Origin of the sequence: Brucella pituitosa (assembly GCF_965577835.1) — a bacterium.
GTDB lineage: Bacteria > Pseudomonadota > Alphaproteobacteria > Rhizobiales > Rhizobiaceae > Brucella > Brucella pituitosa.
Genome location: NZ_OZ264092.1, coordinates 1,467,856 through 1,583,198, shown reverse-complemented (window position 1 = coordinate 1,583,198; position 115,343 = coordinate 1,467,856). Strand labels below are relative to the sequence as shown.

The following is a 115,343-nucleotide window of genomic DNA, read 5'->3' as shown; positions in this document are numbered from 1 at the left end:
GGCTGCGTAGCCCACGCTCGTCAAGGATCGCATTGTCGAGATGAAACCCATCCATGGGCACAACAACGGCAGGCCCCGCACCACCTTTATTGATCGCGTCCCGCAGATATTCCGAAATGGTTGATTTGCCTGCGCCGGGAGGTCCTGCAATCGCAACGATCAGACGGTCTTCTTTATTTGAAAGCCGCGCAAGAATTTCTGCAGGCAGACTTTCAACCTGGCAACGTGTCATGAAATGGAGCCTCAATCGAAAATTATAAATGTTTCTGTAAAACAGCACACAGTTTGTTATTTTCAAACAATAAGTTTGATCTATCTTGTCTTGCAATGACCGCAAATACTGATCACTTGCTAATTCAAATTATTGAATCGAATGGGAAAATTATGACTGTCAAAACAGTTGCCACCACGCCCTTTCAGGATCAGCAGCCCGGCACCTCGGGTCTGCGCAAGAAAGTGCCGGTTTTCCAGCAGCCCAATTATGCCGAAAACTTCATCCAGTCGGTTTTCGATGTTCTGGAAGGATTTGCAGGCAAGACCCTTGTGGTGGGCGGCGATGGTCGCTTTTACAATCGCGAAGTGATCCAGAAAGTGATCAAGATCGCCGCTGCCAATGGCTTTGGTCGCATCATGGTTGGTCAGGGTGGCATTCTTTCGACCCCTGCCGCATCCAACATGATCCGCAAATACAAGGCTTTTGGCGGCCTCATTCTTTCAGCCAGCCACAATCCCGGTGGTCCGACCGAAGATTTCGGCATCAAATACAATATCGGCAATGGTGGCCCGGCTCCGGAAAAGATCACCGAGGCGATCTTTGCACGCTCGAAGATGATTGATCAGTACAAGATCGTCGAGGCCGCTGATGTCGATATTGATAAGGTCGGGAGTGCCAAGATCGGCGAGACAGAAATCGTGGTCTTTGACCCGGTCACTGACTATGCCGAACTGATGGAAAGCCTGTTCGATTTTGACGCGATCCGTGCCATGATCAAGGACGGTTTTGCGCTGAAATTCGACGCCATGCATGCCGTTACCGGCCCTTATGCCAGGGAAATTTTTGAACGTCGCCTTGGTGCACCGGAAGGCAGCGTGATGAATTTTGTGCCACTGCCAGATTTTGGCGGGCATCATCCAGATCCGAATCTCGTCTATGCCAAAGAGCTATACGATCTGCTGATGTCGGATAATGCGCCGGATTTCGGTGCGGCATCGGATGGTGATGGCGACCGCAATCTCATCATCGGGCGTGGCATTTTTGTGACCCCTTCCGATTCGCTCGCTATGCTTGCCGCCAATGCGCATCTGGCGCCGGGCTATAAGGATGGCATCAAGGGCATCGCCCGTTCGATGCCGACCAGTGCCGCAGCGGACCGCGTTGCAGAAAAGCTTAGCATCGGCATCTATGAAACACCGACCGGCTGGAAATTCTTCGGCAACCTACTCGATCACGGCAAGGTTACAATCTGCGGTGAGGAAAGCTCCGGCACCGGCTCAGATCATGTGCGTGAAAAGGACGGGCTGTGGGCGGTTCTGCTCTGGCTCAACATTCTGGCCGTGCGCAAGGAAAGCGTGAAGGATATTGTCGAGGAACATTGGGCGCGCTTTGGTCGCAACTATTACACCCGCCACGATTATGAAGCCGTTGATTCCGACATTGCAAAGACACTGGTTGCTGATCTGCGCGGCAAGCTTGACCTTTTGTCAGGCTTGCGCGTCAACAAACTGAAAATCGAAAAAGCGGATGATTTCGCTTATCACGATCCGATTGATCATTCGGTGAGCGAACATCAGGGCATCCGCATCTATTTCGAAGGCGGAGCACGCGTGGTGTTACGTCTTTCAGGCACTGGCACATCGGGAGCCACCATCCGCATCTATATCGAGCGCTATGAGGCAGATACAGCCAAGCATAATCTCGATACGCAGGAAACTTTGGCGACGCTGATCGATGCAGCAGAACAGATCACACAAGTGAAGAAGCGCAGCGGACGAACTGAGCCAAGCCTAATCACATAATTAAAAGGGCCCTCACGGGCCCTTTTCTATTTGGATTAATCAAACACGATTGCCGGTGCCTGCTTTCCGGCCCCCTTGCCTGTCTTCATGTTATCCCAAACCTTGGCAGCAATATCGCGATAGATTTTCGCATGTTCGCTGTCAGGCTCCACGACGGTAATCGGCGTGCCATTATCGGAATGGGCGCGCACATCCATATGAAGCGGTACTTCGCCAAGAAACGGAACATTGAGACGTTCCGCTTCCTTACGTGCGCCACCGTGACCGAAAATGTCATAGCGTGCACCGGTATCAGGCGCGATGAAATAGCTCATATTCTCGACAATGCCCAAAAGCGGCACATCAACCTTGCGGAACATGGCCAGCCCCTTGCGTGCATCGATCAGCGCCAAATCCTGCGGTGTTGAGACAACGACCGCACCAGCCAGCGGCACCTGCTGCGCCATGGTGAGCTGCGCGTCACCCGTGCCAGGAGGCATATCCACGACGAGAACGTCGAGATTGCCCCATGCGACCTCGCGCAACATCTGTGTCAGTGCCGACATGACCATCGGGCCACGCCAGATCATCGGCGTATCTTCATCCACCATGAAGCCCATCGACATCACCTTGATGCCGTAGTTTTCCATTGGCTTCAAAATGCGGCCTTCGACAGTTTCTGGACGACCGGAAAGTCCAAGCAGGCGCGGCATAGACGGGCCATAAATATCGGCATCGAGAATGCCGACCTTCAGACCATTCGCAGCCATTCCGAGTGCCAGATTGACGGCTGTCGTAGACTTGCCCACACCTCCCTTACCGGATGCGACAGCAATAATCGCACCTACACCGGGAATACCAGGCTTGGCTGCCGGGCGCGGCTGTGGTGGATGACGATGCTGCTCTGGCGCTGGAGCCGGTCGTGGCTGAGGTTTAGGCGGAGGTGGCGCATCATCGCTTGTGCGACCACCCTTTTTTTCAGCCGTCAGCGTGACCAGCGCACCGGACACACCGGGAATTTCCTTGACTGCTTTTTCCGCAGCCAATCGCATCGGCTCAAGCGCATTTGCGCGATCAGCCGGAACCGTAATGGAAAAGAAGACCTTACCGTCGGCAATGAAAATATCCGACACCAGACCGAGCGACACGACATCGCTTTCGAAATCTGGCCCTGTCACGGCCTTCAGCCGCTCCAGAACCTGTTCACGCGTTACGCCTGACATTATTCCAACCTCGTCTGCTGCAAGCCTCATCTGCAATACGCATTGAGCTTGCCCGCTTTGCATGTCTTGAGATAATCCAGTTTTAGCCAAAAGGCCAATAGAACCAAGCAAAGAGTTTTTGAGAGACAGGTGACATAATGGCCAAAGCCATCCACACGATGATACGCGTTCTTGATGAAAGAAAGTCCGTTTCCTTCTATGATCAGGCTTTTGGTCTGAAGATCGCCGAGCGCATCGATTTCGAAAGCTTTACGCTTGTCTATCTGCGCAATGAAGAAGCCGACTTCGAGGTCGAGTTGACTATCAACAAAGGGCGCACAGAAGCCTACAATCTCGGCGATGGCTATGGCCATCTGGCTTTCGTGGTCGATGATCTTGATGCGGAACATACCCGTTTCAGTGAACTGGGCTTTAAGGTCGGCAAGCTGGTGGATTTCAAGAATGGCGACGTGCAAGTCGCGCGTTTCTTTTTCGTCGAAGATCCGGATGGTTACAAGATCGAAGTCATTCAGCGCGGCGGCCGGTATCAGTAAGGAGCTGAGGAACAGGCGGGACATCTCGCCTGTTCCGTTCCCAAAGAAGTCAGCTTCTATTTGACGCTTGGCAAAGAAGGTCGGGATGAATTAGTTAAAGCTCGGCACGAAGGAGAAGCTGAGAGTTGAAGACCGGTGCGACACATTTGCGGGTGATGCTGGCAGTACGTTTGCTAAGCGTACTGGCGCTGATGCTCGTCGCTTTTGCGCACAAGCCGGTTGTCCTTGCCTCCCCTGAAGAATTGTTGCTTGCAGAATATGTTCTGCCTGATGGCAGCTATCCCGTGCTCTGTATCACCGATCATGCAGTCGATAAGGACGGCCATGATCGCGATCAGCATTTGCATAACAGCAATATTTGCGATGCCTGTCGCATTTCATCGGCCTTTCTTTGCCCTGCCCCGACTGCCTCCAGTGGGGCTGCACCGAATGTAGCACTGGCACATGCTGTGGTCCCTTCTCAGCCAGTTCTCTGGCGCGACATCTATCCGCCATCAGCGCCACCGCAAGCGCCACCCTTCGCCTGAAATCAGTCTTTCAACGCGCGCTTGAAATTGAGCTGCGCCCGAACACATGACTATTCAGGTTTATTAAAATGAAAAATTCCCGTTCTTTCGCATCCGCCATTTCGATTTTCGCTCTTTTGGCTTCCGCAGGTCTGGCCAACGCACATTCATCGCTTGAACAGAGCGAAGCCAAGGCTGGCGGCTTTTATAAAGCAATCGTTCGCATTCCGCATGGTTGCGAGGGCAAGGCCACAACAGCCGTAAAGATTGAACTGCCCGAAGGTTTTGTTTCAGCACAGCCGCAGCCAAAAGCGGGCTGGAAAGTTGAAACCGCCAAAGGCGATTATGCTCAGAGCTACAAGATCCACGGCAAGGATGTGACCTCCGGCGTCAAGCAGGTCACATGGAGCGAAGGCGAGCTGCCAAGCGACTTTTACGACGAGTTCGTCGTGGTTGGCCAGCTTGCGAAATTCGACAAGGACACAACATTGTCTTTCCCGGTCACGCAGTTCTGCGGAACCGATGATTCCGTGGCCTGGACGGAAATTGCAGCCGAAGGCCAGAACCCTCATGATCTGGAACATCCGGCACCACAGCTTCGCGTGATGACTGCATCTGGCACCGATGAGCATGCGGACCACGGTGGCCATGGTGATCATGGAAACCACGGCGATCACGCTATGGCCCCGACTAAAGTCGGTGATCTCAGCATCAGCGGTCCATCCATCCGTGCAATGGTTCCCGGTGCAAAGGTTGCTGGTGGTTTCCTCACCATCAAGAACGACGGCAAAGAGGCCGACAAGCTGGTCAGCGTCAGCACCACTGGCGTCAAGCGCGTTGAAATCCATGAGATGAGCATGGAAAATCAGGTCATGAAGATGCGCAAGCTCGACGGCGGGCTGGATATTCCGGCAGGCGAAACCGTGGAGCTGAAATCAGGCGGCTATCACCTGATGTTCATTCAGCCAGACCAGCCTTACAAAGAAGGCGACAAGGTTTCAGCGACGCTTGAATTCGAAAAAGCTGGCAAGGTTGATCTCGAATTTCCGGTGACCCCGCAAAGCGGTAAGTCCGACGATCATTCAAAACATTGATTTGAAGAGCACAAGGGCGGTAATGCGCCTCTCTCCGTGCTTTATGCGCCCGTTTGCCGCAACCGCTACCCCGTTGTAGCGGTTGCGTTCTTCGTTTATTGCTATAAACATGAATGTAATAGTCTAGAATAATTCTACACTATTGAAATAATTCACCTTTTTAAAAGCTGAGTAATTGACTCCAGATCAATTTGCAGCTTTTATGCGCGAGAGTTATTTTGTGCAACCTTTGATGTCTGGGCCTTGAACCCTTTCGATTGGAGGACCCGATGATCGGTCTCAGTGAATGCCGGTCCGCAAATGTGGATGGATTGCCATGGCAACTTCATCTTTTGCCGACCGGATATTGCAATGCGCGAGGGGAAACAGAACGCCTCGCGAAGCATAAGCAGCAAAGCTGCGCATTTGTTCGCACCTCTGAATGGAGGCGAACATGAATATGCGTATTTCGGAACTGAACGGCACCAACAGCGTGGGCTATTATGATCGCCTGCCGGAAAAGCTGGTGCTTGAAGGTTATCGCCGCTGGACTGCCGGTTTTGAAACCGGATCGATCATTCCCTGGGAAATGACCTGGGGCCTCTATTCGGAAGTGCTCGGAGCCTCTGAAGCAAAGCGTGCAATCGCAGAACTTTCTCAGTTCATTCGTGTCCTGCGCCATTGTGCGAGCTGCCAGTTGAGAGCTTTTCCATTCGACTCGCACCATGTGTGCCGAGAGGAGTGTCTCACGCTGGGCCTGATTTCAGGTCTCCAGAATCAGGATGGATTACTGCTCGATACCTGCCTTGAGGCAATCGCCTGCAAACGGCGTTGCGACGATGTGGCAGATGCAGCCCGCAATTTTGCCGACACATTGGCCGATTTCGGACAGACTTTGTTGCCAATACCGATACATGCCATCGACATTGCTTTGAACATAACCCGTCGCGCGACCTTTCACTGATTTCAGGAACGCTGCGTAGGAAACCACTTTGATTTAGACCGCTAATTGCGGCGCGAGGAGAACAAAATGCAAGCCAGAACCGAACGACGCCTCGGCTTTGTTGCAGCCATTGCTCTGACGACAGCAGCCTTTGCCATGCCAGCGATATCCACCCAGATGGCGCAGGATATGACTGCGCCCAAATCACAAACACTCCATGCATCGGTCGACAGCATGAAGATTGAGCTTTCGCGCCTCGTCGCTTTTGCCGACACGGCTGCCAAAACTGGTCGTTACGAATAATCGTCGCGAGCGACATATCCGAATAGCCGGGCAATACGACCTCCAGTCAGCCCGGAAAACTTTAGAGCGCGCGCATTTCCTGAATGCGCGCGCTCTGGTTCTTTTGCGAGATGAAACACCGGTCATCCAACGATGATCGGTGCCTTGCCCTGAACACGATTATAGAGATCGATGATGTCCTGATTCATCAGGCGGATGCAGCCAGACGACATCGACTGGCCAATCGACCACCATTCCGGCGATCCATGGATGCGGTAGCCCGTGTCGCTGCCATTCTGGAAGATATAAAGTGCACGCGCGCCGAGCGGGTTTTGCGGGCCCGGCTCCTGACCATTGCGGTATTTTTCCAAATCTGGCCTGCGCTGGATCATTTCCGGCGGAGGTGTCCAGCGCGGCCATTGCTTCTTATACTGGACATTGGCGCGGCCCTGCCATTCGAAACCGGCCTTGCCGATACCGACGCCATAACGCAGCGCTTCACCACCCGGGAGCACGTAGTATAGGAAATGGTCCTTCGTGCTGACCACAATTGTTCCCGGCGCTTCGCCTGTCGGATCCGGCACGATCTGGCGACGAAATTCTTTCGGCACTTTCTGATATGGAATAGCCGGGAGAGCATAGGGCCCTTCCTGCACCGAAGCATACATGACATCTGGCGTCGTGATGTTCTTGTCGACGCTGATTTGCGGACGCATCGGTGTAATGCCGCCCGTCGACATCGGATCGATGTTCATCTGGAACGCCGACATGTCCATGGTTTGCGAACAACCTGCGACACCGCCAAGCATGGCTGCGCCAGTGCCCAGCAGAAAATGACGGCGGCTTAATTTCTCATTCAACTTAGACATACAAATCGCCCAACTCGAAACAATCGGCAAAATGCCCTTTTATCGTTCCGACAATTTGCGTCCTTATGGTTGAGGAAGCGTTAAATCACTCGCGCAAACGTTAAGAAAAATGGTTACTGAGACATCGATAAAATAAAGGCCGGGTATCGACCCGGCCTTTTTGATCAGGCTTTGCTGATCGTTCAATAGTCTTTTTCGTAGAAAATACCGCCACTGGAATCACCCTCCGAGCCCAGAGCACCCTTCACCTTGAGGTTTCGGGAAATGTCGAGATTGACGGTACCCTTGGTTGAACCGCCGGAGCCGGCTTCTACACCGAGATAGATATTATCGCGAATATATCGACCGGCACGCACAGCGGTTTCGCCGTTGCTGTCGGTCACCACATCAATATCATCAAGGCCCGTTCCCTGACGCAGTTTGCCCATCAGCGAATTGTTGGAACCACCGGCAAGTTCGGCTGCAGCGGCTGCAAGCTGTGCAATCTGGAAGGCCGACAACTCACCAATCGAACGCTTGAAGATCAGATGCGCAAGCACTTCATCCTGTGGCAGTTCCGGCGAGGACGAGAAGACGATATTGAGATTATCAACCGTGCCGGTAACCGTCACAATCGCCGTAATATCGCCGCCTTCGCTGCGCGCAACGAAGTTGAGCTGCGGATTGAGATCACCCACCAGCGTTACATGGCCTTCATCAAAGGTAATGCGCTGGCCAAGGATGCCGATGCGGCCGCGGATCAGGTCGAACGACCCCACCGGTTGGATGCCGGTCACCGGACCTGTAAGCCGCACGCGTCCACCCAATTCCGTATCAAGGCCACGACCGCGCACAAAGATCTGGTTCGGCGCATTCACAACAACATCGAGACGCGGAACTGTTGGACGCGCGGTTGGTGTCGGCACCCTGCTTCGGCGCGTTTCTACCTTGGCACGATCAAGTGTTGCCTGAACATTCTTTGGCGTATTGATATGGCGAACAGGAACGTAAGACGCTCCGCCGCCCAGATTTTCCGGAACCGTAATCTCGGCACGATCCACATCGATACGGCCTGAAATCAGCGGATCGCGCATCAGCGGGCCGGTGATCGAAATGCCGCCATTGACGGTTGCCACCACCAGCTTGCCGTCAGCATAGCGCGCACGGTCCAGCTTGATATCGATATTGGCGGGGAAATTGGCCGCTGCGTTGGTCGAAATTGTGCCGGTCGCAGAAATCGCACCGCCGCTGCCAAAAGCGGCATTGACCTGACGGAGAGTAATGGTTTCCCCCTCCATTGCGCCCATGATATTGATATTGTTGAGGCGAACATTGGTTTCAGGGTCGATGAACTGCGCGCCCGAAGTCGAGAACATGCCGCGCAGCTGCGGCTTATCAAAGCCACCCGAAACATTTACTGTCAGCGAAAGCGTACCGCTTGCCTGCGCACCTCGATCCGCAAGGAAGCGATTGGCGAGCGCCAGAGGCAAGCTGCCTGAAACATCAACACCAAGTCCCTGCCCCGAGAACGGCACCTTGCCGTTGGCCGTGACATTCAAACCCTGAGGACCGTCGACGGTCAGCGAGGAAATATCGACTGCCTTGGCCGCATAGTTACCAGCAGCCTGCAGGCTCAAAGGTGCAAGACCATTATCGCGCAGAGGCTTTGCCGCCAAACCTGTGCCACGCAGATTAAAGCTTGCAGCCGGATTGGTCAGAGGGCCTGTGACACGTGCCGTGCCTGTGACATTGCCAGCAAGGTCCTGCCCCTTAACCACACCATTAAGAGCAGTCAGCGGGAAATTGGCGAGATTGATATCGACCGCCATATCGCCCTGCCCGAGCGGGACACCACCCTTCGCAGTCACATCAATGCCACCACCACCGGTGACATGGGCATCGACATTCAGACGATTGTTGTCGGAGCTGCCCTTTGCATCCGCATTGAGCGGTGCGATGCCCTGTTTTTTCAGCTCAGCCGCAGTCACACCGCGCGCAGCAATATCAAAAGTCGCATTCGGCTTTTCACGCGTACCTGTGACGCGGGCCGTACCATTGATCGTACCGCCGAGGCCAAGCTCCGGCTTGAAGGTATTGGCAAGTGCCAGCGGCAGATTGGAAAGGGCTACCGAAAGATCGAAACGTTCTCCGATCGCGCCATTGACCTTGACCTGTCCGTCACCTGTATTGACGATGATATCGCCAAACGAAATGTCGCTGCCCTTCATGGCAATCGTTGCAGGCGCGGCAAGCGTTGCTGACAGTGTGCCCTGTTTCACATCGGCTGATGTCAGTCCGAGTTCAAAGCCGCCATCCTTCGGCTCCAGCGAACCGGCAGCATTCGCAACCGTACCAATCTTAAGTTTGGTGCTGGCAGTAAAGTCGGTCTTTGTTCCTGTCGCATTGGCCTTGGCATTGAAATTATCGATACCGAAAGTGCCAACCAGAATATCGCGTGCACTCGCCGCACCATCGACAACCGGCACGCCGAACAGGTCTTGTGCGGTGAGTGCGATGTCGGCAGACGCAATATGGTTACCGTTGATCTTCAGCCCATTGGCCTTGGCGTTTACAGTTGCATTCTGTCGCTCGCCAGTCGCATCAAGTGTGATGTCAGCATTGGCAGCGCCCGTTGCATCAGCAAGGAAAAGGGCAGCAGCCGTCGAAATATCCGGCGCATTTACATTCAGCTGACCAGCCAGCAGGCCTTTGGCATTCTGTGTGACATTGCCTGAAAGATGCGCGCCGCCTGCATTGAATACAAGGTTGGTCAGACGCTTCTCGTCATTGACGATATCGATCAGCGATCCAAGATCAATCTTCTCGCCATTGAGAGATGCGCTGCCTGCGAGCTTGCCTGAAAGCGATGCACCCGTCGTTGCATTGCCATCGAGAAGCGCATTGAAATCCAGAGCACCGTCGGCAAGCTTGCGATCAGCAAGTGTTCCCTGTGGTGCATCGGCACGAAGAGCCAAGGCGATCAGTTTATCATCGCCACGCGCGCTCCCCTTGATCGTCATGCGACCGGAAGCTTTGTCAGACAGAAGCTTGAGATCAGACAGCATGACGCCAAAATCGAAATCAGCCTTATCGGATGCAAAAGAGCCATTGGCTGTGATTTCGCTTAGCTCATTGCCGATGCGGAAATTGCGCGCGGAAAACCCCTGTGCGCTACGTCCCAGCGCACCGCTCAGATCGACATTGCCGTCGAGAATATTATCGACCGCTTCCGTGCCCGTGCGCATGTTCTGCGCAGTTCCATCCAGATCAAGCTGGAAGGCACCGCTGACGGGGCTGACCGTGCCAGTTGCTTTTACGTCGATGCTACCTGCCAGATTGCGATCCGCCAGCGCCCCATAAGGCGCAAGGCTTGCGACCTTGGCGAGAATATCGCCATTGAATGCAAAGTCAGCAATATTGCCCTGAAGCTCAAGGCTCAAGCCGTTGCCTTCAATGCTGGCCTTTGCGAGTTCGACAGCAGTACCGGCACGCCAGCCACCCGCAATCGTCAGATCGATTTTTTCGCCCAGCGCTTCAGCAACTTTTGCATCTGTTGCATTGATACCGCTGATGCCGCCGTTCACATTGAAGGTGACATGACGATTTGCGATGTCGCCGAGATTTTCAGCGACGCCACCCATATCGAGCGCGATGCTTGACGCAGAAACAGTCGCATTCTTGAATCCGGCAATCGCGAGCTTTCCGGTCCAGTCATTGGTCGGGCGGTCGCCGTAGGAAATCTGTAGCGTGGCATTGTTGATGGTTGTCTCACCACCCTTCACCGGCAGGAGAACCTGACCCTTGCTGTCATCTTGAATGTTCGCATCAACGCGCAGCTTGTTCAGAAAACCGTCGCTGCCCGATTCTGCAGAGGCCTTCACCTTCAATGCAGCGGTTGTCAGCGCCAGATCGTCAAGGCGGAAACCGCCGCCATCTTTCAGCAGACCATTCGCGGAAAGGGCCGTTTCAGCGCCAAAGAAGTCGCGAAATACCGGAGGAACCAGAACCGCGATCGGACCATCGACACGGGTTGCAAAAACGCGGCCATCGGCCTGACGTACCAGTGTGAAGCCACCTGTCAGCGTACGGTTGCCATTGGTATCAAGTGACAAATCAATCTTGAGATCGTCAAGTGTTCCCTTGCCCGTCAGAGTGAGATCGACCGGCGGGTGTCCATCGATATTGAGCACATTGGCGACAATGCCATTGGCAGGCTCTGTGACTTTGAGATCAAGATCAAGCTTCTGATCGGCATTGGCATAAGCAGCGCTGAGCGCAAAATTGCCGCCCGGCCCATCAAGACGCTTGATATCAAACACGGAATTCAGCGACCCGTCGGCAAGCGAAAGATTGCCGTTGAGCGATACTTCCGATTGCAGCCCGAAAATATCCTGACCAAAATGCAGGTGAGCTACATCAAGGCTATCGATATTGACCGACAGCGGCAGCTCCGGCAGGCTGAAACTTGAAGATTCAGGCGATGGCAGGCTGTTGTCCGGCAATGGTTTGCGGATGATGTCGATACGTTCGGCCACCAGTGACTGAATACTCAGACGACCGGTGAAGAGTGCCGTACGGCTCCAGTTGAGCTTGGCATTCTCGATACGCAGCCACACACCTTCGCGGTCGGCAATGGTGATCGCGCCAACACTTGCTTCAGACGACAGAAGACCACTTAAGCCTGAAAACTCGATACGGCGGTTTGGCGCGGAAAGTTTGCTCTCCACGAAGGAAATGAAATACGACTTCTCTTCTTCCGCCTGCTCCTGCGCGACCACAGGAATGGCAAAGAGAATGAAGGCTAAGAGTGCGATAAATCTGGTCAAAACGCCTGTCCTATGCCTACGTAGAATGCATAGCTCGGATCGCCCGAGCGGCGGTTAAGTGGAAGTGCTACGTCAAGACGGATAGGTCCAAGCCCCGTCAGATAGCGCAGACCCAAGCCCGCACCGATACGCATTTCTTCCGAAAAATCAGGATAGGACTGCTCGCCCACATAGCCCGCATCGACGAAGCCCACCACGCCGATGGAATCGGTGACGCGTGTGCGCACTTCGCCCGATGCCTCGACCAGTGAGCGGCCACCGATGATATCGCCAGTCGATGTTTCAACACCGACACCACGATAGGAATAGCCACGGATGGAGCCGCCGCCGCCCGCTAGGAAGAGCTGGTTAGGTGGGAGATCTTCAATCTCCGCGCCAACGATAGAGCCAACCTTCACGCGGCCTGCAAGAATCACACGGTTTGTCGCGCCGAAACCGTAATAAGCACGGCCTTCAGCCGTGAAACGGGTCGCGAAATTGCCGCGCTGGAATTCGTAGAACGGCTGAATATTGCCTTCGAGATAAACGCCGGAGCTTGGATCGGGCTTGTTGTTGCGGCCATCATAAAGAAGATTACCTTCAAGCCCGCCGGTCGTGAATTCACGTGTTCCGAAATAATCGTCTTCGAAGCGGCCGTGGCTCGCCTTGGCGTAAAGCGCGCCGGAGAGTTCATCGCTGAAAATCTGCGTAAAGCCGGTCTTCGCGTTAATCGATGTTTCAGTATAGGCGTCGAGTACTTCACGCTTTGCATCGAGAGCCGCAACAAAATCCGTATCCGGCGTATAAACGCCCGGCTTCGTGAAGCTTGTGCCGATCATATATGTGAAGTTGGCAGGATTAAACGAGTTGTCCTGCGATCCGCCGACACCGCTGATCTTTGCATCAAAGCGCAGACGTTCGCCTCTGCCGAACAGGTTGCGATGCATCCAGTATCCGGTCACACCAAAGCCATCGAGCGTCGAATATTCGGCACCAAAACCAAACCGGCGCGGTTTGCGCTCCTGAACATTGAGCGTCATTGGCAGACTGCCATCGGGCTCGATCTTCTCGGCTTCTTCAAAATTCATTGCACGGAAAACTTCCATGCGTCCAAGGCGCTTTTTCGCCTTCTCTATGTCATCCGGGTCATATTCCTGCCCCGGCTCCAATCCTGTCATCCAAGCGATGAATTGCGGGTCCATACGCGCAGTCCCGACCACACTTACAGGGCCATAATGCGCCTTGCGGCCCGGATCGAGCGATACATCGGCTGCAAGCGTGTTTCCATCATGATCGGCGACGATATCTTCGCCAGTCACCTTGGCTTTCGCATAGCCTTGCTGACGCCACGCTTCAACCGCAAGACGTTCCGCTTTTAGGATCGTGCCGGAACGTGCAACCTTTCCCGGAGCAAAACCTGCTTCTTCAGGCGACGGCACTTTATCGCGCTTGTCGACAGGCGGTGGAGCAATATTGGAAATAGCTGTGCGCGAGAACAAAAACTGCGGCCCCGGATCGACGGAAATATCGATCTTGGCATTATCGGGAATATCCGCATCTACGGGAATGTCACTGGCTTCGTGTCCATCAACCTTGATAGAAATCGTGCCGCCGTAGCGGCCTTCGCCATATAGCGCTGACAGAATGCGACGGTAGTCGCCACGTGCCTTGGCTAAAAGCCCGGCAGAACCCGAAGCGGGCTTATCCTCGTCTGAAACGAGGCCAGAAGCGCCCTCAATCACAGATTTCACGTCTGCATCACTGCCGTCGGCATTCTTCCGACTGCCTGTCGCTTCTACATTTACTGAATAATGCTTGGGATCGGAGATGACCGCATCGGCATCATCCGTCTTGTCCTTGCCCCAAAGCCGGACACCAAAAATCTCGAACGCCAATGCAGGCGACACTGTCATCGAAGCAAATTGCACCGCCAGCGCGAACACAATCAGACTTCTTCCCTGTATCGTCCTGTTACTCCAAGTCATACACGTTACTGTCCGGTTTCTATTTCACGACCGCTTGGGTAGCGCTTCGTCCTCCCCCAATCCCAGGACGATTCAGGGATTAACATAGAGTAGTGGGAAGGCCAAGCTTCAACCCAAATGCGCTATGACATTTCAGGCCCGGAAGAGATTTTATCTAAGAAAAACCGAAAATACACATCGGTCCGGTCAGAATCTCAAAACACTTCCAAAGCCCAAAGGTCAACTATTCCCTATTTTGAATAGATTGAGTCAATGGACAGTTAATGGGGAGCGTTAATATTGAGACAGTTAATATTGGGAACATTCAGATAGCAAAATGATTACGGCCCGCTGGAGGGAGGGGAATCCAGCGAGCCGCGGATCAGGTCATCAGGAGGGGAGGATAACGACCTGATATCTAGTAATTTAGGTGATATTCCTAACGTCCGGCGTGCATCGGCCGCATGTTTCCAAAATGCATGCCCCCGCCGCCAAAACCGCCACCGAAGCCGCGGCCACCAAATGCCGGGCGGTTAAATCCGCCGAAGTGGTCCGGACCAGATGTGAAACGTGGTCCCACGCCCCGGCCAGGTGCCCAGTTTCCACGTCCTCCGTTCGGCCATCCTCTGCCACCCCATTGCGGACCATGCCCCCAACGTGGGTTCCAGCCATTGCGCCCACCGCCACGATTAGACTGACAGTTGCGGCCGATACAGCCGTTGACATAATTCGGGCCACCACGCCAACCCGGACCGCCCCAGCCTGGCCCCCAATAGCCACCGCCCGATGCCCAGCCTAAACCGAGACCAAGTCCAAAGCCGGGAGCCCAACCATTGTCATAACCGTCATTGCTGACGATAACGGTGGTGTTGGAGGGCGCAGCATAAGCACCATTATACGAACCAAAGCGGACATAACGTGCAGAGACGAAACCAACGCTGTTGCCGTTATAAATCTGGCACCAGCCATTGCGGCAGGAACCGGCATTGACCGTTATACCTGCTGGAAGAGTTGCAAGCCGTCCGTAATTTGCACCGGGCCCGGAGCGAACATTGACCGAAGCGGATACATATGCGGTAGCAGCGGAAGCAATTGCAGGAGTGAAAAGCGTAGCAGCTACAATTGCCATACCAACGACACGTCTTTTTACAAGCACATTCTTAAATAAAAACATCGCAAATTCTCCAAAACACAGAGCAAATATAGAAACATTAATTATCAATCACGGCCAATACTACAACAATAATTCCAAATATGCAAATAACGCAACCAATAATGGTAAATTCATGACTTATATTACATTAATCTATACTTAATAAGCCACGTCATTCACGTCAAAATTACAAACATTTGATTAAAATTTTACAATTATTTACTTTTTGAACCTCCGTCTTGGATTGCGTCGCTCTTCAGGTATTTTGGACAGAGTTTTGTGTGCTCGCAAAAGCCAGCCGTCGTCTGCCGATAGAAAATCCTGAATATTCAAGCTCTATGCGTCCGCGCTTTGCTGACGCAGTTCTTTCGTCAGTTCGGTAACCTGCGATGCAGCTCCAACATGCGTCGCATCGATACGAAACGCCCTGTCTGGAGCTTTTACAGCAAAAGTGCGAAGCGGTTTTGCGTGGGATAATGTGACGAAACAAATACTTAGAGCGGTTCCAGTGATCCTGATTTAACTGAGCCGCTCTGGAACAGAGCATCTTATCGATGCTGGAAGATCTGGCGAAACCTGAGCATTGAAATTGTATGCAATGCAGGAGCGAGGTGGTTCAGACGCCTCTCCTACCCAAAAACCGTTTCACACTTTTTGGGATGCGCTGAAATTGTTCGCTAACGCGCATCTTATCCAAAAACCGTTTCACACTTTTTGGGATGCGCTTCAAAATGAAAGCGCCCCGGAGGGAACCGGGGCGCCACGCGGCTTTTAAGGGGGAGAGGGAGGAAAAAAGCCGCGGAACCGGGCCGTCAGGCCTGGTATCTGACATCAAAAGGCCGACCAAAGTCGGCCTCTTGAAATTCACTTATGGCAGATTACGCGCATCTTCAGGCGACATATACATCGGCATCATATTGGTATCGAGGTGATGCATGACCCAGATGGAGCCAGCAAGCACGATCGCAAGAATGATGACCGTGAAGATGAGTGCCAAGATGTTCCAGCCATTTTCCGACTTCGGATCAAGATGCAGGAAGTAAACCAGATGCACCACGATCTGAACAGCAGCCATACCGATAACGATTGCTGCAGTCGTTGCTGGCGTAAAGTAACCGTTCATCGCCAGCATGAACGGAACGATGGTGAGAATGATCGCCAGAGTCAGACCAATCAGGTAGGACTTCAGGCTGCCATGTGCGGCTTGATCGTGTGTTTCGTGTCCAGAGCTCATCACAGTACACCCAGCAAATAGACAAGGGTAAAGACGCCAATCCAGATGATGTCCAGGAAGTGCCAGAAGAGGCTCAAGCACATCACGCGCGTCCGGTTCTTTTCAGTCAGACCGTCGCGCAGAAGCTGGGCAGAAAGCACCAGAATCCAGACGAGACCCGAAGTAATGTGGAGACCGTGCGTTCCGACCAGCGCAAAGAACGCCGAAAGGAATGCCGAACGATCCGGACCCGCACCTTCAACGATCAGGTGATGGAATTCATAGATTTCCATGACCAGAAACGCTGCGCCGAGCAGGAAGGTAACGCCCAACCAGAACAGAACGCCTGCACGGTTATTCCTGAACATTGAAAGCGTCGCCAGACCATAGGTCAGCGAGGAGGCCAGCAGGATCATGGTTTCGGTCAGCACGAACTGCAGGTCGAAGAGTTCACGGCCGGTTGGACCGCCCGCGAACTGATGCGCCAGTACGGCATAGGTTGCAAACAATCCCGAGAAGAGAACGCAGTCGCTCATCAGGTATATCCAGAAGCCGACCAGCGTGGTCGACCCTGCATCATGATGATCTTCGTGAGCGGGATGCTCGTTTCCGCCCTTGAAAGGGCCGGTAGTCATAACAGTCGCGCTCATGGATCAGGCCTCCTGAGCATTCAGTTGCCGGGTATGTGCGTCTTCAACGCGCTGTACTTCATCGGCCGAGACATAGAAGTCTCTGTCATTGTTAAAGGAGTGGGCGATAGCAACGGCGAAGACCGCGATAAACGATGCAATTGCCAACCACCAGATATGCCACACCATTGCAAAACCGAATGGAATGCACAGGATACCGATGATGAAGCCCGTTCCGGTGTTCTTCGGCATATGAATGCGCGCGAACTTTTCGGTACGACGAACATAACCGTTCTGCTTCATATCCCACCAGCTGTCGTGGTCACGCACATGCGGAACTTCAGCGAAGTTGTAGAATGGTGGAGGCGACGAAATTGACCACTCGAGCGTACGTCCAGTACCCCAGGAGTCGCCATCAACGACACGCAGTTTTTCACGATCGCGAATAGAGATCATGATCTGGAGAACCTGGAAGACGATACCAAGCAGGATGATTGCAACGCCAACAGCAGCAATGATCAGGTAGATATGCCATGCTGGATTTTCGGTGTGGTTCAGACGGCGGGTCATGCCCATCAGGCCGAGCACGTAGAGCGGCATAAAGGCCATGATGAAGCCAACGAGCCAGCACCAGAATGCCTTCTTGCCGAGACCTTCATGCAGCTTGAAGCCAAAAGCCTTTGGCCACCAGTAGATGAGACCGGCAAAGCAGCCGAACAGAACGCCCGAGATGATCACATTATGGAAGTGGGCGATCAGGAATACGGAATTGTGCAGCACGAAATCTGCAGGCGGAACAGCAAGCAGAACGCCCGTCATACCACCAACAACGAAGGTACACATGAAGCCGATGGTCCACATGACCGGCGTTTCCATGCGGACGCGCCCCTTATACATGGTGAAGAGCCAGTTGAAGACTTTTGCACCCGTCGGGATCGAGATGATCATGGTCGCAACGCCGAAGAAGGCGTTTACGCTTGCACCGCCACCCATGGTGAAGAAGTGGTGCACCCAGACAAGGAACGACAGAATGGTAATGGCAACGGTCGCATAAACCATCGACGCATAGCCAAACAGACGCTTGCCCGAAAAGGTCGCAATGATTTCGGAGAAAACACCGAAGCAAGGCAGAACCAGAATATAGACTTCCGGGTGTCCCCAGATCCAGATGAGGTTGACGTACATCATCGGATTGCCGCCACCATCATTGGTGAAGAAGTGGAAATCCAGATAACGATCAAGAGACAGCAGAGCGAGCGTCACGGTCAGGATCGGGAACGCAGCCACGATCAGGACGTTCGAGCAGAGTGCGGTCCAGGTGAAGACCGGAACCTGCATCATGCCCATGCCAGGCGCACGCATCTTGATGATGGTGGTGATCAGGTTCACGCCCGAAAGCAGCGTACCCATACCGGAAATCTGGAGGGCCCAGATATAATAATCCACCCCGACATCCGGACTGAACTCCTTGCCGGAAAGCGGCGGGTAAGCCAGCCAGCCGGTCTTGGCGAACTCACCGATACCGAGCGAAAGATTGATCAGGATCGCACCGGCAACCGTCAGCCAGAAGCTCAGCGAGTTGAGGTACGGGAATGCAACGTCGCGTGCACCAATCTGAAGCGGCACGGCGAAGTTCATCAGACCAACGATGAACGGCATTGCCACAAAGAAGATCATGATCACGCCGTGAGCGGTGAAGATCTGATCGTAATGGTGCGGTGGCAGAAAGCCTTCATTGGCGCCCGAGGCCAAAGCCTGCTGGGCGCGCATCATGACAGCGTCCGAGAAGCCACGGAACAGCATCACGAAGGCCAGAATGATATACATGATGCCGATGCGTTTATGATCGACAGAGGTCAGCCAGTCGTTCCAAAGAACACCCCATTTTTTATAGTAGGTAATGGCTGCGAGAATAGCGAGCGCCCCACCAGCTATCGCGGTCAATGTGACCATGATGATAGGCTCGTGATAGGGGATCGCTTCGAGCGTAAGTTTTCCGAACATTTCTATTCTTACTTCGATTGGAGTGCGATCAGCAGCTTAGCCCCGGATAGAACATCGGGACTAAGCTGCATCGGCAAATCAGTTTTCAAGCTGCGAAAGACGCTGCGGCTGGATGGCGCAAATGATGTCATTTGCCCACAGGCTGAAATCGACAGGCGATGACTTGCGCAGATTTGCGCGCGCTGCCTGAGCCATCTGGGCCTGATGCATCTGATCATCGAGGCAGACGGACTTGCCGTCCCAGCAACGGTTCACGATGTTATGAAACAGCGCCTTGTCATTATAGGCAAAGTACTGAACCGGAGCCTTTTCACTCGGCTGAACCAGCGAAGCATAACGCTCACGCGACAGTTCCTGACCCGAAGCCTTGGCATCAGCAATCCACTTGTCAAAGCCCGCCTGATCCAGCGAGTGCGCTTTGAAGCGCATCTGGGCAAAGCCCTGACCGCTATAATTAGCGGAAATACCGTCAAACACACCTTCATGATCAGCAATCAGGTGCAGCTTGGTCTGCATGCTTGGCATGGAATAGACCTGGCTACCGAGTTGCGGAATGAAGAAGGAGTTCATGATGTTGCTGGAGGTCAGCTTGAAATTGACTGGCGTACCGACCGGCATTGCCATTTCATTGACCGATGCAACACCCAGATCCGGGTAGATGAACAGCCACTTCCAATCGAGCGCAACAACTTCGACATTGATCGGCTTCACATCGGATTCCAGCGGACGATAAGGATCGAGCTTATGCGTGCTGATCCATGTCACTGTGCCGAGAACCACAATGATGGCGCACGGAATGAGCCAGACCGCAGCTTCAATCTTGGTAGAGTGATGCCAGTCAGGCTTGTACTCTGCCTTGTCGTTGGTGGAGCGATACTTCCAGGCGAAGTACAGGGTCATAAAGATGACCGGCAGCACGACGAGGAGCATCAATCCAGTCGCGAAAAACATGAGATCGCGTTCTGCCACACCGACCTCTCCCTTCGGAGAGAGCAGGACCTGGTTCTCGCAGCCGGCGAGAAACGCCGTGAGGGCCAAGACGGCGAACGAAACGATCGTCCGGGGGGTGCCGTGTTTCATTTGTCTTTCCATCCTGCGCGCAGAGCTTTTGCTCTGGTGCATTCGTCATTTCCTAGATTTCGGTAAGTTCTGAAAATTTCAAAAGTACCGTTATAACGAATAATTCCGTTTGTCACGCGTCAGACCAAAAATGTATTGGATCGAAATGTCGCGGCTGCATACGCAATGTGAGTCATAATCGCCCCACCCGGAATCAAATTGGATAAAACCAATTCCCGTCGGTGGCTCCCTACAAGTTCATCTCTGAAATTTCAAGACGATATTCAATGTTAAACTGAAAGTGATTAAACCCTACTCGAAAATCATATCTATAGAATTCATGAAGATTAAATAATACTAATAGAAGTTATTCAAATTTACGCAGATTAACAAGATCAACATGCAACAGCTTCAACATTGCCTATAACATAGTGATGCAAATAACTCTATGCATTTCGCTTCGCATTGGACTCTGGAGCGCATCTCAATCTGATTGAATCAGATCGGCGCTCTAATGTTTTATTTAAACGCGTGTCTTTTCCGAAAACCGTTTCACACTTTTCGGGATGCGCTCAGATCGATTCCAGTTCGCGTTTTGATGCTATAGGTTACATTTGCAGGAATACGATCTCACGGAACGCTTATGATTTTTGGTAACTGGCCGATTGAAGAAACTGAAGGGACAATGCTTGCTTATGCAATTACCGCAGGCGCCCACAGCTTCCGGAAAGGCACTCTGCTCACACGCGATCATATTGAGATATTGGGACAGCAAGGCATCACGCATGTTTTCGCCGCTCGCCTTGAGAACGATGACATTGGCGAAGATGAAGCGGCTCTTGCTATCGGAACGCTGCTGATTGCAGACAATATAGAGCCGGGCAAACCGGTTACCGGTCGTATAAATCTCTTCGCCCGTCATGACGGCCTGTTCCATGCAGATGCAACAGCCATAGACAGGATCAACCTGCTCGATTCACGCATCTCGGTCGCGACCTTGCGCAATGACTGCCGTGTTAAAGCCGGGCAGATGGTGGCGACGGTTAAAATCGTTCCCTTTGCCGTCCCTGCAACATTAATTGAGAGCCTCCACACCTTACAAGACGGACAGGACGCCCTTGACGTCAGATCATTCAAGGCGACGAAGATTGGGATCATACAATCCCAATTACCCACCATACGCGACAGTGTGCTCGACAAAACCACCAACCTGATCACCAAGCGCGTGGAGCGCAATCAAGGCTCAGTCATAGAGGAACGTCGCGTTGCTCATGAACAAGACGCAATAGCAAAAGCAATCGATGAACTTGTACAGTCCTGCGATGTGGTCCTGATTGTCAGCGCCTCTTCAATCGCGGACGAAGCCGATATTGTTCCGCGCTCCATCGTGGCGTCTGGCGGGGAGATTTTACGCATCGGCATGCCGGTTGACCCGGGCAATCTTCTTGTTCTGGCAAAGTGCTACACAAAATATATTGTTGTCGCTCCCGGATCAGCGCGCAGTGCTCGTGAGAACAGCCTCGACTGGATTCTGGATCGCCTGATGGCCGGTCTGAATCTCACGGCAAATGATCTTGGGAAAATGGGCGTTGGAGGGCTTCTGCTTTAAAAATTATAGTCGAACACAAGAATGCCTTCGATGCCATTCTCAGCAAGTTCAACAAGCCTTGTTCCGACAACCACGTGATCAGGGTGAGGAAGATAAGCGTCGCGCGCCGCAGCATCGGCAAAATCGACAACAAACCCGTGCCGGAATCCCTTCTCCAGGGCTTCCGGGCTGATATTGTCACCTGTGCTGACGGCAACAATGCCATCAATCCTCTCCCGCAGTGCAACAACCTGATTAAGCACGTCCGTGATATCATCGGACCCGATATCAGATCTGAACCGAATAAGAACGATGTGTCGTATCATTTTCATTGCCTCCCTATGAAATGTCGCGCCACATTATGATGCATCATGGAAACTGCGAAACGATTTCAGAAAGATATGCACGAAATCAAAGACCATGGACGCGAAGGCAGTTTCGCGTGAAAATCGCATCACTTTTTCTGAAACGGCCAATTGGCTCACGGCCCCATTAAGGACCTTAAAAACGAAAAAGGCCGGGCTGAACCCGACCTTCCGCTTCCATTCTGGGTGCGCCAGTACATCCGTGGTCACATTACCGAATGAATTCCCGATACGTGGAGAGATTTAGCACCGCTCCGTTTCAGGATTATGACAATCTCAGACAATCCGTCCGGTTGTCCAAGCTCTACTCGGAGCCGAAAACAAACGGGCTGGCCGCTCAGCCTTCGACCGATTACTGTACCTTGGAGCAGGTTTCGCTCTCAATGAATGAGATCAGTGCCCCATTTTTTGTTTTCACGCGCATATTTTCCGAAACCGTTTCACACTTGTCGGGATACGCTTGAATAAGACAGTACCCGATCAAGCAGCCATTGGCTCGTGCGTCGGTTCCTGATGGTTATATTCCCAAACCTCGATCAGGCACTGCCGCATCAAGTCCAGATCAACCGGACCAATCCGACTTAGCACGAGGTCAAGCTCGTCAGGCTCCACACCTCTGTTGAGAAGCTCAACGATTGCCTCGGTCAGAACTCTTTTGTCGTCAAATCTATAGCGCTGCATAAAACCTGCTCCGCTAATTGCCCCATTTTGATACAGACAGATTAAACCAGTATGGTTAACCGAAGCTTACCTTTTGATAACCATGGCGGGCAAAATCCCCCATTTGTTGGTCCATTTTCATTTTGATTAGCGACACCAAATCTAAAATCCCCCTATTCTATAAATTCAAAATATATTCATAAAACAACAATATTACGCCTCAATCTTACTACATAGATTGCGCAATCCAAGCAAAAAACAATTTTTCCCTTCATTTAACCATGTGCTTTTAAATGAAAAACATGAACTTCTTCAAAAAACATGCATCATGGTCTTTAAACCGCATGCGCTTGCCCGGCCTCCTGATCCTTATCGGAGCAGGTTTCCTGGGCGGATATCTTGTTACAATTCAATATAAAGGCAACGTCCACACGATCATCGCGGGGCAGGCCTATCGCTCCAATCAGCCAAGTCCATCGCGCATCGGCCAGCTGAAAGCGCTCTATGGCATCAAGACGATCATCAATCTGCGCGGCGCCGAACCTGGCGCAAAATGGTATGATGATGAGGTCGCAGCTTCCAAAGCGCTCGGCATCCAGCACACTAACTACGCAATGTCGTCCAGCCGACAACTAACGGCAGAGCGAACCCGCGAACTCATCGCGCTCATGCAAAATGCTGAAAAGCCGATCCTTCTTCATTGCAAAGCGGGGTCTGACCGAACGGGGCTGGCAGCAGCGCTCTATGTCGCCGCCGTTGCCAAAGGCAGCGAGCGCAAGGCCGAAGGCCAGATGTCGATCGCTTACGGTCATTTCGGACTTCCATTCAGTCCGACTTATGCAATGGAGCAGAGCTTTGAAGCGATAGAACCGGAACTCGGTTTTCCCGGCTCCTGACAGCTTACGACTCCCTAAACGCAAAACGCCGGGGTTTATCCCCGGCGTTTCTTTTGGTTTCAAAGCCAAGCTTATTCGAGGCCGACGATCTTGCCATCCGACCACTTGAAAACATCGAAGCTTGGCGAAGACAGATCGCCCGTTTCACCGTAGGTCAGCTTGCCGATAACCGTTTCGATTGGCTGGCCATCACGAAGGGTCTTCGCGACTGCTGCAGAATCGTCAGTCGTACCAGCGCGTTCGATACCGCTCGCGAGAACCTGAACAGCGGCATAAGCATTCATGGTGAATGCTTCGACCGGAATGTTCTTGGCTGTCAGCGCATCGACAGCTTCCTTGGAAGCCGGGTTCTTCGTCGCATCAACAGCGTTGGTGAAGAGTGTGCCTTCAGCATTGGTGCCGCCGATGGCCCAATATTCGGTGTTGGACAAGCCTTCACCGCCGAGGATGAGCGCCTTGAGGCCTGCATCGTGCAGCTGACGGGACAGAAGACCGCCTTCACCATGATAGCCACCGAAGTAGACGATTTCGGTGCCAGCGGCTTTCAGCTTGGAAACGAGCGCGCTGAAATCCTTGTCGCCTGGCGTAACCGAATCATACTGAACTTCGGTGATGCCACCCTTGTTGATTGCAGCCTTGAAGGAATCAGCCAGACCCTTGCCGTAAGCGCCCTTATCGTGGACGATCGCGACCTTCTTGTCTTTGAAGTTCTTCAGGAAGTAGTCGGCCATGACGTCAGCCTGCTGGTCATCGCGACCGCAGGTACGGAACACGTTTTCCAGACCGCGTGCGGTCAGATCCGGACCGGTCGCAGTTGGCGTAACCATCAGAACGCCGTTTTCCGAGAAAACGTCGGAAACAGGAATTGCCACACCGGTCGTAACCGGACCAACAACGAACTTGATGCCGTCACCGACGATCTGGTTGGCAGCCGAAACGCCCTGCTTTGGTTCACCGGCGTCGTCAGCGAACTTCAGAACGATTTTTTCGCCCTTGATGCCGCCCTTCGCATTGATGACCTCAACGGCGGTTTCCGCGCCCTTCTTGACCTGATCGCCATAGGCGGCAACCGGACCGGTAAGCGGCGCGACAACGCCAATCGTGATATCTGCATAAGCGGCACCGGCGAAGCCGAGTGTTGCGGCAAAAGCCACGCTGGAAAGCAGTTTCAGATTCATTTTTTTCTCCTTTGGTGAGGTCTCGTTTTTTCCCGATGACCTCAGACAACCCATGCCGGTCAAATCTCAGCGCGCCTGCGCTGCCGAATTACCGGGCCCTCCCTTTTTTCATCGTACGATCTCAAAGGGTCAATCCAAAAGCACGCCCCCACTCGTCGAAGAGGCCAGAGCCATAATATTATCCGAAATTGCATCTGCCCTTTCGGAATCATGCTCCGGAACGGGAGCGAGCTTTCATGATGTAATAAGAATGCATTTCCGGCTTCCGATTGCAAGGGGCCAAGTGCCCGCAACTACAACGAAAATCGGCCTCCCAATAAATGCCTATCCTCCTCTTTTCCATGATGGTGAAAGCTTTGCAAAAAAGGCCGCGATCCCCTCTGCGGCCTCCGGCGTTTCCCATGTATCTGCAAGACGGGTCAGCGTCATTTCGATGACGGCTTCATCTATCGGCGCGCCCAGCGCATGAACCAGCCTCTTGGAGGCGGCAACCGCTGCGGGCGCGGTAGAAAAATAGGGTTTGATCTCCGCCTCCACCGCCGCATCAAGGCGTTCCGCCTCGACCACGTCATGCACCAGTCCGATCCGCCGCGCTTCCTCGGCATCGAACAGTCGCGCCGAAGTGAATGTGCGCAGCGCATTCGCCTGCCCGATGCGCGCCACAACATAAGGGCTGATGGTGGCCGGTATCAGGCCGAGCTTGGTCTCCGTCAGCCCGAAGCGCGCGCCGGAAACGCTGATCGCAGCATCGCAAACGCTGATGAGGCCGACACCGCCGCCATAGGCGTGCCCATTGATGCGCCCGATCAACGGCTTTGGCAGATCACGCAGCGCTTTCAGCATGAGGGCGAGCTTGCGCGCTTCCTCAATGCGCTGCGCGCGCGTGGCTTTGACCTGTTCCTGCATCCATCCCAGATCACCGCCTGCACAAAAACTGGTGCCATTGCCGGTCAGGACCACGAGGCGCACGGCGTCATCATCCGCCAGATGCAGCGTCGCCGTCAGAAGCTCATCGATCATCCGACCGGACAGCGCATTATGCTGTTCCGGACGGTTGAGCGTCAGTGTCGCGACGCCGCGTTGATCTATCGCAATCTGGATGGTTTCAACCGCCTTCATGCCGCTTTATCCTGACGCAGCGCCTGTGCGAACAAGGCCGCTGATCTGAGCTTGTCCAGATTGAGGCCGGTTTCAAAACCCAATCCATGCAGCATTTCGACGACGGAGACCGTATCGACGTTGCCCTTGGCGCCCGGCGCGAAAGGACAGCCGCCGAGGCCACCGACCGAAGCATCGAACACCCGCAGGCCTTTTTCGAGACTAACGCGGATATTGTCGAGCGCACGCCCGCTTGTGTCGTGATAATGGCCAGCAAGGCTGTGCGCAGGCGCAATGGCCAGCACGGCAGCCAGCATGGCTGCCACCTTGTCCGGCGTGCCACGCCCGATCGTATCGCCGAGGCTTACTTCGTGACAGCCGAGCGAGAAGAGCTGTTCGGTCACATCGGCAACCGCTTGCGGGGCCACCGGCCCGTCATAGGGGCATTCCACGACGCAGCTCACATAGCCGCGAATGGCCAGACCATCATTGATCGCAGCACCGATGACCGGCGACAGACGCTCGATGCTTTCGGCGATTGAGCAATTGATATTGGCTTTCGAAAAGCCTTCCGAGGCGGAAATGAAAACCGCAATCTCGTCAACATTTGCAGCGGCAGCAGCTTCATAGCCCTTCATGTTGGGCACCAGTACCGAATAACGCACACCGTCGGCACGGCGAATCCCGGCCATGACTTCTGCGGCATCGGCCAGTTGCGGCACCCATTTTGGGCTGACGAAGCTCGTCGCCTCGATGCGAGTATAGCCGCAATCGGACAGGCGGTCGATCAGTGCGACCTTGTCCGCTGTCGGCACAAACCGCTTTTCATTCTGCAGGCCATCACGCGCAGCCATTTCAACGATTTCTACGTGTTCAGCCATGTTCTTCCTCCAGTTCAACCAGCAGCGCGCCCTCATTGACCTGATCGCCCGCTGTAACAGTCACCGACGCAACCTTGCCATCGCGCGGCGCGGTCAGTGACAGTTCCATCTTCATCGCTTCCATCGTCACCAGCGGATCGCCCTTAGCGACGTTCGCACCCTCCACGACGGAAACCAGTCGTACCAGTCCCGGCATCGGTGACAGGATGCGGCTTTCGCTCGAAGCATCCTCTTCCGCGCCAACAGACTGCACATGATGAAATATGGTGTCGCGACCTTCGAGTTGCACCGTCACATCGTGTCCGATGCGCACGACCGACGCCTCCGAAACACGGCCATCGACAGCAAAGCGAACCAGCCCGTTTTCATGGAAACGGATTTCGATGGTGCCGAAAGCAAAGCCGAAATACCTGTCACCTTTGGTCGTGAAGCTGACCGTGTGCCGCTCGCCATGATGATCGAGCAGAACCGAGCGCGACGCTTCACCCCAAAGCCGGAACCCGCGCAGGCTCGACCATGGATCATCCTTTGCTGGCGCATCCAGAAGATCGAGCGCGCCGAGTGCAGCCAGCGCAAAGGCGATATCCGCTGGCTGTTCATCGGCGAACAGTGTCGCCGTCTCGCGTGCTATCAGGCCGGTATCGACATCACCGGTGCGGAAAGCTCCGAGATTGCAGAGCGCCGACAGGAACTGGCGATTGGTGACGAGGCCCGCAATCCGGGTCTTGTTCAGGCTCGCATCAAGCCGGTTCAGTGCTTCATCGCGCGTTGCGCCATGAGCGATGATCTTGGCAATCATCGGATCATAGAACGGCGTGATCGTGTCGCCGGTTCGTACACCGGAATCGACACGCGCATTTTCAGGCGGCGCGAACAGAGCAAGCTTGCCGGTTGCGGGCAGAAAATCCCGCGCCGGATCTTCCGCATAAAGTCGCGCCTCGAAAGCCCAGCCGTTTATGGAAAGTTCGTCCTGTCGTTTCGGCAGCGCTTCGCCGGAGGCCACACGCAATTGCCACTCGACCAGATCGAGGCCGGTAATCGCTTCCGTCACCGGATGCTCCACCTGCAGGCGGGTGTTCATTTCCATGAAGAAGAAGCGGTCCGGCCGCAGCCCTTCAGAAACATCGGCGATGAACTCCACCGTGCCCGCGCCGCAATAGCCAATGGCCAATGCGGCCTTGACCGCCGCCTCGCCCATGGCGGCGCGCATTTCCGGCGTCATGCCGGGCGCGGGCGCTTCCTCGATGACTTTCTGGTGGCGGCGCTGCAGCGAACAATCGCGCTCGAAGAGATGCACCGCATTGCCATGACTGTCGCCAAAGACCTGCACCTCGATATGGCGCGGCTTCGTCATGTATTTTTCGACCAGCACCGCGCTATCGCCGAACGAGGCTTCCGCCTCGCGGCGCGCGCTGTCCAATGCTGCCGCGAAATCAGCGGCCTGATCGACACGGCGCATGCCCTTGCCGCCGCCGCCCGCACGCGCCTTGATGAGCACAGGATAGCCGATCCGGTCGGCCTTGCTTTTGAGGAAGGCTCCATCCTGGTTGTCGCCGTGATAGCCCGGAACGACAGGCACGCCGGCCTTTTCCATCAGTGCCTTGGCAGCATCCTTAAGCCCCATGGCGCGAATGGCTTTGGCCGATGGGCCGATGAAGACAAGTCCCGCTGCTTCGACTGCATCCACGAAACCGGCATTCTCAGACAGAAATCCATAACCCGGATGGATAGCCTCTGCGCCGGTTTCCTTCGCAGCCTTGATGATAGCCTCGACATTCAGATAGCTTTGCGCAGAAATGGCAGGACCGACGCGCACCGCCTCGTCGGCCATCTCCACATGCAGCGCGTTGGCGTCCGCATCGGAGTAGATTGCGACGGTGGCAATGCCCATTTCGCGCGCCGTGCGCATGACCCGGCAGGCAATTTCTCCGCGATTGGCAATCAGTATCTTTTTGAACATCACTCTTGCCCTCGCGGGATGCGGGCGGAAAACCGCTTTACTTTTCCTCATCCCGCGCCTCCTCACATTCTAAACAAGCCGAAACGCGTCGGCTCGATGGGTGCGTTCAGCGTGGCGGAAAGCGACAGGCCAAGCACTTCGCGGCTCTTGCGCGGATCGACGATGCCGTCATCCCAAAGTCGGGCAGAGGCATAAAGCGGATGACTCTGGCGTTCGAACATTTCGAGCGTCGGGCGCTTGAACTCCGCTTCCTCATCCGCCGACCACGTACCGCCGGTTCGCTCAATCCCGTCGCGCTTGACCGTTGCCAGCACGCCTGCCGCCTGTTCGCCGCCCATCACCGCAATGCGGCTGTTCGGCCAGGTCCACAGGAAGCGCGGCGAATAGGCCCGCCCGGCCATGCCGTAATTACCCGCACCATAGGAAGCGCCAATCAGCATGGTGATCTTCGGCACATTGGCCGTTGCCACCGCCGTCACCAGCTTGGCGCCGTGTTTCGCAATGCCCTCAGCTTCATATTTGCGCCCGACCATGAAGCCGGTGATGTTCTGCAAAAACACCAGCGGAATGTTGCGCTGGCAGCAAAGCTCGATGAAATGCGCGCCCTTCAAGGCCGCTTCGGAGAACAGCACGCCATTATTGGCGATAATCCCGACCGGCATGCCATAGACGCTGGCAAAACCGCAGACCAAAGTGGTGCCGTAGCGCGCTTTGAACTCATCAAAATCGGAGCCGTCGACCAGCCGCGTGATAACCTCGCGCACATCATAGGGAATGCGCGTATCGGCGGAAACGACGCCCAGAATTTCCTCCGGGTCATAGAGCGGCGCAGCGCCACCGCCTCTTGGGATAAACTCACGCTTCTCGCTGTTGAGATTGGCGGCAATGGCGCGCGCAATCTGCAATGCATGGGCGTCGTCATTGGCCAGATGATCAGCCACGCCGGAAAGCCTTGTGTGCACATCGCCGCCACCGAGATCTTCCGCGCTCACCACTTCGCCGGTTGCAGCTTTCACCAGCGGAGGACCAGCCAGAAAGATCGTGCCCTGATTGCGCACGATCACCGTCTCGTCGCTCATGGCAGGCACGTAAGCACCACCTGCCGTGCACGACCCCATGACGACCGCCACCTGCGGAATACCCGCCGCCGACATCTGCGCCTGATTGTAGAAGATGCGCCCGAAATGATCGCGATCCGGAAAAACCTCGTCCTGATTGGGCAGGTTCGCGCCGCCGGAATCGACCAGATAAATGCAGGGCAGACGGTTCTCGCCCGCGATTTCCTGCGCACGCAGGTGCTTCTTCACCGTGACCGGATAATAGGTGCCGCCCTTCACCGTTGCATCGTTGCAGACGATCATGCAGTCACGGCCAGACACGCGCCCGATGCCGGTGATGATGCCGCCCGAAGGGGCCGCGCCGCCATACATGCCATGCGCCGCCGTCAGCCCCACTTCCAGAAAGGGCGACCCCGGATCGAGCAGTTGCGCCACCCGCTCGCGAGGAAGCAGTTTTCCACGCGAAATATGGCGTTCACGTGCTTTCTCGCCACCGCCATCAATCGCAATCCGCGAGGCTTCACCCACCACGTCGATTGCCGCCAGCATGGCCTTGCGGTTGGCCTCGAAGCTGGCGCTGCGCGTGGAGATTTCCGATTTCAGAACCGCCATCAACGGGTCTCCTGAAAGAGTTCCCGTCCGATCAGCATGCGCCGGATTTCCGACGTGCCCGCACCGATTTCATAAAGCTTGGCATCACGCAACAGACGCCCAGTCGGATAGTCATTGATATAGCCATTGCCCCCGAGAGACTGGATCGCCTGAAGCGCCATCTGCGTGGCATTTTCAGCCGTATAGAGAATGCAGCCCGCCGCATCCTTGCGCGACGTCTCGCCCCGGTCGCAGGCCGCCGCCACCGCATAAGTGTAGGCGCGCGAGGCGTTGAAGATCACATACATGTCGGCAAGCTTGCCCTGCATCAACTGGAACTCGCCAATCGGTTGGTCGAACTGCTTGCGCTCATGCACATAGGGCACCACGACATCGAGACAGGCCGCCATGATGCCGAGCGGACCACCCGCCAGCACCACGCGTTCATAGTCGAGACCGGACATCAGCACATTGACGCCCTTGCCTTCTGTCCCAAGCAGGTTTTCGGCTGGCACTTCGCAATCCTGAAACACCAGTTCGCAGGTGTTGGAACCACGCATACCGAGCTTGTCGAGTTTCTGCGCGGTCGAAAACCCCTTGAAACCTTTTTCGACGATGAAGGCGCTGATGCCACGCGGGCCTGCCGATGGATCGGTCTTGGCATAGACCACCAGCACATCGGCATCCGGGCCGTTGGTGATCCACATCTTGTTTCCGTTGAGAACGTAACGGTCGCCGCGTTTCTCGGCGGCAAGTTTCATTGAAACGACATCGGAACCAGCACCCGGCTCGGACATGGCGAGCGCGCCGACATGCTCGCCGGAAATAAGTTTTGGCAGATATTTCGCGCGCTGCTCGGGAGAACCGTTTCGCTTGATCTGGTTGACGCAGAGATTGGAATGCGCGCCATAGCTGAGGCCGACGGACGCGGAAGCGCGGCTGATTTCTTCCATCGCGATACAATGGGCGAGATAGCCCATGCCAGCGCCGCCATATTCTTCGGGTGCCGTAATGCCGAGTACACCAAGCTCACCCAGTTCACGCCAGAGATGCATGGGAAATGCATTGTTGCGGTCGGTTTCAGCGGCCAGCGGCGCAATGCGACTTTCCGCAAAACGGCGCACCGTATCGCGAAGGGCTTCGATCTCCTCGCCAAGACCGAAATTCATGCCCGATGCAAACATACTCGTCCTCCACAAGTTCTGCTCGGCGTCCATCTTTTGCAAGACGGCTATGTTCCGGCCAGAGTGTCCCGTGGCGGCCAATTAGGCAATGGCTTTGCGTGGCGTTCTGTGGCTATTTATTACCGGATAACGAAATTTTGTTGCGCCCGTTATCCGGCAACTCCAAGCAATTGGAGGGTAATCAAATCAATCCTCATGAAGCTCGGCAATATCGCGATAAAGCTCCAGCGCTTTCGGGTTTGCCAGCGCCTCGCGATTCTTCACATCGCGCCCATGCACGATATCGCGCACGGCGAGCTCCACGATTTTTCCCGACTTGGTGCGCGGAATATCCGCAACCCCAACGATTTTCGCCGGAACGTGGCGCGGCGTGGCACCAGTACGAATCTTGGTCTTGATGCGTGCCTTGAGGTCGTCGTCCAGCGCCACACCTTCGGCGAGCCGCACGAACAACACCACCCGCACGTCATTATCCCAATCCTGCCCGATGCAGAGCGCCTCGGCGACTTCCGGCATCTGTTCGACCTGATTGTAAATCTCCGCCGTACCGATACGCACGCCGCCGGGGTTGAGTGTCGCGTCCGAACGACCATGGATGACGATGCCGTCATGTTCGGTCCATTCGGCAAAATCGCCATGGCACCAGATATTGTCGAAGCGCTCGAAATAGGCGGCCTGATATTTCGCGCCTTCGGGATCGTTCCAGAATTGCAGCGGCATGCAAGGGAATGCCTTCGTGCAGACCAGCTCGCCTTTCTCACGTCGCACCGGCTTGCCGTCATCGTTCCAGACGTCGACGGCCATGCCAAGGCCCGCGCCCTGAATTTCACCCAGCCAGACCGGCTCAGTCGGAACGCCCAGCACGAAGCAGGACACGATATCCGTACCGCCGGAAATGGAAGCGAGATGCACGTCCGGCTTGATCGCTTCATAGACGAAGGCAAAGCCTTCCGGCGACAGCGGCGAGCCGGTCGAGGACACCGTGCGCAGTGCCGAAAGATCATGTGTCTCGCCGGGTTTCAGACCAGCTTTCAGCACCGCGTCGATGAATTTCGCCGAAGTGCCGAAATAGGTCATACCTTCTGCGGCGGCATAATCGAACAGCACATTGCCATCGGGATAGAAAGGCGAACCGTCATAGAGCAGAAGCGTGGCGCCGGAGGCGATGCCGGAAGCCAGCCAGTTCCACATCATCCAGCCACAGGTGGTGAAATAAAAGAAACGGTCGCCATCGCGAATATCCGCGTGCAGGCGGTGTTCCTTCAAATGCTGCAACAATACGCCGCCTGCGCGATGCACGATGCATTTTGGAATGCCCGTCGTGCCGGACGAAAACAGGATACAAAGCGGATGATCGAAGGGGAGCCGCGTGAACTCGACGTCTTTGGCCTTGAACGGTTCCAGAGCCGCATCAAGCGCAATGCCCTTTTCAGCGCGGTCAGCAACGGTTTCCGCTTCGCCAAGATAGGTGACGATGACCGCCCGCTTCAGCCCCGGCAGCTTTGCCGTCACTTCTGCCACCTTGTCGGCAACTTCAATGCGCTTGCCATTATACCAGTAACCATCGCAAGCGAAGAATAGCTTCGGCTCGATCTGGCCGAAACGGTCGAGTACGCCCTGCACGCCGAAATCAGGCGAACAGGATGACCAGACTGCACCGATGGATGAAGCGGCCAGCATCAAGGCCACTGCCTCCGGCATGTTGGGCATCATGCCCGCCACGCGGTCGCCCGGCTGAACCCCTTCCGCCAGCATGAATTGCTGGAGTTTTGAGACCAGCGCGTGAAGATCGTCCCATGTCAGGCGGCGCTCGACCTTGTCCTCACCGCGAAAGACGATGGCTTCCTCGCCACCCTCATGGCGCAACAGGTTTTCGGCAAAGTTGAGCCGTGCCTCGGGGAAGAATTTTGCGTCACGCATATGGCCTTTATCGACAAGGGCCGTTTTGCCACGCTCGCCGATAACCTCGCAGAAATCCCACACAAGCTGCCAGAAGTCGGCGCGATCCTCGACCGACCAGCGATGCAATGCCTGATAATCGGCAAGCTTCCGGCCTGTCCTTCCCTCTGCCCGCACACGAAAATGCTCGAGCGTGCTTGCGGCGATCCGCTTTTCATCGGGTAGCCATAGCGGTTGGACATCAGCGGAAACGGCTTCTTTAATCATCATTCCTCCCAGAATCATGCAAGGCTGAAAACCGTTTAACGGTCAGCTCCAACACGAATTTCTAAAAGAGACTTGCGGCCTCGTCCATGCCTTTACTGAGAAACATATTTTGCTGATGCAATGCGACATGCTTGAGAGCGCGTCGCGAAAAGTGTGAAATGGTTTTATGGATGCGCGAAAACTAACGGTCAGAGCGCCGATCAGGCGGATCCCTCTGGAAGAGGCAGCTTCGCAGCTTCGTCTTCCTGGGTCACCCACGCATTGATACGGGTTACGAGCCAGCGATTGATTGGGTTTTCAAAAAGGTGCCAAGCGACAATTGCTGCGAGAAGGCTTGCCAGAACACCACCCCCGATCAGCAATACTGCGCCCATGTTGGTCTCGCCCCAATGTTGCGGAACGGCATTGAAAAAGACCAGCCCTACGAGAGGATGCAGAATGAAAATGCCGAAGCTGTAACGGGACAGCGTTACCAGCGGACGAAGTCGCAGCGGCGTATAGATGTTTTGCGTGGCGGCAAGATAAAACACGTAAAGGCAAAAATAGAGAAAGGCCAAACGCATTGGGCCTTCCAGTGTGGCGGGTTCACCTGCAATATTTTCGGGATGATAAAATAGAAAGATCATCAGACAGGCTGCAAGTGCTACCTTGATAAAGATGGCTGGAACTCGGTGATGCGTTTGCCGCGCGAGCCACATTCCAAAGAGAAACGATGGCAGAGCGCGTAAAATGCCAATATCAGCAAACTGAATACGGGTGATCGATAATACGTTGAGCTTCTGCGCCAGATATTCCCCGCCCATGACAGCCATTATGACGACGATGAGGGTCAGACTTCCGAGGCGATGACAGAGAATGTCGAACAACGGAAAGCAAAGATACATCAGGAAGAGTGCGCTCAGCGACCAACTGACGTAATTATAGGAGAATGTTCTTCCAAGACCCCAGTCGTGAACAAGCAGTAATTGCGTGAGCCCGTCTGACAAGCTCATATTTGGTTCAGCGGAAGGATGAAGAATGCCTGTCGCAGTGAGGAGAGATAGGAGCGCGAAGCAGCTAAAAGCTATTACGTGTAGCGGATAAATCCGCGCCAGGCGTTTTCCGACAAAACCGATATAATGCTGCCTGCTCCATATATAATTATCTCGACGCGCAAGGAACAGTCCAGAAACAATAAAAAAGATATCGGTAAAATAAGAGAATGTTAATATAACACCTTGCAGGTGATCGTTCTTCACAGGAACCCGGAAGGAAAAATGAAAGATTGCGATTCCTAAACACAGAACAAATCGCAAACCATCAAATTCAGAAATCCTCTTCATTCAACATATCACTAACAATTGCTTCAATGAAACTACCGTAGCCAAATTGAATGAAAAGTCGAGCGAAACTTAGTACTGATAAGTACGAAGCCAAATCGGGCGCATGTGCGTTTTTGAGAAACTGAGCAAAACGGGAAATTTGGTGGAGCCAAGCGGGATCGAACCGCTGACCTCTTGCATGCCATGCAAGCGCTCTCCCAGCTGAGCTATGGCCCCATCAGACCTCTTTCGAGGTGGGCCAGACAGAAATTTCTGTCCGGTGTGGCGGCTTATTAAATGGCTCGTTACAGAAGATCAAGAGCTAAATCACAACTCTTTTGGTATCTGCCAAAAATAATTTGCCGATTATGCTCAAGCCACCTTCCAGACAGATCAAGCCGCAAAAAGGAATACTAAAACGCAACAAGGCAGCTCAATGAGCCGCCTTGTGTAATTCGATCAGCAAGAGTTGATCAGACTTCTTCGTCGTCACCGCCAACGCCGCCGCCCAGAATACCGGAAACGTCGTCGTCTTCATCTTCCTCTTCTTCAAGGAATGTGTCGTCATCGTCGTCACCCAGATCGACGTCATCGTCGATTTCTGGCAGGTCCTCGCCGCCCTTGGCTTCGTCGTCCGCATCCTCGAGAGAAACGAATTCCGGCTTTTCGAGTGCCGTATCCAGTTCTTCCTCTTCAGCTTCCTCTTCAGCCGCACGGCTTTCAGCTACGGTCGCTTCAAAATACGACCGTGGGTACGAAATACCGGTGTAAGGCGAAACAATCGGATCGCGATTGAGATCGTAAAACTTCTTGCCCGTTTCCGGATCGATGCGCTTGGTACCAAGTTCAGCTTTTGCCACGTTTAGCCTCGTGAGTTTTTATCCCCGTCGCGCCTGCGACGTTTTACGCCGCTTGTTCATCCGGGTCACAAATTCATTCAAACCGCGTCTGCTACGCTTACATGCTTTAAGCTTGCCATCATACTCCAAACCTTCAATTGGTGAGGAGAAGGCGTAAAGCGCGCCTTACGGTGTTGTTCGGTGCATAAACGCAATTTGCAGCTTTTGTCAAAGCTAAAGACTCATTCTGCTCTCTTACAATGCCTCAAATCGCGCATTGACGGATGACCCCGCCCTGTTCCTGTGCTAGGAAGCTGCCGCTTTGATCAATCCCGCGTGAATAACGCCCAAATGAGACAGTGAAAAATCCATGTCCCATTCTGCATCCCCGAAACCTGCAATCGCCCGCCATTCAGAGGCACTCAAGGGCGAAATCCGCATTCCGGGTGACAAATCTATTTCCCATCGTTCGTTCATGTTCGGTGGTCTCGCATCAGGTGAAACCCGCATTACAGGTCTGCTGGAAGGCGAGGACGTCATCAATACAGGCCGCGCCATGCAGGCCATGGGTGCCAAGATTCGCAAAGACGGTAATGTCTGGATCATCAATGGCGTCGGCAATGGCTGCCTGTTGCAGCCGGAAGCGCCGCTCGATTTCGGTAATGCCGGAACAGGTGCCCGCCTTACCATGGGTCTCGTTGGCACTTACGACATGACGACAACCTTTATCGGCGATGCATCGCTGACCTCCCGACCTATGGGTCGTGTGCTCAATCCGCTGCGTGAAATGGGCGTTCAGGTGAAGGCTGCAGAAGGCGACCGCCTGCCGCTGACATTGACTGGCCCCAAGACAGCCAATCCGATCAGCTATCGCGTGCCGATGGCTTCTGCGCAGGTGAAGTCAGCAGTTCTACTTGCCGGCCTCAATACGCCGGGCGTTACGACCGTCATCGAGCCGGTCATGACGCGCGATCACACTGAAAAGATGCTGCAGGGCTTTGGTGCCGATCTTACCGTCGAATCCGACAAGGATGGTGTTCGGCATATCCGCATCACTGGACAGGGCAAGCTTATCGGCCAGACCATCGATGTACCGGGCGATCCATCCTCGACCGCTTTCCCGCTTGTTGCAGCGCTGCTCGTTGAAGGTTCGGATGTCACCATCCGCAACGTGCTCATGAACCCGACCCGAACCGGCCTTATCCTCACCTTGCAGGAAATGGGCGCAGACATCGAAATCATCGATCCGCGCCTTGCAGGTGGCGAAGATGTTGCCGATTTGCGTGTGAAGTCGTCGAGGCTTAAGGGCGTCACGGTTCCTCCGGAACGCGCGCCCTCGATGATTGATGAATATCCGGTTCTGGCCATTGCCGCTTCTTTTGCCGAAGGCGAAACCATCATGGATGGCCTCGACGAATTGCGTGTGAAGGAATCGGATCGTCTGGCCGCCGTCGCGCGCGGCCTGGAAGCCAATGGCGTCGATTGCACCGAAGGCGAGATGTCGCTGACGGTTCGCGGTCGTCCGGATGGCAGGGGCCTGGGCGGAGGCACGGTTGCCACGCATCTTGATCATCGCATCGCGATGAGCTTCCTCGTCATGGGATTGGCTTCCGAAAAGCCGGTCACGGTCGATGACAGCACGATGATTGCAACCTCGTTCCCTGAATTCATGACCATGATGCCGGGCCTTGGTGCAAAAATCGAAGTAAGCGATGTGCGATGACGAGCTTCGTCGTTGCCATCGACGGGCCAGCAGCTTCGGGCAAGGGAACTCTTGCCCGGCGCATCGCCATTCATTACGGCATTCCTCATCTGGATACCGGGCTGACCTATCGTGCGGTTGCAAAGGCGCTGCTTGATCAGGGCCTACCACTCGATGATGAGGCGATTGCGGCAGACGTTGCCCTTAATCTCGATCTGCACGAGATGGACAAGGCCGTGCTTTCTGCCCACCACATTGGCGAGGCGGCTTCCAAAGTAGCCGTCATGCCTGCCGTCCGGCGCGCACTTGTCGAAGCGCAGCGCAATTTTGCCGCCGCATTGCCATCAAGCGTGCTTGATGGGCGCGATATCGGAACAGTTGTCTGCCCGCAAGCCGAGATCAAGCTGTTTGTGACAGCCTCGCCGGAAGTCCGTGCACAACGTCGCTTTGACGAGATCCTCGCGAAAGGTGGCACAGCTGATTTCGATGAAATTCTGGCCGATCTCAAGAAACGCGACGACCGCGACATGAACCGTACGAATTCGCCACTCCGGCCTGCGGAAGACGCGCACTTGCTAGATACGAGTGAAATGAGTATAGAAGCGGCATTTCTGGCGGCAAAAAAGCTGATCGATCACGCTTTCGCGCAGCACAGGGCATAATATCGGGATTGTCGCGAGGCTTTCTGGTATGATTATGTCTTAGAAATGCTGGATAATTCGGGGTTTGTTCCTATATAGGTCTCACCCACATTTATAACCTGACTTCGCGTTCCACGCGCCGGTTGTCCCAAAGGGACGGAGCCGAAGGACAGGCCTAACGCAACTCTAACCCCCGGCGCCGCATCCGATGTTGTTTCATACCGGATGCATCAGGAGTATTTATGTCTGAATTCAATCCCTCCCTCGCAGACTTCGAGTCGCTGCTGGCCGAATCCTTTGCCAACAATGACCTTGCAGAAGGTTATGTTGTAAAGGGTCGCATCGTTGCCATCGAAAAAGACATGGCAATCATCGATGCTGGCCTCAAGGTCGAAGGTCGCGTACCGCTGAAGGAATTCGGCGCGAAGGGCAAAGACGGCTCGATGAAGCCGGGCGACGAAGTTGAAGTTTACGTTGAGCGCATCGAAAACGCACTCGGCGAAGCTGTTCTGTCGCGCGAAAAAGCACGTCGTGAAGAAAGCTGGGGCAAGCTCGAGCAGAAGTTCGCCAATGGCGAGCGCGTCGACGGCGTCATCTTCAACCAGGTCAAGGGTGGTTTCACCGTCGATCTGGACGGCGCAGTTGCGTTCCTTCCACGTTCGCAGGTCGACATTCGTCCGATCCGCGACGTTACCCCGCTTATGCACGTCCCACAGCCTTTCGAAATCCTCAAGATGGACAAGCGTCGCGGCAACATCGTTGTCTCGCGTCGTACCGTTCTTGAAGAAAGCCGTGCAGAACAGCGTTCGGAAATCGTTCAGAACCTTGAAGAAGGTCAGGTTGTTGAAGGCGTTGTCAAGAACATCACCGATTACGGTGCGTTCGTTGACCTCGGCGGCATCGACGGCCTCCTGCACGTTACCGACATGGCATGGCGCCGCGTCAACCATCCTTCGGAAATCCTCACCATCGGCCAGACCGTCAAGGTGCAGATCATCCGTATCAACCAGGAAACTCATCGTATCTCGCTCGGCATGAAGCAGCTCGAGAACGATCCTTGGGATGGCATCGGCGCGAAGTACCCGATCGGCAAAAAGATCACCGGTACTGTCACGAACATCACCGACTACGGTGCATTCGTCGAAATCGAGCCAGGCATCGAAGGCCTGATCCACGTTTCCGAAATGTCGTGGACCAAGAAGAACGTCCATCCGGGCAAGATTCTTTCCACCACTCAGGAAGTCGAAGTCGTTGTTCTCGAAGTTGATCCGGTCAAGCGCCGCATCTCCCTCGGCCTCAAGCAGACCCTCGACAACCCATGGACCACTTTCGCTCAGAAGTACCCACAGGGCACGATCGTTGAAGGCGAAGTCAAGAACAAGACCGAATTCGGCCTGTTCATTGGTCTCGACGGCGACGTTGACGGCATGGTTCACCTTTCCGATCTCGACTGGAACCGTCCAGGCGAACAGGTCATCGAAGAGTACAACAAGGGCGAAGTTGTTAAGGCCGTTGTTCTCGACGTTGATATCGAAAAGGAACGCATCTCGCTCGGCATCAAGCAGCTTTCCGGCGACAAGGTCGGTGAAGCAGCAGCTTCGGGTGAACTGCGCAAGAATGCCGTTGTAACTTGCGAAGTAACCGCAGTTACCGATGGCGGCCTTGAAGTTCGTCTGATCGACCACGACCTCGAAAGCTTCATCAAGCGCTCGGATCTGTCGCGTGATCGTGACGAACAGCGTCCAGAACGCTTCACGGTTGGTCAGAAGGTTGACGCTCGCGTCATCGCTTTCGACAAGAAGACCCGCAAGCTGCAGGTCTCGATCAAGGCGCTCGAAATCGCTGAAGAAAAAGAAGCAGTCGCTCAGTACGGTTCGTCCGACTCCGGCGCTTCGCTCGGCGACATTCTTGCTGCAGCAATGAAGAAGTCGGAAAACAACTAAGTTTTCCTACTCCTCAACCAAACATGAGAAAGCCCGCCATTTGGCGGGCTTTTTCTTTTCTGGAACGCACTGCAATCCCATCCGCCTATAATTCAGTTTTAATATTAGTTATAAAAAATACTCTTATATAATAACCTAATAAATATGGCACATAGTTGTTATTGATCAAGAAAAGTTGATGTGCGAATTCAGTATGCCTGAAAAATAAATTACATTATTACATGGAGTTTTTACGTGAAGAAATTTTTAATACTCAGCTCTTCAATTTTTCTCGCAACTTTGACAACAGGTGCCTATGCAGCTGATCCAATCAGTGCTCCGGAACCTGCACCATCGTTTGCTGTACCCGCATTTAACTGGAGTGGCGCGTATATCGGCGGACAAATCGACTATTCAATGATGAAGGGAAAATTTTCTTACGCCAACTTTCCTGAAGCGAAAGGCACTGCAAAGGGTTTCCTTGGTGGACTCTACGCAGGCTATAATTTCGATGTCGGAAACAACGTAATTTTGGGTGCAGAACTGGACTTTACGGCCGCCTTTAACAACAAGGCCAAGGAAAACGATGCTTCTGGCTACGCGGCATACGCCACGACACAGATCCGCTGGACTGGTGCAACGCGTGCGCGCGTTGGATATGCAGTAGACCGCTTCCTTCCTTATATTGCGGGTGGTGTAGCCCTGGGTGGCATTAAAGATACAGTCACGACAAACAACTCAAGCTTTACAAGCGACAAAACACGTGCCGGCTGGACGATTGGCGGCGGCGTTGATTATGCGGCAACCGATAATGTGGTTTTGCGTCTTGAGTATCGCTACACCGACTTCGGCAAGCAAAACTTCAATTTGAACAACTCAACGAATTACAGCCGGAAGCTATCCACCAACGATATTCGTATTGGTGTTGCCTACAAGTTCTAAACCTGGTGAGCTTTCGCATTTTGGCGAATAATGCTTTTGAGCGGGGCCGTTTTACCTGATGTTAAACCGGCCCCGCTTCAAAAAGCGGATAATAAAGCTATAAGCCAACTCATACCACGCCAAGCAAATGGATAAGTCCGAGGCTTATCACGCCCAGAACCAGCAGTGAAAGAATGGCGGTGAGCGTGACGCGTCCACCGGCTGAGGCAACAGAGCGTACATCGACCCCCAATCCCAGCGCAGCCATCGAAATAATCGTCAAGGCTGTCGATGCAAATTGAATACCCGGCAGAATTGTGTCGGGGATCAGATGCAGCGAACGCAGCGCCATCATGCCAAGAAATCCGATGATGAACCAGGGCACGAGTTGCAGGAAACCGAGCTTTGCTTCCGCGTCTTTGTTGCCTGCCAGAACGGAGAGCGCGAGAATAACAGGCCCCAGCATCAGCACCCGCACCAGCTTGACCAATGTTCCAAGCTGCACACTGATGGTCGCAATAGGAGCCGTGGCCGCAAGAACCTGCGGGACGGCATAAACCGTCAATCCGGCGAGAATGCCATATTGCGTGTGTGACAGACCCAGCAGCGGCACCAACAGCGGCAGGCATAGCACGACGACAACGCCAAGAATGGCAGTAAACGCGATTGAGGCAGCAACATCGTCGCTTTCCGCTCCAATGACAGGTGCAGTCGCAGCAATTGCCGAGTTGCCGCAAATTGAATTGCCGCAGGCCACCAATACCGCCATACGGTGCGGAAGCTGTAAAAGACGCCCGATGCCGTAGCTCAGCGTGATCGCAACAGCCACCACGGCCGCAATGCCCAAAATAAGTCCGGGGCCGGCGGCAACAACTGCACTCACACTAATGGAAGCGCCGAGCAGGACCACAGCAATCTCCAGCAGCATTTTGGCTGAAAAGCTAATCCCCTTGGCAAATTGTTTGCCGGGGCGGAAAATGCTTCTGACTGCAGTTCCAATCAGGATCGCCAGTACCAGCGCTTCGAGCCATGCCTTGCCGGTATAGTGCTCCTCGACCTTTTCAAGCCCAACCGCAACCGCTGAGACGGCGAGGCTAAGCGCCAGACCGGGGAGAATGTTCTTGAATTTATTCGAGGTTGCGGCTGTCATCTGATTTGGCATTCACATCTTGAGAAATATTTTCCAATCAGATGCCGCATTTCTTCTGTTCATTCCATCGTATTATATGTCACAATTCATTCGATAAAATCGAATGATTGATGCTATGACACTGGAACAATTGCGTATTTTCATCGAAGTGGCCGAGCGGGAGCACCTGACCCGCGCATCGGAAGCACTACACCTCACACCATCGGCAGTGAGTTCAGCGATTCGCACGCTCGAAGATCGCTATGGTGCAATGCTTTTCAACCGCATCGGTCGTCGTATCGAACTGACCGGCGATGGCCGCATGTTTCTTGATGAAGCACGCGCGGCGCTGGCCCGCGCGCAATCGGCTGAGCGTATGCTGTCCGAGCTTGGCGGCGGTAAGCGCGGCATTCTAGCGATCCACGCCAGTCAGACCATCGCGAGCTACTGGCTGCCGCCCTGTCTGGCGCAGTTTCATGCCGCCTACCCGTTAATCGATGTGCGGCTTACGCTCGGCAATACGGAAAGCGTGACCACAGCCACCGAAGCAGGGCTTGCCGATATAGGCCTCGTTGAAGGCGCTGTGCAGGCCCCCACACTTTCACTGCGCAAGGTTGGCACAGATCAGCTGATTGTCGTCACACGACCTGATCACGCGTGGCATCAATCCGGGCGGCTCACATGGGATTCTCTGTTTCGCGGCCAATGGATATTGCGCGAACATGGTTCAGGCACCCGCAGTGTGTTTGAAGATGCAATGCGCGTTGCAGGCTACAACCCCGCGCGTCTCAACATTGCTCTGGAGCTTCCCTCCAACGAGGCGATATGTTCGGCTGTGCTTTCCGGCAATTACGTCACGGCAATTTCAGAACTGGTGGCAGCACCGCATCTTGCGGCAGGCACACTCGTCAAAGCCGATTTCACTCTCCCGCAACGCCAGTTTCTGATGCTTTCGCACAATGATCGCTATCAAACCAAGGCTCTCAAGTCTTTCGCCGACATGCTGATGAGAGAACCAGACATGTCGCGCACAGAACACCTCCCCGACCGATAAGCACTGTAGGCTTGGCTGCCGGGTAAATCCCCGCACATCCCGACCCAATATGCGGATCGGGAACGATCCGCACAGTCGATCTGGAGGAGGTAGACATGAGCAGGAATAGAGGCGTTGTATATATGCGCCCGGGTAAAGTCGAAGTTCGTGACATTGATGATCCAGTGCTGAGCGCTCCCGATGGGCGTAAGCTGGACCACGCCGTCATCCTGAAAGTTATCACAACGAATATTTGCGGTTCCGACCAACACATGGTGCGTGGTCGCACCACCGCTATGCCCGGCCTCGTGCTTGGTCATGAAATCACTGGCGAAGTGATCGAAAAAGGCAGCGATGTGGAAATGCTCGAAGTGGGCGACATCGTTTCCGTGCCATTCAACGTTGCCTGCGGCCGCTGCCGCTGCTGCAAATCACAAGACACAGGTGTTTGCCTCACCGTCAATCCATCGCGCGCTGGCGGCGCATATGGCTATGTCGATATGGGCGGATGGATCGGCGGGCAGGCACGCTATGTCATGGTGCCTTATGCCGACTTCAATCTGCTGAAATTCCCTGACCGCGAACAGGCCATCGAGAAAATTCGCGACCTGACCATGCTGTCGGATATTCTGCCCACCGGCTTTCATGGGGCAGTGAAGGCGGGCGTCGGCGTGGGCTCCATCGTCTATGTGGCCGGTGCTGGCCCCGTCGGGCTGGCTGCTGCCGCATCAGCCCGTATTTTGGGTGCAGCCGTCGTCATGGTCGGCGATTTCAACAAAGAACGACTGGAACATGCCCGCAAGGTAGGGTTCGAGCCAATTGACCTTTCGGCAAGCGACCGTCTTGGTGACATGATTGCCGAAGTGACCGGCAGCAATGAAGTGGATAGCGCCATTGACGCCGTCGGCTTTGAAGCGCGCGGCCATAGCGGTGGCGAGCAACCAGCTATTGTTCTCAACCAGATGATGGAAATCACCCGCCCTGCCGGTTCCATCGGTATTCCGGGATTGTATGTGACCGAGGATCCGGGCGCCGTCGACAATGCGGCCAAGCAGGGAAGTCTGTCGCTGCGCTTTGGCCTTGGCTGGGCGAAGGCACAGTCTTTCCACACAGGTCAGACGCCAGTGGTCAAATATAACCGCCAGCTCATGCAAGCCATTCTGCATGGACGCCTGAACATCGCCGAAATCGTCAATGCGCAGGTGATTTCGCTGGATGATGCACCACAGGGCTATGAAAGCTTCGATCAGGGCGTGGCGAAGAAATTTGTGCTCGACCCGCACGGCATGCTGACAAAGGCTGCTTAAACAGCTTTGCGCCGGAGCGATTATCTTACTCCGGCGCAGATTTTATCGAATGGATTTCACCAGTTCAGGCTGGGTGAAACAGGTCGGTGCCATTCCATTTTTCGACTGCCACAGACCAATCGAGCGACGGGTCTTAAAACCCGGCAGACCATCGACCTTCCCCACATCATAGCCCTGCGCCTGCATGCGCTTCTGCATGGCCTGAATGTCAGAGCGATACATGGTGCCAACATTACCCCATTGGGTCTGAAAGTCGTCCGCACCATAAGCAATGCGATCACCGACATGACCAATGAAGAGCGCATAGAGGTCGCTCATATTATAATCTTTGATGACGTAGAAATTCGGCGTCACGATGAAGGCGGGGCCATAACGACCAGCGGGCATAAGCAGAAAGCCCTCGCCCTTCATTTCATTGGCCGGAAACGCCTTGCCATTGGTGCGGCTGATGCCGAGCTTTGCCCAGTCGGCAAACGTCTTGCCCTGATCCGGTCCTTCCAGCGAGCAGGAAATATTCTGAGGCACATTGACCTCATAGCCCCAGTCGCGCCCTGCCTGCCAGCCATGGATTTTGAGATAGTTAGCGATGGATGCCAGCGTATCCGGTACCGAGTTCCAGATATCGCGCTTGCCATCGCCATCAAAATCAACGGCGTGTTTGAGATAAGACGTCGGCATGAATTGCGGCTGGCCCAATGCGCCTGCCCATGAGCTTTTCATCGAACCATTGGCGATATAGCCGCGTGAGGTGATCTCAAGTGCAGCGATCAGCTCCTTGCGGAACATGTCCTTGCGCGTTGCCATGAAGGCCTTGGTGCCGAGCACTTCAAACGCATTGTATGGAATCTTGACCGTACCGAAGCCGGATTCACGACCCCATATGGCAACAACGATACGGCCCGGCACGCCATATTGCTGTTCGATCTTTTTAAGCAGACCTGCATTCTGGCCAAGCCGAGCCTTGCCGCCGCCGGTGACGGAACCAAGCGTCTTGGCATTGAAATATTTGCCCGGCGCACCAAACTCAGCCTGTTTCTGCTCTTTGGGTGTCGTTGGCTTTTCGCCGGGAATCACCAGGTCAGGCAGCTTCCAATTGATGGTAACGCCTGCAAAAGCCTGCTCGAAAACAGGGCGTGAAACGCCAGCAGCTTTGGCTTCCGGCCAGAGGTCTTTTTCGATCCAGTTACGATACTGGCTTTCGACCTGTGCTTTGGAAGGAGCTGCTATTGCAGGAGAAATGGCAAAAGCCGTGAACAGACCGAGAGCGATTTTGAAGCTTCGTTTCCATCTGCCAGCCTTCATGCCAGTCTCCAAATTATTGAATGTTTATAGCGCCGTCCGCGCCCTTAGAGCAGCGGCTATTGTGCCCTCGTCGAGGTAATCAAGCTCACCACCTACAGGCACACCATGCGCTAGTCGTGTGACACGGACGTCGAAATCAGCCAGCTGATCAGTGATGTAATGGGCGGTTGTCTGCCCTTCGACCGTCGCATTGACCGCGAGAATCACTTCCTTGATTTCGCCTGATGCAACGCGCTCAACCAGCCCTTTGATGTTGAGATCATCGGGACCAATGCCATCGAGTGGCGACAGCCGACCGCCCAGCACGTGATAGCGGACATTCATGGTGCCTGCGCGTTCGAGTGCCCAAAGATCGGACACATCTTCTACGACGATCAGCATGGACGGATCGCGACGATCATCGGTGCAGATCGTGCAAGGATCCGAGGTATCGACATTGCCGCAGCACGAGCAAATGCGCACCTTTTCGGCAGCATCCTGCATCGCCCCACCAAGCGGGATCAACAGCGCTTCTTTCTTCTTGATCAGGTGCAGCGCTGCACGACGTGCAGAACGCGGTCCCAGTCCCGGCACACGGGCCAGAAGCTGGATCAGACGTTCGATTTCAGGACCGGCGATACGTTTGGACATACTGCTTTAGAAAGTTGGGCTGCTTTGGAAAATTGACGAGTAAAAGTAAGCTGAGTAGGGGAGCTTCGTCGCTCCCCTCATCGCCTTAAAACGGCAGCTTGAAGCCCGGAGGGATTGGCAGGCCAGCGGTCAGCGACTGCGTCTTTTCAGCCATTTCAGCTTCGAGTTTCGCCTTGGCATCGTTGTGGGCTGCAATGATCAGGTCTTCGAGGATTTCCACGTCCTCTTCCTTGGCAAGCGACGGATCGATCTTCAGAGCCGACAGAGTGCCCTTGCCCGAAAGCGTGATCGTGACCAGACCGCCGCCCGAAGACGCGGTTGCTTCAAGATTGGCGATCTCGTCCTGCATGGCCTTCATCTTGGCCTGCAATTCCTTCGCCTGTTTCATCATGCCCATCATGTCACGCATGGGTTCACTCCAGTGTCTTTTAGAATTCAGTCGTCTTCAGAAGGCGTGCCGGGCACGTCTTCAACCGTATCAAGGTCTATATCGTCATCATCGCCCTGTTCTGCAACGGCAATGCGGACGTCTGTTATCTTTGCACCCGGAAAAGCCGCCAGAATAGCGGCGACATCAGGATCGGCACGCGCGTCAGTCACGAGGTTGTCGCGACGCTCGGTTTCCGCTTCCGCAACCGTCTGTCCCGAAACATCACGCGCAACCGTCACAACCCAGCGAATGCTGGTCCAGTTAAGAAGGCGTTGCGAGATATCGCTCGGCAATGATTTCGGGGCATCGTCGGTCAAGCCGATTTCAAGCCGTCCGGGGGCGATGGATGACAATCGAACGCAGTTCTTGACCAGAATCTTGAACTGCATGTCTCGATACTTGTCAGCCAATGCGACGATATCGGCAAGGCTGCTGATCGGAACCGAAGGCTGCGGCGTATTGTCGACGAATTGTTGAGGCACTGGAGGCTGTACTGGCTGCGGCTGCGTTTCCACAAGGCGCATCGCAGTCGCAGGGCCGCCCGATGCAGGCATCATGGAAGAGGCGATTGCATCCGCACTTGCACGTGCCTCTGGCTGAGAGCCAGCATTTGACCTTGCAGCGCCCGAAGGTTGCTGACGCGGTGCAGAAACAGAGCCGTTTTCAAACCCTTTCAACGCTTCATCGAGCGTTGGCAGATCGGCGGCATGCGCCAGACGGATCAGTAGCATTTCCGCCGCCTGCACTGGCCGCGTTGCCGTATCCACTTCCGCAATGCCCTTGAGCAGCATCTGCCATGTACGCGAAAGCACGCGCACCGAAAGTTTTTGCGAGAAGTCGCGACCACGAACGCGCTCGTCTTCCGAAAGCGACACATCTTCCGCCACATCCGGCGTAAACCGCAGACGTGTGACCAGATGGTTGAAATCAGCAAGATCAGTCAGCACCACCGATGGGTCAGCACCGACATCATATTGCGCGCGGAATTCCGTCAAAGCACCGGCCACATCGCCACGCATCAACATTTCAAACAGATCGATAATGCGGGCGCGATCGGCAAGGCCGAGCATTGAACGCACGGCTTCTGCCGATACATGGCCTGCACCGTGGGCGATAGCCTGATCGAAAATGGAAAGAGAATCGCGCGCAGAGCCCTCGCCCGCACGCGCAATCATTGCCAGCGATGTGTCATCGACTTCGATCTGTTCGGCTTCCGCAATGCGGCGAAGATGAGCGGCCAGGGTGCCTGATTCGATACGGCGCAGGTCAAAGCGCTGACAGCGCGACAGAACCGTGATCGGCACTTTACGGATTTCGGTGGTTGCGAAGATGAATTTGACGTGCGGCGGCGGCTCTTCGAGCGTCTTCAGCAGACCGTTGAAGGCCTGATTGGAGAGCATGTGCACTTCGTCGATGATATAGACTTTGTAACGCGCCGAGACAGGGCGATAGCGCACCTGCTCGATAATCTCGCGAATATCGTCGATACCTGTATGCGACGCCGCATCCATTTCGATTACATCGACATGGCGACCTTCCATGATCGCCTGACAATGCTCGCCCATAACGGACAGATCAATTGTCGGCTGATCGATAGAATCAGTCTTGTAATTAAGCGCGCGCGCCAGAATACGCGCTGTCGTGGTCTTGCCCACACCACGTACGCCGGTCAACATCCAGGCCTGTGCGATACGGCCGGTCTCGAACGCATTTTTCAGCGTGCGAACCATCGGCTCCTGACCGATCAGATCATTGAAATTCTGGGGACGGTATTTGCGGGCGAGAACGCGATAAGCGCCAGTTTCGGATTTTGTGTCCATTGCGACCCTTCCGTTCCCTGTTCGCTTCTTTCCGATCCTAAAACTCTAAACAGTTTGGACCGGAGACGAAAGTGTCTTCGACAGCGGTTTACTGCCAATCAACAGCCATTGCAGCATCCGCCAAAAAATCGGTATCGATTTTTGGAAAGCACGATGCATGGATCAATAGCTTAGAGCGTCCTTGTCTAGCGCCCAAAAAGGCACACGGTACTCTAACGTTGTAAAAGAAAGGTGGGAGGCTGGCACGGCGACCCGTGCCTGGCTCGTTAGGGCTGCTTCCTTCCGGACCTGACCCGGTTGGCGAGTGGCTCGTCCACCACCAACCTCCCACGCTGCATATCGTCAATTGCGAAGCAAAAAGCAAGGAGGACACCTCGCAAAAAGCGAGCATAGAGAAGAAAAAAATGATAATAATTCTAATATGGAACAGTTTGAACTCGATAAACGGCTCGATGCCGATACTTTTTCAGTCGCCAAGCTTGGCTTGTGCGAACTGCGGCTGATGGATGACCAGCGATGGCCCTGGGTGATCCTCGTGCCGCGCCGTGCGAAACTTGCCGAAATTCACGATATGACGCCACTCGATCAGACAATGCTGACTTTTGAAGCCGCGATTGTCTCGCAAGCGCTCAAGAAGGCGACCGACTGCCACAAGATCAATACCGGCGCTTTGGGCAATATTGTCCGCCAACTCCACATCCATGTCATTGCGCGCAATGAGGGCGATGCTGGCTGGCCCGGCCCTGTCTGGGGCCATGGCACCCGCAAAACTTATCATGATGCCGATGCATATGCGCTGATCGAAAAGATCCGCGCAGCGCTCTGATTCCCCCAAAAAACCACTCCCGAGAACACATTCCAGAGAAAATCATGGCTTTTCGCCTTTACGACCTGCCGGAAATTGAACCGAGCCGACTCGTCGGCTTTGCTGGCAACCGCATCGACCGTCTTTCCGAAAAGCGACAAGATGATTCGGCCTTCACCGCTCTGGAACTGCCAGAAACGCGGGTGATGATTCTGGGCGGCAACAGGCTGTTGCTCGATTACACAAATGAGAGCGCTCCGCGCGCGCTGTTTACGCTGAAAGAAGCTCAGGCTTTTTCGTCTGATCTGCATGAACCGGTGCTGCTGGGGTTGCAGGACGGCGCGCCAATGGTGGCACTCATGGCTCCGCTTGATCCGGAACATCTTGAGGCTCCCTACAAGGCGCAGGACTATCGCAGCATCTATATGGAAGGCCTCGTGCCCGCTGATATCGTCGGTGCACTGGCGCAGGCTGCTGCTTTAACAGCATGGCACAGCAATCACCGTTTTTGTGGACGTTGCGGCACAAAAAGCGAAATGCGCGCCGGTGGTGCAAAACGCATCTGCCCGAATTGTGGAGCCGAGCATTTCCCACGAACCGATCCGGTCGCGATCATGCTGCCCATTCGTGGTGAAAAATGCATTCTGGCACGCAGCGCCCACTTCGCCGCTGGGTCCTATTCCTGCCTTGCAGGCTTCATCGAGCATGGCGAGACGATCGAAGCCGCCGTGCGTCGCGAAAGCTTTGAAGAAATGGGCTTGTCGATCGGCCGCGTTGGCTATCACGCGAGCCAGCCATGGCCATTCCCTTATTCGCTGATGATCGGTTGTCATGCCGAAGTGCTGTCAGACGATTTCGCAATCGACCGCTCCGAACTCGAAGATGGTCGCTGGTTCGAGAAAGCTGAAGTGCGCGCCATGCTTGCTGGCACACATGAAAATGGGTTGCGCGTCCCGGCAACAGGAGCCATCGCAACCCATCTGATCAGAGCCTGGGCAGAAGATTAGATCCCGAAAAGTGTGAAACGGTTTTCGGAAAAGATGCGCGTAAAAACAAATAGATAGAGCATTTCCAATGATTCAAGGAAAACAGGAAATGCTCTAGATCGAAACGCGCTCTAATTACTCCGCTGCCAGCAGCTGCGTGCCGCGCGTATCGCTGCCCTTATAGACGCCTAAAATGCGCACTTCCTTGGTGAAAAATTCAAGCTCTTCCAGAGCAAGCTGCACATTACGGTCTTCCGGGTGGCCTTCAATATCCGCATAGAATTGTGTCGCGATAAACCGGCCGCCCAGCTGATAACTTTCGAGCTTGGTCATGTTGACGCCGTTGGTCGCAAAGCCACCCATTGCCTTATAAAGCGCGGCGGGCACGTTGCGTACACGGAAGACGAAAGTGGTAATAATCCGCTCGTCTTTTTCCGGGCGCGGCTCCCATTTCTTCGTCTTCGACAGAACGACAAAGCGAGTCACATTGTCTTCCGCGTCCTCGACATTCTCTTCCAGAATATCGAGGCCGTAGAGCTCGGCTGCAAGGCTTGGCGCAAGCGCTGCCATTGAGCGATCTTTCATGTCGGCCACAAGGCGGGCAGCACCTGCCGTGTCGCCAGCAATCACTGGCTTCCAGCCATTCTGCCTGATAACCTTGCGGCACTGACCGAGCGCATGGATATGGCTGTGAACAGTCTTGATCTCTTCGCGTTTCACACCGGGAAGAACCATCAACTGAAAATGGATCGGCAGGAAATATTCGCCAACAATGTGCATGTCGGCAAGCGGCAACAGATAGTGAATATCAGCAACACGACCCGCAAGCGTGTTCTCAATAGGAATCATCGCAAGATCGGCGGCACCGCTTTCGAGCGCATTAAACGCATCTTCAAAAGTCGGGCACGGCAAAGGCTCCATATCGGGAAACATGTTGCGGCAAGCCGTATCGGAATTGGCGCCCGCTTCACCCTGAAAGGAAATCCGGTTGGTCTTCATCGTGTTCGTACTTTCTCAAATGCTCCGCAACAATCGAAGCGTGTTTATCACAATCCCTTTGCGATAATTTCACGTGCCCGGTCAAGATCAGCCTGCGTATCAACGCCCAGCGGGACTGTTCTGACAATCTCTGCGTCAATGCGCATTCCGTCTTCAAGTGCACGCAGCTGCTCGAGCTTTTCGCGCTTTTCAAGCGGAGACGGCCCGATCTTCACAAAACGCTCTAACGCCGCACGGCGATAAGCGTAAAGCCCAATGTGATGATAGAGCGGGCCATCGCCGTAAGGTGCTGTGGCGCGGGTAAAATACAGCGCACGCAGACGTTCGCCACCGGGCTGTGGTGAACCGACGATCTTCACCACGTTCGGATTGATCTTTTCTTCATCCAGCGTGATTTCCACGCCCAGTGTCGCAATATCGGCAGGCCCATCTTCCAACGGCCGCAGCGCGCGGCGGATGGTTTCCGGATCAATCGTCGGCAGATCGCCCTGTACGTTGATGATCGCCTCCACCTCACCCTGTGGATCGACTTTCTGAAGCGCCTCATAAATACGGTCAGAACCCGATTCATGATCGCCGCGCGTCATAATGACCTCATGACCATGCGCCCGAACAGCTGCGAAAATCTCGTCACTATCAGTCGCAACCACGGTGCGTCCAAGAGATGCTGCCGCCGCACGATCTGCCACATGCACGATCATCGGCTTGCCGCAAATATCGGCCAACGGCTTGCTTGGCAGGCGTGTTGAAGCCATCCGCGCCGGTATAAGTGTCAGTGTTTTCAAAGTCTGAAGCATGATCGCCTCTTGGTGTTTAATTTGGCCGTAGAAAGTCTGTCGAAGCCTTCTGGCGATCTTTATCTGCACAGCAAATGCAGCAAAAGTGTCAAAAAGTCACGGGTCTAGAACCCCTTATAGGTGTTGCATCACCCCTGTAAAAGACCTAGTTTCCGCCCGACGCCGGGGAGAGACTTGCCAGCCTTTTAACACAGGTTTTGCATGCCGGCTTTGGAGGGCGTTGAGTAGAGGGAGCGCTGACCGGCGATGAATTCAACCCGGACTAATAAGTTTATCATGGCTTTTCTGGCAACGGTTTTTGTTGTCATGACGACGGGCATTCTGTCCGACACGCTGTTTCATGCGCCAGCCCCTGAGAAGCCAGGTTTCATAATCGAAGCAGCAGAGGCTTCGACTGGTGGGGAAGCTGCACCAGCCAAGGAAGAAGTGTCGATTGCTACATTGCTGCAATCCGCTGATCCGGCACGCGGCGAAACCGTCTTCAAGCGTTGCGCGGCATGCCATACAGGCGAAAAGGGTGGTGCCAACAAGGTCGGACCGCATCTTTGGGATGTTCTGGACCGCCCGGCTGCTTCCGTTGAAGGCTTTGGCTATTCAGCTGCGATGAAGGAATTTGGTGCGGGCGGCAACAAGTGGGATTATGAACATCTCAACAAGTTCCTCACTTCGCCAAAGGGCTTCATCAAGGGCACGGCCATGGGCTTTGCTGGCGACAAGAAGGACAATGAGCGCGCCGATCTGATCGCTTATCTGCGCACACTGTCCGACAATCCAGCGCCACTTCCAACAGCTGATGCTGCACCGGCAGATGGCGGCGAAGCAAAGCCTGAAGGCGCGGCACCTGCAGGTGAAGCTGAAAAACCTGCAGAGCAGGCTCCTGCGGGCAACGGCGAAGCTCCGGCACAGCCAGCACCTGCCAACTAAACTGGCCACCTAAGGCTCATTGTGATATCGAGAAAAAGCCGGGTTTAGACCCGGCTTTTTTATTGCCCGCATGTTTTTTCAACATGTGCCTTTCTTCCTCCGCAAAAACCCCTAAAAATCGCACCCAAATATCCGAAGCAGAAACGGAGATGCTGGATGAGAGGTTTTTGGGCGGGAGCGTTTGCGGTCACTATGCTGGCAAGCACGGTATCGTTTAGTTACGCAACAGATGCCGAGCCGCAATGGAGACATGCCTCAAGCCTCATAGGCGAGCCCAAATATCCGGCTGATTTCAAGCATTACGACTATGTGAACCCTGATGCACCCAAAGGCGGTGTCCTCAATCAGGTTGCCGTCGGCACGTTCGACAGCCTCAATCCATTCGTGGTTCAGGGTGTTGCCGCAGCGGGCCTCGCCGATTTCGGCGGCGGAATGCTCTACGATACATTGATGACCGATGCGCTCGATCAGGGCTCAACGCAATATCCGTTGATCGCTGAGGCATTGCAGTATCCCGACGACTTTTCATGGGTGAAATTCAAGCTCAATCCCAATGCCAGGTGGCATGATGGAGAGCCGATTACCGTTGAAGATGTGATCTGGTCATTTGAAGTTCTGAAAAAGCAGTCGCCGCTCTACAACAAATATTATGGCGACGTGGAGAAAGCCGAAAAGACCGGCGATCATGAGGTGAAGTTCACCTTCTCCCAGACAGGCAACCGCGAACTGCCACAGATCGTGGGACAGCTCGCAATCCTGCCCAAGCATTGGTGGGAAGGCAAGGACGCGCAAGGCAAGCAGCGTGACATCAGCCGTCCCACGCTGGAGATTCCACTCGGATCGGCCGCCTACAAGATCAAGAGCATGGTTCCGGGTCGCTCTATCGTATGGGGACGTGTTGCCGATTACTGGGGCAAGGACCTCGGGGTCAATGTCGGGCGCAACAACTTCGATGAAGTGCGCTACGAATATTATTTAAGCGAAGATGCAACATGGGAAGCCTTCAAGAAAGGTGGTCAGTATGACTACCGGCAGGAAAACCGCATTCAGCGCTGGATGGAACAGTATAATTTCCCAGCGGTGCAGCGCGGCGATGTCGTCAAGGAGTCTTTTCCGTTCAACGCCGTTGGCCGTATGCAGGGCTATTTCCTCAACACCCGCAGGGACAAGTTCAAAGACCCGAAAGTGCGGCAGGCACTGACTTATGCTTTCGACTTTGAATCCATGAACCGCCTGCTGTTCTTCAATCAGTACAACCGGATCAACAGCTATTTCGCAGGCAACGAGCTGCAGCTGAGCGGCGCGCCCACGCCGGAAGAAAAAGCAATTCTTGAAACCGTAAAGGATTCGCTTCCGCCGGAAGCGCTGACGGAAGAATTCAAGCTGCCGGTTTATGATACACCACAGGCAACACGCGATAATCTGCGCAAGGCACTGCAGCTTTTTAGCGAAGCAGGCTGGAAACTGCAGGGCAACAAACTTGTTAATGCCAATGGCCAGCAGTTCACAATCGAATTTCTGAATGACGGTGGCGCCTTCGAGCGCGTGCACAATCTCTATATCCAGAACCTGAAGAAAATCGGCATTGATGCGCAGATCCGCACTGTTGATGCAGCACAATATCAGGCCCGAGTGAATGATTTCGATTATGATGTTGTATCGTCCCTGACCCCACAGACAGCCTCTCCCGGCAATGAACAACGCGATATGTGGGGTTCGAAAGCTGCTGACTTCAAAGGAAGCCGCAATTATTCAGGTATCAAGAATCCGGCCATCGACAAGCTGATCGACCGCGTCATCTATGCCAAGGATCGTGATGAGCTGGTGGCAGCCAGCCATGCGCTCGACCGCGCATTGCTGTGGAACTATTACGTCATTCCGCAATGGTATTCGGACCACATCAACGTCGCCTATTGGAACAAATTCGGCATGCCGGAAAAGCAGCCCGATTATCTAGGGATTGATCCGTTTTCGTGGTGGATAGACCCCGCGAAGGAAGCCAAGCTTAAAAACAGCTCCAACTAGTATGGCGACCCCGAAATTCGTCACGCCATAAAGCAACCGTTTGAACGAATTTCGGGTTCCAAGCCATACTAGTAGTATATTGAATCTAGTGTGGTTTACGGATTTGAAGTTACTAAACGTGGATGCAACACAAATGATAGGAACTTCAAATCCACCACACTAGAGCGGCCTCAATTAAGATTGAATAGTTGAAACCGCTCTATCTATTTGTTTTTACGCATTATCCTACGCAAAACCGCTTCGCACTTTTGCTGAAAATGCTTTAAGGACGCCTTCCGATGCCGGGCTTTCATCTCAACCGCCGCCATTTTCTCGGACTTTCAGGCAGCGCCGCTCTCGCGGCCTGCCTTCCAGGAGAAGCTTTTGCAAAGCTTCCCACAGACAAGCCCCTGCATGGTTTATCTGCCTTCGGCGAACTGAAATATCCGCCCGATTTCACCCATTTCGACTACGTGAACCCGGATGCGCCCAAAGGCGGCACCTTCACGCTGGCCCCATCCACCTGGGTATGGAATCAGAACACAGAGACTTTCAATACGCTCAACACACTGGCCTTCAAGGGTGATGCACCGCCGCGCATGGAGCTGACATTTGACACGTTGATGGCGGCAGCTCTTGATGAGCCTGATGCTGTTTATGGTTTGATTGCCGAAAGTGTGACGCTGTCCAAAGATCGTCAGACCTGTCTCTTCAAGCTACGTAAGGAAGCTCGTTTTCACGATGGTTCGCCAATTGAGGCAAAGGACGTCGTGTTCACTTACGAGACGCTCAAGGAAAAGGGCCATCCGCAAATAAGGCAGATACTTGCAGCACTCGAAGCCGTGAAAGAAATCAGCAAAAGCGAAGTGCAGATGCATTTCTCTGCTGAACGCGGCCCCAATGCCATTCTCGACGCGGTTACACTGCCAATCCTCTCAAAAGACTGGTTCAAGGAGCGTTCTTTCGATGCGACAGGCCTGGAGCCGATCCTTGGATCCGGTGCTTATCGCGTTGGTAAAATCTCTGCGGGGCAAGCGATTGAATATGACCGTGTAGAGGATTATTGGGCCAGGGATTTACCGGTGCAGCGCGGCTCCGGCAACTTCGACCGCATCCGCATTGAGTTCTACCGTGATCGACAGCCAGAATTCGAAGCCTTCAAAAAGGGCAACATCGATTTTCGATCCGAGAACGTAGCGAAGAACTGGGCCACGGCTTATGATTTCCCTGCCGTTCAGCAGAACAAGGTCATCAAACGCACATTTCCAAGGGAAAAGCGCCCGCTCATGCAGGCCTGGGCGATCAACCAGCGCCGCGAACGTTTCCGCGATCCGCGCGTGCGCGAAGCGATCAATCTGTGCTTCGACTTCGAGTGGACCAACGCAAACCTGTTCTATGATACCTATCAACGGTCGCAATCCAACTTCAACGGCTCAGACTTTCAGGCCGTGGGCCTGCCGACGGCTGATGAACTGAAGGTGCTTGAACGATATCGTGGCAAAATTCCTGAAGTAGCTTTTGGTGAAGTCCCTTTCATAGCTGTTTCAGATGGTACTGGCCGTGATCGCAAGCAATTTTCACGCGCTATTGAACTGATGGAAGCTGCAGGCTTTGAGCGTAGCAAAGGCCAGTTTCACAGCAAGAGCGGTGAAAAGTTCACGCTCGAAATTCTGAGCAATTCCGAATCTCTCAATCGTGTCTACAATCCTCTCATTCAGAAGATGCGCGCCATCGGCATCGATGCCAGTGTGCGGCTGGTGGACCCGAGCCAATATCAGGCCCGCATTCAGGATTTCGATTATGACATGGTTGGAATGGCGATCCAGTTCGGCGCAACGCCGACCAAGGAGTCGCTTGCGGGCATGTTCGGTTCAGAATCGGCCAAAACGCCCGGCAGCTATAATCTCCCCGGTACATCTGACCCTATTATCGACGCATTGATTGAGGATGTGGGCAAGGTTTCCACGCGAGACGAGTTGGTGGCAACGATCAGGGTGCTTGATCGGTACTTGCGTATCAGGCTTGAGTGGATTCCAAATTGGACGGTAGCGAATCACCTGATAGCTTATTGGGATCGTTTTGGTTTCAAGGAGCCAAAGCCCGATTATGGCTTTCCGGTCGAGACGCTTTGGTGGATTAAAGCGTGATCCCGAAAAATAGGAACCGGTTTTCGGATCAGATCATGCTCATGAGAAGCGTCATAATCTCGAAGAACAAGAAGGCAAAAGCTGTTGGCAGGCCATAAGAGCATATTGAACATCCGGAGCACTGAGAGCTGATGGGCGCTTATATTTTACGCCGCCTTCTCCTGATGATCCCGACTATCCTGGGCATTATGGCCATATCTTTTGCCGTCGTTCAGTTTGCCCCCGGTGGGCCGGTTGAACGGGTGATCGCACAGCTTTCCGGTCAGGGCGGCGATGCGCTGGACCGCCTTTCCGGTGGCGGCGGCGATTTCGGCCAGAGTGGCATGGATAGCGGCTCGGTTAACTCCAAATATCGTGGTGCACAGGGTCTCGACCCACAATTCATCGCTGATCTTGAAAAGCAATTTGGCTTCGACAAGCCGCCACTTGAACGCTTCGGCCTGATGCTTTGGAATTATATGCGCTTTGATTTCGGGCACAGCTATTTCCGCGATATCAGCGTCATTGACCTCATCAAGGAAAAGATGCCGGTGTCGATTTCGCTCGGTCTGTGGCTCACCTTCCTGTCCTATCTGATTTCGATTCCGCTTGGCATTCGCAAGGCGATCAAGGAAGGAACACGTTTCGATACCTGGACCAGCGCGATCATCATCGTGGGCTATGCAATTCCAAGCTTCCTGTTCGCGATCCTGCTGATTGTGCTTTTTGCAGGTGGTTCGTTTTTCGACTGGTTCCCGCTTCGTGGTCTGACCTCACCTGATTTCGCGCAGATGTCGTTCTGGGGGAAGATCGGCGATTATCTTTGGCACATGGTCCTGCCCGTCACAGCCCTTGTGCTTTCGGCCTTCGCCACCACCACGCTTCTGACCAAGAACTCGTTTCTGGAAGAAATCCGCAAGCAGTATGTCACGACGGCGCGCGCCAAAGGCCTGACCGAAAATCAGGTTCTCTACGGCCATGTGTTCCGCAATGCGATGCTCATTGTGATTGCCGGTTTTCCGGGCGCTTTCATCTCGGCCTTCTTTACCGGCTCTCTGCTAATTGAAACCATCTTCTCGCTCGATGGGCTGGGACTGCTTGGCTATCAATCGATTATCAATCGCGATTATCCGGTCGTTTTTGCCAATCTGTTCATTTTCTCGCTGATCGGGCTTCTCGTCGGCCTCCTATCCGATCTCATGTACACATGGATCGATCCGCGTATCGACTTTGACCGGAGGGATGTGTGATGACAGATACCACCCTCACCCCGGCTGCCCCGGTAGCAAAGCCTGTGAAGCGTCCATTCCTTTCGCCGCTCAACCGTCGCCGCTGGCAGAATTTCAAAGCCAATAAACGCGGTTACTGGTCGCTGTGGATTTTCCTGTTTCTGCTTGTTGCAGCGCTCTGCTCCGAGTTTATCGCCAATGACCGCCCCATTCTCGTTTCCTATAAGGGCGAATTGCTGACGCCAGTTTTTGTCGACTATCCGGAAGAGAAATTTGGCGGCTTTTATGCCGTGACCGATTATCGCGATCCCGTCATTCAGGACGAGATCAACAATAATGGTTGGGCCATCTGGCCGCCGGTCCGCTACTCCTACAACACTGTCAATAACGACATTCCGGAAGCGGCTCCTTCAAAGCCATTCTGGCTTTACACCGAAGAGCAGCGCTGCCAGCGTTATCCGCAAGGCGTGAACGATCCCAATTGCATTGTCGGCAACTTCAACTGGCTCGGCACCGATGATCAGGCACGCGATGTTTTTGCGCGTGCACTTTATGGTTTCCGCATTTCGGTGCTGTTCGGCCTGATCCTGACGTTCTTTTCTGCCATCATTGGCGTGACGGCAGGTGCCGTGCAGGGCTATTTCGGCGGCTGGGTCGATCTTATATTCCAGCGCGTCATCGAAATCTGGTCTTCGATCCCCGTGCTTTATTTGCTGCTGATTATCGCAGCGATATTACCGCCCGGGTTCTGGGTGTTGCTCGGCATCATGCTGCTGTTTTCATGGGTGGCTTTCGTTGGCGTGGTACGTGCGGAATTCCTGCGCGCCAGAAACTTCGAATATGTGAATGCGGCGCGTGCGCTCGGCGTGAAGAACGGCACGATCATGTGGCGGCATCTTCTGCCCAATGCCATGGTCGCAACACTGACCTTCCTGCCTTTCATCCTGAACGGCTCCATCACCACACTCACCTCGCTTGATTTCCTTGGTTTCGGCCTGCCTCCGGGCTCTGCTTCGCTCGGCGAACTCCTCGCGCAGGGCAAGAACAACCTTCAAGCGCCATGGCTCGGTATTACCGGCTTTGTGGTGATCTCGTTGATGTTGTCGCTGCTGATCTTCATCGGTGAAGCAACACGCGATGCATTCGATCCACGAAAGGCGTTTCAATGAGTGGGTCAATGAATAAGCCGTTGCTTTCCGTCCGTGATCTGTCCGTCGCATTCCGCCAGAACGGAGAAGAGCGGATTTCCGTCGACCGCGTTTCCTTCGATATCGCAGAGGGTGAAACCGTGGCGCTTGTCGGTGAATCCGGGTCAGGCAAGTCCGTTTCTGCGCTGTCCATTCTAAAGCTCCTGCCCTATCCGGCAGCAAGTCATCCATCCGGCGAAATTCTTTTCAACGGCAAGGATTTGATGACGGCGTCAGAGCCTGAGTTGCGGCGTGTGCGCGGCAATGATGTCACCATGATTTTTCAAGAGCCTATGACCTCGCTCAATCCACTGCATTCGGTGGAACGGCAGATCAGCGAAATCCTGAAAATGCATCAGGGCATGAGTGATCAGGCGGCACGTGCGCGCACGCTGGAGCTTTTGCACGAGGTTGGTATTCGTGAACCGGAAAAGCGCCTTGCCGCCTTCCCGCATCAGCTTTCAGGCGGTCAGCGCCAGCGCGTGATGATCGCCATGGCGCTTGCAAACAAGCCAAAGCTGCTCATCGCCGATGAGCCGACAACCGCGCTCGATGTGACGGTTCAGGCGCAGATATTGCAGCTCCTCGCGGAACTGAAGCAAGCCCAGGGCATGTCTATGCTCTTCATCACCCATGATCTCGGTATCGTGCGCAAGATCGCCGATCGGGTTTGCGTGATGAGCAAGGGGAAGATTGTCGAAACAGGTCCGACCAAAGAAATCTTCGACAATCCGCAGCATGAATACACAAAGCACCTCCTTGCGGCAGAACCCAAGGGCGAGCCACCGCTGGCTGATCTCAGCGCGAAGAAGGTGATGGAAGGCAAGGACGTCCGCGTCTGGTTCCCGATCAAGAAGGGTTTCCTGCGCAAGACCGTCGATCATGTGAAGGCCGTGGACGGCATCAATGTGACCTTACGTGCCGGTCAGACGCTCGGCGTTGTGGGAGAGTCTGGTTCTGGCAAGACAACACTTGGTCTCGCTCTCTCACGCATGATCTCGTCGCAGGGCGAAATTCGCTTCGATGGACGCGATATTGCGAAATTCAGCTTCAAGGACATGCGCCCGCTGCGTCGTGAAATGCAGATCGTATTTCAGGACCCGTTCGGCTCACTGAGCCCACGCATGACCATTGCGGATATCATCGCCGAAGGGCTTCTGGTGCACGAACCGAAACTGTCGGTCGACGCACGTGATGAGCGCGTTGTGGCGGCACTCAAAGAAGTAAACCTTGATCCGGAAAGTCGCTTCCGCTATCCGCACGAATTTTCGGGCGGTCAGCGCCAGCGTATAGCGATTGCGCGCGCCATGGTGCTCAACCCGAAATTCGTCATGCTGGACGAGCCAACTTCGGCGCTCGACATGAGTGTTCAGGCACAGGTGGTCGATCTTTTGCGCGCATTGCAGAAAAAGCATGATCTCGCTTATCTTTTCATAAGCCATGACTTGAAAGTGGTGCGGGCGCTGGCCAATGATGTGCTGGTGATGCGCAATGGCAAGGCAGTCGAATATGGAACGTCAAAGGAAGTCTTTGCCAATCCAAAAACCGACTATACCAAGGCGTTGATGGCGGCAGCCTTCCACATGGAGGCTACTGAGGGAGGAATAAGACAATGACGACCGTGGACAAAAAAATCCTTCTGTCTCTGACCAGCTGGGATCCGGCTATTTGGGTCGACAGCTTTAAGGCACACGCGCCTGAGCGCAATGTTGTGACTGAACGCAGCGAAACCGATCCAGGCATCGAATATGCGCTCGTCTGGAAACAGAAGCCCGGCTCGCTGACCAATCTTCCAAATCTCAAAGTGATCTTCTCACTGGGGGCGGGCGTGGATCATGTCTTTCACGATCCCCACATTCCGGACGTGCCGCTCGTACGCGTCATCTCCGATGACCTCACCATGCGCATGACCGAATATGTCGTCTGGCAGGTGCTTGATCATCATCGTCTTGGCGCAAACTACCGCAAACAGCAAAAGAACCGCGTCTGGCACGAAGACCCGCGCCAACCAGCGGCCCATGAAGTGACTGTCGGCATCATGGGACTGGGGGTTCTCGGTCGCGATGCCGTAGCCAAGCTCAAGACGCTCGGCTTCAATGTCACCGGCTGGAGCCGCCGGCCGCAGGAAATCGAGGGTGTTCAGACATTCAACGGCAAAGAAGGTTTCTCGCGGTTCCTCAAAACGGCTGATATTTTCGTCTGCCTCCTGCCTTTGACGCCCGACACCAGGGGCATTCTGTCCATGACCATGTTTGCGCAATTGAAAAGCGATGGACCACTTGGAGCACCTGTGCTGATCAATGCCGGTCGTGGTGGATTGCAGAACGAAGCGGATATTCTGGCAGCACTCGATCGCGGTCTGCTTTCAGCTGTGACGCTCGACGTGTTCAATCAGGAACCGCTGCCATCTGACAGCCCGCTCTGGACACATCCGAAGGTGACGATCACCCCGCATTCGGCTGCAAGCTCGTCAGCAATGGCTATCGTTCCGCAGATCATCCGTCAGATCGAAGCTTTCGAGCGTGACGGAACTCTGGAAAACATCGTGGATCGCACGACGCAATATTAATTAAGTTACTATCGAGATCTGTCCATCCTCGCCGACTGTCACCCGATGGCCGGCGAGTTTCTTTTGGATCTCCCGGTCAAACTCGACGGCTATCGGCACATCGTGCCCCATCTCGCGCGCAACGATGAGACCAAGAAGCAGAATGGCATCTGGTTCGTGCAGAACGATCGCTGCGGGAGCCAAACCAGCGTGGACAAGTTCCAGCAACACCGCTGCCGCAGAAGACGAGCCGATGGTGCCCGGCAGACACAGGACATGGCCTGAAATGCTCTGCCCATGCTCCGGGTGACGAACATCGGCAATCCGACCCGTTTTAGGATCGACGCCACCCCAGAAACTGATGGGGGCTGAGAGAACCAGCACTTGAGCCTGAGCCACTTTTCCCGCAACAAGCACGGAGGATGCGAAAGTGGTTTCACTCATGCTGCTTGCCTTGCAAAAACGGGACGGCCTGCGACAGCACTCTCAACGCATTCCTCAAGCGACCCATAGAGCACGCCATAACCCGTATTGCCGGGCGCATAATGGGCGAATTTTCCCGAGTTCGTCATCAGAACAGCGTTATCCTTGGTCGGCAAAATAGGCGTAACAACAACGCAGGTATCGGCCACAATCACCACGCCCGCTTTTTCAAGCTGTTGCCTGCGCCCACTCTTTTCCAATACCACAAGCGCATGACGCCCCGTGCATGCATAAAGCGGCACGGCAAGCTTGCGGCCAGCAATAGCACGTTCGAGACGGTCGAACTCTGCAATCGATAAATGCGGGCTGCCAATAGCAACCGCATCAATCGCATCCACATGATCGACCGTCGACAAGCGCTTGCGCGTGGCATCGATCATCTCCTGTGTCACATGGATGATGCCTTCGGGCTTCTGATGCTGAAGCGCTGTTTCAAGATCGGGTGCTTCCGGCGTGACACCGGCAACATGGAAAAGCCCGACTGAACCCACCGATGCAGCGGCAGCGCCAAAGGCTTTCAGCGCATCTTCATCCGGGTGCAGACCGGCTCCCGCCACCACACCGATATTTGTGCCCACGCTGCGGCCAAACAGGTTGCCGAGAATAGGCCACGCAACTTCCGATTCAAGAAACGCAGGATCGATTGCAGAAATATCGAGAACGACTGTCGCACGACGATTCTCAGTCCGGTGAAGACCGTAATCAGGTGCCCGTCCGGCAATAGCACAGGCTATATCAAGAAAATCACCATAACGGTTCGTGCGCGCACCCAGCACAGAATTGCAGAAAACAACGGCGTTGGATTCGCCCCAGGCAACATCGGTTCCTTTTTCCGGGCGATGGCCCGCCTGATAAGGCGCACAGGTCCATGTCGGCTCACAGCCAAGCTTGATATAGGCGCGCATCATGCGCCTGGCCATTTCCGCCTCATGCTGCGGCAGGTTATTATGCGAACAGCCGGTAAGATCGATAGAACCGACATTGAGTGTTGCGCGCACTTTGGCTTTTGCACAGCCATCAACCAGCCTTTCAGCAAACAATGTACCGCTGTCCCCATGATAGAGCGCACCATCAATATGCGCGGACGCAATTGGGATCAGACGTGGCGCTCCCATTAAACGCGCGGTATCCGCCACAATACGCATGGCCATCGCAGCGCCTTCGCCCTCAGCGCCTGCTGCTATAGACTGCTCTTCATGGGTTAATGTCAGTGCCACGCGTGATCTCCTTGCGCATGGTGATCGATGTCGTGCGCGTAAAACCGGGATGAGCAGTTTCCGCCATCTTGCGATAGCCTAGCTTCTCAAAGACGGCATGGTTGCGCGTGAGCTCAATGCGCGTCTGCAGCTCCATCACAGGCTTACCACGCGCTACTGCCTGCTGCTCGGCCCTATCCACGAGTTTACGTCCAATCCCCTGACCTTCAAAGCCGGGCGCAACTGCAAACTTGCCAAGATAGAAGTGATCGTCCTTTTCCTTGATAAACACACAGCCTGCCAATTCATCACCGATAAAGGCTGCAAAACCCGTTTCGTCTTTTGCCTTCTCCCGCAAATTATCAGCTGTCAGCTGCTGCGCGGAAGATGGTGGATCAATGACCCCATCCATATAGGCAAAACTCTCCTGAATGAGTCGGAGGAGCTCCTCCCAACGATCAAAATCCGAACTGACAGGAAGAACACGGAGGGCCGTCATTTGGGTTTGCGGGCCTTATAACGAATGGTTTCAAACCGAACGTTCAATGCATTGTAAAGCAGAAGCCGACCGACAAGCGGCTCACCGATACCGGTCACGAGCTTAATTACTTCCATGGCCTGCAAACTGCCAATCACGCCGGGCAAGACGCCGAGAACGCCCGCTTCCGCACAAGTTGGCACAGATCCTGGTGGCGGCATGTCTGGAAACAGATCGCGATAGGATGGATTGGGATTGCCATCGGCACCATTGGCGTAAGGCATAAGCACCGTCACTGTGCCATCAAAACGGCCCATAGCTCCCGTCACCAATGGGCGTTGGGCAAGGGCCGCAGCGTCAGCCAGTGCGTAGCGCGTGGTGAAATTGTCCGAGCCATCGACAACAACATCATAATCGCTGATGAGAGCTTGTGCATTCTCGCCATTTAGCCGCAACAGATGGGTTTCGACCTTCACATGCGGATTGATGCGGGCAATCGAAGCCTTGGCGCTGTCGACCTTCGCTTGGCCGACACTTTCTGTGTCGTGGATCACCTGCCTTTGCAGATTCGACAGCGAAACCGTATCGTCATCGACAAGGCCAAGCGTGCCAATACCGGCTGCAGCCAGATATTGCAGCACCGGCGCGCCAAGTCCACCGGCGCCCACGATAAGGACGCGGGCAGCTTTCAGCATCTGCTGACCGGGACCACCGATTTCCGGCAACACGATATGGCGCGCATAGCGTTCCAGTTCTTCGGATGAAAAAGGCTTTGATGATGCGTTCATGATGCTTGAACATAGGCCCGTTAAAGCCGTCTGTCAGCGGATATTTTGTCTCAAATTCTGGTCAGCTCGCCTGCCGCCACATTGAAAAACTGTGCGTCACCTTCCAGCGCTTCAAAGAGCGAGCGGTCAGTGCCCGTCATAAATGCCTGCCCGCCAAGATCGTCAAGAATACCAAACAGGGCCGCACGGCGGCCCGTATCGAGATGCGCCGCGATTTCATCAAGCAAAAGGATAGGCGCCATGCCCGAGAGCTCACCCGTCAGCCGCGCATGAGCCAGAATAAGTCCGATCAGCAATGCCTTCTGCTCGCCGGTGGAGCAAAGCGCTGCAGGCATAGATTTGGGTCGATGCTGAACGATGAGATCGGTACGATGCGGACCATCCAAAGTGCGTCCGGCAGCCCGATCCCGTACACGCCCGTCGCGCAATGTGCGACGAAAATCCTCTTCAAGATCAAGTGCCGCTTCAACACCAATGCGCTGTTCAAGCGATCCTTCGAGAAAGCAATCAGCTTTAGGGAACGGACCATCACTGGGCAGTCGCTCAATCATCGCTGCAATCATGCGCATCGCCTCGGCGCGCGCCGCAGCGATTGCAATGCCGAGTTCCGCCATCTGGCTTTCAATCGCTTCCAGCCACTGATTATCGCTGTTTCCGTCACTCAGCAGACGATTGCGCGAGCGCATCGCCTTTTCATAATCAAGCACGCGTTTGCCGTGACCGGTATCAATGGCAAGCACCATGCGGTCGAGAAATCGCCGCCGATCCGATGCGCCGCCCGTAAAAAGCCCGTCCATCGACGGAACAACCCAGAGAACGCGCGCATAATCGAGGAGTTCATCGCCGGATGCAGCAATGCCATTGATGCGGACCTTACGGCCACCTTCGCCGCCGCCTGCAGTGCCTGTGCCGATTTCGGCATCGCCATAAATCATGCAATCGAGCGATGCATGGATGGCAAAACCATCATGTCCCGTTGTGCGCGCAACATCATCATAGGATGCGCGCCGCAACCCTCTGCCCGGAGACAAGAAGGAAAGAGCTTCTATGAGATTGGTTTTGCCTGAGCCGTTTTCGCCGGTCAGCACCACATGGCCCGGACCAAGCGGCAGCGTGAGCTCCGCATAATTGCGAAAGTCAGAAAGTTTAAGCCGCCGGACCGAGACTCGATCCGGACGGCTTAGATTTGGTTCTGAGATGCTCACGATCTGTTTTCTTTAAGGCCCTAAACGCGCATCGGCATCAGGACATACAGCACATCTTCGTCGCCCATATCGCGCACCAGTGTTGGTGAACCGGCATCTGCCAGCATGAAGACTGCTTCGGAGCCCGAAAGCTGGCTGGTGATGTCGAGCAGATATTTCGAGTTGAAGCCGATATCGATGGGATCCGCATCGTAATCCGCTGCCAGCTCGTCAGTCGCACTGCCCGAATCGGGATTGTTGACCGTCAGTGTCAGCTGGCCATCGGCAATGGAAAGCTTAACCGCACGGCCACGCTCGCTCGAAATGGTGGAAACGCGATCAACGGAGGCCGCGAAATCCTGGCGGCTGATGGTGAGCTTCTTGTCGTTACCCGAAGGAATCACGCGCTGATAATCCGGGAACGTGCCGTCGATCAGCTTGGAAGTGAGAACGACCGATCCCACTGTGAAGCGGATCTTTGCATCCGACAGTTCAACCGACACAACAGTGTCCGGCACATCAACGAGTTTCTGGAGTTCAGCAACCGTTTTGCGCGGAATGATAATACCCGGCATACCTTCAGTGCCCGACGGCGCTTCCAGTTCAGCACGAGCAAGGCGGTGACCGTCGGTAGCAACTGCACGCAGCTTCAGCGCACCGTCGCTTTCAATGGCGTGGAAATAGATACCGTTGAGATAGTAGCGGGTTTCTTCTGTCGAGATCGCAAACTGTGTGCGGTCGATGAGACGCTTTAAAGCCTGCGCATCGATGCGGAAGGAATGCGTGAACGAACCGGCTGTCAGTTCCGGGAAATCCGACTGCGGCAAGCACTGCAGGCGGAAAGACGACTTGCCCGAAATGACTGACATCGAGCCGCCATCGGGATTGGTCGACAGCATGACTTCTGCGCCGTCAGGCAGCTTGCGCACGATATCGTAGAGAAGATGCGCTGGAACCGTGGTTGCTCCGGCCTGTTCGACCATGGCAGCGGTTGCTTCGTTCACTTCAAGATCAAGGTCCGTTGCCTTGAGCGCTAGACTTCCGCCTTCGGCTTGCAAAAGCACATTGGACAGAATCGGAATCGTGTTGCGACGCTCCACGACACGGTGGACGTGGTTGAGTGACTTGAGAAGGTTTGATCGCTCTAGGGTAACACGCATATTGAAACGCACTCGCTCTCTAGGACAGGGCAACCGCGTAACGGGCAGATGCCCCCATCAATAAGGCGCACAAGCGCCAGAAGGTTTGCTAAAGTGGCAGATATTCGAGCTGAAAAGCAAGCCCACGCCGCATCGCAAAACGACACGGCGCAGGCTTTTTAACGAATTTCTACAGATCAGGCAGCCTGATCGTTGATGAGGCGCTTCAGCAGCTCGAGTTCCTGCGCCAGCTTGCCGTCGGCACCGACCAGATCTTCGATCTTGCGCACGGCATGGAGCACAGTGGTATGGTCGCGTCCGCCAAAACGACGACCGATTTCCGGAAGCGAACGCGGGGTCAGCATCTTCGCCAGATACATCGCGACCTGACGCGGCTTTACAATGGTGCGCGTGCGGCGGTTCGAAAGCAGATCCTGCTTCGAGACGTTGTAATGACGTGCCACGATACGCTGAATTTCTTCAATACGGATACGCTTAGGTTCGCCAACGCGGGTCAGATGGCCGAGCAGTTCATCGACGCGGTCGATGGAAAGATTTGGCTCAAACGACTGGCGGAACAGAAGCTGGTTGAAAGCGCCTTCCAGTTCGCGACCCGATCCGGTGACGGTACGGGCAACATGGGCGAGAATTTCATCATCAATATTAAGGCTTGAATCTTCAAGCTGTGCAGTCGTGAGGCGGCGGCGCAGCATTTCAACGCGCATTTCATAATCAGGTGCTGCAACTTCCAGAGCAACACCACCCTGAAGGCGCGAACGAACACGGACATCGAGTGATTCCAGTTCAGACGGTGGGCGATCTGCTGCAACAACCACCTGCTTGGCGCTGTCGAGCAGCGTGTTGAGAAGATGACAGAACTCGTGCTGGATCGACTTGCCCTGCAGGAACTGCATGTCGTCAATGACGAGCAGGTCGATGTCGCGCAGCTGTTCCTTGAAAGAAAGCGCATTGTTGTCACGAATCGCCGTCGCAAAACGCCACATGAAATATTCCGCAGTCAGATAAACGACGCGGGCCTTTTCCTGACGCTGCAGGGCAGCCGCAGCAATCGCCTGCAAAAGGTGAGTCTTACCAAGACCAACAGATGCATGGATGAAAAGCGGGTTGAAGCGCACCGCACTTGAGCCTGCTTCTGCGATGGTGCGGGCGGCAGCAAGAGCCACACGATTGGAAGCACCGTCAATGAAAGAATCAAATGTGTAACGCGGATCGAGCGGAGAGCCGAGAACCGAACCGGAAGCCGATTCTGCCACAACTGCCGAACCGCGCTTTTCAGCGCTTGGCTGACCAACCGGGAAAACGACCTTTTCGCGCATGGCAGCAGGCGACTTGGTGTCCACGACTTCGCTGGTTTCAGCGGGTGCTGCGGTGCGCACAACACGGCTCACTCCGCGCACAACCACTTCTACCTTGAGAATCTGCGGGTGTTCTTCCTGCCAGAGCTCGGTCAGCAGTTCAGAATAATGATTGTTGATCCACGAGCGAAGAAAAGCCGTCGGAACCGACAGGCGAACCACGCTTTTGGACAGATCGTCGAGCTTCAGACGGCCAAACCAGCTTGAATAGATCTCGCTGCCAACGCGGGCTTTCAGCTTTGCTGTCAGACGTTCAAAAACATCATCGCCAACGACATTCCCAGCGCTCACCATGAGGCTGTTTTCTTTTCCAGTAGCAGAAGATCCATGGTTACGGTTCGCATGCGCATCATCACCCATCGTTGCCGTCGACTTACCAGTCATCATTGCCATCGTCTCGCCTGCCTTCACATTCTTACGCGCCATTTTGCGGCGCTTGTCGTTATTTCCCGCATCAGGTCCGCAGGATCTTATGATCCAGTCGCCTCGCAGGTACTCATCTCACACTGGCTCCTCACGCGGAGGGCCAAACACAAACTCAAACAGTCCACGCCTCAAACAGCTGCCGCGGATCGGTGTCCGGATGCTCCTTTCCGGCTACGCGTTACGACTCACACAATTCTTGCTCAAGGCTGATTGCCCGGAACGGATCTTGCGACAACCATTCAATGAACGAAGATGCGCCTAAAACAGCATTCCGGTTAATGAATGGTAATCAACAGCCATGAGAAACAAACTTAATAGGAACAGGGCCTTAGACCAGACCTCAGCACCCGCGGACAAGACTGCCCACGTCAATTGAAGACTCAATGTGATGCTAACTCCGGGCCGTGGCCCACCCCTCTGATGTCCTGACTTTAGCGAAGCCTCGCGGCAAAGGGCAAGTCTAAGATCTGCAGTTTTTTCTTCAATTAAGACTTGCATGGCCGGTGCAGGGGATCAGAGAATCGGGCGTCAAAGAAATAACACCTTTGGATTCAATGCGTTTCCCGAACCGTTTTTTTAGGTGGCCACGATATGTTCTCCGACAAAATAAATTTTAAAAAAATGGCTTGACTCAGACGGTCTTCCGAGTCCTTCGTGGAGCCTGTGGATAACTGTGGATAAAGATTTGCAAGTTTTTGAAAACAAAAGGGAATTCCCATCAGTCATTTTTCCGGGAGCTTGAAAAATATCATTAAATTATAAAGCGTCTCAAAAAAACATGCCCCTAGTTTAATGGGTGCCGTTCTTTAAAAAAGTTCCAAAAAAGAAAACCCGGCTAACAATGAGCCGGGTTTCTAAAACCTAGTTTTAATTTTAGGTTATATCAGGCGTTCAGAGCCTTAACGCGTGCAGCAAGGCGCGAAACCTTACGAGCAGCGGTATTCTTGTGAACGACGCCCTTTGAAGCAGCGCGCATCAGTTCAGGCTCAGCAGCCTTGAATGCAACCGATGCTGCTTCCTTGTCGCCGCTCAAGAGCGCATCTTCAACCTTGCGGAGGAAGGTACGAACGCGCGAACGACGCGACTTGTTGATTTCGGTGCGGGCAGCGATCTTGCGCACTGCCTTCTTGGCCGAAGGAGTATTGGCCATAAATGCCTCTCTTTTTCTGTCAGCAGCCCACTGGGTATAACCGTCGGGCACAAAACCTCTAGGGCAGCCATAGTGCCTAGGGCCGCCGATCCGTGGCGGGCTTATAGATCAGCTTTGCTCCCGCGTCAACGAGGATTCTGCGGAGCGAGCTCGCCAAAAGGCCGGATATGCGGCCTTCCGACTTAATTTCCGGCCTCAGACAAAGCCAATCCGGCTAAACTGTCGCGATCTGATCAGCCTTCAGGATCGAACGATCAGCGATTCTTGAAAGATGGGGTACGCTTATCGATGAAAGCGGACATGCCTTCTTTCTGGTCCTCAGTGGCAAAAAGCGAGTGAAACAGACGGCGTTCAAAACGCAGACCTTCATCAAGTGTCGTCTCATACGAACGATTGACCGATTCCTTCACCATCTGCACGGAAGGCTGCGAGAAGGAGGCAATACGCTCGGCAGCTTTCAATGCTTCCTCGATCAGTTCCTCAGGGGCAACAAGGCGCGAGACAAGACCACAACGCTCGGCTTCCTCTGCATCCATCATGCGCCCCGTCAGACACATATCCATGGCTTTGGATTTACCGACATAGCGCGCAAGGCGCTGTGAGCCGCCCATGCCCGGCATAACACCCAGCGTAATTTCCGGCTGACCGAATTTGGCATTGGTGGCTGCGATAATAAAATCGCACATCATGGCGAGTTCGCAACCGCCACCCAGCGCATAGCCCGACACGGCTGCAATGATCGGCTTGCGCACACGATCCACCTTGCGCCAGTCTGCAAACATATCCTGCAAATAGGCGTCGACGAAATTGATTGGCTGCATTTCCTTGATATCGGCACCAGCCGCAAAGGCTTTTTCCGAACCGGTGAGCACGATCGCTCCGATTTTGCCATCAGTATCGAAAGCGGCCAGGGCTTCGGTCAGCTCTTTAAGAACTGTACTGTTCAGCGCATTGAGCGCCTGCGGTCGATTAAGACGAACAAGACCAACGCCACCGCGCGTCTCAACAACGATCGTTTCATAGGCCATGGAATAATTCTCCTCCTTCGCCAGACCAGAAATTGCTGGACAAGGTGTACTGCCGGTTTCCATTTGGCAAGATCAGCCAAATATCAATTCAATATCAACTTTGGCATGATGCGCAGAAAAAGGTCGAGCGGCCCGCCTGTACTGCTCGCTCAACCACACCCGTACAGCCCGGAGCGCGACAAGGCTGCGCCTCGCGGCCATAGACGGAGAACGAGTGCTGAAAATAGCCAAGCGCACCATCAGCCTGAATATAATCTTTCAAACTCGATCCACCTGCGGCAATGGCTTCTGCAATCACGGTGCGGACATCCCCGGCAAGACGATCAAGCGTCTCCTTGTCTCTCGCGATCGAACCTGCGGCACGCATGGGCGAGAGCCGTGATCGCCACAATGCCTCGCAGACATAAATATTGCCCAACCCCGCAATCAGCCGCTGATCAAGCAGTGCTGCCTTTAATGGCGTCTTGCGATCTTTAAAGAGTGTGCCAAGCAACTCTCCTGAAAGCCGGTTTCCTGTCGGCTCAACACCAAGCCCTTTGAGCAAGGGGTGATCATCAAGCCCACCTTTCTCGGCAAAGAGCATGAAACCAAAACGCCGCGGATCATTATAGATGATGCGCGCCTTCGAGCCGTCCGGGCGCAGCATATGAAAGACGACATGGTCGTGCTTGGCGATTTTGGATCGCTCATGATGAAAGCCGCCCGGCATTCCCTCCGCATCATCCGCTTCGATGCGAAATGAACCCGACATACCAAGATGGCTGATAATCGACAGCCCGTCATCCAGATGCATGGTCAGATATTTCGCGCGGCGACCCAGCGCCTCAATACGATGACCTGAAACGCGCTCGACAAATTGATCGGGAAAAGGAAACCGCAGATCTGGCCGGTTCTGCTCGACCCGCTCGACATTTGCGCCTTCCATGAAGGGCTGCAATCCGCGGCGGACCGTCTCGACCTCTGGCAATTCAGGCATTGATTATCTTCCCAGCAAATAGTTCGGAAAACCTCATATAGGCCGGAGAAACTGTATTTGCCATCCGTTAACCCAAACCAGACCGAAGTCGCGCCCAAGCCAAGTTGGAGTCATATTAACGCTTTATTTTCCTTGTTTCTTAAACTCATCACAATTGGCGGGCATTAAAAGGAACCCTACTGCATAGTTCCTTAAATCGGAATCGATTTACGGTAGAACTATGCAGCATGTTTAAATTGTTAGAGCGGCCTTTGTGCGCCCCCTTGGGCGTACGACGCTCTAACGAGAATTCAGCTCAGGGTAAGTAACATGCCGGCTTTGATGACGCGCTTTTTCAAGAACAGATCGGGTGCAGCGATGATTGAATGCACACTCATCGGTGCGCTTGCCATTATCGCCGTCATCAGTGGCATGGCGCTTTTCGCCGGAAAGCCCGCTTCCGCTTTCGATTACAATGCAGCCGCACAGATTCAGCTCGTCGAACGAAACTAGTGGATTGAATTTGACGTTTGAATCCCGACTCACATATCGGATCAGACCATTAGAAAACGTTGACCCGCATCTTGTCCGAAAACCGTTTCACACTTTTCGGGACGCGCTCGAATGTTTCCCTTTCATGCAGAATTGAATAGCCAGTCGGTTCACGCCGGGTGGCTATTTGTTTATTGACGTAGCTACAAGTTTTCACTGCCGAGGAATGTCATGACCGTTGAGATCGTTACCACCAAATCAGCAGACAGCCGCCCCATCTGGTTCATCGGAACGAATAAGGTCGATCAGGCAGGGCTGACATCCGATGTCCAGGCCTGGGCCAGAGCGAATGATTTCAACGGTGAAGCCGGACGTGTTCTTGTGCTGCCGGGCAAAGACGGCTCGATTGCTGGCGCTCTGTTTGGTACAGGCGATGATGAACAAGGTGGCCAGTCGCAGCTTTTGGCCGGTAAGCTTGCCCGCAGCCTGCCAGAAGGCGACTGGTATATTGAAGGCAGTTCTGACCATGCCGAACTGACAGCGCTTGCATTTCTCATGGGCGGTTACAGTTTCACGCGTTACCGCAAGGGCAATGGTAAGACAATCCGTCTGACCATTCCCGAAGGTGTGGATGTCGCTGAAACACAGCGCATTGCCGATGCTGTAACTCTTGCCCGTGATCTCATCAACACGCCGACCAATGATATGGGACCGGATGCGCTGGAACAGGCGGCACGTGATCTGGCAGCCAGCAATGGCGCGAAGGTCAGCACCATCGAGGGCGACGCACTTCTGGAACAGAATTTCCCGATGATCCATGCGGTTGGTCGTGCAGGCAGCATCGCACCGCGCCTGATCGATATCACATGGGGCAAAGACAGCGATCCAAAGATCACGCTCGTCGGCAAAGGCGTATGTTTTGATACCGGCGGTCTCGACATCAAGCCTGCGAGCGGCATGCTGCTCATGAAAAAAGATATGGGCGGAGCCGCCAATGTGCTGGGGCTGGCCTCCATCATCATGGACGCGAAACTGCCCGTGCGGCTACGCGTGCTCATTCCGGCAGTCGAGAATTCGATTGCGGGCAATGCTTTCCGCCCAAGCGATGTGCTGCAAAGCCGCAAGGGATTAACCGTTGAAATCGGAAATACCGATGCAGAAGGCCGTCTGGTTCTGGCAGACGCACTGGCACTGGCCGATGAGGAAGAACCGGAACTCATCATCGATATGGCAACGCTGACAGGTGCAGCGCGTGTGGCGCTCGGCCCGGATCTGCCGCCTTTCTATACGCATGATGATGCGCTTGCAGCAGATATTGCAGAGAAAGCTGATGAAACCGCCGATCCGCTCTGGCGAATGCCGCTCTGGCAGCCTTATGCGCAGAAACTTTCGTCGCGTGTGGCAGACATCAACAATGTCACCACCGATGGCTTTGCAGGCTCTGTGACGGCTGCACTGTTCCTGAGCCGCTTTGTCGAGAAGGCTAAAAGCTGGGCACATTTCGACATCTACGGCTGGGTGCCGGTGGAAAAGCCTGCCTCGCCGATTGGTGGCGAAGCACAGGCAATCCGCGCGCTCTATAAGCTGCTCAAAGAGCAGTATCCCGCAAAATGAAATCGCTTGCCTGCAAAGTGAAAACGGCGTTGAATGATACGGGTCCGAAACAATTACCCGAGCTTCGGTAGAACATGCCCGTTGAACTGAAACCTTTGCAGGCACTGACATTGCTGAGAACTTTGTCGCTGGAGCAGGTGCGGGACGAGATGCCCGACCTGACCACGCGACAAGTCACTATACTTCTCACCATTTATCTGGAGCCCCCGCCGCATACGGTGCGAGGACTTGCAGCCAAACTGAATGTCACCAAGCCGGTGATTACACGCGCCCTCGATACGATGGGAACACTCGACCTTGTATCCCGGCATCGTGATGAAAAAGACCGTCGGAATGTGCTAGTAAAGAGAACGGTTACTGGCGCACTTTATGTCGAAAGATTAGGCGATCTGGTGATCGCCAAGGCCAGGGAGTTACCACTGTGAGCATGCTCGACCGTCGCTTGAATGCCTATCGTCCCGATCTCGCCGATGAGCGGTTGAGCGGCAAGGTGGAAGCGAGCCGTTTTACCACTGGCACTCTGATGCAGGTTTCGGCTTCGGTGGTCGACCTTCGTTCTGAACCACGACCAGATAGCGGGCCGCAAACCCAGATCATTTTCGGCGACATGGTCCGCGTTTTCGAAGAGCAGGACGGCTGGTCTTGGGTGCAGGCCGAGCGCGACGGCTATACAGGTTACGTATCCTCAGCATCGCTGGAAAAGCCAACCGCAGATGCGACTCACATGGTGATCGTGCCGCGCACATTCATCTATCCCGGCTCTGATCTTCGTTTTCCGCATACCAAGGCACTTTCGCTTGGCTCGCGTGTGCGCATTGTCGGTTCCGCTGAGACACGCGGCACGCAATATGCACTGCTTGAAAATGGCGAAGCCCTGATTGCAGGCCATCTTGCGCCACTTGATCAGCATGCGGCAGACTATGTTGCAGTTGCTGAAACCCTGTTGCATACGCCTTATCTCTGGGGTGGAACATCAGGTTTCGGTATCGATTGTTCCGGTATCGTGCAGCTTTCCATGTGGGTTTCGGGCCGCAAGGTCTTGCGCGATTCGGACATGCAGCAAAACACGCTCGGCGAAATCGTCGAACCGGATGATGATTATTCCAATCTCAAGCGCGGAGATCTGGTGTTCTGGAAAGGCCACGTCGCGATCTGTGCATCGCCTGACATGCTGATCCACGCCAGCGGCCACACCATGACCGTGACCCTGGAGCCACTCAGGGACGCAATCAAGCGCATCGCCTATCTCTACGATCTGCCAACGCTGATCAGAAGGCCCTGATGTCCGGGTATCTTTCATGACGGGAAAAACGACACTCCCACGATCGGTGCTCTGGATTTCCACACTGGGATTCTCAGCACTGCTCTTCGGGTTTGTCACCTTCTTCCCGTCTGCCGTTTCGCTTGAAAGGGCCGCACGCATGACCATCACCGCTTCGCCAGCCAGCTTTGCCAGCGTCAATGGCATTGAGATGTATTATCGCGTCGTGGGAAAGGGCCCGCCAATCCTTCTCATCCATGGCGGCCTGTCTGATCAGCATGTCTGGGATGCACAACTGCCGATTCTCGCGCGCGATCATACGGTGATTGTTGCGGATAGCCGTGGGCAAGGACGCTCGACACGCACGACCGATCCGCTCACCTATGAGCTGATGGCTGACGATTATGTAGCACTGCTGGATTATCTCAACATCGGCAAGGTTGATCTGGTCGGCTGGAGCGATGGCGGCATTATCGGCATCGATATTGCCATGCGCTATCCCGAACGACTCAAAAGCCTGTTTGCGCAAGCCGCCAATGTTACGCCGGAGGGCTCGACCGGCTATGCTCTGGCGCGCGCCGAAGGCAAACCGCTTCCTGAATTACGCCACTATGAAAGCATCGATAAAGAAATCCATGCCTTATGGGCGAATGAGCCGAACTATACGGCGGAAGACTTGTCGAAGATCACCGTGCGAACCGCCATTGTAATCGGTGATCGCGATACTGCGATCACGCGTGAGCATACCGAGTTCATTGCAGATCATATTCCTGATGCACGGCTGGTTATCCTGCCCGATTCCGGTCATGGCGTTCCGGCGGAAAATCCCCGCCTCTACGCCCGTGCAGTATTGAAATTCATTGCTGGCGACAATCCCGATGGCTCGGTTACGGCCAGCAAATAGCTTCAAACGCGATTGGGCAGGACACGATCAGGCGGGCGATGGCCATCGACAAAAGCCCGGATATTGATGATCACCTTGTCGCCCATATCAACGCGGCCTTCAATCGTGGCCGACCCCATATGCGGCAGCAACACGACCTTGCCTTTTTCAGCAAGCGAAAGAAGCTGCGGATTGACCGCCGGTTCATGCTCGAACACGTCGAGACCCGCGCCCGCAATTTTGCCCTGCTCGATCAGCTCGACCAGCGCATTTTCATCGATAATCTGACCACGCGCCGTGTTGACCAGATAGGCTGTCGGCTGCATGAGCGCTATTCTGCGGGCTGAAAGCAGGTGAAATGTTGCCGGTGTGGATGGGCAATTGACCGAAATGATGTCCATCCGCGCCAGCATCTGGTCGAGACTGTCCCAATAGGTCGCTTCCAGCTCTTCCTCGACCTGTGCGCTGACACGCTTGCGGTTGTGATAATGAATGGAAAGACCGAAGGCCTTGGCACGGCGTGCGACCGCAGTACCAATGCGGCCCATACCGACAATACCGAGGCGCTTGCCCCAGATGCGGCGTCCGAGCATCCAGGTCGGTGACCAGCCCGGCCATTCGCCGTCGCGCTCATTGAGCACATTCGCACCCTCAACGAGCCTGCGAGGCACCATCAGCAACAGCGCCAGCGTCATGTCGGCTGTATCTTCGGTCAGCACATTAGGCGTGTTGGTAACGGTGATGCCGCGCTTTGCAGCAGCCGCGACATCGATATTGTCGACGCCATTGCCAAAATTGGCGATCAGTTTGAGATTCGGCCCCGCCTGTTCAATCGCAGCAGCATCGATCACGTCAGTGATACAGGGCACGAGAACATCCGCCTCTTTCATCGCGGCGATGATTTCAGGCTGTGACATGCGATGGTCGTCTATATTCAAACGTGCGTCGAACAATTCCCGCATTCGGGTTTCAACCGGGTCAGGCAGTTTTCGGGTAAGAACCACCAGTGGTTTCTTCTTGTTCGACATCTCCACCCCATTTTTTGAGCAAAGCTCTAAAAGTCGCTTTCAAGCATTCTCAGACGCAAAACACGGTTCACAGTCCCTGAAAATCCTTTAACCAATATCCCGTGTTGAGACCTCCTTAACCAAGAAGGTGCAATATGAGATATTGCTTCGGCTGCACATCTCTAGCAAGGCGGCGCGGCAAAGACAAAGAAAAACAGAATCGTAAAAACGGCAACAGAGCAGTCTCAGCAGTTCTCACAGGCCTGCAAAAACCAAAACTCTTGTACCTGTTTTTCGATCACAAGCGGGAAAACCGCGCAGTTATTCGTTTTCGCAGTTTCAGTCGGTCCCTCCCCCTTGCCCTGAAACTGCCCGACATGACAGGACGGCGAGAGGTCAGAATTGTACCGAGTACTTTCGCAACGCTTTTTTATGGCAGCGCTTGGCAGCATCGCAATGCTGCTGGTCATTGCACCACTTGGCGCATCGCACCAACATGCCGCAATGGCTCAGGCGACATCAGGCACGACATTGGGCGCAAGCGGCCTGCCTGTGCCGCGCTTTGTCAGTCTCAAGCCCGCACGCGTCAATTTGCGTGTCGGACCCGGTAGAGATTATGCCGTGTCGTGGCTGTTTATGAAATCGGGGCTGCCTGTCGAAATCATTCAGGAATATGACAACTGGCGCCGCATCCGTGATGCCGATGGCACCGAAGGCTGGGTTTATCAGTCGCTGCTATCGGGCAAACGCACAGCGATCACCGCGCCATGGCTCAAGAATAATGAGGGTTCGATGATCACCATGCATCGCGACCCAACCGAGACTTCGGGGCTTGCGGCGGAAATCGAACCCAATGTGATCGGCACCGTTCGCCAATGCAATGGCCAGTGGTGTCGGATGGACATGCAGGGCACCCGTGGCTGGATCAAACAATCCGATCTTTGGGGCGTTTACCCCGACGAAGTTTTCGACTGATCCACAAACGCCGACGCTTGACGAGTGAGTACCGCCAACGGTACTTCTCTCAAACAAATTAAAAAGGAGTTTTATGCGCAGAAGTTCATCGCTGCCGTTTTAACGGTTTTGAACCCTACCCCTTGCGGTGGGATATTTGTGCATATCAAAACTCTGGAATAACCATGAAAAAAATGTCGGTCATGATCCGCGCTTATGAAGCTGCGGACAAAGAAACCTTATCTTCAATCTGGTATCGCGCTTCGCTCGAAGCGCATGCTTTTCTGGGAGTGGGCCTGCTTCGCGACCAGCAAAAGCTGATCGAAGACGTCTATCTCGAAAAGGCAGAGACCTGGGTCGCGGTTGTAGATAACAAATCTGTCGGCTTTATCGGCCTTCTGGACAGTTTCATCGGCGGCTTGTTCGTCGATCCAGCAGCTCAGGGCCACGGCATAGGTCGTAAATTGATTGACCACTCGCTGGCAATGAAGGGCGAACTTTCGCTCGAAGTTTACGCTGATAATCAAAGGGCTTGTCGCTTCTACAAGCAGCTCGGTTTTCAGGAAATCAGCCGTCGCGCGAAAGACGACAACGGTCTTCCGTTCGCCAATATTGAAATGCAGCTAAAAGCCTAATGATAAAGCGGGGCGATTGCTTGCCCCGCTTTATTGGCATTATTCAATATCAACTATCACCAAGCCGGAATAACCGATCCTTTGAAGGTTTCAGCGATAAACTGCTTCACTTCCGGGCTATGATAGGTGCTGATCAGCGTCTTCACCCATTCAGCATCCTTGTCAGCTGTGCGGACGACCAGCACATTCACATAAGGAGCCTTTTCGCCTTCGCGGATAAGCGCATCACCTGCCGGGTTCAGTCCCGCTTCCAAAGCGTAGTTGGTATTGATGACTGCAGCATCCACATCTTCAAGCGAACGCGGCAACTGTGCTGCATCAAGTTCCACGAACTTCAGGTTCTTCGGATTTTCCGTCACATCAATGGACGTAACCTTCAGGCCCTTGGCAGCATCCAGCTTGATAAGGCCGTTATCGGCAAGCACCAGAAGCGCGCGCCCGCCATTGGTCGGATCATTTGGAATGGCGATAGTAGCACCATCGGCCAGTTCTGAAATGTTCTTGAGCTTCTTGGAATACATGCCCATCGGGAAGTTGACAGTCGGTGCTACCGTCTCAATCGGAAAGCCGCGATCTGCCACCTGGTTATCGAGATAAGGCTGATGCTGGAAGGAATTTGCCTCAAGCGCACCGTCAGCCAGAGCCATGTTGGGAATCACATAATCGGAAAATTCCTGAATATCGATTTCCATTCCCTTGGTGGCGGCAACTTCCCTGACCTTTTCCATGATCTGCGCGTGCGGTCCGGGGGTGACGCCAATGCGAATCTTCTCGGCAAAGGCGCTTGCCGTTGAGAAAAGAGCGAAAGCGGTGGCGGCAATGATCAACTTGTGCATGGGCGTCTCCAGTCAAATCGTTATCGACGCATTCACGCTTGGTTGGGAGGTCCGCTTTCAAATGCGCCTGGGAAAGGTAATGGGTCGGATGAATCACTTTAGCCTAAGATGCGCAACAAAAAAGCGGCCCCAAAGGCCGCTTTCTTGAAACTTATATCAAAGCTACTCAGCGCGTCCTGCGGCGAAGGCGGACGATAATGTCCACATTGACGATTTCCATGCCTTCGGGTGCTTCGGGCATATTGGAGACCGTTGGCTGACCGCGTTCACCATGCGGAATATCGAAAACGACATTCTCGCCTTCAAGGAAGAAGTGCTGGTGATCGGATATATTGGTATCGAAATATGTTTTCGAACCTTCGACTGCGATGATGCGCAGCATGCCGGCTTCGGTAAACTGGTGCAGCGTGTTATAGACAGTCGCAAGCGATACCGGCACGTTCGCGAGGACCGCTTCTTCATGAAGGTCTTCAGCAGAAAGGTGGCGATCGCCTTGCGCATAGATCAGGCTGGCAAGCGAAACACGTTGACGCGTCGGGCGCAAACCCGCTCCGCGAAGCCGTTCTTCCATTGAAACCATCGAGTGGCTGGCATGATAATTCTGCATATTCACCCTTGGATCCGTCACAAGCTTGTAGCAATTTCGTCAAAGATTAAACGGGCTGTTGCCCATTGCATACTGACATTGATATATGCCGTTGCGAAATAAGTATCAATAGGCATGGTAATCCCGGCTTTTTTTGGAAAACCACGCACACTATTTTACTGACGGAAACACTCTATGTTAGAGGTGTTCCCGAAAAGATGAAAACCCGACCGCTTCTGGCGACAGAAACGGTCACATCAGAATGATCCTCAAGGGAGGCGTAATGGCAGAACAGAAATCGAGCTACGGGTATGAAGAGCTCCTCAGCTGCGCACGCGGCGAGTTGTTCGGTCCCGGCAATGCACAGCTCCCCCTGCCACCAATGCTGATGGTGCACCGCATCACCGAAATTTCCGAAACCGGCGGAGAGTTCGACAAGGGCTATATCCGTGCCGAATACGATGTCAGCCCCGACGACTGGTATTTCCCATGCCATTTTCAGGGCAATCCAATCATGCCGGGCTGCCTTGGCCTCGACGGCATGTGGCAGCTGACAGGCTTCTTCCTCGGCTGGCTCGGTGAGCCGGGTCGCGGTATGGCGCTTTCGACCGGTGAAGTGAAGTTCAAGGGCATGGTTCGCCCGCACACCAAGCTTCTGCAATACGGTATCGACTTCAAGCGCGTCATGCGTGGCCGCTTGGTTCTTGGCACGGCCGATGGCTGGCTCAAGGCTGATGGCGAAACCATCTACAAGGCAAGCGACCTGCGCGTCGGCCTGTCAAAAGACGGCGATAGCGCTTAATTCATCATCATTCACGGGCGCGACTGTAGAAAATATCGAGTTTTCATGCAGCCGCGCTCAAAACATGCGAAGATCGCACCTATGTAACCGGGAACAAGGGTCAGCCTTCACGGGTTGATCACACGGAACAGGTGTAAAGGAGAACGCGATGCGGCGTGTGGTCGTAACGGGTATGGGGATTGTATCCTCAATTGGAAACAACACCGAAGAGGTAACAACCTCTCTGCGTGAGGCCAAATCCGGCATTTCCCGTGCCGAAGAATATGCCGAACTCGGATTCCGTTGCCAGGTGCACGGCGCACCGAAAATCGACGTTGAAGCACTCGTAGACCGTCGCGCAATGCGCTTCCATGGCCGTGGTACGGCTTGGAATCACGTTGCCATGGATCAGGCGATTGCCGATGCAGGCCTTTCGGAGGAGCAGGTCTCCAATGATCGTACCGGCATTATCATGGGTTCCGGCGGCCCTTCGACACGCACGATCGTCGATAGTGCCGACACGACCCGTGAAAAAGGTCCAAAGCGCGTTGGTCCATTTGCTGTGCCAAAAGCCATGAGCTCGACCGCGTCGGCTACGCTTGCGACCTTCTTCAAGATCAAGGGCATCAACTATTCGATCTCGTCGGCTTGTGCGACGTCGAACCATTGTATCGGCAATGCATTCGAGATGATCCAGTATGGCAAGCAGGACCGCATGTTTGCGGGCGGCTGTGAAGATCTCGACTGGACGCTTTCGGTGTTGTTCGACGCCATGGGTGCTATGTCGTCCAAATATAACGACACGCCGTCCACTGCATCGCGCGCCTATGACAAAAACCGCGACGGTTTTGTTATTGCCGGTGGTGCGGGTGTTCTGGTGCTTGAAGATCTTGAAACAGCACTCGCACGCGGTGCGAAGATTTACGGCGAAATCGTCGGCTACGGCGCAACCTCCGACGGCTATGACATGGTCGCTCCGTCTGGCGAAGGTGCTGTTCGCTGCATGAAGATGGCGCTTTCGACGGTTACCTCGAAGATCGACTACATCAATCCACATGCAACCTCGACGCCTGCCGGTGACGCTCCGGAAATCGAAGCTATACGTCAGGTCTTTGGCTCAGGCGATGCCTGCCCGCCAATTGCGGCGACCAAATCACTGACCGGCCATTCGCTGGGCGCTACCGGGGTGCAGGAAGCAATTTACTCGCTTTTGATGATGCAGAATAACTTCATCTGCGAAAGCGCTCATATCGAAGAACTGGATCCTGCCTTCGCGGACATGCCTATCGTTCGCAAGCGCATCGACAATGCTCAGCTCAATACCGTGCTCTCCAACTCCTTCGGATTTGGCGGCACCAATGCCACGCTGGTGTTCCAGCGTTATCAGGGCTGACGGAGAGGGACAATATGCAAGGTTTGATGCAAGGCAAACGCGGCCTCATTATGGGGGTCGCGAATAACCACTCACTCGCATGGGGCATTTCTAAACAACTCGCAGCACAAGGTGCCGAACTCGCATTCACCTATCAGGGCGATGCACTCGGTAAACGCGTAAAGCCACTGGCCGAACAGGTCGGCTCGGATTTGGTGCTGCCTTGCGATGTTGAAGATATCGCTTCAGTTGATGCCGTTTTCGCTGAAATCGAGAAGAAATGGGGAAAGCTCGATTTTATCGTTCACGCCATCGGCTTCTCCGACAAGACCGAACTGAAGGGCCGCTACGCAGACGTCACCACGCGCGAAAATTTCAGCCGCACCATGGTGATTTCCGCCTACTCCTTCACGGAAATGGCACAGCGCGCAGAAAAGCTCATGAAGGACGGCGGCTCGATCCTGACGCTGACCTATGGCGGTTCCACGCGCACGATCCCGAACTACAATGTCATGGGCGTTGCCAAGGCGGCACTTGAGGCAATGGTTCGCTATCTCGCTGCCGATTACGGTCCGCAGGGCATCCGCGTCAATGCGATCTCGGCTGGTCCGGTGCGCACGCTGGCTGGTGCCGGTATTGGCGATGCACGCGCAATCTTCAGCTATCAGCGCCGCAACTCGCCGCTTCGTCGGACTGTCGATATCGATGATGTCGGCAAATCGGCTGTCTATCTGCTGTCCGATCTTTCGAGCGGTGTTACCGGTGAAGTCCATTATGTGGATTCTGGCTACAACATCGTTTCGATGCCGACGCTTGAAGAGCTGAAAAGCTCCGATGCCGAACGCGGCGAATAAAGCCAAGCCATCTTGAAAAAGGCCGCCCTTGAGGCGGCCTTTTTATTTCAGTTACAGCGGTTCCAGTTAGGACTGAATCGTTGGAGCCGCTGTAACTATTTGTTTTTTCGCATTATCCTACGCAAAACCGCTTCGCACTTTTTGCTGAAAATGCTTTACTTTTTGGCATCGAAAATTTTGAAACCGTTCGCTTCTTCGAGAACCGTCACATTCTTGAACAGCCCCTTCAACGTCGCTTCATAAGGCAATTGCCGGTTTGCAACCATCAGCAGACGGCCACCGATTTTCAGGCGTGAAGCGGCGGCAGCAATAAATGTCTGTCCAAGCGACATATCGGTCGCGCGCCCTTCATGGAACGGTGGATTCATGATGACGGTATCATAGATGCCCGTCAGCTTCTCACTGGTCACATCGAACCAGTTAAACGAAACCGGCACCGACGCACCCAAACGCTCGAGATTGCCGCGTGCGGCTTCCAACGCCTCGTAATCAGCCTCGAAAAGATCGATCCCCTTGAGGCGGTCGGCATATTTGAGACTTTGTGCTGCGAGATAGCCCCAGCCAGCGCCAAGATCGGCGACTTGGCCGAAAACGATCTTTTCCATATGTGGCACCAATAGTGCCGAGCCTTTGTCGATCGCGCCGTGCGAGAACATGCCGGGTTCTGTGCGGAACACATCGTCAATATCGGTCGCAAGCGGCTTCAATGCATTGATGAAATCATTTGTCAGATCAGCCGGGCGTTGCAGCCAGAAGGCCACCGCGTGATTCTTGGACAGGCGATCGCTGATTTCAGCGATATTGCCGACCCATTTTCGGAAACTATCGACGCCGAGCTTCTTGTCACCGCATACGACGATCCACCCGCCGGGCTCAACACGCATCAGAAGCTCCGCAAACCACGCCTCATTGCGTCCGCGATGTTTTCCGAGCAGCAGCAGTCCGCCAGAGAAACGCTTCTCCTCGTCCAATTCTGGCGCCAATCTGGGAATTGCTTTGAAGCCTTCCTTGTTGAGTGCGAGCCAGTCCGGGCGCCAGGGCTGTAAAAAAGTCAGCGCCCGCTTCCATTCATCCTCAAGCTGCCGGTCGGCAGACAGGCCGCAGGCAAGGAAGGTCTGACCTTCTTCAGGCATATCCAAAATGTCCTGATAGAAGGGGAGAAAAAGTGTTTCTTGTGCTGGTGTCATCATGGCTCATCCATGGTCCTGAATTGATTCACGTGCAACAAAAAAGCGCGCCCCAAAATAGCTTTGAGGCGCGCTCTTTTTAAATTATTGCGGCGTAGAACGCTTACTCAGCGTCAGCTTCTGCCTTCTTTTCAGCAACAACTTCCTTGCCGGTTTCCTGATCGACAACCTTCATCGACAGGCGAACCTTGCCACGCTCGTCAAAGCCCATGAGCTTGACCCAGACCTTCTGGCCTTCCTTAACCACATCGGTGGTCTTGGCAACGCGGTCGGAAGCCAGCTGCGAGATGTGAACCAGACCATCGCGTGGACCGAAGAAGTTTACGAATGCGCCGAAGTCAGCGGTCTTAACAACCGTACCTTCATAAATTTCGCCAACTTCCGGTTCAGCAACAATCGAATGAATCCACTTCTTGGCGGCTTCGATTTCCTTGCCATTCGACGAAGCGATCTTGACCGTACCATCGTCTTCGATGTTGATCTTCGCGCCAGTCTTTTCGACGATTTCACGAATAACCTTACCGCCCGAACCGATAACATCACGGATCTTGTCGGTAGGAATGTTCATGACTTCGATGCGTGGAGCAAATTCGCCGAGTTCTTCACGCGAGGTCGAAAGAGCCTTGCTCATTTCGCCGAGGATGTGAACACGACCGCCCTTAGCCTGTTCCAGAGCAACCTTCATGATCTCTTCGGTGATACCGTCGATCTTGATGTCCATCTGAAGGGCTGTGATGCCGCTTTCAGTACCAGCTACCTTGAAATCCATATCGCCGAGGTGATCTTCATCACCCAGGATGTCGGAAAGAACTGCGAAACGCTCGCCTTCCTTGATGAGGCCCATAGCAATACCAGCCACCGGGCGGGTGATTGGAACGCCCGCATCCATCAGCGCCAGCGACGTGCCGCAAACGGTTGCCATCGACGACGAACCGTTGGATTCCGTGATCTCGGAAACAGTACGGATCGTGTAAGGGAACTGTTCAGCTGCTGGCAGCATTGGATGGATCGCACGCCATGCAAGCTTACCATGACCAACTTCACGACGGCCTGGCGAACCCATGCGGCCGGTTTCACCAACCGAATATGGCGGGAAGTTGTAATGCAGCATGAAGGATTCTTTGTACGTACCGGTCAGAGAATCGATCATCTGTTCGTCTTCGCCGGTGCCGAGCGTGGCAACAACGATTGCCTGCGTTTCACCGCGGGTGAACAGAGCCGAACCGTGGGTGCGTGGCAGAAGGCCAACTTCCGAAACGATTGCGCGGACCGTCGACAGATCGCGGCCATCGATACGGTTGCCGGTGTCGAGAATGTTCCAGCGAACGATCTTCGCCTGCAGGTGCTTGAAAACGGTCGCAAACTTTTCAGCCGAGAATTCTGGCTCTTCAACGCCTTCAGGGAAGAAGTGAGCCTTCGCCTTGGCCTTTGCAGCATCAACAGCTGTGTAACGAGCCTGCTTTTCGGTGATCTTGTAAGCGTCGCGCAGATCGTTTTCGACAACTGCGAGCATCTTGGCTTCGAGGTCCGACAGATCTTCCGGCTGGAAATCACGTGGTTCCTTGGCAGCAACTTCAGCGAGCTTGATGATCGCGTCGATAACTGGCTGGAAGCCCTTCTGGCCGAAAACAACGGCGCCGAGCATGACTTCTTCGGAAAGCTCCTGAGCTTCCGATTCAACCATCAGAACAGCGTCGGCAGTACCGGCAACAACCAGATCGAGTTTCGATTCCGGCATTTCGTCGATATTCGGGTTCAGCACATATTCGTCGTTGATGTAACCAACGCGTGCGCCGCCAATCGGGCCCATGAAAGGAACACCGGAAATGGTCAATGCTGCAGAAGCTGCAACCATGGACAGAACGTCGGGATTGTTCTCAAGGTCATGCTGAATGACGGTCAGAACTACCTGCGTGTCGTTCTTGTAGCCATCAACGAAAAGCGGGCGGATCGGACGGTCGATCAGGCGCGAAACCAGAGTTTCGTTTTCGCTTGGACGACCTTCGCGCTTGAAGAAACCACCTGGGATCTTGCCAGCTGCGTAAGTCTTTTCCTGATAGTTGACGGTCAGCGGGAAGAAATCCTGACCCGGCTTTGGTTCCTTGGCAGAAACAACAGTCGCCAGAACGACGGTTTCGCCATAGGTTGCGAGAACTGCACCGTCAGCCTGACGCGCGATCTTGCCGGTTTCCAGAATGAGCGGACGGCCGCCCCATTCGATTTCAACTTTATGGGTATTGAACATATCTTGTCCTCATGTGGAGATGCCGCGCAAAAGCGCCTGAAGGCATCACCTCGGTTGGCGGACGGGCCACGGGCAAGACAACGGGAAGTTCGTTAAACGTATCAGAACATTCACTGGTACGAACTACCTGCAATCCTGCCCCATGACTGGTCCAGGTCATAAGCCTTACGGCTCTTAGAGCGGTTCCAGTTAAGATTGAAGCGTTGGAACCGCGTCTCACTATTTATTTTTAAGCATTGTCCTGCGCAAAACCGCTTTGCACTTTTGCTGGAAATGCTTTGATTGGCATGACGGAATGCACCCAGTGCGCCGTTTCATGCCAGATGGGCATTCGCCCTATACAGTCGCATCTTGCTCTGTCAGCGGCTATCCGCACGACAAAATGCCAAATAAATCAAACGGGCGACGTTTTGAGACGTCGCCCGATTTTACCGTTAGCGGCGCAGGCCGAGACGGCCGATCAGCGCCTGGTAACGTGCCTGGTCGATGCCCTTGACATAGTCAAGAAGACGACGACGCTGCGAAACCAGCTTCAGAAGGCCGCGACGCGAATGATTGTCATTCTTGTGGCCCTTGAAATGATCTGTAAGGTTAGCAATACGCTCGGAAAGAACGGCAACCTGTACTTCAGGAGAACCGGTATCGCCTTCCTTGGTGGCGTATTCCTTGATAAGTGCTTGCTTGCGCTCAGCAGTAATCGACATCGTACACCCTTTCTTGATGAGAGGAAAAAGAGACGCCCAGGCCGGGATGTCGTCCAGCGCGGGCCATTTACACGATCAGACACATATTTTGTGCGATCGCTGATGGGGCATATAGTGCAAAAACGGCAATAATACCAGCGTCAAATCAGCACCAGTATTATTGCAGTTAATTTAGCGCCCTGTGAAAACACGCTTTGGCTTGAACTGACCATGCTCAATATAACCGATCGCAAGCAATTTGCCATGCGATGTCACACAAGCCTCGTCCGCTTCAAGCGGAGCATCGCGGCCACGAATGATCACAGGATTGCCAAGACGCACGCGTTGCGCCTGATCATCAGACAATGGAACCTGCGGCAGGCAATCAAGGGCAGCACCCGTATCGATGACAAGCGCATCAAGGGCGGAGAAATCGCGGCGCGGTGCCGGCTGCTCAACAACCTCCGCCTCAGCGTCAGCTTCGCTCTCTTCCTTCTTGGGTGGAAGCGGGGGCCAGACTTCTTCAAGCTCTGCCAGCGTCACCAGATCCTCTTCGGTAAAGGGAGCCACTTCGATGCGGCGCAGATCAGAAATATGACCGTAACAGCCAAGATCGCGGCCCATATCGCGTGCAAGCGAGCGAACATAAGTGCCCTTGGAGCATTCAACTTCAAATTCGGTGCGGTTTTCGTCTGGAAACTCGACGATTTCCAGACGGTCGATTTCGACTTCACGCGCCGGAATTTCCACCGTTTCGCCTTCACGAGCCAGATCATAGGCACGTTCGCCTGCAATCTTGATGGCCGAGAACTGCGGCGGAATCTGTGAAATAACGCCGGTATAGTTTGGCAGCAAGGCTTCGACATCTGCCCGCGACGGGCGATTGTCGGAGTTCTTGGTAGCAACACCTTCCAGATCGTCGGTGGAGCGCTCTTCACCCCAGGTTACCGTGAAACGATAAACCTTGGTGCCGTCCATGACATAAGGCACGGTCTTGGTGGCTTCACCCAGCGCAATTGGCAGCATACCAGAAGCAAGAGGATCGAGTGTACCAGCATGACCGGCCTTTTCAGCGTTGAAAAGCCACTTGATTTTCGAGACCGCTTCGGTCGATCCCATACCTTTCGGCTTGTCAAAAATGACCCAGCCAGAAACCGGACGGCCTTTTTTCTTGCCCCGTCTTGCCATGCTTTATGCGTCTCCATTGCGGGAAGCGTCGTCGGCTTCACCATCTGTATTATCGGCTTCTTCATTGTCTCGTCCAAGATCGCGTGCCACTTCCGGCGAGCGCAGAAGCGCATCAATCTTGGAAAAATTGTCAAAGCTGGTATCTGCCCGGAAGCGGAACTCCGGCATGTATTTCATCTGGCTCAGGCTTGGTGCAATGCGTCCGCGAATGAATTTCGCATTCGCCGCCAGCGCCTTGATGACAGCCTGCGCATCAGTGCTGCCGAGTGGCGTGATGAAACAGGTTGCGATTTTCAGATCAGGCGACATACGCACTTCCGACACGGAAATAACGGTGCGCTCGATCAGATCATCGCGGATTTCCCCGCGCTGAAGGACTTGTGCCAACGCGTGACGTACCTGCTCGCCGACGCGTAGCTGTCGCTGGGAAAGACCGCCCGAGCCTTTCGGGTCCGGAGAACGTGCCATAATTTTATCCTCGATAAACAGTGACTAGAGCATTTCCATTTTTGATTGAATCAAAAGAAATGCTCTATCTTTTTGTTTTAACGCACATCTTGTTCCGAAAACCGGTTCCCACTTTTCGGGATGTGCTCTAAGCGGCATTCAACCCCAAGGGCTGACCGATGAAATGACTACAAATTGATAGGTTCAATTTACCACAATTCAGATGGGAGTCAGACCCTCGGAACCGGGCAATGAAAAGCCGGACCGTCCAATCGAGGACGGCCCGGTATTTAAGAGATTACAGCGTACGCGTAATGTGTTCGACGCGGAACGCTTCGATCGTATCGCCTGCACGGATGTCGTCGTAGTTTTCGAACGCCATACCGCATTCCTGACCCATCGGCACTTCCGAGACTTCGTCCTTGAAACGCTTGAGTGTCTTGAGCTTGCCTTCGTGGATAACCACGTTGTCACGGATGAGGCGTACGCCTGCGCCACGTTCGACCTTACCGTCAACGACGCGGCAACCGGCAACCTTACCAACCTTGGTGATGTTGAAGACTTCAAGAATCTCAGCATTACCAATGAAGGTTTCACGACGTTCTGGCGACAGGAGACCCGACATCGCTGCCTTAACATCTTCGATCAGATCGTAGATGATGTTGTAGTAGCGAATTTCAGTGCCCTGCTGATCAGCTGCATCGCGTGCCTGCTTGTTGGCACGAACGTTGAAGCCGATGATCGCCGCATTGGAAGCTTCAGCCAGAGATACGTCGCTTTCCGTGATGCCGCCTGCGCCTGAATGAACGATACGCGCACGCACTTCGTCGGTGCCGAGCTTTTCGAGAGCCGTAATAATCGCTTCGACCGAACCCTGCACGTCACCCTTGATGACAAGCGGGAATTCCTTCGTGCCGGTCACCTGAAGCTGGTTCATCATCTGCTCAAGCGAGCCACGCTGACCAGTCTGGCGTGCAACGGCCTTATCGCGAGCAAGACGCTGACGATATTCGGCAATTTCACGAGCCTTGGCTTCATTGGCAACGACTGCAAAACGATCACCAGCCTGTGGCGTGCCCTGCAGACCGAGGACTTCGACCGGCATTGCAGGACCGGCTTCTTTCACATGTTCGCCATGGTCGTTGACCAGAGCGCGCACACGGCCCCATTCATTACCGGCAGCAATGATATCGCCCGGACGCAATGTACCCTTCTGAACCAGAACGGTTGCGACCGAACCACGGCCACGATCAAGCTGAGCTTCGATGACGACGCCTTCAGCCGTACGTGTCGGATCAGCCTTGAGGTCAAGAATTTCAGCCTGCAACAGAACGGCTTCAAGCAGCTTGTCGAGGTTCAGTTTCTTCTTGGCCGAAACTTCGACATCGAGCACTTCACCGCCCATGGTTTCGACGAAAACATCGTGCTGGAGCAGCTGTGTGCGAACCTTCTGCGCATCGGCTTCCGGCTTGTCGATCTTGTTGATTGCAACAATGATCGGAACGCCTGCGGCCTTAGCATGATTGATCGATTCAATCGTCTGCGGCATGACGCTGTCGTCGGCTGCGACCACCAGAATGGCGATGTCGGTTGCCTGCGCACCACGGGCACGCATTGCGGTAAATGCAGCGTGGCCCGGCGTATCGATGAAGGTAATCTTATGGCCGTTCTGTTCGACCTGATAAGCACCGATGTGCTGCGTGATGCCACCAGCTTCACCCGATACCACATTGGCCTGACGGATCGCATCGAGAAGCGAGGTCTTGCCGTGGTCAACGTGACCCATGATGGTAACGACAGGAGGACGTGACACGAGTGCGGCCTGATCATCCACCACGTTGAAGATGCCTTCTTCAACGTCAGACTCAGCAACGCGCTTGACTGTATGGCCGAATTCTTCAGCAATGAGCTGCGCCATATCGGCATCGATCACATCGCCCGGCTTCATCATCTGGCCCTGCTTCATCAGGTACTTGATGATGTCCACAGAACGCTCAGCCATACGCTGTGCGAGTTCCTGAAGCGTAATGGTTTCAGGCACAGTCACTTCACGAGAAATCTTCTCGCGGGTTTCCTGCATCTGCGAACGCTTGAACTTTTCCTGACGGCGACGCATTGCCGACAGCGAACGCGAACGACCTTCATCTTCCAGATTGCTGGAGATTGTCAGCTTGCCACGACGACGATCGTCTTCGGTCTTGGTAACCTTTGGCGCACGAACTTCCGGCTTTGCCGGTGCACCGCGACGCGCGGCACTCAGGCCACCGCCACGACGATCATCGTCGTCACCCGCGGCTCCACCCGGCTTGCGCAGCTGGCTCTGTGGAAGCGGCTTGTTGGCTGTTGGAATAACATCGGCAATCGCAGGTGCTGCCGGACGTGCATTCTGCTGGGGACGACCACCCTGTGGAGGACGACCCGAATGCTGCGGACGACCACCCTGCGGTGCAGGACGGGAATCGCCACGCTGTTCCGAACGGCCTTCCGACTGCGGCATACGCTTGTTTGCTTCCGCTTCGGCACGCGCCTTGGCTTCTGCTTCCGACTTCAGACGTGCTTCTTCCTCTGCCTGACGACGAGCGGATTCTTCACGTTCCTTGGCGCGACGTGCATCTTCTTCGGCGCGGCGCTTGGCTTCTTCAGCAGCGCGAACGCGATCAGCGGCGTCGCGAACCTGCGCTTCTTCAAGCGCGCGGCGACGTGCATCCATTTCGGAACGCGACAGCGTATTCAGCACCATGCCGGAGCGATCAGACTGGCGTGGACGCTGCTGCTGGCCGGAGCGCTGCTGGTTACGCGGCTGCTGCTGTGCAACATGCGGCCGAGGCGTTGTTACGGGCGGCGCTGCTACAGGAGCTGCCGGTGCCGCTGCCACAGGAGCCTTGGGCTGCTGTGGTGCAGGCGTCGCTGCTGGTGCCGATGCCTGTGGCGCTGCAGCTACAGGAGCGGCTGGCGCAGGTGTTGCAACAGGTGCAGGCGTCGCTGCTGGTGCAGGTGCCTGTGGAGCTACAGCTGCGGGAGTTGCCGGAGCAGGTGCAGCTACAGGCTTTGGTGCCGCTGCTTCCACTTCAGGCTTCTCATCAGGCCGTGAGAACTTGCGCTTCTTAGTTTCAACGACGACAGCCTTCGTGCGGCCGTGGCTGAAATTCTGGCGCACGGTGCTCTGCTCAACGCCTGGCCGCTTGATGGTCAGCGTCTTCTTGGAGTTGACGCTCAGCGTCTTGTCGTCGTTTGTTTTATCGCTCATTACGTTTCCGTTTCCTTCGCAGCTTCAGCCGCTTTACTCGAGCAGTATCCAATCAGATCAGATCATTTTGAATAATGCTCCAGTCATCCACTTCAGTGCATGATCCAGCCCGGCAACCAAGCCGAGTATCCGTTTCATGCTCCAGAGCGGATCCCGTCTTCCCGGGATTAAGAGAACCGCTCTACTAATTTATACCACAGCAGTGTCGGACTGCCGTTTCAATTTCATAAAGCGCTCATGCAACCCTGAGGATCACGCGCTTTAAACCCTATTTCTTCACTGTCGTGATCGGAAACCGGCAACCGCCTTTCCGCGACAGTTTTGTTGACGCAGCTTCAAACGGGAAACCGGCTCCCACTTTTCCTGAAACTGCGCTAGTGGCTTTCACCACGATAGCGATGCAATAAAAGCACCCTTTGCACCACCCCGACGGATGCCTTTCCGTCGAGCACGGCTGCATGTATCACATTTCCCCCCCCAAATGCCAAATCCATTTCTTCTCCTTTGAAAAGAGAGAAGGCCGGGATTTCGGGGCCATCCATATGCACAACCACGCGGCGGGCCTGATCAAGCTTGCGAACCCCATCGGAGGCCGCTTCCTGAGCATGTAGCACAAGTGCCGCAGCGCCCGAGCGGATCGCCTGATCCACTTTAGTCGAACCAGACACCACAGCGCCCGCCTTGCGCGCCAGGGCCAGACTGCCGAGTGCGGATTTCGTCAGCAGCTGGTCAACCAGCGCGCCAAGATCCGCCTGTGGCGTTACGCCTTCCTTCAGCGCCCGCGCAAAAAGCTTGCGCTTGACGGCTTCATCGACCAGACGCCGTTCTGCCTTGACCCAACAGCCCCTGCCCGGCAGGTTTCGCTTGAGGTCCGGCACAACCGAGCCATCAGGACCTGCCACAAAACGGATCAGGTCATCAGCAGAACCGCTTTCGCGCGTGACGATACAGGTTCTGTCATTCATATCCTGCTCCACACGCAACTCCAAGCCAGGTGCAACTCCAAGTCAGGCCAGGCTTTGCCATCCACCGCCATCAACTCAATTACAAATCTGGCAGCGGCCTAGCAGAGCTTACGCCACTTCTCAACATGAAACTCTGAAACAGCAACTTTTGCGCCCGGATCGCTCCGGGCGCAAAAGCATTGTGTTCGGATACTTTACGAAGCGGCTTCTTCGTCGCCCGCTTCAGCATCTTCATCGGTTTCAACCGAAACCAGCTCGTCTTCCGTGATCCAGCCAGCCTTCAAACGCGCAGTCAGGATCATCTGTTCCGCGTCGACGCGAGAAACATCGAATGGCGACAGGATACCGGTATGGGTAACGGTTTCACCGTCTTTGCGTTCACGCCAGCCAACAAGATCGTCAACGGCATAACCAGCGAAGTCTTCGATGTTCTTCACGCCATCTTCGCCAACTGCAACCAGCATGGCTGTGGTCAGACCCGGAAGATCGCGAAGTTCGTCTTCAACGCCAAGCGCCTTACGACGATCGTCCTGCTCACCTTCGATGCGTTCCAGGAATTCGCGTGCGCGTTCCTGAATTTCACCAGCGGTGTCTTCATCGAAACCGTCGATAGAAGCGATTTCGCCTGGCTCGACATAGGCAAGCTCTTCAACAGAGGCAAAGCCTTCGGAAGCCAGAACCTGGCCAACCATCTCATCAACGTTGAGGGCTTCCATGAAGAGGTTCGAACGCTCAGCGAATTCCTTCTGGCGGCGTTCGGATTCTTCGTCTTCCGTAAGAATATCGATATCCCAGCCGGTCAGCTGCGATGCAAGGCGCACGTTCTGACCGCGACGACCGATTGCTAGTGATAGTTGGTCATTCGGGACGACAACTTCAATACGTTCCGCGTCTTCATCGAGAACAACCTTTGCAACTTCAGCAGGCTGAAGCGCGTTGACGATGAAGGAAGCCGCATCTGGCGACCATGGAATAATGTCGATCTTTTCGCCCTGCAGTTCAGCAACAACGGCCTGAACGCGGGAACCACGCATACCAACACAGGCACCAACCGGATCGATCGATGCATCGCGCGATACAACGGCGATCTTGGCGCGCGAACCTGGATCACGGGCAACCGACTTGATTTCGATGATACCGTCATAGATTTCCGGCACTTCCATGGTGAAAAGCTTCGCCATGAAAGATGGATGGGTACGCGAGAGGAAAATCTGCGGACCACGCTGTTCGCGACGCACGTCGTAAACATAGGCGCGGATACGATCGCCATAACGGAATGCTTCACGCGGGATCAGTTCGTCACGACGAACGATTGCTTCGCCGCGGCCGAGATCGACAATCACATTGCCATATTCGACGCGCTTGACAGTGCCGTTGGCGATTTCACCAACGCGATCCTTGAATTCGTCATACTGACGATCACGCTCGGCTTCGCGCACCTTCTGCACGATGACCTGCTTGGCTGACTGGGCAGCAATACGGCCGAAATCCATTGGCGGCAGCTGGTCAGCGATGAAATCACCAACCTGCGCATCAGGATTGCGATCACGTGCAGTGAACAATGAAATCTGTGTGGAGTAGTCCTCAACAGTCTCAACAACTTCAAGCAGACGTTGAAGCTTGATCTCGCCGGATTTCGCGTTGATGTCGGCGCGGATGTTGCTTTCCTGACCGTAGCGCGAACGCGCTGCCTTCTGGATCGCATCGGCCATGGCCGCAAGAACGATCTCGCGGTCAATCGACTTCTCGCGTGCGACCGCGTCGGCGATCTGCAGAAGTTCCAGCCTGTTTGCACTGACTGCCATAGGTCTCTCCTTGGTGACGCATCCGACCTTCTTCGAGAACCGGACGCCTGAAACTCACTTTGAAACTTACTTCTTTTCCGTTTCGGATTCTGCGGAACCTGCTTCTTCCGTATCATCGCTGGAGCCATCACCCAGATCATCACCGGGGATACGGCCTTCACGCAGAGCCTTGTCCTTGCGCAGCGCATCGCGGATCAGATCATCGGTCAGAACCAGACGGGCATCCGAAATCAAATCAAACGGAATACGAACAACGGGTTCATTTCCATATGAAATCTGATCACTTTCAATCACGACCGAATCCGCATCGCCGATCACGATACGACCACGAAACTTCTTGCGTCCTTCATGGACGATAGAGGTCTCGACCTTGGCAATATGTCCGGCCCAATCCGAAAAATCAGACTTACGAACCATCGGGCGATCAATACCCGGCGACGAAATTTCCAGGTGATACTTGCCGCTAAGCGGATCTTCGACATCCAGAACCGGAGCCACGGTACGGCTCAGCAATTCGCAATCTTCAACCGTCATCGTGCCATCAGGACGTTCCGCCATGATCTGCAATGTCTGACCGTTAAGGCCGGACAGGCGCACACGCACAAGGCGGAAACCCAGCGTATTGATCACCGGTTCCACGATGTTTGCTACTTTTGCATCGATGCCCGTTTCGCGAATGATCCGATCATCTACGCTCACGGCTTCAACTGCCTGTTCCTGTTCCGTCACCCGATAAACCTTTTTTACAGAGCCGTAAGTAACAAAAAAGAGCGGGACCGGGGGGACCCACTCTTGTTCAAACGACCAAGAATTTGAAACTTATATACCAGCGGATGCGAGTTTTTTCAAGGCCGCAATTTGCTTCCGTTTCAAAGCCGGATGAATGTCAGATAGGCCGCACGGCGTCCTTCACGAAAAGCCTTGGCCTCGTAGCGCGTGCCCGGCCAGCCTTCATAGGCGTCGTTCCAGTCGGATGGTCCCTCCGCCTGCCATTCAAATGCCGGATGCCTGCTGCAATGCTGGAGCGTCCAGTTGACGTAATGCTCGATATCGGAAGCGAAACGGAATTTCGCTCCCGGCTTCAGCAAACGCGCAAACCGATCAAGATTGGCGTCACTCACAAAACGACGTTTCCAATGACGACGCTTGTGCCATGGATCAGGATAAAACAGATCAATTCCTGAAAGCGAAGCTTCCGGCAGCCAGTCGAGAACCTCTGTTGCATCCTCATCGTAAAGCCGAAGATTGCGACGCTCTTCTTCATGAAGGGCTGCCAGCATCTTGGCCATACCGTTGACGAAAGGCTCGACGCCAATGAAGCCCGACTGCGGATAGCGTCCACTCTCATGATAGAGGTGCTCTCCGCCGCCGAACCCGATCTCCATGCGCACATTCTCGACCGGTGCATCGAACAAGGTTCTCAAGTCCTGTGGTGCAGGCGTGTCGAGGTCAAGTTTCAGACGCGGTAGCAAATCCTCAAACAGATTGTTCTGATGTGGACGGAGTGGCTTACCATGACGGCGGCCGAAAAAGTTTCCGGCCGCTCGTACTGGGTGGGTAGAATCGGTCATTTTAGGTCTATCAAGCTGAAAGGGCGCTCTTCAATGCCTTGGTGAGATCGGTCTTCTCCCAGGAGAAGGAACCGTCACGACCTGGCTTGCGGCCAAAGTGACCGTAAGACGAAGTCTTGGCATAGATAGGCTTGTTAAGATCAAGATGCTTGCGGATGCCACTTGGCGACAGGTCCATGACCTTGCGCAACGCTTCCTCGACCGCCGATTCATCCACCTTGCCGGTGCCATGCAAATCGACATAAACCGAAAGCGGCTGGGCAACGCCAATGGCGTAGGAAAGCTGGATCGTGCAGCGATCAGCAAGATTGGCAGCAACGACATTCTTGGCGAGATAACGCGCAGCATAAGCTGCTGAACGGTCAACCTTGGTCGTATCCTTGCCGGAGAATGCGCCACCACCATGCGGAGCGGCACCACCATAGGTATCCACGATGATCTTGCGACCCGTCAGGCCCGCGTCACCATCCGGTCCACCAATGACGAACTTGCCAGTTGGATTGATGTACCAGTTGCAGTTTGCGGCAATTGGAAGATCGCCAAGCGCTTCGCGGATATATGGCTCGACAACCGAACGGACCTTCTTGGAATCCCAGCTTGCATCGAGATGCTGTGTGGAAAGAACGATCTGGGTTACTTCAGCAGCCTTACCGTTTTCGTAGCGCACAGTGACCTGGCTCTTGGCATCAGGCCCGAGCTTGCCCGGATCGCCTTCGCCCTTGTGACGGGCTTCTGCAAGCTTTTCGAGAATCTTGTGCGAATAATAGATCGGAGCTGGCATAAGATCCGGGGTTTCACGGCAGGCATAGCCGAACATGATGCCCTGATCGCCTGCGCCTTCTTCGCCCTGACGGTCGGCTGCATTGTCCACGCCCTGTGCGATGTCGGCGGATTGTGGGTGCAGAAGCACATCGATCTTGGCTGTGCGCCAGTTGAAACCGTCCTGTTCATAACCGATTTCGCGGATCGCTTTACGGGCGGCCGAACGGAAACGGGAAGGATTGATCAGCGGATGGCCAGCCTTGTCGTGAGCGACAGAGCCGTCCTTATTCTTCTTCAGGAAAGTCTCAGGCACACGCACTTCGCCGGCAATAACCACACGATTGGTGGTGGCGAGCGTTTCGCACGCAACACGGACAGTCCAGGGGTCAACGCCCGTACGGCGCGCCTCCTTGTAAATCATGTCTACGATTTCATCGGAAATGCGGTCGCAAACCTTGTCCGGATGACCTTCGGACACCGATTCGCTGGTGAAGAGATAAGAACTGCGCGACACGGGTAACCCCTCTTGAAAATCCAACGGAGCGAATGTCCGTTATGGAAACACAGTAGCGCCCGGAGCGATAAACAGGTTCCGGGCACATCATTGTGTTAGCGAAGTTGGGATTGAACCGTCAATGTATATTCTTGTTGCGACACAGCGTTGCTGGAAAAAAACCATCCGGCTTACGCTTTTGTGAACCAATCAGAGCGCATCGCGTTGAATTTCATTCACACGACGCGCTTTTGAATGTTCTTAAAACATGTGTCCCAAAACCGGTTTCCACTTCCGGGAGACATGCTTGAAGCCTTATTCGCCTTCTGCGGCGAGCGACTTTACCAGATCGATGATCTTGCGGCGCACTTTCGGATCCGCAATTTTGGTGAAGGCCCGGGTAAGCTGCACACCTTCATTCGAGTTCAGAAAGTCGACAACGTAAGTCGCTTCATTATCCTCGGCAAAGCCTGCCTGCGATGTTGGGTTTGAACCGGGCGCATCTTCAAAAAAGAAAGATACAGGAACCGTGAGAATGGAAGAAATCGCCTGAAGACGGCTGGCACCGACGCGATTGGTGCCTTTTTCGTATTTCTGGATCTGCTGAAATGTGATGCCGAGGCTTTCGCCTAATTTTTCCTGACTGAGACCCAGCATGTTGCGGCGAAGGCGAATGCGGCTGCCCACATGCACATCAATAGGGTTGGGTTTCTTCTTATTCTCAATCATACGGCTTTCACTCCTCGCAACCGCGAGCTTTCATTCATGGCCTGTTCATCTGAACAGGGATAAAATACATTGTGGGAGGTAGTCAGACTGGTTTGCGAAAGAAACCGTCACAGCGCGAGTATAACAGCTTAACAAAATTGCCGTGTCAATGAAAACGCCGTCGGAAAGACACCCTGAACCACACGCATACGGCGAGTAGGGTTAATAGGAGTGAAAGAGTCTGTTTGCCGCCGGGTGCACTGCCCCAAAATGGGACACGCTCTTCAGGCAAATAAGCATCAATTACACCGACAGCATCGAGTGGCAATTCCTCGATGATTCGACCATAGGCATCAACGACAGCCGAAATTCCATTATTAGCTGCACGAACCAATGGCAGGCCCTGCTCGACGGATCGCACCTGCGCCTGTCGGAAATGCTGATACGGCCCCGGCGTATCGCCATACCATGCATCATTGGTAACGTTGACAATCGATGTCACTTTGCGGCCCGTATAGGACAGTTCATCCGGGAAAATTGCTTCGTAGCAGATCAGCGGCAGGAAGGTCTGCCCTTCCATTACATTGATCGCGTGACGCCTCTTGGCGGCGGTAAAGCCACCCGGCATCTCCACCACTTCCTGAAGCCCGAGACTGCGCAAGATACCTTCAAAGGGCAGATATTCGCCGAAGGGCACAAGATGCACCTTATCGGTATAATCAGTGATCCGACCCTGACCGCTGATTGTGAGGATCGAGTTGTAATAACGCGGGTCGCGCCGGGGAACGAGTTCTTCGCGCACTGCACCGGTGAGCAGCACCTGATCATCGCCAATCACCTCGCCGATCCGCGTGAGCGCCTCGGGCGTCGATGACAGGATATAAGGCACTGCCGTTTCAGGCCAGATCACCACGTCAGGCTTTGGTTTGCCCTCCACTGGCGCCTGTTGCGTCATGGCAATGAACTTGTCGAAGATCGCACGGCGTTCGTTGTTGTCCCATTTCAGGCTTTGCGAAATCGAAGGCTGGACAATGCGGATCGACAGAGTTGTCCGATCAGCATCGAGAGCTGGCGCATTCGACAGCGTCCAGGCGCCAAAGCCGATATGGGCTGTGATCAGCAAACCTGCCAGGAGGATGCCGCTCTTTGCCAAACGCCCGCCGCTCAACAGCGCAGGTGCCGAAAAAACCAGTGCCGCAAGCGCGCTCATCCCGACAAGACCGATGACTTCCACCGATTGCATCATCATCGGCGTAGGCATTGCGGCATAGCCGAGTGCATTCCACGGAAAGCCCGTGAAAACGAATGTGCGCAGCCATTCGGTAAAACCAAAGCCCAGCGCTATCGCAAAAATACGCCCGATACCGTCCGACCAGAACAGCCGGGCGACCATGGCAGCCAACCCATAAAAAATCGCAAGAAATGCCGGAAGCCCAAGAACTGCGAGCGGTATGGCCCAGGCAAATTGTTGCGCATCGACAAGAAGCGCCGTGCCGATCCACCAGAGGCCGGACACGAAATAACCGAAGCCGAACCACCAGCCGATTAAACCTGCCGGGAAAAAACGCCGGATAGGGCCTTTGTCTTTATCGGGGATGGCACCATCAATAAGCCAGACCAGCAGTGGAAAGGCGATGAAGCCCGCAATGAAAATATCGAATGGCGGCTGGGTCAGCGTCGCAACAGCGCCACTGAGAAAAGCGGTCAGCGCACGACGCCAACCGCTCAAAGAAGAGATCTTCCCCGCAAGCCTCTCTATCATCAAGCCTCTTTGGACGTTTCCGTTGTTTCAGTCATGACCTCGGATCCGTCCTCCGATTTCGCAGGGCTCACGGAACGCTGCTGCCTGCGACGGTCCGCTTCAGAAAGAGGCACGATCCGAACACGCTTTACGCGACGCGGATCGACTTCGAGCACATGGAACTCATAGCCCTGAACCGCCTGCACGACTTCGCCGCGCAATGGAATACGTCCCAGAACGGAGAAGATCAGACCGCCGACCGTGTCGACGTCCTCGCCATGCTCACCCACTTCAAATGAAGGGCCGATCTTCTGAGCCAATTCATCAAGATCTGCACGGGCATCGACGACGAACACGCCATCAGCCTCTTCAGCGATCATGATTTCTTCATCGTCATGTTCGTCTTCGATGTCACCGACGACCATTTCAACAATGTCTTCGAGCGACGCCAGTCCATCGGTGCCGCCATATTCATCAATGACCAGCGCCATCTGAATATGGGATGCCTGCATGCGCGCCATCAGACCGCTCGCCATCATCGACGGTGGCACGAACAACACCTTGCGCATCAGATTAAGCTCACCAATCGTCTTGGTGAGATCAATACGTCCCATGTCGAACTTGGCAGCGCTTGCCTCGGCGGTCTTGCGCGCCGTCGTACGACGGGTCGTCTTCTGACGTGCCTGCTTGGTGATATAATTGAGCACATCGCGGATATGGATCATACCACGAGGATCATCCAGCGTTTCGGCATAGACCGGCATACGCGAATGGCCGGAACTTTCAAACAGCTCCAGCGCTTCCCAAAGCGGTGTGGAAATTTCAACCGCCACCACATCGGCACGCGGGATCATCACATCTTCGACGCGGATTTCACGCAGACGCAGGATATTGTGCAGCATCGCCTTTTCTTCAGGCGAAAAAACTGAGTCCTGCTCACTTGCGGTGCTGGAAATTGCATCGGCCAGATCTTCACGCAAGGAAGACGACTGGCGCGAACGCATGAAAGGAAAAATGTTCGACAGAAGGGAACGCTTTTCGGTCGCCTGCGACCGCTGCGTACTTTGCCCTTCAGAATCTTGTGTGTCGCTTCGGCTATCGCCTGCGGACGAGGAATTGCTTTGGTCAGCCATGATCAATCTGTTTCAACGTTTAAATCGGATACAGCATAAGGGTCGGGGATGGCAAGAGCATGAAGGATTTCACGCTCACGGCGTTCCATCTCCTCGGCCTCATCTTCCGTCTCATGATCGTAACCCAAAAGGTGCAAAAATCCATGCACAACCAGATGGGAGAGATGATTTTCGAGCGGTTTGCCTTCTTCAAGAGCTTCGCGCTCAACCGTTTCCCGTGCAATGATGATGTCACCAAGCATTGGCCCAGGCTGCTCGCCAGCCTTTACAGGGTAAGCAGGAAAAGACAGAACATTGGTTGGCTTGTCCTTGTTACGCCACTCGGCGTTGATCTTCCGGATGGAAGCATCATCGGTAAAAACCAGACTCAATTCGCTCTCAGCAGGTTCAAGCCGGAGATTATCCCAGGCCGCCTCTACGGAGCGTTGTACAAGCCCTTCAAGGACTGTTTCGTCCGGCCAGTTGCCGGCTTCGATCATGATATCGATTTGGATCGTGTTGTCTGACACTTATTCCGCGGCTTGCGATGAAGCAACCGCTCTATCCTTCCAGTTGTTAAAAAATGCCGTCCGCTCAAAAGCGGACGGAATATTTTTAGATCGTCATTGTCTCACGCGAATACAAGAATAATTTTCAATTATTCTGATCGTGCATGTTTTTTGGCATCATTGTCGTAAGCACCGACAATTGCTGCCACCAGAGGATGACGAACCACGTCTTTCTCGGTAAAGCGCACTTTAACAACCGAATCCACGCCTTCGAGAACGCGAAGCGCCTCAACGAGACCGGACTTCTGGCCGGGTGGAAGATCGATCTGGCTTGGGTCGCCATTGACCATCATGCGCGAGCCTTCACCAAGACGTGTCAGGAACATCTTCATCTGCATCGACGTCGTGTTCTGCGCTTCATCGAGAATGACCGCAGAATGCGCCAGCGTGCGACCACGCATGAAAGCGAGCGGCGCAATTTCAATGACACCGGCAGTAATGGCACGCTCGACCTTTTCGGCAGGCATCATATCGTAAAGCGCGTCATAAAGCGGACGAAGATAAGGATCGACCTTTTCCTTCATATCGCCTGGCAGAAAGCCCAGACGCTCACCGGCTTCAACAGCCGGGCGCGACAGGATAATGCGTTCCACAAGACCACGTTCCAGAAGCATGGCGGCATGGGCGACGGCCAGATAGGTCTTGCCCGTACCAGCGGGCCCAACACCGAAAACCAGCTCCGACCGGTCGAGAGCACGCATATAGGCGTCCTGCACCGGCGTACGGGCAAAAATCGTCTTCTTGCGTGTCGATATCTGCGCAGCCGACATCTTTCCCTTGTTTTCAAGCGTCGGCAACGTCAGCTGATCATCCGCAGCAATGGCAATGCGCATGGCACCATCCACATCCGACGTCGTCAGCTCATGGCCCTTTTGCAGATATTCATAAAGCTGATCGAGGGTACGGCGCGCCTGTTCTGTGGCTGTCGCGTCTCCACGGATGGAAAGCTCGTTGCCCTTGGAACGAACATCAACACCAAGCTTCTGCTCGATACGGGCCAGATTCTCATCGAACTGGCCGTAAAGCGCACTGGCAAGACGATTATTATCGAAGGTGAGGACGATATGGGCCATGTCGGAGGCCCCGGTCGCAGCCCCTGTAGCCGGACGTGTAACCGAACTTGAAATTGTGTTTGTTTGCGTTTGAATGGTTGGCTTGGCAGGCTTTAACTTTTCCGTAGCGCTCAACCGCATCTCCCTAAGGTTCACGCATTGCAATCGCAGTACCAGCAGAACGTTCGGTCAAAGGCTACTCACCGCGACTACTGCCTGAATGACATCATGCGCTTAGACAAGCTTTTGCGCAATAAGACTATTTGTGCCAGTCCCCGTAATTTTTACGCGGATGATCTCGCCGACCTGATCGTCATTGTCGTCGATAATGGCTGGCAGAAGCCACGGCGAACGCCCAACCATCTGGCGCTCGAAACGGCCCTTCTTTTCCAGAAGCACATCCATTTCACGACCAACAAGCGAATCCTGAAAGGCGTATTGCTGCTCGTTCAGCAGCGCCTGAAGGCGTTGCAGGCGCTCGTCCTTGACTGTTTCTTCCACATGATCGGGCAGATCGGCACCCGGCGTTCCGGGACGTGGGGAATATTTGAATGAATAGGCCTGCGCGTAATGCACTTCACGCACCAGCCGCATCGTATCTTCAAAATCCTGATCCGTTTCGCCGGGGAAGCCGACAATGAAATCGCCCGAAAGCGCCATATCCGGGCGCACTTCGCGAATACGTTCAACAAGGCGAATATATTCATCCGCCTTGTGGCGACGGTTCATGGCTTTGAGAATGCGATCCGAACCGGCTTGAACAGGAAGATGCAGATAAGGCATCAGCTGACGAAGATCGCGGTGCGCTGCAATCAGCGTATCGTCCATGTCGCGCGGATGGCTGGTCGTATAACGCAGACGCGCCACACCGGGAATACGTGCAAGGCGGAACAGAAGTTCGCCAAGACCCCACTCGCGGCCATCATCGCCCACACCATGCCACGCATTGACGTTCTGCCCCAGAAGCGTCAGCTCGCGTACACCGCTATCGGCAAGACGTTCGGCTTCCGCAACAATCTGCGCAACGCTGCGCGAGATTTCCGAGCCGCGCGTATAAGGCACCACGCAGAAGGTGCAGAACTTGTCGCAACCTTCCTGAACGGTGAGGAACGCAGAAACGCCACGCTTGCGTGTTTCTTCGCGCTTTGGCGCAGGCAGATGCTCAAACTTGTCTTCGATGGCATATTCGGTTTCGACGACCTTTTCGCCGTTACGTACACGCGCCAGCGCATTAGGCAGGCGGTGATAGGTCTGCGGTCCGATAACCAGATCGACATTCGGCGCACGACGCAGGATTTCCTGACCTTCGGCCTGTGCCACACAACCGGCAACACCAATGGTCAATTCCTTGCCGTTCGGTCCACGTTTATCCTGCATCTTGCGCAGGCGACCCAGCGCTGAATAAAGCTTTTCCGATGCCTTTTCACGGATATGGCAGGTGTTGAGCAGAACCAGATCGGCATCATCAGGCGTGTCAGTTGCGACATAACCTTCAGCCGCAAGGCTGTCCGCCATGCGCTGGCTGTCATAGACGTTCATCTGGCAGCCATAGGTCTTCACAAAAACCTTACGTGTGTTGCTGCCATCCGTGTTTGTCTTGATATCGGTCATATTTTCGCTCATGCGCGGCTATCTACAGTTTTTATCGCCACTTTGGAAGGCGACAAACTTACGCTCTCAGTCTTCCAGGACTTCGCGTCCAAGAAGCGAGCTCTGCAACAGCGCCCTCACCCGGTTTTCCATCGTGCGGGCAAGCGCCTTGCGATCGGTTTCAGCCGTCACGACAACCGGCTCGCCAAAGCGCACTTCGACGTCGATAGCCCCCTCGCGTAAAATGCCTTTGAGATGCGGCATCAGCTGAACATCGCCGGGCCATGAAGCAATCGGGCGGTGATAGCGTCCCATCGCCATGCCGTGGACGCCGGTATAGGCAATCGCCACCGGCTGCACGATCACTTCCGGCACACCCGCCTCACGGATCGCTGCATGGGCAGCTCCAAAAAGCGCTGTCTTGAACGGCAGCACACGATTGCCATCGGAAGTCGTGCCTTCGGGAAACAGCACCATGGCATCGCCGTCAGCCAGACGCTTGGCGATGTCGGAGGTCTGCTCGCCGGTCTTGCCGCGGCGTTCACGCTCGACAAAGACTGTGCGCTGGAGAACGGCAAAGAAGCCAAAAACCGGCCAGCTTCTGACTTCAGATTTTGCAATGAACGACACCTGACCAGTGGCCGACAAAACGATTATGTCACTCCATGAAGTGTGATTGGAGACCAGCAGCAGCGGTCGTCCTTCCGGCATCTCTCCAACAATCGTGATCCGAAAACCAAACAGTCGCGCGATGACACGATGAAAGAAATTGGGCAACCGACGCTTCCATGTGTTTTTCAGTTTCAGAAACACATATTGCACCGGTATGAGCGACAGGCTGAGCGCCACCATCGCCGCTACGACCAGAATGATGCGGATCGCACCAATCATTGCGGCCTCACCAGATCGCGCCGCAAAATGAAAGCAGATGAACGACCACTGGAGGTTTCATAGTAAGCAGGCCTGTCGCCGACCTTATTGAAACCCATGCGACGATAAAGGGCCAGTGCAGCCACATTGTTTTCATCGACTTCCAGAAACAGCGTATCAGCGCGCTCCTGATAGAGATAACGCAGCACTGCATCCATCAGCGAGCGCCCGACACCCTGCTTGCGCACCTCATCAGAAACGGCAATTGTGAGAATTTCCGCCTCACCCGCAACCAGTCGCGCCAGCACAAAGCCACATGCCTTACCGGGCTTGCCTTCCGGCCGCGCCACAAAGCCGAAAACCGTCTCTTGCGCGATCAGCGAACGGAAATCGTCCGAGCTCCAGCCATGATGAAAGGCGAGTGCATGAATACGCTGGATTTCCCCGCTGTCCTGCGCACCAAGCGCTTCAATTGAGACAGGTCTGCGTCCAAAGCGTCCAAGCACAAAGCTCATCATGACGCTATTCTCCGCTTGTCTTACGCGGCAGCGCAAAGCCGGTCTGCGGCTTCACATCCGGTCCGCGCATATAAAGCGGCTTCGGCGCTTCACCCGGCTCACGCAAGACTGCAAGCTTTGCATAGGTGCCGATGTGGCCCGTTGGCTCGACATGCGCAACGCTGAAAGCGCCTGCAAGCGTTTCGCTGAGCGCTGTTGCAGCAGAACCAGCCAGAATTGTGCCGGAGGATTGCTGCTGAATAAGCGCCAGCGCTTCCTCCCGCGCCAGCACCATCGGGCCAGTTGTGGCTTCTCCGTCAGCGCCAAAGACCTGTGCGTAAATCTCGCCACGATGCGCTTCAAGCAGAATCAGAGCAGGTTGCCCGGGATGACTTGTCGCGACCTCCGATGCAAGTGCATCAAATGCACTGACACCAATCGCCGGACGGTCAAGTGCCAGTGCAAAACCGCGTGCTGCCGACACGCCAATACGCACGCCGGTAAAGGAACCGGGGCCGACATTAACCGCCACGCGATCGAGTTCGGACATGGCAATTCCGGATTGTGCCATTGTGCGCTCGATATAGTCCATCAGGACTTCTGCATGACCTTTTCCGATATCCTCGCTGACTTCAGCAAGAACGGCACCACTGCCGGAATCATAAACTGCGGCGGCACACCAGGACGAGGCGGTATCGAGGGCAAGTATCTTCATGAGCCATCGGGTAAATCAGAAATCGTCCCACGACAAGCAAAACACATAAAACGGCTAAAATTTACAATTTCTTTGAAGCGCTGCGCGCTTCAAATGTCTGGCTTTACGCATTGTCCAACGTAAAACCGCTTCGCACTTTTACTGGAAATGCTTTTTCGGGAACCAAACTCCTCTTGAAGCGTTTTTATGCTGGATGCGGGGCGGATATCAATTACCGTATCCGGAGATCGGTCTTATATTGAGATCTGGCGGGGCCGGTTTCAGAGAAACAAATCTGTTTTCCCTCAGCGATGTCCCAATCGCTGATACACAGCCGGATCGTGCAAAGGATATGAGGATAAAATGTCCAAGAAGTCGATGCATGCAACCCGCAACGATCTTCCCTCCAATACCAAGACCACGATGATAGCGTTGCTGAATGAAAATCTCGCAGCGACCATTGATCTTGCCCTCATCACCAAGCAGGCGCACTGGAATCTCAAGGGGCCGCAATTCATCGCCGTGCATGAAATGCTCGATACATTTCGTACCGACCTCGATGAGCAAGTTGATACGATAGCAGAGCGCGCTGTGCAGCTGGGCGGCACCGCCTATGGCACGACGCAGGTTGTGGCCAAGGATTCGAAGCTCAAAGCCTATCCGACGGATATTTACGCCGTTCACGATCATCTTGCAGCGCTGATCGAACGCTATGGCGATGTGGCCAACCTCGTGCGCAAGTCGATCAAGGATGCGGACGACTCTGGCGACGACAATACGGCGGATATTTTCACCGCCGCATCGCGCAGTCTCGATAAGGCCTTATGGTTCCTGGAAGCCCACGTTCAGGAAAAGAACTGATTTTGGCGCTCTGACCAATCATCAATGAAAAAGGCCGGGAAATTCCCGGCCTTTTTGCATTCCATTACAGTCAGCTGGCCCATTCGCCGCCACGCATGACAGGCTCGCGGCTACCATCCGCATTGACGCCGTCGACATCAATCTTGTCGGAACCGATCATCCAGTCGATGTGAATGAGGCTTGAATTGCCGCCCTGCGTTGCAATTTGTTCAGGCGTGAGCTTCGCGCCATCGATAAAGCATTTCGAATAGCACTGGCCAAGCGCAATGTGGCTTGCAGCATTTTCATCAAACAGCGTGTTGTAGAACAGCAGACCACTTTGCGAGATTGGCGAGGAATGCGGAACCAGCGCCACTTCGCCCAGACGACGTGCGCCTTCATCCGTATCCAGCACCTTGTTGAGCACTTCCTCACCACGGCTCGCCTTGGCCTCGACAATGCGTCCGCCTTCAAAGCGCACGGAAATATTGTCGATCAGCGTTCCCTGATGCGACAGCGGCTTGGTGCTCGATATATGGCCGTCGACGCGCAGCGCATGCGGCGTGGTGAAGACTTCTTCGGTTGGAATATTCGGGTTGCAGGTAATGCCGTTCTTGGCAGTCGATGCACCGCCATGCCATTCGTGGCCATCGGCAAGACCCACCGTCAGATCGGTGCCCGGTCCCTTGAAATGCAGAGCGCTGTAAGCCTTGCTGTTCAGGAAACGTGTGCGGGTGCGCAATGCTGCATTATGCGCTGCCCATGCACCAACCGGATCGTCCACATCGACACGCGATGCAGCAAAAATCGCGTTGGCAAGCTTACGAGTCGCAACGTCTTGCGCATCATCCGGGAACATCAGCTTCGCCCATTCCGGGTTCGGATAGGAAATGATATTCCAGTTGATGTCGAAACCGGCAATCTTTTCGAGTGCTGGCTGATAGGCTTTGGAATTGGCGCGATTGGCGCGCGAAACCTTGGACGGGTCCTGCGAGGACAGCAGCATCGGATTGTCCGCCGCAATCGCAAGGCGCGCCGCGCCATTCGCATAGGCCTTGGCCATGCCTTCATAGAGCCAGCCAGCCGCACGATCAAAACTCTCATCGGACGCATTTTCATAGCGCGCCAGCGCAATCGCATCATCAGAGAAGAACGGCGTCACAACGCCTGCGCCAGCTCTATAGGCGTGTTTGGCGATCAGGCGCACCAGTGGCAGAGCAACGACAGGTGCAGTGATGACAAGATCCTGGCCTTCACGCAATTGCAGCCCGACGCGTACAGCCACTTCAGCCAGACGTTCGAGTTTTACCGGATCGATGACGGGAGCGTTATTGTCATGTGCCATATGGCTGCAAGCCTCGTGTTTGAAAGAATCAGTTGCAGTCTATCAGATGACTTAATTTCACCACGCTTTTTCCTGCCACTGCGTTATATTAATGGAGCGGTCGATAGAAATTTTTATGTAACGAGAGCAACGGCTATGAAGAAGAGCGTGCTTATTATCCTTGGTCTGGCGGGCCTGCTTGCAGGTTGTCAAACCATGACTCCGGAACAGCGCCGCGCCGCAGATGAACAAACCTGCCGCAGCTATGGTTTCAAACAAAAATCCGATGCATTTTCCAACTGCCTGTTGCAGCTTGATCTCGACCGCAGAGCAGATCGCCGCGCCTGGCAGAACCGTGCCGATTTCTACGACACACCGATGGTCATCTATCAACCGGTTTATCGACCAGTGCCAGTTCAGGCCAGGTAACAGACAGGCCAAGTGATAATCAGGTCGAGCAATAAAAAAGCGCCCTTTCGGGGCGCTTTTTTTGTCTAGCAAAGTCACTTTTAAAGCGGAGATTCCGGACGCTCCTGCGACAGAAGCATCGCACCGATTGCATCAACATGCTTCTTATCGGCTGTGTAGCCGAGAGATACGTTTTCCACCGCTGGAGCCGTTTCATCAAATGTTGGCTGGTAGCTCGCCACCTGCGTCAGCGCCGGCTTTTCAGCAGGCTTCACAGGAAGCGTCGCCAGACGGTCACCACGGGCCTGCGGACCCACGCCGCCATTCTGCTGAGTTTCAGTCGTCTTTGCTGCTTCAGCCAACGCAACCTGCACTGTTGGCTGTGCCTGTGGAACAGTGGCATCCTGCTGATCAGTTACGTTGTAGAACGGACCTTCTGGCATGGATGGTGCCTGTGGTGTGGAAGCATAGGCCAGATTGTACGGAGTCTGTGGAACCGGATTCTCCAGCTCGCCATCACGACCACGCTTTTCGTAGAAAGAGTTTCCACCCGCAACCAGCACGTAATGCATGTTGCGGTATGGGAACTTCAGGCCAGCTGTGTGGAAGAACATGGAGTTCTTCAAGGAAGGGTGACGCTTGCCCTTGAGAATGGAATCAGCCGCTGCCTGAACATCTGGCATTGCCCTGGAATTCATCTTGCGGCTCAGAACGCCCGGCGCAAACTGGTTCTTCTGGCCCACAACACCACAGATCGTATCCGGATAGCTGCCGGATGCGAGACGGTTCATGACAACAGTACCGACAGCCATCAGGCCATCGGGGCTTGAACGGTTCGATTCAAAGAACATCGCACGTTCAAGACATTCACGGTCTCTGGCGGTATAGGTGAAAGTCTTAACGCCATTGACCGACTTGACGTGGCTGACCGCCGCCGTCTTATCGGATTTGGTCTTGGCTGTGCCTCCGGTCGTCGTGCAACCTGTCACCACAAATGGAGCAACCAGGAGCCCGAGGATAACGGGCAGTTTCCACTTAGCAGCGCGCGTCAACGGCTCAGTCTCATCGTTAGGACCCTTAATTGATCCAACCCGGCCTCCGCCCCGCAAAAGGCGTTTGAAACCTGGCTGTGGTGCCACTGCATAAAACTATGCAGCAGATTTGAACTAACAGAGCAGCCTTTGTGCATCCAATTGAGACACCCGGCGCTCCAGCCAAATAGAACGAAAATCAAATAATAAACGTTCTGCTGTCACTCATTGCATTCAAGGTTTTGGAATTTTTAGGCCAAAAAAAGGCGAACGGTCAAATTCCTAAAATGACAAAGCCACCAAAACGGTGGCCAATCGAACCCGAATCCAAAGTTGAATTTTCCCCACAAACCCCTTAAATTTATTAACAAATCCTTAACGTGATTTAGCAAATCTTATAAGTTATTGATTTAACGCGATTCAATTTGCTGAAATACAGGCCACATCGCTGCCTTATTTCACTGATGTTTCAAGATTTTACGCAGCCATCTTTTTTGACTTTTCAGATGCTGTTTTTGACGCCGATTTCAAGGCTTATTCAACTTTGTCACGATTGATGTAACATCGCGTGATATTGACCGTTTTTGGTACAGATTTGGGCAACATCACCGAATCGCGAGTCCGAATGCTGAGTCGCATCGTTCGCTCCCTTCATGCAAAACGGCCCGTCACATTTTCAGTAACGGACCGCTTCTGAGACGTTCTGCAAGTCGAGATTTGATCACCCGAATGAGTAGCCTGCGCCACGCACCGTGCGAATTGGATCGAGTGCGCGCCCGACATTGATCGCCTTGCGCAAACGTCCGACATGCACGTCGACCGTGCGGTCGTCGACATAGATATCCGGGCCCCAGACACCATCGAGCAACTGGCTGCGGGAGAAGACACGGCCCGGTGACATCATGAAATATTCAAGCAAGCGGAATTCTGTGGGTCCGAGGCGGACTTCCTTTTCCTTGCGATAGACACGGTGCTGCTGACGGTCGAGCACCAGATCCCCAACCTTGAGCACATGCGAGAGAACGCTGGGATTGGCACGGCGCAGCATGGCTTTCACCCGCGCAAGCAGTTCCGGTGTCGAGAAGGGCTTTACGACATAATCGTCAGCACCCACACTCAGGCCACGGACACGTTCGCTTTCTTCGCCACGCGCAGTCAGCATGATGATCGGCAGACGCTCGGTTTCCGGCCATTGACGCAGACGACGGCAAAGTTCGATCCCCGATACACCAGGAAGCATCCAGTCCAGAATAAGCAGATCCGGTACGTTTTCGCGAAGCGTGATTTCGGCTTCATCGCCGCGCAGCATCGCATCGACCTGATAACCTTCTGCTTCCAGATTGTAACGCAAGAGTACGCTCAGGGCTTCTTCGTCTTCAACCACAGCAATCTTGGGTGCCTGTGACATCCAGTATTTCCTATCCAGAATTTAGAGCGCAGAAGATACAGTCCCCCCGTCGACCGCGTGCCGCCGCGCTATTCTTACACATGCAGAGATTTTGCGCCGCAATGATGCAGCGCAAAATACCATCAGGATTTACGCGCCTCGTCCACGACGATACCGTGGCTCAGGTCTTCTTTTGGGCGTTCCGCAGGCATTTGCAGGCCAGTCACGATGTAATAGACCGTCTCGGCAATGTTGGTTGCATGATCGCCAATGCGCTCAATATTCTTTGCGCAGAACAGAAGATGCGTGCAGGCTGAAATGTTGCGCGGATCTTCCATCATATAGGTGAGCAACTCGCGGAACAGCGAGGTGTACATCGAGTCAATTTCATCATCGCGATCGCGAACAACATTGATCTGCTGTACCGAGCGCGTTGCATAGGCATCGAGCACGTCTTTGAGCTGGGTCAGAGCGAGTTCAGCCAGTGTTTCAAGTCCACGATAGAGCTTGACCGGCTGGCGCGATTCCGAGACGGCGGCAACGCGCTTGGCAATGTTTTTGCCAAGATCGCCCACGCGTTCCAGATCGGCCGATATGCGGATCGAGCCGATGATTTCACGAAGATCGACAGCCATAGGCTGGCGCTTTGCGATGATCATGACGGCCTTGTCGTCAATCTCACGCTCGCTTGCATCAAGGATGAGATCATCGGAGATAACGCGCTGAGCAAGCGCATTGTCGGCGTTGACAATCGCTGCAACGGACTGCTCGACCATACGTTCCGCATGACCGCCCATTTCAGCGATCTTATGGGTCAGGAACTGCAGTTCTTCGTCGTAAGCGGTAACGGTATGCTGAGACGCCATAATAGACCTCGAAGTAAGGATTACAGGGAAGCGAAACCGAAGATGGTTCCTGCTTCTGCTGAAATGTTAACCAAAGCGACCGGTGATATAGTCCTGAGTGCGCTTCTCGGTCGGTGCCGTGAACATCACATCCGTGTCACCCACTTCCACCAGATTGCCCAGGTGGAACATGGCGGTGCGCTGTGAAACGCGAGCGGCCTGCTGCATGGAGTGCGTGACGATGACGATCGTGTAGTTCTGGCGCAGCTCGTCGATCAGCTCCTCAACCTTGGCCGTCGCAATCGGATCAAGCGCCGAGCACGGCTCATCCATCAGGATGACTTCCGGGCTGACTGCAATCGCACGTGCAATGCACAGACGCTGCTGCTGACCACCGGAAAGACCGGTTCCGGCATCGTGAAGACGATCCTTGACCTCTTCAAAGAGGCTGGCCTTCTTGAGGCTGGTTACGACGATCTCTTCGAGATCGGTCTTGTTGCGTGCCAGACCGTGGATACGCGGGCCATAAGCCACGTTCTCGAAGATCGACTTCGGAAATGGATTTGGCTTCTGAAACACCATGCCGACACGGGCACGCAATTCAACCACGTCGATCTTCGGATCGTAAATGTCTTCGTTGTCGAGCGTGATATTGCCTACGATACGGCAGCCTTCAATCGTGTCGTTCATGCGATTGAGCGAACGCAGGAATGTAGACTTGCCGCAGCCCGAAGGACCGATAAGCGCTGTAACCATCTTTTCCGGAACATCCAGATCGACTTCGAACAGAGCCTGTTTCTCGCCATAAAACACGCAGACCTTGTCGCCGCGCATCTTTATGGAGGGGGCGTTGGCGTTCATCTTTTCTCCTACGGCTTTCTCGAGAGATCGTTCAGTCATGAGATTCATCATTTCTCTCCCGTTTACCAGCGGCGCTCAAAGCGGCGGCGCAGAATAATTGCTGCAATATTCATAACGGCCAGGAACAGAAGCAGGACGATAATAGCGCCTGATGTCCGTTCCACAAAGGCACGCTCAGCTTCATTCGCCCACATAAAGATTTGCACAGGCAGAGCGGTGGCCGGGTCCATCGGCGTTGCAGGCATATTGGCAACGAAGGCCACCATACCGATCAGAAGTAGCGGTGCTGTTTCACCCAACGCCTGAGCAAGACCAATAATTGTTCCGGTCAGAATGCCCGGTGCTGCGAGAGGCAACACATGGTGAAACACCATCTGCGTCTTCGATGCACCAAGGCCTAAAGCTGCGGCGCGGATCGATGGCGGCACGGCGCGAAGAGCGGAACGTGTCGCGATGATGATCGTTGGAAGCGTCATCAATGTCAGCACCAGACCACCGACAATCGATGCGGAGCGCGGCAGATTGAAGAAATTGATGAAGACCGCAAGACCAAGCAGACCAAACACAATCGACGGCACTGCAGCCAGATTGTTGATGTTGACTTCGATGAGATCCGTAAGACGGTTCTTCTTGGCAAACTCTTCAAGATAGATCGACGCAGCTACACCGATAGGCAGTGCAAGAACCAGCACGATCAGCATCATGTAGAAGGAGCCCACCAGTGCCACACCCAGACCGGAAGTTTCCGGACGACTGGAAGCACCATTGGTGAACAGCCCCCAGTTGAAAGCCTGGCTCATGATGCCTTCATCGGTCAGCGTCTTCATCCAGGCGACCTGACGATCAGAAACCTTGCGGTTTGCTTCTGCGACCGAAAGATCAATCTGCCCCTTATAGGCCGAGTCGATATCAGCAGCAGCCAGAACCGGGACCGTCTGCGTGGTGCCGATCAGCGATGGGTTGTCCATCACCATCTGGCGAAGCTGAACACGAACACCATCAGAGAAGAAGCGCCCGATTTCACGCAATTGCGCGCGATCCGTGGTTGGAACGCCGAGCTTTTCAGCCAAAGCATTGCGAACCAGAAGCGGATAGTTGGCGGTGATCAGTACATTCGGATCGGTCGCACGCTTGTTGCCTGGATCGATAACCTGTTCGTCAAGCTTGACCGGCAGATAGATCGTTGTTTGTCCGAAAGCGGTATAGCCCTTGGAAAAGACCGAGAACAGAAGCGCGCAGAGGAAGAACACACCGATCGCAATGGCAACAATGCCATAGAGACGGAAGCGACGTTCAGCGGCGTAGC

At 54.4% G+C, this 115,343-nt stretch carries 103 protein-coding genes, 1 tRNA gene and 1 other RNA gene (2 of these 105 only partly in view); 36 read left to right on the top strand and 69 right to left on the bottom strand.

Annotated features, from left to right (window positions below; all coding sequences use genetic code 11):
* Positions 1 to 232 carry the 5' portion of a nucleoside/nucleotide kinase family protein gene (locus ACSME1_RS07605; RefSeq protein WP_024898261.1) on the bottom strand. 404 nt of this gene lie to the left of the window's left edge, so the window shows 232 of its 636 coding nt (coding positions 1-232); its start codon is at positions 230 to 232; the stop codon falls past the left edge of the window.
* A gap of 152 nt (positions 233 to 384) precedes the next feature.
* Here ACSME1_RS07605 and ACSME1_RS07600 point away from each other — a divergent pair, with 152 nt between their 5' ends.
* The gene (locus tag ACSME1_RS07600) at positions 385 to 2,016 is read left to right on the top strand and encodes an alpha-D-glucose phosphate-specific phosphoglucomutase (RefSeq protein ID WP_024898262.1); all 1,632 of its coding nucleotides are present in this window, start codon (positions 385 to 387) and stop codon (positions 2,014 to 2,016) included.
* 35 nt (positions 2,017 to 2,051) lie between these two features.
* Here ACSME1_RS07600 and apbC read toward each other — a convergent pair whose 3' ends face one another.
* On the bottom strand, positions 2,052 to 3,218 hold the full coding sequence (gene apbC, locus ACSME1_RS07595; RefSeq protein WP_024898263.1) for an iron-sulfur cluster carrier protein ApbC: 1,167 nt from the start codon (positions 3,216 to 3,218) through the stop codon (positions 2,052 to 2,054).
* Between the two features lie 137 nt (positions 3,219 to 3,355).
* On the opposite strand from apbC, the gene ACSME1_RS07590 reads away from it, so the two are divergent.
* The 5 genes from ACSME1_RS07590 (at position 3,356) to ACSME1_RS07570 (ending at position 6,576) form a co-directional block, all read left to right on the top strand.
* Positions 3,356 to 3,751 carry a VOC family protein gene (locus tag ACSME1_RS07590; protein ID WP_024898264.1) on the top strand — a complete coding sequence of 132 codons (396 nt, stop codon included), beginning with the start codon at positions 3,356 to 3,358 and terminating at the stop codon, positions 3,749 to 3,751.
* Positions 3,752 to 3,876: 125 nt separating this feature from the next.
* A complete protein-coding gene (locus ACSME1_RS07585; protein WP_024898265.1) occupies positions 3,877 to 4,278 on the top strand; it encodes a hypothetical protein in 402 nt (133 codons plus the stop codon).
* A 68-nt stretch (positions 4,279 to 4,346) separates the two neighbouring features.
* Positions 4,347 to 5,351 (top strand): DUF1775 domain-containing protein, encoded by a 1,005-nt coding sequence (locus ACSME1_RS07580; RefSeq protein WP_024898266.1) that lies wholly within the window; start codon positions 4,347 to 4,349, stop codon positions 5,349 to 5,351.
* A gap of 433 nt (positions 5,352 to 5,784) precedes the next feature.
* On the top strand, positions 5,785 to 6,294 hold the full coding sequence (locus ACSME1_RS07575) for a hypothetical protein (protein ID WP_024898267.1): 510 nt from the start codon (positions 5,785 to 5,787) through the stop codon (positions 6,292 to 6,294).
* A gap of 66 nt (positions 6,295 to 6,360) precedes the next feature.
* Positions 6,361 to 6,576: a hypothetical protein gene (locus ACSME1_RS07570; protein ID WP_024898268.1), complete on the top strand. Its 216-nt coding sequence runs from the start codon at positions 6,361 to 6,363 to the stop codon at positions 6,574 to 6,576.
* Positions 6,577 to 6,698: 122 nt separating this feature from the next.
* On the opposite strand, the gene ACSME1_RS07565 is transcribed toward ACSME1_RS07570, so the two are convergent.
* The 8 genes from ACSME1_RS07565 to cyoA form a co-directional block, all read right to left on the bottom strand.
* Entirely contained in the window at positions 6,699 to 7,424 is a 726-nt protein-coding gene (locus tag ACSME1_RS07565; protein ID WP_024898269.1) for a L,D-transpeptidase, read from the bottom strand.
* 182 nt (positions 7,425 to 7,606) lie between these two features.
* Complete coding sequence (locus ACSME1_RS07560) at positions 7,607 to 12,229, bottom strand: translocation/assembly module TamB domain-containing protein (protein WP_105705507.1); 4,623 nt, start codon at positions 12,227 to 12,229, stop codon at positions 7,607 to 7,609.
* Positions 12,226 to 14,193 (bottom strand): autotransporter assembly complex protein TamA, encoded by a 1,968-nt coding sequence (locus ACSME1_RS07555; RefSeq protein ID WP_282440520.1) that lies wholly within the window; start codon positions 14,191 to 14,193, stop codon positions 12,226 to 12,228. Before ACSME1_RS07555 ends, ACSME1_RS07560 begins: the two co-directional genes overlap by 4 nt.
* Before the next feature lie 418 nt (positions 14,194 to 14,611).
* Positions 14,612 to 15,346, bottom strand: coding sequence for an SH3 domain-containing protein (locus tag ACSME1_RS07550; protein ID WP_105705509.1), 735 nt, complete (start codon positions 15,344 to 15,346; stop codon positions 14,612 to 14,614).
* 847 nt (positions 15,347 to 16,193) lie between these two features.
* Positions 16,194 to 16,559 carry a cytochrome o ubiquinol oxidase subunit IV gene (gene cyoD / locus ACSME1_RS07545; protein WP_024898273.1) on the bottom strand — a complete coding sequence of 122 codons (366 nt, stop codon included), beginning with the start codon at positions 16,557 to 16,559 and terminating at the stop codon, positions 16,194 to 16,196.
* Positions 16,559 to 17,188: a cytochrome o ubiquinol oxidase subunit III gene (gene cyoC / locus ACSME1_RS07540; RefSeq protein WP_024898274.1), complete on the bottom strand. Its 630-nt coding sequence runs from the start codon at positions 17,186 to 17,188 to the stop codon at positions 16,559 to 16,561. Before cyoC ends, cyoD begins: the two co-directional genes overlap by 1 nt.
* Positions 17,189 to 17,191: 3 nt before the next feature.
* On the bottom strand, positions 17,192 to 19,171 hold the full coding sequence (gene cyoB, locus ACSME1_RS07535; protein WP_024898275.1) for a cytochrome o ubiquinol oxidase subunit I: 1,980 nt from the start codon (positions 19,169 to 19,171) through the stop codon (positions 17,192 to 17,194).
* Between the two features lie 78 nt (positions 19,172 to 19,249).
* Complete coding sequence (gene cyoA, locus ACSME1_RS07530; RefSeq protein WP_024898276.1) at positions 19,250 to 20,251, bottom strand: ubiquinol oxidase subunit II; 1,002 nt, start codon at positions 20,249 to 20,251, stop codon at positions 19,250 to 19,252.
* A 622-nt stretch (positions 20,252 to 20,873) separates the two neighbouring features.
* Between cyoA and ACSME1_RS07525 the strand changes: the two genes are divergently transcribed.
* Positions 20,874 to 21,839 carry a molybdopterin-binding protein gene (locus tag ACSME1_RS07525; protein WP_024898277.1) on the top strand — a complete coding sequence of 322 codons (966 nt, stop codon included), beginning with the start codon at positions 20,874 to 20,876 and terminating at the stop codon, positions 21,837 to 21,839.
* On the opposite strand, the gene ACSME1_RS07520 is transcribed toward ACSME1_RS07525, so the two are convergent.
* Positions 21,836 to 22,144 carry a Dabb family protein gene (locus ACSME1_RS07520; RefSeq protein ID WP_024898278.1) on the bottom strand — a complete coding sequence of 103 codons (309 nt, stop codon included), beginning with the start codon at positions 22,142 to 22,144 and terminating at the stop codon, positions 21,836 to 21,838. The genes ACSME1_RS07525 and ACSME1_RS07520 overlap by 4 nt on opposite strands.
* A gap of 519 nt (positions 22,145 to 22,663) precedes the next feature.
* Positions 22,664 to 22,864 (bottom strand): hypothetical protein, encoded by a 201-nt coding sequence (locus tag ACSME1_RS07515; protein ID WP_024898280.1) that lies wholly within the window; start codon positions 22,862 to 22,864, stop codon positions 22,664 to 22,666.
* A gap of 281 nt (positions 22,865 to 23,145) precedes the next feature.
* Between ACSME1_RS07515 and ACSME1_RS07510 the strand changes: the two genes are divergently transcribed.
* The gene (locus ACSME1_RS07510) at positions 23,146 to 23,739 is read left to right on the top strand and encodes a tyrosine-protein phosphatase (RefSeq protein ID WP_024898281.1); all 594 of its coding nucleotides are present in this window, start codon (positions 23,146 to 23,148) and stop codon (positions 23,737 to 23,739) included.
* A 71-nt stretch (positions 23,740 to 23,810) separates the two neighbouring features.
* On the opposite strand, the gene ACSME1_RS07505 is transcribed toward ACSME1_RS07510, so the two are convergent.
* The 4 genes from ACSME1_RS07505 to ACSME1_RS07490 form a co-directional block, all read right to left on the bottom strand.
* Positions 23,811 to 24,917 (bottom strand): ABC transporter substrate-binding protein, encoded by a 1,107-nt coding sequence (locus tag ACSME1_RS07505; RefSeq protein WP_024898282.1) that lies wholly within the window; start codon positions 24,915 to 24,917, stop codon positions 23,811 to 23,813.
* Positions 24,918 to 25,241: 324 nt separating this feature from the next.
* Positions 25,242 to 26,036, bottom strand: a complete 795-nt coding sequence (locus ACSME1_RS07500) for a crotonase/enoyl-CoA hydratase family protein (protein WP_105705511.1) — start codon at positions 26,034 to 26,036, stop codon at positions 25,242 to 25,244.
* Positions 26,033 to 26,896, bottom strand: a complete 864-nt coding sequence (locus tag ACSME1_RS07495) for a hydroxymethylglutaryl-CoA lyase (protein ID WP_105705513.1) — start codon at positions 26,894 to 26,896, stop codon at positions 26,033 to 26,035. Before ACSME1_RS07495 ends, ACSME1_RS07500 begins: the two co-directional genes overlap by 4 nt.
* Positions 26,889 to 28,856 (bottom strand): acetyl/propionyl/methylcrotonyl-CoA carboxylase subunit alpha, encoded by a 1,968-nt coding sequence (locus tag ACSME1_RS07490; RefSeq protein WP_105705515.1) that lies wholly within the window; start codon positions 28,854 to 28,856, stop codon positions 26,889 to 26,891. The genes ACSME1_RS07495 and ACSME1_RS07490 overlap by 8 nt, the downstream gene beginning before the upstream one ends.
* Here ACSME1_RS07490 and ACSME1_RS07485 point away from each other — a divergent pair.
* Positions 28,804 to 28,929 (top strand): hypothetical protein, encoded by a 126-nt coding sequence (locus tag ACSME1_RS07485; RefSeq protein WP_353954637.1) that lies wholly within the window; start codon positions 28,804 to 28,806, stop codon positions 28,927 to 28,929. The genes ACSME1_RS07490 and ACSME1_RS07485 overlap by 53 nt on opposite strands.
* On the opposite strand, the gene ACSME1_RS07480 is transcribed toward ACSME1_RS07485, so the two are convergent.
* The 6 genes from ACSME1_RS07480 to ACSME1_RS07455 all read right to left on the bottom strand — a co-directional run bounded on the left by ACSME1_RS07480 (position 28,919) and on the right by ACSME1_RS07455 (position 36,016).
* Positions 28,919 to 30,526 (bottom strand): carboxyl transferase domain-containing protein, encoded by a 1,608-nt coding sequence (locus ACSME1_RS07480; RefSeq protein ID WP_105705517.1) that lies wholly within the window; start codon positions 30,524 to 30,526, stop codon positions 28,919 to 28,921. The genes ACSME1_RS07485 and ACSME1_RS07480 overlap by 11 nt on opposite strands.
* A complete protein-coding gene (locus tag ACSME1_RS07475; protein ID WP_181153611.1) occupies positions 30,526 to 31,674 on the bottom strand; it encodes an isovaleryl-CoA dehydrogenase in 1,149 nt (382 codons plus the stop codon). The genes ACSME1_RS07480 and ACSME1_RS07475 overlap by 1 nt, the downstream gene beginning before the upstream one ends.
* 201 nt (positions 31,675 to 31,875) lie before the next feature.
* Positions 31,876 to 33,858 carry an acetoacetate--CoA ligase gene (locus ACSME1_RS07470; RefSeq protein ID WP_435654908.1) on the bottom strand — a complete coding sequence of 661 codons (1,983 nt, stop codon included), beginning with the start codon at positions 33,856 to 33,858 and terminating at the stop codon, positions 31,876 to 31,878.
* A gap of 197 nt (positions 33,859 to 34,055) precedes the next feature.
* The gene (locus ACSME1_RS07465; RefSeq protein ID WP_105705523.1) at positions 34,056 to 35,177 is read right to left on the bottom strand and encodes an acyltransferase family protein; all 1,122 of its coding nucleotides are present in this window, start codon (positions 35,175 to 35,177) and stop codon (positions 34,056 to 34,058) included.
* Positions 35,178 to 35,317: 140 nt separating this feature from the next.
* Positions 35,318 to 35,393: transfer RNA gene (locus ACSME1_RS07460), tRNA-Ala, on the bottom strand.
* Between the two features lie 236 nt (positions 35,394 to 35,629).
* Positions 35,630 to 36,016, bottom strand: a complete 387-nt coding sequence (locus ACSME1_RS07455) for a TIGR02300 family protein (protein ID WP_024898289.1) — start codon at positions 36,014 to 36,016, stop codon at positions 35,630 to 35,632.
* Between the two features lie 349 nt (positions 36,017 to 36,365).
* On the opposite strand from ACSME1_RS07455, the gene aroA reads away from it, so the two are divergent.
* From aroA to ACSME1_RS07435, 4 genes are all read left to right on the top strand, one after another.
* Positions 36,366 to 37,718, top strand: coding sequence for a 3-phosphoshikimate 1-carboxyvinyltransferase (gene aroA / locus ACSME1_RS07450; protein WP_105705525.1), 1,353 nt, complete (start codon positions 36,366 to 36,368; stop codon positions 37,716 to 37,718).
* Positions 37,715 to 38,359, top strand: a complete 645-nt coding sequence (cmk, locus tag ACSME1_RS07445) for a (d)CMP kinase (protein ID WP_105705527.1) — start codon at positions 37,715 to 37,717, stop codon at positions 38,357 to 38,359. The genes aroA and cmk overlap by 4 nt, the downstream gene beginning before the upstream one ends.
* Positions 38,360 to 38,580: 221 nt before the next feature.
* Positions 38,581 to 40,281 (top strand): 30S ribosomal protein S1, encoded by a 1,701-nt coding sequence (gene rpsA, locus ACSME1_RS07440; protein ID WP_024898292.1) that lies wholly within the window; start codon positions 38,581 to 38,583, stop codon positions 40,279 to 40,281.
* Between the two features lie 234 nt (positions 40,282 to 40,515).
* Complete coding sequence (locus ACSME1_RS07435; RefSeq protein WP_105705529.1) at positions 40,516 to 41,202, top strand: outer membrane protein; 687 nt, start codon at positions 40,516 to 40,518, stop codon at positions 41,200 to 41,202.
* Between the two features lie 109 nt (positions 41,203 to 41,311).
* Here the strand turns inward: ACSME1_RS07435 and ACSME1_RS07430 are convergent, their stop codons facing one another.
* The gene (locus tag ACSME1_RS07430) at positions 41,312 to 42,331 is read right to left on the bottom strand and encodes a YeiH family protein (protein ID WP_245872424.1); all 1,020 of its coding nucleotides are present in this window, start codon (positions 42,329 to 42,331) and stop codon (positions 41,312 to 41,314) included.
* Between the two features lie 115 nt (positions 42,332 to 42,446).
* Between ACSME1_RS07430 and ACSME1_RS07425 the strand changes: the two genes are divergently transcribed.
* Together ACSME1_RS07425 and fdhA are read left to right on the top strand one after the other, a co-directional pair.
* A complete protein-coding gene (locus tag ACSME1_RS07425) occupies positions 42,447 to 43,364 on the top strand; it encodes a LysR family transcriptional regulator (protein ID WP_024898295.1) in 918 nt (305 codons plus the stop codon).
* A gap of 95 nt (positions 43,365 to 43,459) precedes the next feature.
* On the top strand, positions 43,460 to 44,650 hold the full coding sequence (gene fdhA / locus ACSME1_RS07420; RefSeq protein ID WP_024898296.1) for a formaldehyde dehydrogenase, glutathione-independent: 1,191 nt from the start codon (positions 43,460 to 43,462) through the stop codon (positions 44,648 to 44,650).
* Positions 44,651 to 44,692: 42 nt separating this feature from the next.
* On the opposite strand, the gene ACSME1_RS07415 is transcribed toward fdhA, so the two are convergent.
* From ACSME1_RS07415 to ffs, 5 genes are all read right to left on the bottom strand, one after another.
* Positions 44,693 to 45,952 (bottom strand): lytic murein transglycosylase, encoded by a 1,260-nt coding sequence (locus tag ACSME1_RS07415; RefSeq protein WP_024898297.1) that lies wholly within the window; start codon positions 45,950 to 45,952, stop codon positions 44,693 to 44,695.
* Positions 45,953 to 45,976: 24 nt separating this feature from the next.
* The gene (gene recR, locus ACSME1_RS07410) at positions 45,977 to 46,582 is read right to left on the bottom strand and encodes a recombination mediator RecR (protein ID WP_435654907.1); all 606 of its coding nucleotides are present in this window, start codon (positions 46,580 to 46,582) and stop codon (positions 45,977 to 45,979) included.
* Between the two features lie 85 nt (positions 46,583 to 46,667).
* The gene (locus tag ACSME1_RS07405) at positions 46,668 to 46,991 is read right to left on the bottom strand and encodes a YbaB/EbfC family nucleoid-associated protein (protein ID WP_024898299.1); all 324 of its coding nucleotides are present in this window, start codon (positions 46,989 to 46,991) and stop codon (positions 46,668 to 46,670) included.
* Positions 46,992 to 47,017: 26 nt separating this feature from the next.
* Positions 47,018 to 48,832 carry a DNA polymerase III subunit gamma/tau gene (locus ACSME1_RS07400; RefSeq protein WP_024898300.1) on the bottom strand — a complete coding sequence of 605 codons (1,815 nt, stop codon included), beginning with the start codon at positions 48,830 to 48,832 and terminating at the stop codon, positions 47,018 to 47,020.
* A 231-nt stretch (positions 48,833 to 49,063) separates the two neighbouring features.
* Positions 49,064 to 49,160, bottom strand: an RNA gene (gene ffs, locus ACSME1_RS07395) — signal recognition particle sRNA small type.
* Between the two features lie 93 nt (positions 49,161 to 49,253).
* Between ffs and ACSME1_RS07390 the strand changes: the two genes are divergently transcribed.
* Positions 49,254 to 49,658 carry an HIT family protein gene (locus ACSME1_RS07390; protein ID WP_024898301.1) on the top strand — a complete coding sequence of 135 codons (405 nt, stop codon included), beginning with the start codon at positions 49,254 to 49,256 and terminating at the stop codon, positions 49,656 to 49,658.
* Between the two features lie 44 nt (positions 49,659 to 49,702).
* Positions 49,703 to 50,644, top strand: coding sequence for an NAD(+) diphosphatase (gene nudC / locus ACSME1_RS07385; protein WP_100558344.1), 942 nt, complete (start codon positions 49,703 to 49,705; stop codon positions 50,642 to 50,644).
* Between the two features lie 114 nt (positions 50,645 to 50,758).
* Here nudC and ACSME1_RS07380 read toward each other — a convergent pair whose 3' ends face one another.
* Together ACSME1_RS07380 and ACSME1_RS07375 are read right to left on the bottom strand one after the other, a co-directional pair.
* Positions 50,759 to 51,622 (bottom strand): prephenate dehydratase, encoded by an 864-nt coding sequence (locus ACSME1_RS07380; RefSeq protein WP_105705531.1) that lies wholly within the window; start codon positions 51,620 to 51,622, stop codon positions 50,759 to 50,761.
* 47 nt (positions 51,623 to 51,669) lie between these two features.
* Positions 51,670 to 52,419, bottom strand: coding sequence for a 3-deoxy-manno-octulosonate cytidylyltransferase (locus tag ACSME1_RS07375; RefSeq protein WP_024898304.1), 750 nt, complete (start codon positions 52,417 to 52,419; stop codon positions 51,670 to 51,672).
* A gap of 246 nt (positions 52,420 to 52,665) precedes the next feature.
* On the opposite strand from ACSME1_RS07375, the gene ACSME1_RS07370 reads away from it, so the two are divergent.
* From ACSME1_RS07370 to ACSME1_RS07340, 7 genes are all read left to right on the top strand, one after another.
* Positions 52,666 to 53,343 carry a c-type cytochrome gene (locus tag ACSME1_RS07370; RefSeq protein WP_024898305.1) on the top strand — a complete coding sequence of 226 codons (678 nt, stop codon included), beginning with the start codon at positions 52,666 to 52,668 and terminating at the stop codon, positions 53,341 to 53,343.
* 156 nt (positions 53,344 to 53,499) lie between these two features.
* Positions 53,500 to 55,368: an extracellular solute-binding protein gene (locus ACSME1_RS07365; RefSeq protein ID WP_105705533.1), complete on the top strand. Its 1,869-nt coding sequence runs from the start codon at positions 53,500 to 53,502 to the stop codon at positions 55,366 to 55,368.
* 278 nt (positions 55,369 to 55,646) lie between these two features.
* The gene (locus ACSME1_RS07360; RefSeq protein ID WP_105705535.1) at positions 55,647 to 57,494 is read left to right on the top strand and encodes an extracellular solute-binding protein; all 1,848 of its coding nucleotides are present in this window, start codon (positions 55,647 to 55,649) and stop codon (positions 57,492 to 57,494) included.
* 131 nt (positions 57,495 to 57,625) lie between these two features.
* Positions 57,626 to 58,723, top strand: a complete 1,098-nt coding sequence (locus ACSME1_RS07355; protein ID WP_024898308.1) for a microcin C ABC transporter permease YejB — start codon at positions 57,626 to 57,628, stop codon at positions 58,721 to 58,723.
* A complete protein-coding gene (locus tag ACSME1_RS07350; protein ID WP_024898309.1) occupies positions 58,723 to 59,871 on the top strand; it encodes an ABC transporter permease in 1,149 nt (382 codons plus the stop codon). The genes ACSME1_RS07355 and ACSME1_RS07350 overlap by 1 nt, the downstream gene beginning before the upstream one ends.
* An 8-nt stretch (positions 59,872 to 59,879) precedes the next feature.
* Positions 59,880 to 61,505, top strand: coding sequence for an ABC transporter ATP-binding protein (locus tag ACSME1_RS07345; protein ID WP_024898310.1), 1,626 nt, complete (start codon positions 59,880 to 59,882; stop codon positions 61,503 to 61,505).
* Positions 61,502 to 62,458 carry a 2-hydroxyacid dehydrogenase gene (locus ACSME1_RS07340; protein ID WP_024898311.1) on the top strand — a complete coding sequence of 319 codons (957 nt, stop codon included), beginning with the start codon at positions 61,502 to 61,504 and terminating at the stop codon, positions 62,456 to 62,458. Before ACSME1_RS07345 ends, ACSME1_RS07340 begins: the two co-directional genes overlap by 4 nt.
* Here the strand turns inward: ACSME1_RS07340 and ACSME1_RS07335 are convergent, their stop codons facing one another.
* The 10 genes from ACSME1_RS07335 to mutM all read right to left on the bottom strand — a co-directional run bounded on the left by ACSME1_RS07335 (position 62,459) and on the right by mutM (position 72,661).
* Entirely contained in the window at positions 62,459 to 62,881 is a 423-nt protein-coding gene (locus tag ACSME1_RS07335) for an aconitase X swivel domain-containing protein (RefSeq protein ID WP_024898312.1), read from the bottom strand.
* The gene (locus ACSME1_RS07330) at positions 62,878 to 64,137 is read right to left on the bottom strand and encodes an aconitase X (protein WP_024898313.1); all 1,260 of its coding nucleotides are present in this window, start codon (positions 64,135 to 64,137) and stop codon (positions 62,878 to 62,880) included. The genes ACSME1_RS07335 and ACSME1_RS07330 overlap by 4 nt, the downstream gene beginning before the upstream one ends.
* On the bottom strand, positions 64,115 to 64,615 hold the full coding sequence (locus ACSME1_RS07325; protein ID WP_024898314.1) for a GNAT family N-acetyltransferase: 501 nt from the start codon (positions 64,613 to 64,615) through the stop codon (positions 64,115 to 64,117). The genes ACSME1_RS07330 and ACSME1_RS07325 overlap by 23 nt, the downstream gene beginning before the upstream one ends.
* Positions 64,612 to 65,382 (bottom strand): molybdopterin-synthase adenylyltransferase MoeB, encoded by a 771-nt coding sequence (locus ACSME1_RS07320; RefSeq protein ID WP_024898315.1) that lies wholly within the window; start codon positions 65,380 to 65,382, stop codon positions 64,612 to 64,614. The genes ACSME1_RS07325 and ACSME1_RS07320 overlap by 4 nt, the downstream gene beginning before the upstream one ends.
* Positions 65,383 to 65,432: 50 nt before the next feature.
* The gene (gene recF / locus ACSME1_RS07315) at positions 65,433 to 66,587 is read right to left on the bottom strand and encodes a DNA replication/repair protein RecF (protein WP_024898316.1); all 1,155 of its coding nucleotides are present in this window, start codon (positions 66,585 to 66,587) and stop codon (positions 65,433 to 65,435) included.
* A 20-nt stretch (positions 66,588 to 66,607) separates the two neighbouring features.
* Entirely contained in the window at positions 66,608 to 67,726 is a 1,119-nt protein-coding gene (dnaN, locus tag ACSME1_RS07310; RefSeq protein ID WP_105705537.1) for a DNA polymerase III subunit beta, read from the bottom strand.
* A 176-nt stretch (positions 67,727 to 67,902) separates the two neighbouring features.
* A complete protein-coding gene (gene dnaA / locus ACSME1_RS07305) occupies positions 67,903 to 69,468 on the bottom strand; it encodes a chromosomal replication initiator protein DnaA (protein ID WP_024898318.1) in 1,566 nt (521 codons plus the stop codon).
* A 922-nt stretch (positions 69,469 to 70,390) separates the two neighbouring features.
* Entirely contained in the window at positions 70,391 to 70,657 is a 267-nt protein-coding gene (gene rpsT, locus ACSME1_RS07300; protein WP_007872888.1) for a 30S ribosomal protein S20, read from the bottom strand.
* 254 nt (positions 70,658 to 70,911) lie between these two features.
* On the bottom strand, positions 70,912 to 71,685 hold the full coding sequence (locus ACSME1_RS07295; RefSeq protein WP_024898319.1) for an enoyl-CoA hydratase: 774 nt from the start codon (positions 71,683 to 71,685) through the stop codon (positions 70,912 to 70,914).
* Between the two features lie 94 nt (positions 71,686 to 71,779).
* Positions 71,780 to 72,661, bottom strand: a complete 882-nt coding sequence (gene mutM / locus ACSME1_RS07290) for a bifunctional DNA-formamidopyrimidine glycosylase/DNA-(apurinic or apyrimidinic site) lyase (protein WP_024898320.1) — start codon at positions 72,659 to 72,661, stop codon at positions 71,780 to 71,782.
* Between the two features lie 309 nt (positions 72,662 to 72,970).
* On the opposite strand from mutM, the gene ACSME1_RS07285 reads away from it, so the two are divergent.
* The 5 genes from ACSME1_RS07285 (at position 72,971) to ACSME1_RS07265 (ending at position 76,911) form a co-directional block, all read left to right on the top strand.
* Complete coding sequence (locus ACSME1_RS07285) at positions 72,971 to 73,153, top strand: Flp family type IVb pilin (protein ID WP_024898321.1); 183 nt, start codon at positions 72,971 to 72,973, stop codon at positions 73,151 to 73,153.
* A gap of 210 nt (positions 73,154 to 73,363) precedes the next feature.
* Positions 73,364 to 74,746, top strand: a complete 1,383-nt coding sequence (locus ACSME1_RS07280; protein ID WP_024898322.1) for a leucyl aminopeptidase family protein — start codon at positions 73,364 to 73,366, stop codon at positions 74,744 to 74,746.
* A 74-nt stretch (positions 74,747 to 74,820) separates the two neighbouring features.
* Positions 74,821 to 75,171, top strand: a complete 351-nt coding sequence (locus ACSME1_RS07275) for a MarR family transcriptional regulator (protein WP_024898323.1) — start codon at positions 74,821 to 74,823, stop codon at positions 75,169 to 75,171.
* A 2-nt stretch (positions 75,172 to 75,173) separates the two neighbouring features.
* Positions 75,174 to 76,028, top strand: coding sequence for an NlpC/P60 family protein (locus tag ACSME1_RS07270; RefSeq protein WP_181151625.1), 855 nt, complete (start codon positions 75,174 to 75,176; stop codon positions 76,026 to 76,028).
* A 16-nt stretch (positions 76,029 to 76,044) separates the two neighbouring features.
* The gene (locus ACSME1_RS07265) at positions 76,045 to 76,911 is read left to right on the top strand and encodes an alpha/beta fold hydrolase (RefSeq protein WP_424575786.1); all 867 of its coding nucleotides are present in this window, start codon (positions 76,045 to 76,047) and stop codon (positions 76,909 to 76,911) included.
* Between the two features lie 2 nt (positions 76,912 to 76,913).
* Here ACSME1_RS07265 and ACSME1_RS07260 read toward each other — a convergent pair whose 3' ends face one another.
* Positions 76,914 to 77,918 carry a 2-hydroxyacid dehydrogenase gene (locus tag ACSME1_RS07260; RefSeq protein ID WP_024898326.1) on the bottom strand — a complete coding sequence of 335 codons (1,005 nt, stop codon included), beginning with the start codon at positions 77,916 to 77,918 and terminating at the stop codon, positions 76,914 to 76,916.
* A 381-nt stretch (positions 77,919 to 78,299) separates the two neighbouring features.
* On the opposite strand from ACSME1_RS07260, the gene ACSME1_RS07255 reads away from it, so the two are divergent.
* Positions 78,300 to 78,872: an SH3 domain-containing protein gene (locus ACSME1_RS07255; RefSeq protein WP_024898327.1), complete on the top strand. Its 573-nt coding sequence runs from the start codon at positions 78,300 to 78,302 to the stop codon at positions 78,870 to 78,872.
* 164 nt (positions 78,873 to 79,036) lie between these two features.
* On the top strand, positions 79,037 to 79,486 hold the full coding sequence (locus ACSME1_RS07250) for a GNAT family N-acetyltransferase (protein ID WP_105705539.1): 450 nt from the start codon (positions 79,037 to 79,039) through the stop codon (positions 79,484 to 79,486).
* Positions 79,487 to 79,542: 56 nt separating this feature from the next.
* On the opposite strand, the gene ACSME1_RS07245 is transcribed toward ACSME1_RS07250, so the two are convergent.
* Together ACSME1_RS07245 and irrA are read right to left on the bottom strand one after the other, a co-directional pair.
* Positions 79,543 to 80,322: a MetQ/NlpA family ABC transporter substrate-binding protein gene (locus ACSME1_RS07245; protein WP_100558357.1), complete on the bottom strand. Its 780-nt coding sequence runs from the start codon at positions 80,320 to 80,322 to the stop codon at positions 79,543 to 79,545.
* A gap of 166 nt (positions 80,323 to 80,488) precedes the next feature.
* Positions 80,489 to 80,929 (bottom strand): iron response transcriptional regulator IrrA, encoded by a 441-nt coding sequence (gene irrA / locus ACSME1_RS07240; protein WP_024898330.1) that lies wholly within the window; start codon positions 80,927 to 80,929, stop codon positions 80,489 to 80,491.
* A gap of 262 nt (positions 80,930 to 81,191) precedes the next feature.
* Here irrA and fabA point away from each other — a divergent pair, with 262 nt between their 5' ends.
* The 3 genes from fabA to fabI all read left to right on the top strand — a co-directional run bounded on the left by fabA (position 81,192) and on the right by fabI (position 83,915).
* Positions 81,192 to 81,710 (top strand): 3-hydroxyacyl-[acyl-carrier-protein] dehydratase FabA, encoded by a 519-nt coding sequence (gene fabA / locus ACSME1_RS07235; protein WP_024898331.1) that lies wholly within the window; start codon positions 81,192 to 81,194, stop codon positions 81,708 to 81,710.
* A 148-nt stretch (positions 81,711 to 81,858) separates the two neighbouring features.
* Positions 81,859 to 83,082, top strand: a complete 1,224-nt coding sequence (gene fabB / locus ACSME1_RS07230; RefSeq protein WP_024898332.1) for a beta-ketoacyl-ACP synthase I — start codon at positions 81,859 to 81,861, stop codon at positions 83,080 to 83,082.
* 14 nt (positions 83,083 to 83,096) lie between these two features.
* Positions 83,097 to 83,915, top strand: coding sequence for an enoyl-ACP reductase FabI (fabI, locus tag ACSME1_RS07225; protein WP_024898333.1), 819 nt, complete (start codon positions 83,097 to 83,099; stop codon positions 83,913 to 83,915).
* Between the two features lie 155 nt (positions 83,916 to 84,070).
* On the opposite strand, the gene ACSME1_RS07220 is transcribed toward fabI, so the two are convergent.
* The 20 genes from ACSME1_RS07220 to tsaB form a co-directional block, all read right to left on the bottom strand.
* Positions 84,071 to 85,105: a class I SAM-dependent methyltransferase gene (locus ACSME1_RS07220; protein ID WP_105705541.1), complete on the bottom strand. Its 1,035-nt coding sequence runs from the start codon at positions 85,103 to 85,105 to the stop codon at positions 84,071 to 84,073.
* A gap of 100 nt (positions 85,106 to 85,205) precedes the next feature.
* A complete protein-coding gene (gene pnp / locus ACSME1_RS07215) occupies positions 85,206 to 87,347 on the bottom strand; it encodes a polyribonucleotide nucleotidyltransferase (protein WP_100558359.1) in 2,142 nt (713 codons plus the stop codon).
* Positions 87,348 to 87,781: 434 nt separating this feature from the next.
* A complete protein-coding gene (gene rpsO, locus ACSME1_RS07210) occupies positions 87,782 to 88,051 on the bottom strand; it encodes a 30S ribosomal protein S15 (protein WP_024898336.1) in 270 nt (89 codons plus the stop codon).
* Positions 88,052 to 88,222: 171 nt separating this feature from the next.
* Positions 88,223 to 89,218: a tRNA pseudouridine(55) synthase TruB gene (gene truB, locus ACSME1_RS07205; RefSeq protein WP_105705543.1), complete on the bottom strand. Its 996-nt coding sequence runs from the start codon at positions 89,216 to 89,218 to the stop codon at positions 88,223 to 88,225.
* Between the two features lie 3 nt (positions 89,219 to 89,221).
* Entirely contained in the window at positions 89,222 to 89,686 is a 465-nt protein-coding gene (gene rbfA, locus ACSME1_RS07200; RefSeq protein ID WP_024898338.1) for a 30S ribosome-binding factor RbfA, read from the bottom strand.
* A 277-nt stretch (positions 89,687 to 89,963) separates the two neighbouring features.
* The gene (infB, locus tag ACSME1_RS07195; protein ID WP_105705544.1) at positions 89,964 to 92,912 is read right to left on the bottom strand and encodes a translation initiation factor IF-2; all 2,949 of its coding nucleotides are present in this window, start codon (positions 92,910 to 92,912) and stop codon (positions 89,964 to 89,966) included.
* Between the two features lie 374 nt (positions 92,913 to 93,286).
* Positions 93,287 to 93,877, bottom strand: coding sequence for an RNA-binding protein (locus tag ACSME1_RS07190; protein WP_036567503.1), 591 nt, complete (start codon positions 93,875 to 93,877; stop codon positions 93,287 to 93,289).
* A gap of 194 nt (positions 93,878 to 94,071) precedes the next feature.
* A complete protein-coding gene (gene nusA, locus ACSME1_RS07185) occupies positions 94,072 to 95,682 on the bottom strand; it encodes a transcription termination factor NusA (RefSeq protein ID WP_024898341.1) in 1,611 nt (536 codons plus the stop codon).
* 66 nt (positions 95,683 to 95,748) lie between these two features.
* Complete coding sequence (gene rimP / locus ACSME1_RS07180) at positions 95,749 to 96,411, bottom strand: ribosome maturation factor RimP (RefSeq protein WP_024898342.1); 663 nt, start codon at positions 96,409 to 96,411, stop codon at positions 95,749 to 95,751.
* 140 nt (positions 96,412 to 96,551) lie between these two features.
* Positions 96,552 to 97,253, bottom strand: a complete 702-nt coding sequence (trmB, locus tag ACSME1_RS07175; RefSeq protein WP_024898343.1) for a tRNA (guanine(46)-N(7))-methyltransferase TrmB — start codon at positions 97,251 to 97,253, stop codon at positions 96,552 to 96,554.
* A gap of 10 nt (positions 97,254 to 97,263) precedes the next feature.
* Positions 97,264 to 98,529: a methionine adenosyltransferase gene (gene metK / locus ACSME1_RS07170; protein ID WP_024898344.1), complete on the bottom strand. Its 1,266-nt coding sequence runs from the start codon at positions 98,527 to 98,529 to the stop codon at positions 97,264 to 97,266.
* 294 nt (positions 98,530 to 98,823) lie between these two features.
* Positions 98,824 to 99,237, bottom strand: a complete 414-nt coding sequence (locus tag ACSME1_RS07165) for a helix-turn-helix domain-containing protein (RefSeq protein ID WP_024898345.1) — start codon at positions 99,235 to 99,237, stop codon at positions 98,824 to 98,826.
* Between the two features lie 145 nt (positions 99,238 to 99,382).
* Positions 99,383 to 100,978, bottom strand: coding sequence for an apolipoprotein N-acyltransferase (lnt, locus tag ACSME1_RS07160; protein WP_024898346.1), 1,596 nt, complete (start codon positions 100,976 to 100,978; stop codon positions 99,383 to 99,385).
* Entirely contained in the window at positions 100,978 to 102,090 is a 1,113-nt protein-coding gene (locus ACSME1_RS07155) for a hemolysin family protein (protein ID WP_024898347.1), read from the bottom strand. The genes lnt and ACSME1_RS07155 overlap by 1 nt, the downstream gene beginning before the upstream one ends.
* Positions 102,091 to 102,092: 2 nt before the next feature.
* Positions 102,093 to 102,599, bottom strand: coding sequence for an rRNA maturation RNase YbeY (ybeY, locus tag ACSME1_RS07150; protein ID WP_036567504.1), 507 nt, complete (start codon positions 102,597 to 102,599; stop codon positions 102,093 to 102,095).
* Positions 102,600 to 102,727: 128 nt separating this feature from the next.
* Positions 102,728 to 103,825 (bottom strand): PhoH family protein, encoded by a 1,098-nt coding sequence (locus ACSME1_RS07145; protein WP_024898349.1) that lies wholly within the window; start codon positions 103,823 to 103,825, stop codon positions 102,728 to 102,730.
* A gap of 99 nt (positions 103,826 to 103,924) precedes the next feature.
* Positions 103,925 to 105,313, bottom strand: a complete 1,389-nt coding sequence (miaB, locus tag ACSME1_RS07140; protein ID WP_024898350.1) for a tRNA (N6-isopentenyl adenosine(37)-C2)-methylthiotransferase MiaB — start codon at positions 105,311 to 105,313, stop codon at positions 103,925 to 103,927.
* A gap of 54 nt (positions 105,314 to 105,367) precedes the next feature.
* Complete coding sequence (locus tag ACSME1_RS07135; RefSeq protein WP_024898351.1) at positions 105,368 to 106,171, bottom strand: lysophospholipid acyltransferase family protein; 804 nt, start codon at positions 106,169 to 106,171, stop codon at positions 105,368 to 105,370.
* Positions 106,168 to 106,668, bottom strand: coding sequence for a ribosomal protein S18-alanine N-acetyltransferase (gene rimI, locus ACSME1_RS07130; protein WP_024898352.1), 501 nt, complete (start codon positions 106,666 to 106,668; stop codon positions 106,168 to 106,170). Before rimI ends, ACSME1_RS07135 begins: the two co-directional genes overlap by 4 nt.
* A 4-nt stretch (positions 106,669 to 106,672) precedes the next feature.
* On the bottom strand, positions 106,673 to 107,362 hold the full coding sequence (gene tsaB, locus ACSME1_RS07125) for a tRNA (adenosine(37)-N6)-threonylcarbamoyltransferase complex dimerization subunit type 1 TsaB (RefSeq protein ID WP_024898353.1): 690 nt from the start codon (positions 107,360 to 107,362) through the stop codon (positions 106,673 to 106,675).
* Positions 107,363 to 107,704: 342 nt separating this feature from the next.
* Between tsaB and dps the strand changes: the two genes are divergently transcribed.
* Entirely contained in the window at positions 107,705 to 108,202 is a 498-nt protein-coding gene (gene dps, locus ACSME1_RS07120) for a DNA starvation/stationary phase protection protein Dps (RefSeq protein WP_024898354.1), read from the top strand.
* 70 nt (positions 108,203 to 108,272) lie between these two features.
* Here dps and ACSME1_RS07115 read toward each other — a convergent pair whose 3' ends face one another.
* Positions 108,273 to 109,526, bottom strand: coding sequence for an aminopeptidase (locus ACSME1_RS07115; RefSeq protein ID WP_024898355.1), 1,254 nt, complete (start codon positions 109,524 to 109,526; stop codon positions 108,273 to 108,275).
* Between the two features lie 135 nt (positions 109,527 to 109,661).
* Here ACSME1_RS07115 and ACSME1_RS07110 point away from each other — a divergent pair, with 135 nt between their 5' ends.
* A complete protein-coding gene (locus ACSME1_RS07110) occupies positions 109,662 to 109,934 on the top strand; it encodes a hypothetical protein (RefSeq protein WP_024898356.1) in 273 nt (90 codons plus the stop codon).
* An 80-nt stretch (positions 109,935 to 110,014) separates the two neighbouring features.
* On the opposite strand, the gene ACSME1_RS07105 is transcribed toward ACSME1_RS07110, so the two are convergent.
* From ACSME1_RS07105 to pstA, 5 genes are all read right to left on the bottom strand, one after another.
* Positions 110,015 to 110,965, bottom strand: coding sequence for a cell wall hydrolase (locus ACSME1_RS07105; RefSeq protein ID WP_024898357.1), 951 nt, complete (start codon positions 110,963 to 110,965; stop codon positions 110,015 to 110,017).
* A 700-nt stretch (positions 110,966 to 111,665) separates the two neighbouring features.
* Positions 111,666 to 112,352, bottom strand: a complete 687-nt coding sequence (gene phoB / locus ACSME1_RS07100; protein WP_024898358.1) for a phosphate regulon transcriptional regulator PhoB — start codon at positions 112,350 to 112,352, stop codon at positions 111,666 to 111,668.
* A 122-nt stretch (positions 112,353 to 112,474) separates the two neighbouring features.
* On the bottom strand, positions 112,475 to 113,197 hold the full coding sequence (gene phoU, locus ACSME1_RS07095; RefSeq protein ID WP_024898359.1) for a phosphate signaling complex protein PhoU: 723 nt from the start codon (positions 113,195 to 113,197) through the stop codon (positions 112,475 to 112,477).
* Between the two features lie 66 nt (positions 113,198 to 113,263).
* Complete coding sequence (gene pstB / locus ACSME1_RS07090; RefSeq protein WP_024898360.1) at positions 113,264 to 114,037, bottom strand: phosphate ABC transporter ATP-binding protein PstB; 774 nt, start codon at positions 114,035 to 114,037, stop codon at positions 113,264 to 113,266.
* A gap of 62 nt (positions 114,038 to 114,099) precedes the next feature.
* Positions 114,100 to 115,343, bottom strand: the 3' portion of a protein-coding gene (pstA, locus tag ACSME1_RS07085) for a phosphate ABC transporter permease PstA (protein ID WP_024898361.1). Its footprint extends 76 nt past the window's final position; only the last 1,244 of its 1,320 coding nucleotides appear in the window; the start codon falls outside the window, past its right edge — the gene reads right to left on this strand; it ends in the stop codon at positions 114,100 to 114,102.

Excerpts from the sequence above, each read along its gene's own strand:
- ACSME1_RS07505 (WP_024898282.1), bottom strand. The coding sequence starts at position 24,917 with ATGAATCTGAAACTGCTTTCCAGCGTGGCTTTTGCCGCAACACTCGGC.
- nusA (WP_024898341.1), bottom strand. The coding sequence starts at position 95,682 with ATGGCAGTCAGTGCAAACAGGCTGGAACTTCTGCAGATCGCCGACGCG.
- ACSME1_RS07485 (WP_353954637.1), top strand. The coding sequence starts at position 28,804 with ATGACCCGGCAGGCAATTTCTCCGCGATTGGCAATCAGTATCTTTTTG.
- ACSME1_RS07350 (WP_024898309.1), top strand. The coding sequence starts at position 58,723 with ATGACAGATACCACCCTCACCCCGGCTGCCCCGGTAGCAAAGCCTGTG.
- fabB (WP_024898332.1), top strand. The coding sequence starts at position 81,859 with ATGCGGCGTGTGGTCGTAACGGGTATGGGGATTGTATCCTCAATTGGA.
- ACSME1_RS07580 (WP_024898266.1), top strand. The coding sequence starts at position 4,347 with ATGAAAAATTCCCGTTCTTTCGCATCCGCCATTTCGATTTTCGCTCTT.
- lnt (WP_024898346.1), bottom strand. The coding sequence starts at position 100,978 with ATGATAGAGAGGCTTGCGGGGAAGATCTCTTCTTTGAGCGGTTGGCGT.
- ACSME1_RS07260 (WP_024898326.1), bottom strand. The coding sequence starts at position 77,918 with ATGTCGAACAAGAAGAAACCACTGGTGGTTCTTACCCGAAAACTGCCT.
- irrA (WP_024898330.1), bottom strand. The coding sequence starts at position 80,929 with ATGCAGAATTATCATGCCAGCCACTCGATGGTTTCAATGGAAGAACGG.
- ACSME1_RS07590 (WP_024898264.1), top strand. The coding sequence starts at position 3,356 with ATGGCCAAAGCCATCCACACGATGATACGCGTTCTTGATGAAAGAAAG.
- cyoD (WP_024898273.1), bottom strand. The coding sequence starts at position 16,559 with ATGAGCTCTGGACACGAAACACACGATCAAGCCGCACATGGCAGCCTG.
- ACSME1_RS07370 (WP_024898305.1), top strand. The coding sequence starts at position 52,666 with ATGAATTCAACCCGGACTAATAAGTTTATCATGGCTTTTCTGGCAACG.
- ACSME1_RS07345 (WP_024898310.1), top strand. The coding sequence starts at position 59,880 with ATGAATAAGCCGTTGCTTTCCGTCCGTGATCTGTCCGTCGCATTCCGC.
- ACSME1_RS07115 (WP_024898355.1), bottom strand. The coding sequence starts at position 109,526 with ATGGCACATGACAATAACGCTCCCGTCATCGATCCGGTAAAACTCGAA.
- ACSME1_RS07155 (WP_024898347.1), bottom strand. The coding sequence starts at position 102,090 with ATGGCTGACCAAAGCAATTCCTCGTCCGCAGGCGATAGCCGAAGCGAC.
- ACSME1_RS07320 (WP_024898315.1), bottom strand. The coding sequence starts at position 65,382 with ATGAACGCATCATCAAAGCCTTTTTCATCCGAAGAACTGGAACGCTAT.
- dps (WP_024898354.1), top strand. The coding sequence starts at position 107,705 with ATGTCCAAGAAGTCGATGCATGCAACCCGCAACGATCTTCCCTCCAAT.
- nudC (WP_100558344.1), top strand. The coding sequence starts at position 49,703 with ATGGCTTTTCGCCTTTACGACCTGCCGGAAATTGAACCGAGCCGACTC.
- ACSME1_RS07465 (WP_105705523.1), bottom strand. The coding sequence starts at position 35,177 with ATGAAGAGGATTTCTGAATTTGATGGTTTGCGATTTGTTCTGTGTTTA.
- aroA (WP_105705525.1), top strand. The coding sequence starts at position 36,366 with ATGTCCCATTCTGCATCCCCGAAACCTGCAATCGCCCGCCATTCAGAG.
- phoU (WP_024898359.1), bottom strand. The coding sequence starts at position 113,197 with ATGGCGTCTCAGCATACCGTTACCGCTTACGACGAAGAACTGCAGTTC.
- cmk (WP_105705527.1), top strand. The coding sequence starts at position 37,715 with ATGACGAGCTTCGTCGTTGCCATCGACGGGCCAGCAGCTTCGGGCAAG.
- dnaN (WP_105705537.1), bottom strand. The coding sequence starts at position 67,726 with ATGCGTGTTACCCTAGAGCGATCAAACCTTCTCAAGTCACTCAACCAC.
- ACSME1_RS07430 (WP_245872424.1), bottom strand. The coding sequence starts at position 42,331 with ATGACAGCCGCAACCTCGAATAAATTCAAGAACATTCTCCCCGGTCTG.
- apbC (WP_024898263.1), bottom strand. The coding sequence starts at position 3,218 with ATGTCAGGCGTAACGCGTGAACAGGTTCTGGAGCGGCTGAAGGCCGTG.
- ACSME1_RS07565 (WP_024898269.1), bottom strand. The coding sequence starts at position 7,424 with ATGTCTAAGTTGAATGAGAAATTAAGCCGCCGTCATTTTCTGCTGGGC.
- pstB (WP_024898360.1), bottom strand. The coding sequence starts at position 114,037 with ATGAACGCCAACGCCCCCTCCATAAAGATGCGCGGCGACAAGGTCTGC.
- ACSME1_RS07520 (WP_024898278.1), bottom strand. The coding sequence starts at position 22,144 with ATGATACGACACATCGTTCTTATTCGGTTCAGATCTGATATCGGGTCC.
- ACSME1_RS07490 (WP_105705515.1), bottom strand. The coding sequence starts at position 28,856 with ATGTTCAAAAAGATACTGATTGCCAATCGCGGAGAAATTGCCTGCCGG.
- ACSME1_RS07525 (WP_024898277.1), top strand. The coding sequence starts at position 20,874 with ATGATTTTTGGTAACTGGCCGATTGAAGAAACTGAAGGGACAATGCTT.
- fabI (WP_024898333.1), top strand. The coding sequence starts at position 83,097 with ATGCAAGGTTTGATGCAAGGCAAACGCGGCCTCATTATGGGGGTCGCG.
- ACSME1_RS07405 (WP_024898299.1), bottom strand. The coding sequence starts at position 46,991 with ATGCGTGACATGATGGGCATGATGAAACAGGCGAAGGAATTGCAGGCC.
- rimI (WP_024898352.1), bottom strand. The coding sequence starts at position 106,668 with ATGATGAGCTTTGTGCTTGGACGCTTTGGACGCAGACCTGTCTCAATT.
- ACSME1_RS07325 (WP_024898314.1), bottom strand. The coding sequence starts at position 64,615 with ATGACGGCCCTCCGTGTTCTTCCTGTCAGTTCGGATTTTGATCGTTGG.
- ACSME1_RS07270 (WP_181151625.1), top strand. The coding sequence starts at position 75,174 with ATGCTCGACCGTCGCTTGAATGCCTATCGTCCCGATCTCGCCGATGAG.
- ACSME1_RS07550 (WP_105705509.1), bottom strand. The coding sequence starts at position 15,346 with ATGTTTTTATTTAAGAATGTGCTTGTAAAAAGACGTGTCGTTGGTATG.
- rpsA (WP_024898292.1), top strand. The coding sequence starts at position 38,581 with ATGTCTGAATTCAATCCCTCCCTCGCAGACTTCGAGTCGCTGCTGGCC.
- ACSME1_RS07110 (WP_024898356.1), top strand. The coding sequence starts at position 109,662 with ATGAAGAAGAGCGTGCTTATTATCCTTGGTCTGGCGGGCCTGCTTGCA.
- ACSME1_RS07415 (WP_024898297.1), bottom strand. The coding sequence starts at position 45,952 with ATGAAGGCTGGCAGATGGAAACGAAGCTTCAAAATCGCTCTCGGTCTG.
- ACSME1_RS07265 (WP_424575786.1), top strand. The coding sequence starts at position 76,045 with ATGACGGGAAAAACGACACTCCCACGATCGGTGCTCTGGATTTCCACA.
- rpsO (WP_024898336.1), bottom strand. The coding sequence starts at position 88,051 with ATGTCGATTACTGCTGAGCGCAAGCAAGCACTTATCAAGGAATACGCC.
- phoB (WP_024898358.1), bottom strand. The coding sequence starts at position 112,352 with ATGTCACAGGCACCCAAGATTGCTGTGGTTGAAGACGAAGAAGCCCTG.
- cyoA (WP_024898276.1), bottom strand. The coding sequence starts at position 20,251 with ATGAAACACGGCACCCCCCGGACGATCGTTTCGTTCGCCGTCTTGGCC.
- ACSME1_RS07555 (WP_282440520.1), bottom strand. The coding sequence starts at position 14,193 with ATGACTTGGAGTAACAGGACGATACAGGGAAGAAGTCTGATTGTGTTC.
- ACSME1_RS07135 (WP_024898351.1), bottom strand. The coding sequence starts at position 106,171 with ATGATTGGTGCGATCCGCATCATTCTGGTCGTAGCGGCGATGGTGGCG.
- rbfA (WP_024898338.1), bottom strand. The coding sequence starts at position 89,686 with ATGGCACGTTCTCCGGACCCGAAAGGCTCGGGCGGTCTTTCCCAGCGA.
- ACSME1_RS07400 (WP_024898300.1), bottom strand. The coding sequence starts at position 48,832 with ATGGACACAAAATCCGAAACTGGCGCTTATCGCGTTCTCGCCCGCAAA.
- ACSME1_RS07570 (WP_024898268.1), top strand. The coding sequence starts at position 6,361 with ATGCAAGCCAGAACCGAACGACGCCTCGGCTTTGTTGCAGCCATTGCT.
- miaB (WP_024898350.1), bottom strand. The coding sequence starts at position 105,313 with ATGAGCGAAAATATGACCGATATCAAGACAAACACGGATGGCAGCAAC.
- ACSME1_RS07245 (WP_100558357.1), bottom strand. The coding sequence starts at position 80,322 with ATGCACAAGTTGATCATTGCCGCCACCGCTTTCGCTCTTTTCTCAACG.
- ACSME1_RS07340 (WP_024898311.1), top strand. The coding sequence starts at position 61,502 with ATGACGACCGTGGACAAAAAAATCCTTCTGTCTCTGACCAGCTGGGAT.
- ACSME1_RS07495 (WP_105705513.1), bottom strand. The coding sequence starts at position 26,896 with ATGGCTGAACACGTAGAAATCGTTGAAATGGCTGCGCGTGATGGCCTG.
- ACSME1_RS07425 (WP_024898295.1), top strand. The coding sequence starts at position 42,447 with ATGACACTGGAACAATTGCGTATTTTCATCGAAGTGGCCGAGCGGGAG.
- rpsT (WP_007872888.1), bottom strand. The coding sequence starts at position 70,657 with ATGGCCAATACTCCTTCGGCCAAGAAGGCAGTGCGCAAGATCGCTGCC.
- ACSME1_RS07280 (WP_024898322.1), top strand. The coding sequence starts at position 73,364 with ATGACCGTTGAGATCGTTACCACCAAATCAGCAGACAGCCGCCCCATC.
- cyoC (WP_024898274.1), bottom strand. The coding sequence starts at position 17,188 with ATGAGCGCGACTGTTATGACTACCGGCCCTTTCAAGGGCGGAAACGAG.
- ACSME1_RS07220 (WP_105705541.1), bottom strand. The coding sequence starts at position 85,105 with ATGATGACACCAGCACAAGAAACACTTTTTCTCCCCTTCTATCAGGAC.
- ACSME1_RS07375 (WP_024898304.1), bottom strand. The coding sequence starts at position 52,419 with ATGCTTCAGACTTTGAAAACACTGACACTTATACCGGCGCGGATGGCT.
- ACSME1_RS07515 (WP_024898280.1), bottom strand. The coding sequence starts at position 22,864 with ATGCAGCGCTATAGATTTGACGACAAAAGAGTTCTGACCGAGGCAATC.
- ACSME1_RS07250 (WP_105705539.1), top strand. The coding sequence starts at position 79,037 with ATGAAAAAAATGTCGGTCATGATCCGCGCTTATGAAGCTGCGGACAAA.
- fdhA (WP_024898296.1), top strand. The coding sequence starts at position 43,460 with ATGAGCAGGAATAGAGGCGTTGTATATATGCGCCCGGGTAAAGTCGAA.
- dnaA (WP_024898318.1), bottom strand. The coding sequence starts at position 69,468 with ATGATGACTGGTAAGTCGACGGCAACGATGGGTGATGATGCGCATGCG.
- ACSME1_RS07165 (WP_024898345.1), bottom strand. The coding sequence starts at position 99,237 with ATGATTGAGAATAAGAAGAAACCCAACCCTATTGATGTGCATGTGGGC.
- ACSME1_RS07365 (WP_105705533.1), top strand. The coding sequence starts at position 53,500 with ATGAGAGGTTTTTGGGCGGGAGCGTTTGCGGTCACTATGCTGGCAAGC.
- trmB (WP_024898343.1), bottom strand. The coding sequence starts at position 97,253 with ATGACCGATTCTACCCACCCAGTACGAGCGGCCGGAAACTTTTTCGGC.
- infB (WP_105705544.1), bottom strand. The coding sequence starts at position 92,912 with ATGAGCGATAAAACAAACGACGACAAGACGCTGAGCGTCAACTCCAAG.
- ACSME1_RS07600 (WP_024898262.1), top strand. The coding sequence starts at position 385 with ATGACTGTCAAAACAGTTGCCACCACGCCCTTTCAGGATCAGCAGCCC.
- ACSME1_RS07275 (WP_024898323.1), top strand. The coding sequence starts at position 74,821 with ATGCCCGTTGAACTGAAACCTTTGCAGGCACTGACATTGCTGAGAACT.
- ACSME1_RS07390 (WP_024898301.1), top strand. The coding sequence starts at position 49,254 with ATGGAACAGTTTGAACTCGATAAACGGCTCGATGCCGATACTTTTTCA.
- ACSME1_RS07355 (WP_024898308.1), top strand. The coding sequence starts at position 57,626 with ATGGGCGCTTATATTTTACGCCGCCTTCTCCTGATGATCCCGACTATC.
- ACSME1_RS07575 (WP_024898267.1), top strand. The coding sequence starts at position 5,785 with ATGAATATGCGTATTTCGGAACTGAACGGCACCAACAGCGTGGGCTAT.
- tsaB (WP_024898353.1), bottom strand. The coding sequence starts at position 107,362 with ATGAAGATACTTGCCCTCGATACCGCCTCGTCCTGGTGTGCCGCCGCA.
- ACSME1_RS07360 (WP_105705535.1), top strand. The coding sequence starts at position 55,647 with ATGCCGGGCTTTCATCTCAACCGCCGCCATTTTCTCGGACTTTCAGGC.
- ACSME1_RS07295 (WP_024898319.1), bottom strand. The coding sequence starts at position 71,685 with ATGGCCTATGAAACGATCGTTGTTGAGACGCGCGGTGGCGTTGGTCTT.
- fabA (WP_024898331.1), top strand. The coding sequence starts at position 81,192 with ATGGCAGAACAGAAATCGAGCTACGGGTATGAAGAGCTCCTCAGCTGC.
- ACSME1_RS07380 (WP_105705531.1), bottom strand. The coding sequence starts at position 51,622 with ATGAAGACCAACCGGATTTCCTTTCAGGGTGAAGCGGGCGCCAATTCC.
- ACSME1_RS07285 (WP_024898321.1), top strand. The coding sequence starts at position 72,971 with ATGCCGGCTTTGATGACGCGCTTTTTCAAGAACAGATCGGGTGCAGCG.
- ACSME1_RS07335 (WP_024898312.1), bottom strand. The coding sequence starts at position 62,881 with ATGAGTGAAACCACTTTCGCATCCTCCGTGCTTGTTGCGGGAAAAGTG.
- ACSME1_RS07470 (WP_435654908.1), bottom strand. The coding sequence starts at position 33,858 with ATGATGATTAAAGAAGCCGTTTCCGCTGATGTCCAACCGCTATGGCTA.
- ACSME1_RS07475 (WP_181153611.1), bottom strand. The coding sequence starts at position 31,674 with ATGAATTTCGGTCTTGGCGAGGAGATCGAAGCCCTTCGCGATACGGTG.
- pnp (WP_100558359.1), bottom strand. The coding sequence starts at position 87,347 with ATGTTCAATACCCATAAAGTTGAAATCGAATGGGGCGGCCGTCCGCTC.
- ACSME1_RS07480 (WP_105705517.1), bottom strand. The coding sequence starts at position 30,526 with ATGGCGGTTCTGAAATCGGAAATCTCCACGCGCAGCGCCAGCTTCGAG.
- ACSME1_RS07500 (WP_105705511.1), bottom strand. The coding sequence starts at position 26,036 with ATGAAGGCGGTTGAAACCATCCAGATTGCGATAGATCAACGCGGCGTC.
- recR (WP_435654907.1), bottom strand. The coding sequence starts at position 46,582 with ATGTCCAAACGTATCGCCGGTCCTGAAATCGAACGTCTGATCCAGCTT.
- ACSME1_RS07190 (WP_036567503.1), bottom strand. The coding sequence starts at position 93,877 with ATGAATGACAGAACCTGTATCGTCACGCGCGAAAGCGGTTCTGCTGAT.
- mutM (WP_024898320.1), bottom strand. The coding sequence starts at position 72,661 with ATGCCTGAATTGCCAGAGGTCGAGACGGTCCGCCGCGGATTGCAGCCC.
- truB (WP_105705543.1), bottom strand. The coding sequence starts at position 89,218 with ATGGCAAGACGGGGCAAGAAAAAAGGCCGTCCGGTTTCTGGCTGGGTC.
- ACSME1_RS07510 (WP_024898281.1), top strand. The coding sequence starts at position 23,146 with ATGAACTTCTTCAAAAAACATGCATCATGGTCTTTAAACCGCATGCGC.
- cyoB (WP_024898275.1), bottom strand. The coding sequence starts at position 19,171 with ATGTTCGGAAAACTTACGCTCGAAGCGATCCCCTATCACGAGCCTATC.